The sequence below is a fragment of the Cupriavidus sp. 21MJTG02-4 genome (genome assembly GCF_057798975.1).
This window is the reverse complement of sequence record NZ_JBYOJP010000015.1, coordinates 1-112,929: the sequence shown is the minus strand read 5'-3', so window position 1 is coordinate 112,929 and position 112,929 is coordinate 1. Positions and strand designations below refer to the sequence as shown.

Here is a 112,929-nt window from a genome sequence, read left to right as displayed (position 1 = left end):
GCGCGGGCGCGGCACGAAGAAGATGGCCGGGAAGACCACCAGGCAGAAGCGCAGCGCGCCCAGCAGCATCGGCGGAACCCCCGCCAGGCCGACCTTGATGACAACGAAGTTGATGCCCCAGACGCAGACGATGGCTAGGGCAAGGAGGCGGTCTTTAGGTTGCATTGGGGGCCGGGGCAGCGTGTTCTGGAAACCCCCAAGCGTATCAGTGAGTGGGATGGGAGCGTTGCATGTCCTTGCGGTTTTCGGGCTTGCCCGGCTACTCGATCTGCCTTCGCTCCCGTCACGGGTATGCAAGCCATCGTGAAGACGGCTACCAGCGGTGCTGGTACATCGCGGTCAGCGTAATGCCGGCTGCCGGAAGATGGCTGGTGTTGTTGCTGTTGCGCAGGAGCTGGCTATAGAGCGGGTAGTAGTAGCGGTTCAGCAGGTTCTGGATGCCGACCGTGACGGTGTCCCTTTTCGTGACCTGGTAGCTGCTGACCAGGTCGAGCGTGGTGTAGCTGCCCACGTCGCGCCGGCCGAAGCTTTCGGCGCCGCTCAGGCGGTAGTCGTGCCCGGCGAAGAAGGTGGCCTGCAGGCGGTTGTTCCATTGCGGCACTGGACGAAACTGCAGGTAGCCGGTCAGCTTGAGCGGCGGGATGCGGTAGCCGGTCATCTGCTGGCTGTCGCGGCCTTGCGGCGTTTCGCGGCCCTGCATCCAGGTGAAGGTGCCGCCGGCCCCCCAACGTTCGTCGGTCGACAGGTAGTCCGCCGAGGCTTCGACGCCGAAGATCTTTTCGGCAGTGCGCGTCAGGATCAGGCCGTTGTTGAAGCTCTGCACATCGCCGAGGTCCGAGGTGGTGTAGAAGACCGCCAGCGAGCCGAGCGTATTGCCGAACGCGCCGCGCCAGCCCAGTTCGTAGTTGTTGGTCTTGACGGGCTGCAGGTCGGACGAGCCGATATTGAAGCCGGTGCGCGCGTTGCGCACCTGCAGGCCGATGTCGGGCAGGTTGAAGCCCTGGCTGAAGGCGGCATAGAACTCGTGGTCCTTCACGGGCTTGTAGGCCACGCCGATATTGCCCAGCACGGCGCTGTAGTCGACCGAGCCGCCGCTGACGGCGACCGGATTGGCCGCACGCGACTGCGACAGCGGCACGAAGTCGCTGAAGCTCGCCCGCGCGTACTGGTAGCGCAGGCCACCCTCGGTGGACCACTGCTCGTTGAACTTGTGCTGCAGCTGCGCGAACCCGCCAAGGCTGCGCGTGGTGATCGGCGGCATGTAGGTCAGCGTGCCGGTCTTGTTGAAGACCCGGCCGCCACTGGCGTCGTAGGCGCGGGGATCGAAGATATCGATGGGCATGTCGCTGGTTTCCTGCTCGAAGTCCATGCCCCAGATCACGCGGGTGCGCTTGTCCGCGCCCAGCGGGGTCTTGATCGTCAGGCGGCTGCCGAACACTTCGGAATTCTGCATCGCCTGGTCGACATTGCTGCCGCGCGTGGCCACGGCGCGCGCGTCGAACGGCGTGAAGCGGCTGTAGTAGTCGCGGTAGTAGAACTGCGCCGCCACCAGGCTGCCCAGCAGGTCCCGGTGCTCGTATTCCAGGTTGACCAGCGTATTGCGGATCTGGTTCTGGTCGGCCAGCTGCAGCCCGTCGAGCGCGCGCGCCTGCACGCTGCCCGGCGGCAATTTGGCGACGCTCGGGTCGGAGGCGTAGCGCGTGTCCTGGCTGGCATCGAAATGGCTGACGGCCAGCTGGACGCGCTGGTCGGGGGCAAAGCGCAGGCCGAGCTTGCCGCCGACGTTGTAGTTGTTCGAATCGAACAGGTCGCCCTGGCTGGGTTCCGGCGCAATGCGCTGCCCCTTGGCGTCATACGAATTGCCGATATGGCGCGCGCCGAGGTCGAACGCGTAGTCCAGCATGCCGCTGCTGCCCGAGAAGTGCTGCTGCACGTTGGCGCTGAGGCCATCCGCACGCAGGCGGGTGAGCGGCGTGGACATCGAGACCGTGGTGTCGGCCTTGGATTCGCCGCCGGCCGGCCGGGTGGTGATCGAAACGATGCCGCCCGTGGCGCCGCCGCCATAGATCGCGCTGCTGCCGCGCAGCACCTCGACGCGTTCCACCAGCGCCGGGTCGATATTGGCCAGGTTGCGCGCCGAGTCGCGATTGGTGTTCAGCGGGATCCCATCCAGCAGCACCAGCATGCCGCGCCCCCGCAGCGTCTGGCCGAAGTCGGTCACCGTGTGGCTGGAGTCGGCCATGCCCGGGATGACCTTGGCCAGCACCGTGGCGAGGCTGTCCGAGCCCGTCTTCAGCTCGTCGAGTTCGGCGCGCTCCAGCACCGTCGATTGCCGCGTGGGACGCACCAGGTCGCTCGATGTCCGCGACGCAGTGACTTCCACGGGCGCCAGCATCGCGGTGGCCTGGGCAGGCGTGTCTGGCCCCGCAACGGGTGCGGCAGCGGGCGTCAGCGGGGCTGGCTGCAGGACAAAGCCTTGGCTGCCGCTGCGCTGGTACTGGATGCCGCTGCCCTTGAGCAGCGATTCCAGCACGGCTTCGGGCCGCATATTGCCGTGCACGGCTGGTGCGCGTTTGCCGGCCACCAGCGCGGGAGGGAAGTAGAGCTGCAGCGAGGTCTGGCGGCCCAGTTGCAGCAAGGCGTCGGCCAGCGGCTGGGCATCGATGTGGACGGGCATGTCGGCGCCGCGCGCCGTCTGGGCGGCGGCGGGTGCCGCGGCAATGCTCATCAGGACGGCGGCCGCCAGCGCAGCCATGGACCCGCGCCGTCCGCCATGCCCGGCGGCTGCGCCGGCCCCGTTACCCGTGTTTTGAAAATATCGTGTCACGTCAGGTTTTCTTGGATCGCTTCAGAACACGACAGCCGCAAGATCGCTGGCTATCGGGGTGAAGACGAAATCCGGAAGGAAAACCTGACTGCCTAGTGCGAAAAAATTTCGCTGCTGCCGTCCGGCAGGGTGCGGACTCCCACCGGCAGCAACTGGGGCAGCGCCGCCAGCAGGCCCGCCGTGTCGTCAGCGCTGAAGACGCTGCTGACGCGCAGGCGGCCGGTTTCGGCATCCGCCACGCGCACCGGTTGCTGCCGATAGCGGGAGACTTCCGTTGCCACGGCGGAGAGCGGTGCGTCGTTGAAGACGAGCTTGCCTTCGCGCCAGGCCAGCACGCCGGGCAGGTCGACCGAAGCCGCGGCGGTGACCGTGCCGTCGGTGGCGATGCGTGCGCCGAGGCCGGCCGACAAGCGCGTATCGGCTTCCTGCCTGGCGCCGCCCCGGACTTTCACCGACCCGGATTCGACGCTGACATCGACGCCCGACGTTTCCCGGCGCATGTCGAAGCGGGTACCGGTCACGGTGACCGTGCCGACGCCGGCATCGACCACGAATGGCCGGGCGGCGTCGTGCGCCACTTCGAACATGGCTTCGCCCTCGCCCAGGACCACGCCGCGCTGGCCGGCGCCGTAGCGAACCGTTACCCGCGTGCGGGTATTGAGTTCGATGCGCGTGCCATCTTCGAGCGTCAGGGTCCTGCGCTCGCCCGGGGCGGTCTGGTATTCGCCGTTGGTGGCGATCCGCGTGCCAGCGGCGTGATCCGCTGGACCATGCTGCCAACCTGTCCAGCCCATCCAGCCGATACCGAGCGCGATCGCCACGGACAGGCAGGCCATGGCCGGGCGCCAGCGATGCGATCCTTGCCAGGCCGGCGGTGCCATGCCAGTGCCCGCGTTGTCATCCGGCATATCCCCGGCCAGCTTGCGCAGCGCGGCGGGATCGACGGTCCCCGCGACCTGCCAGACACGTTCAAGCGCCGCGTACTCGGCGCGATGCTCGGCGCTGGCCGCCAGCCAGGCGGTGAAAGCCGCTTGCTGTGCCGCGCTAAGCGTCGGAGCCCGGTTGCGCGAAAACCAGCTCGCCGCGGCGTCGCGAACATCATTGGGATGGCTCATCGGATTCCCGGCCAGGGCGCAAGCCGGCCGCATGGGGAGGAGCAGACGCTGCCAGGCAGATGTGGGGCAGGCATCGAGAAGATCGTTCTAGTGAGGTGAGAGTTGGGCCAGTCGGTCGCGCAGGTGCCGCATGGCGCGGATCATGTGCTTCTCGACCATGTTCTTCGAGATTTGCAGGCGTTCGGCGATCTCCTGCTGGGAGCAACCCTCCAGCCGCTGCCAGATAAAGACCTGCCGGCATTTCAGGGGCAGTTCGGCCAGCGCGCCTTCCAGTCCCGCAGCCAGCTGCACGGCGTGCATGTCCGCCTCGGGACTCCCGGAGGGTGCGTGAAACCCGTCGATGCTGTCAAGCGCCAGGTGTTCGTGCCCGTCCCGCTTCCGGAATGCATCGACGGCAAGGTTGCGCGCGGTCTGGTGCAGATAGGCGCGCGGATGCTCCGGTGCCACCCTCGCTTCCAGCATGCGCAGCACGGCTTCCTGGGACAGATCCTCGGCCTCATGCCGGTTGCTGAGCTTGCGCGTCCAGGTACTGACCAGCTCCTGGTAGTGCACGTACAGGCCGAGGGCACGCAGGCGCGTCGAGGCCATGGGTGGATTGCCTGTGAGAGGTAAATCAACAAATGCAAATGCGATGCATTATCATTTGCATTTGATGCAGGTGTCAACCCGGGCGCGGCCAAGCACCACCCTACCCCAACATATCCGCCCAGATACCCTTTGCCCATGCCAAGGCAAAATCCCCCTCCGGCACATTCGGCGCCGCCGACAGTCCGCCAGAACCAGGCACCGTCACCATCGTCTTCTGCGCAGCATCGTATCGATGCACGCTGGCCACATGCACCGCTTCGCGGTCCGACGTGAAGCTGTAGCAGGTGTTGTTATAGAGCGGCTCGGCGTCAGGCGTACCGCCGGAGAGCAGCGCGACGATGGCGGCGGCGGCGACCTTGCCGTGCTGGTTGGCCATGTGCCCGGACTTGGGCATCAGCGGCGCGATCTGGATGGCGTCGCCGAGCACGTGGATATTCGGCACCGCCAGCGATTCGAAGGTCAGGAAATCCACCTCGCACCAGCGGCCATTGGCCGTGGCCAGCCCGGCCGATACGGCGATCGCGCCAGCCCGCTGCGGCGGCAGCACGTTGAGCACGTCGGCCCGTTCGTCATCCTGCACGTCGAACTTGAGCGTGCGCGTGGCGGCGTCGACATCGACGGCGTTGTACTGCGGCCGGTACTCGACCATGCCCTGGTACTGCGTGCCCCAGACCTGACGGAACAGCGCCGCCTTCGAGGTGATGTCCGGATTGGCATCGAGGATGAGCACCTTGCTGCGCGGCTTGTGCCGGCTGAAATAGTGCGCCACCTGGCAGGCCCGCTCGTAGGGGCCCGGCGGGCAGCGGTAAGGCGCCAGCGGGATGCTGATGGCGAAGGTGCCGCCGTCCGGCATGGCTTCGAGCTGGCGGCGCAGCGCCAGCGTCTGCGGGCCCGCTTTCCAGGCATGCAGGATCTGGTCGCCGCCCGGCTGCTGCAATCCGGGCAATGCGTCGCTGAGCATGTCGACGCCGGGCGACAGCACCAGGCGGTCATAGGGCAGCGTGGCGCCGCCGGCCAGGCGCACCGTGCGACGCCTGGCATCGATGGCCACGGCGCTGTCGCGCACGAGCTTCACGCCATGACGGCGCACCAGCGCATCGTAGGACACGGTGATGTCCTCCATGCGCCGGCTGCCGCCGATCACAAGATTGGACAGCGGACACGAGACGAAGGCCGCATTGGGCTCCACCAGCGTGACGTCGATCGTGTGGCCGCTCCACTCGCGCAGGTAGCGCGCCGCGGTGGCGCCGCCATAGCCGCCGCCGACCACTACCACCTTCGCCGGCGCAGCCGCGTGCGCGCGCAGCGTACCCAGTGCAGCGGCGCCGGCCGCTGCCTTCAGGAAGTTGCGTCGTTGCATGGCGCCTCCTTACCTGACGGCGGCGAACCAGCCCGCAATCGCGGTGATCTGGTCGTCGCTGTAGCCCCTGGCAATCTGGTGCATGACGGTCGCCGGTCGCTTGCCGGCCTTGAAGGCCTGCATCTGGGAGACGAGTTCGGACTGCGGGCGGCCGGCCAGCGCGGGAATGGGGCTGCCGGCGGGCGGGCGGCCCTGCGGGCCATGGCAGTTGGTGCAGGCCGCGGCATGGTTGCGGGCGCGCAGCGCCGATGCATCCGTGTCGGCCGCGGAGGCGGTGCCGCACGCGATCGGCAAGGCCAGCGCGGCCAGCGCCGCGGGCAAGGGGATCCTGGTCATGGTCTCGCTCCGGGGTCCGCCCGGCGGGCGGCGCGTGGCTACCGTATCACATTGCGCGCGGGCGGGCGGAACGAAATCCGCATGATGTCAGGCAGGCGTTGCGGCCTGACGGCGAGGCAGGGTCCTGCTCAGGGCAGGCTACGGCCCGGCGGCAGCGCCACCGGGGAAGCCACGGGCGACGTCACCGGCGTTGCAACAGCGCCATTGGCGGCAGAGGAGTCGGCCGGCGCATTGACGGGGCCACCCACGCCCGGCACCGATTGCACGGGCGCCGGCGTACCGACGGTGCCATCCAGCTGCGGGTTCTGCGAGGTGGAGGCCTGGTCCAGGCGCGCGCGCTCGGCTTCGTTCACGTAGTCGAATGCCTTGACGACCTTGGTGACACCGCTGGTGTTGCGGGCCACTTCGGTGGCGCGGTCGCCTTCGGGCGTGGTGACGATGCCCAGCAGGTAGACCACGCCCTTGTCGGTGGTGACCTTGATGGAGTTGGACGGCACGCCCTCGGCGGTCATCAGCTGGGTCTTGACCTTGCTGGTCAGGTAGGTGTCCTCGCTCGTCGTCATGAACGACGGCGACGACGCGATCTCGAGCTCGTTGATCACCACGCGCGCATTGGGGAGGCCGCGCACGTACTGGTCGACCTGCTGCTTCACGCTGTCGTTGGCGGCTTCGCCGGTCAGCAGCACCTTGCGGTTGAATACGGTGACGCTGACGCGCGCCTGGCCGTTGTAGCGCGAGCTGAGCGTGCTGTCGGCCTCCATCTGCAGGCCGCGGTCGACGGTTTGCGTGGCGGTCGGGCGGCGGTCGGTGGCAACCGCCACGCCGCTGGCCACGGCGCCGGCCATAACCGGCAGGCAGCCGGCGAGCTGGGTGGTGCCGGCGGCGAGCACGGCTGCGGTGAGCGCGATGCGGGTCAGCCGGGAGGCTTGGAAAGGCAGTTTCTTCATGCTGTCCTTGCTGTAGCTTGGGGTAAGTGGATCAGGCTTCGCCGAGCAATGCCTCGTCGATGCCATCGCACAGGCAATGCAGGGTGAGCAGGTGTACTTCCTGGACGCGCGCCGTTCGCTCGCTCGGCACGCACAGGTGGATGTCGAACTCGTCAAGCATGGCGCCGATCTGGCCGCCGCCCTTGCCGGTCAACGCGATCACGCTCATGTCGCGCTGGCGCGCGGCTTCGATCGCGGCGATCACATTGGCGGAATTGCCCGATGTGGACAGCGCCAGCAGGATGTCGCCGGGCTGGCCCAGCGCCTCGACCTGCTTGGAGAACACCATGCTGAAGTCATAGTCGTTGCCGATGGCGGTCAGGATCGAGCTGTCCGTGGTCAGCGCGATCGCCGCCAGGCCGGGCCGCTCGCGTTCGAAGCGGCCGACCAGTTCGGCGGCGAAATGCTGGGCGTCGGCGGCCGAACCGCCATTGCCGCAGGCCAGGATCTTGTTGCCGCTGGTCAGCGCGCCGACCATGCGTTCGATGGCGGCGTCGATGTGCGGCGCCATCACGTCCGCGGCCTCGCGCTTGGTGTCGGCGCTGTCCAGGAATTGCTGCTGAATGCTTTCGATGCTCATCGCTCGATGGGGGCCTTGTTGTTGCTGTCGCGGCACGTGCCGCGCAATATCGCGCATTATGAACCAGGGCGGCCGCCAGCCGCGCTCAGTAAAGGTCGCCCGCGGCATCCAGGTCGAAGGCGTGCGGCAGCCATTCGAGCCGGCCCGGCGCCAGGGCCACCACGTCGAACCGGCAGGGCGGCTGCTGCGCCAGCGTGCCAAGGTAGTGCAGCGCCGCCAGCACCAGGCGCCGCTGCTTGGCCGGCGTCACGCTGGCCGCCGCGCCGCCAAACGCGGCCGCGCTGCGCTGGCGCACCTCGACAAACACCAGCGTGTCGTCCGGCGCGCGCATCACCAGGTCGATCTCCCCGCCTTTGCAGCGATAATTGCGCACCACGGGCTGCAAGCCGTGCCGCTGCAGGTGGGCAAGCGCGCGGTCTTCGGCCAGCGCACCACGCGCCTGCGTCGTGCTTTTGAATGCTCGAATCAACGGAAGTTCTCATGAGTGACTGGATCTCGCTGGCGGCCGGCCAGTCGTACCCGGCCGGCACGCTGTATGTCGTGGCGACCCCTATCGGCAATGTGGCGGACCTGTCGCTGCGCGCGCTGCATGTGCTCGGCCTGGCCGATGCCATTGCCTGCGAAGACACGCGCAATACCGGGCAGCTGCTGTCGCGCGTCGGCCTGCAGCGCCCGCTGGTGGCCGTGCACGAACACAACGAGCGCGAGGCCGCCGGCCGCATCGTGCAGCGCCTGGCCGCCGGCGAGCGCATTGCCTATGTGTCGGACGCCGGCACGCCGGGAATTTCCGATCCCGGCGCGCGGCTGGTCGAGGCGGCGCGCGCCGCCGGCCTGCCCGTAGTGCCGCTGCCCGGCCCCAGTGCCGCCGTGGCGGCGCTGTCGGTCGCCGGCGAAATGCTCGATACCGGCGCGGGCCGTTTCACCTTTGTCGGCTTCCTGCCGAGCAAGGCCAAGGCGCGCGCCGAGGCGATCGCCACGCTCGCTGCGCTTGACCACGCCTGGGTCCTGTACGAAGCGCCGCACCGCATTGCCGAAACGCTGGCCGCGCTCGCCGCCGGCCTGCCGGGCACGCGCCGGCTGCTGATCGGGCGCGAGCTGACCAAGCTGTTCGAGGAAACCCCGGTGATGACCGTCGGCGAGGCGCCCGCATGGCTGGCGGCCGAGGCCACGCGCGCCAAGGGCGAATTCGTTCTGGTCGTGGAAGGCGCGGCGGGGACCGCGGACGATGGCGCGCCCGACGCCGAAGCGCAGCGCGTCCTGTCGTTGCTGCTGGCGGAGCTGCCCGCGAAGCGCGCGGCCAAGCTGGCCGCCGCGATCACCGGCGCGGATACCGATGCGCTCTACAAGCTGGCCCTGGCGCAGCGCGGCGGGGACTGAGGAAAAGCGGGGAAAGGGAAGAAAGCAGAGACAGGCGGAAGGGAGGACCGGCGCGCGCGGCGGCATGCTCGGCCCGCGCCGCTCAGTGGCGCTTGCGCTTGGCCGTCGACCGGCCCTTCGCGGACGCCTTGTGCGATTTGCTGGGCGCGAGCGAGTTGGCCAGTTCGGGCACCGCGACATCGTCATCGCCGGCGCCGTCGCCGGCTTCATTGCCGCCGGCGTCGAACTGCGGGCCCAGCGCGGCCACTTCGGTGCGCGACAGGCGGCGGATTTCCACCTGCGTGGCGCCGTGGTCGACAAAGCCCAGGCGGCGCGCGGCGCCGTAGGACACGTCCAGCACGCGGTTGCCGTGGTAAGGGCCGCGGTCGTTGATGCGCAGCACGGCCACCTTGTTGTTGCGCAGGTTGCGCACCAGCACCCAGCTATCGAGCGGCAGCGATGGATGGGCCGCGGTCATCGCGCGCATGTCGAAGCGTTCGCCATTGGCGGTCTTGCGGCCATGGAAGCCCTTGCCATACCAGGAAGCCATGCCGCGCTGCTCGAACGAGCCCATGTCGGCGCGCAGGCCGTCCAGCGACCGGCCGCTCAGGCTGCTGTCTTCCTGCTCGACACCGAACAGGTTCCAGCTGCCGGTACCCGGCTTGTCGGCCTGGGCCGTTTTCGGGGTGCGGGCAGCCTTGGTCGGCACGGCGCCGGAAGTGCCGGCGCTCGAAGAATCGCCGCCTTCGGGCGGCGTTGCACAGGCGGCCAGCACTACGGCGCATGCCGTGCATGTGCCCAGTTTTGCCAGCCGCTGCCAGCCGGAGGAGATCGGCAGAATCCAATTCATCGCGGGAGTCTAACATCGTACCGCTGCAGCTATACCATTGATTTTGTTACGAATTATGTGCGATCTCGCACGAACGGCCCTTCAATTCCCCGGAATCCACCGCCTGGCAAGGGATTGCGGGCGATGGCGAGGTGCATGAGGCGGGTAACTCAATCAGCACATTCATGGCGATGAACGAGGCTCGATGTCGGCCGGCGCTACAATGCCGGCACAACCCACCGCATGCGACCGAGCCCCGACGCGGCCTACGAAAAGACACTCATGAAAGTCCTGCTGATCCCCGTCACGCCCTTCCAGCAAAACTGTTCGCTGCTGATCGACGAGCACACCGGCAAGGCGGCCGTATGTGATCCCGGCGGCGACCTGGATCGCATCCTGGAGGCGGTGAAGGAACAGGGCGTGACGCTGGAAAAGATCTTCCTGACCCATGGCCACGTGGACCACTGCGCCGGTGCTGCGGCACTGTCGCGCCAGCTCGGCATCCCGATCGAAGGCCCCCAGGAGGATGAACGCTTCTGGATCGAACAGTTGCCGGAACAGACCCGCCGCTTCGGCTTTGGCCAGGCCGAGGTGTTCGAGCCCGATCGCTGGCTGCAGGACGGCGATACCGTCCAGTTCGGCGGCGAAACGCTGGAGGTCTACCACTGCCCCGGCCACACACCCGGCCACGTGGTGTTCTTTTCGCGCGGGAACCGGCTCGCGGTGGTGGGCGACGTGCTGTTCGCGGGCTCGATCGGCCGCACCGATTTTCCGCGCGGCAACCATGCCGACCTGGTCCGCTCGATCCGCACGCGGCTGTGGCCGCTGGGCGAGGACGTGACCTTCATCCCCGGCCACGGCCCGGTATCGACGTTCGGCGAAGAGCGCCGCAACAACCCGTACGTCGCCGATCACCTCATCGACGCGGCCTGACCGGCAGGCCAGTCCGCAAGCGCAAGCGCCATGGCCAAACGACAAGCCTCCGATACCCGCCCGGAAATCTACGTCAGCACCGACATCGAGGCCGATGGGCCGATTCCCGGCCCCCACTCGATGCTGTCGTTCGCCTCGGCCGCCATGCTGGCCGACAAGACCGTGGTGGGCACGTTCTCGGCGAACCTTGAAACCCTGCCGGGCGCGGTGGGCCATCCGGTCCAGATGCAATGGTGGGAGACCCAGCCCGAAGCCTGGACCGCCTGCCGGCGCGACCTTCAGCGGCCCGAGGAGGCCCTGGTGCGCTACGTCGAATGGGTCGAGAGACTGCCCGGCAAGCCGGTCTTCGTGGCCTTCCCGGCCGGCTTCGATTTCACGTGGATGTTCTGGTACATGATGCGCTTCGCGGGCCGTTCGCCTTTCGGCTGGGCCGCGCTCGACGTCAAGACGCTGGGCTTCGCGCTGACCGGGCTGCCGTACCGCAAGACCATCAAGCCTGCCTTCCCGGACGCCTGGAAGGACCCGCTGCCCCATACCCACGTAGCGCTGGACGACGCGCTGGAGCAAGGCGCCTTGTTCTGCAATATGCTCGCTGAAGTCCGTGCGCGAGAAGCCAGATTGGCCTCTGGCGCGGCTTCTGAAGCAAGCGATCCCTCACCTCCGCCGCTCGCCCCATAGGTCACGGGCCCCTGTGCATGTGCGCGGACTGGCATCTGCGCCCAGCCCGCCTATAGTAAAGATGCAGGTGGCGACACCGGGTGAAACCAGACGACTAGCGATGCGCGGACCCAGCGCAATCAACGCCATCTGCCAGCCTGATCCTGTCACCCGGCCTGCGCGGCTCCCGTCGAGGAGGAGTTGATCATGCGTATTCCAACCGACCTGCACTTCAGGGAACTGGCCGGCCGGATCCATTGGCCGCATCCGGCGCGCCATGACACGCAGATCCAGCACCACCACAGCCTGGACGAGGACGCCGAAGTCGCCAGGGCCACGCTGTACGTGAGCACGGTCGTGCTGGTCGTGCTGCTCGTGGTGATGGCGGCCATCTCTTTCGGTCAGGAAGCCGCGCACTGGCTGGGTGTTTATTAGACGACCCGCCTGAAGCGATTCCGCTTGACTGACCGGGCCGGCCTTCACGTTCGTGAAGGCCGGTTTTATTTGCGGGCTACGAACCTCTCAAAGCCTCAGGCCAGCAACGACACCACGTTCTCCGGGGGCCTGCCGATCACGGCCCGGCGATTCCGTACCACCACGGGCCGCTGCAGCAGGACAGGATTGTCAGCCACCGCGGCCAGCAACTCCGCCTCGGTCAGGCCCGGGTCCGCCAGGTCCAGTTCCGCATAAGGCGCCTCGTTGTCACGCATCATCTCGCGCGCGGACACGCCCAGCATGGTCTGGAGCTGGCGCAGCGTCGTCAGGGAGGGTGGCGCCTTCAGGTACTCCACGATCTCCAGCGGTTCGCCCAGGCGTTCGGCGGCGGCTTCCACCATGACCAGCGTTTCGCGCGATTTTGAGCAGCGGGGGTTGTGATAGATCGTGATCATGGCAGCTGTCCTTCTTATCGAATAATGACGCACTATATACGTGCACCAGCGTAGTGCAAGTGCGCGTGTGTGCTCCGGCATGCAATGTGCTGGTCCCATGCACATCTACCCTTCCGCGGAGCGCGGTGTGCGCCCTTCCATCATGACGCATCCACCCATGCCGGCCACTAGAGGCCCGCTACGCCCGCCCTTCACGCTGCGTGACGCCAGTCCGGCCGACGTCCCGGCTATCCAGGCCATCTACGCCCATCATGTGCTCCATGGCCGGGCTTCGTTCGAGGAAACGCCGCCGAACGCCGACGACATGGAGCTGCGCATGGCCGAAGTCCTGCGCAAGGGCCTGCCCTACCTGGTCGCGGAACGCGATGGCGAGGTGCTCGGCTACGCCTACGCGTCTTCGTACCGTGCGCGCACCGCCTACCGCTTTGCCATCGAGGATTCGATCTACATCGATCATCGATGTGTGGGGGAAGGCCTGGGACGGACGCTGCTGGAAGCGCTGATCGCGCGCTGCGAGACCGGGCCCTGGCGGCAGATGGTGGCCGTCGTCGCCTGCACGGCCAACGGGGAAGGTGCGGGATCGCTCGCTGTGCATGAACGGCTGGGCTTCCGAACGGTCGGCCGGCTGGAAGCGGTCGGCTTCAAGCATGGGCAGTGGATCGATACGGTGCTGATGCAGCGCGAGCTTGGGAACGGGCGCGGTAGTTTGCCAGACGCAGCCCGTTAGCATGGTGGGATACCAGTTTGGTGCATGGCGATCCTCAATCGGCGCGTACCCATTGCTGCAATGGCGTCGATTCCATCGACTGAATGAATAATGTTGGCAATAAATTGGATAACATTATTCATGAGGAGACGATATCGGTTTGCGTCACGCGACACAAATGAAAACAGCCCGCATCGCTGCGGGCTGTCGCCATGAGTGATGCGGCTTTGACTTACTTCATCAGGTCCGACAGCGCCAGTGCCACCACCTTGGTCGCGCGGTTCAGGTCGTTCAGGCGCAGGTTCTCGTCCGAGTTGTGGCCGCGCGCTTCCATCAGCGTGCGCGGGCCGGCGCCGTACAGCACGGTCGGGATGCCGCGCTTGGTGTAGTGGCGCGCGTCGGTGTAGAGCGGCACGCCCTGCACCGGGATCTCCACGCCGAACACGGACTCGGCACGGCCCTTGAGCGCGCCGATCAGCTTTTCCACGCCCGGCAGTTCCGACAGCGGCTCGGCCAGGATGATGCGCTCGACCTTCACCTCGATGCCCGGACGATCCTTGGCGGCCTTTTCCACCACGGCGCGCAGCTCACCCTCGGCGTCGAAGCCGATTTCCTCGGGGATCATGCGACGGTCGACGCGGAAGGTCACCAGGTCCGGCACCACGTTGGTATTGATGCCGCCCTTGATCAGGCCGACGTTCAGCGTGGCGGTGTCGATGCCCGGCACCTTCGACTTGCGCGTGGCCAGCTCGGCGCGCAGGCCGTAGATGGCTTGCAGGATATGCGTGGCGGCTTCGATCGCGTCCACGCCGGTGTGCGGCATGGCGGCGTGGCCCTGCTTGCCCTTGACCGTCACTTCGACGTGCAGGCAGCCGTTGTGCGACGACGTGATGCCATACGAGAAGCCGGCCGAGATGGCGTAGTCGGCCTTGCTCAGGTTGTTGTCGAGCAGGAACTTGGGACCGATGTCGCCGCCGGTTTCCTCGTCATAGGTGAACTGCAGCTCGACCGCGCCGTTGATCTTGGCGCCCTGCTTTTCGGCTTCCATCAGCGCCAGCACGGCGTAGGTGTAGGTGGCGAAGTCCGACTTGGACACGGCCACGCCGCGGCCGTACATGACCGGGCCGTGCTCGCTGTCGGCGATCTCGCCGCCGTACGGGTCCTTGGTCCAGCCCAGGCCCGGAGGCACCACGTCGCCGTGGGCGTTCATGGCGATGACCGGGCCGCCCGTGCCGAACTGCTTGCGCACGATCAGGTTGGTGGCGCTGATCATGCCGGCGGCCTTGACCTGTTCGTCAGGCACCTTGTGCGCTTCCACGGTGAAGCCCAGGCCTTCGAGCAGTTCCTTGGCGCGCTTGCCATGGGCGTCGCAGTCGCCGGCCGGGTTGTCGGAGGGCACCTTGACCAGCTCGGCCAGGAAGGCTTCCTGCTGCGGGCGGTGCTGGTCGATGAACGTCGTCAGCGTGGTTTCGGTCGGGTTCATATTGTCTCGTGCAGTCATGTCTTGTTCTCAGGGATTGTGCTGTAGCTTCAGGAAGCGTTCCAGGCGGGCGCGGCTTATTGCTGCCGCCGGAATTGCTCGACGAAATCGCTGAACACGCGCGCGGACAGCTGGGCGTCCTCGGCGGTCATGATTTCGGTGGGGTGGTGGCTGATGCCGCCGTTGCCGCAGCGCACAAACAGCATGGCGACGTCGGCAATCGCGGCAATGGCCATGGCGTCATGGCCGGCGCCGGAGGGAAGATGGCGCACCGGCACGCCCTGGCGGGCGATGGCGGCGGCCCATTGCTCCTGCAGCCACGGGGCGCAGGGAACACTCTTGGCTTCGTGCGTCTTGCGTACCTGCGCACGCACGTTGCGGCGCGCGCACACGCGCTCGATCTCGGCCAGCACGTCATTGACGGCGGCCTCGCGCTCGGCGTCCTCGCCGCAGCGAATGTCGATGGAGAACACCGCGCGGCCCGGCACCACGTTGGTCGCGCCATTGGGCACGTTGAACTGGCCGACGGTGCCGACCAGGCCCGGCTTGCCGCCGCAGCGCTTTTCGATGTACAGGCCGATCTCGGCACCGGCCATGGCCGCGTCGCGGCGCATGTCCATCGGCACGGTGCCGGCGTGGCCGGCCAGGCCTTCGAGTTCGACGAGAAAGCGGCTGGCGCCCGAGATCGCGGTCACCACGCCGACCGGCAGGCCTTCATTCAGCAGGACGGGTCCCTGCTCGATATGGACTTCGATGAAGGCCAGCACCTTTTTCGGGTCATGCGCGGCAGCGGGCAGGCCGGCCGCATCGAAGCCGGCTGCGGCCATGACTTCACGCATGGTCTTGCCGCTGTCGTCGACGTTGTCCAGCACGTTGTTGTCGAAGGTGCCGGCAATCGCGCGGCTGCCCAGCAGCGTGGCCTTGAAGCGCACGCCCTCTTCCTCCGCGAACCCGACCACTTCGATGGCAAACGGGAAGCGCTTGCCCTGGCGGTTCCATTCGGCCACGCAGGCGACCGGCAGGATCACGCCGAGGTTGCCGTCATAGCGGCCGCCGTCGCGCACGCTGTCGAAGTGCGAACCGGTCAGCAGCGCCGGGGCGCCCGGCTCGGTACCTTCATAGCGGCCGATCACGTTGCCGGCGGCATCGCGGCGCACCGTCATGCCGGCGGCCGTCATCCACTCGGTCAGCTGCGCGGCGGCACCGTGGTGGGCCTCGGTCAGGTAGGTGCGGGTGAGCATGCCGGGCTGCTCGGTGTGGACGGCCAGGGCGTCGTGCCAGGCCATGATGCGCGTGCCGATGTCTGCGGCCGGCGACAGGTTTGTTGCCATGCGTTGTCTCCTGCTGGAAGGACTCGAAGCGGCGGCACGCGGGCTGGCGGGGGGCGCCAGTCGGGGCGGAAAGCCCCAGGGCCGAAGCTCTATTCTGTGCGATTCATGGTAGCACAGTGAATTCAAAAATTGCATACAAAAATGATATGCACTATATTCGGTCCAACGTTCAGACAATCCGCTGCGGACAATCCGGTCCGAACAATGGATTGCGTGGATTCCGCCCCAACAGGGGGGCATTCCGCGGGGTGATGCTTCCGAGACTCGACGGTGCGTCCTGAACGGCAGGCCGGCAGCCCAGGCAGTGAATCAGTACGGGCAGCCAGGCATTCCTGGAATCAGATAACGGGCGGCCAGCGAACGGCGCAGGCGACGACCCGGTACGGAGACACAACCATGCAGCACGCAGTCCAGTCGCGCCCCGCCCCTGGTGGCCGCCTCCACACCCGCTTTACCCGCTCATTGTTCGGCCAGGTGCTGATCGCCCTGGTGATCGGCACGGTGCTCGGCATGCTGTTCCCCGAATTCGCCGCCAAGCTAAAGCCGCTGGGCGACGCCTTCATCAAGCTGGTCAAGATGCTGATCGGCCCCATCGTGTTCTGCGTGGTCGTGGCCGGCATCTGCGGCGCGGGCGAACTCAAGAAGGTCGGCCGCGTGGGCATCAAGGCGGTGCTCTATTTCGAGATCGTCACCACCATTGCGCTGGGGCTCGGCATCCTGCTGGCCTATGTGTTCCATCCGGGCACCGGCATGAACGTGGATCCGCGTTCGCTCGACGCTTCCGCCATCGCCGGCTACATCGAGAACGCCACCAAGGTGAAGAGCGAGGGCACGGCCGACTTCCTGCTCAAGCTGATCCCGAACACGATCATGGGCGCCTTCTCCAGCGGCGACGTGCTGCAGGTGCTGCTGGTCTCGGTGCTGTTCGGCTGCGCGCTGTCGCTGGTCGGTGAAAAGGCCAGGCCGCTGGTCAGCCTGATCGACACCTTCTCGCACACGCTGTTCAAGATGATGGGCTTCATCATCAAGCTCGCGCCGCTGGGCGTGCTGGGCGCGGTGGCGTTCACGGTGGGCAAGTACGGCATCGGCTCGCTCAAGCAGCTTGGCTTCCTGGTGGTGCTGTTCTACGGCGCGGTGACCCTCTTCGTGCTGGTGGTGCTGGGCACGATCATGCGTCTGTGCGGCTTCTCGGTGATCAAGCTGATCCGCTACCTGCGCGCCGAACTGCTGGTGGTGCTCGGCACCGCTTCGTCCGACAGCGTGCTGCCGCAGGTGATGAAGAAGCTCGAATTCATGGGCATCAAGAAGTCCGTGGTCGGCCTGGTGATCCCGACCGGCTACTCGTTCAACCTCGACGCCTTCTCGATCTACCTGACGCTGGCCGCCGTGTTTATCGCGCAGGCCACCAATACGCCGCTGGCCATGGGCGACCTGCTCGGCATCCTGGCGGTGGCGCTGATTACCTCGAAGGGCGCGCATGGCATCCCGGGCTCGGCCATCGTGATCCTGGCAGCGACGCTGTCCGCGCATCCGGCCATCCCTGCCATCGGCCTGGTGCTGGTGCTTTCCGTCGACTGGTTTATCGGCATTGCCCGGGCCCTGGGCAACCTGATCGGCAACTGCGTGGCGACCGTGGTGGTGGCGGCCTGGGAGAAGGATATCGACCGCGGCCGTGCGCATGACGTGCTCAACGGCGTGGTGCCGGCCACCGAGCTGGACGAGGGCCTGCCGATGGCCGATGCGGCCGAAGTGGTGGCGCCTGTGCCGTCGCCCGCGGCGGGACGCTAGAATCTCGGCATTTCCTCAACGCGCAACCCCCGCGCCCAAGAGAAGCCATGCCCGAGCATATCGATCCCGACATGACCGCCGAAGCGATCGCCGACGACATCGTCGCCGCGATCGTCTCGCACCGGCTGCCCCCGGGCACCAAGCTGCGGGAGGAAGCCCTGGCCAGCGTCTACCGCGTGAGCCGCACCAAGGTGCGCGCGGCGCTGCTGATGCTGTCCAAGGACAAGGTCATCCAGATCGTGCCGGACAAGGGCGCCTTCGTCGCCAAGCCGAGCGCCGAAGAGGCGCGCGAGGTCTTTGCGGTGCGCCGCATCCTGGAAGCCGCGCTCGCGCGCGAGTTCGTCGCCAAGGCGCGGCCGGCGGACTACAAGCGCATCGACAAGCACCTGGCGTCCGAGCGCAAGTCGATTGAAGGCATCGACGCCCAGACCCGCACCCGCCTGCTTGGCGATTTCCACATCGTGCTGGCGGAAGTGGTCGGCAACAGCGTGCTGACCGAGATGATGCGCGAGCTGTCCGCGCGCAGCGCGGTCATCACCATGCTCTACCAGTCGCGGCGCGACGCGGCCTGCTCGTCCGACGAGCACCGCGAATTCATCGAAGCGGCCCGCGCGGGCGACGTGGAGCGCGCCGTGGCGTTGATGGTCGACCACCTGAGCCATGTCGAAGCCGCCCTGCATTTCGAGGAAAGCGCGCCCGCGGCGCGCGGCAAGGACCTGGTTGCGGCGCTGCTCGCCTGAGTGGTTGACCCCGGTCAAAGCGCTTCCGGGTGCGACGATGCAATATTGACCCCGCTCGTGAAGACGCGGGGGCGCACTTCACGGGCACTGCGCCTACCTGATACATCTCTGATTCATCCGGCAGGCCCGCCCGCACACCGCAACGGTGTGCGGGCTTTTTCTTTTTGGAAGCCTGTCTTTGCTGGTTGCCGCGCCGCCGCGTGGCGCCACATAATTTCCGGTGCTGCGGCGCGGTATTGCGCAGGGCGTGCATGAATCGAATCCGTCTTCGGGTTAGCATGTCGCAGGCCGAGCCAGCCAAAACTACAGACAGGAGACACCCATGCACGTTTGCGCCTACGCCGATTCCTGCCGCAATACTTGCAGCAACGCCTGGCCGACCCAGCGCGCATCGCGCTGAAACTGGCCGCTTTTCTCCTGCTTCCCCTGCTTCCCCTGCTCCCTTTACGTGAACCGCCGGCATGCCGTCCGCACGCCGGCGCCTTGCTTCGCTCACCCATTCAACAGAGGGAATCCCCATGTCCAGTGCATTTCGTCCTGACGCGCTCGCCGGCAAGACCGTGTTCGTGGCCGGCGGCTCGTCCGGCATCAACCTTGGCATCGCACAGAGCTTTGCCCGCGCCGGCGCAAAGCTCGCGCTGATCAGCCGCGACCCGGAGCGCGTTGCAGCCGCCGCGGCTACGATCACCGAGGCCGGCGGCACTGCCATCGGCATGGCCGCCGACGTGCGCGACTACGCCGCCGTGGAAGCCGCGCTGAAACAGGCACGCGACACGCTCGGCCCCATCGACATCGTCATCTCGGGCGCGGCCGGCAACTTCCTGGCGCCGGTCGTTGGCATGTCGGCCAACGGCTTCAAGACCGTCGTGGATATCGACCTGATCGGCACGTTCAATGTGTTCCGCGCGTCGTTCGACTACCTGAACAAGCCGGGTGCCTCGCTGATCGCCATCACCGCGCCGCAGGGTGTGAACGCGATGATGTTCCAGGCCCACGCGTGCGCGGCCAAGGCCGGCATCAACATGCTGGTGAAATGCCTGGCGATGGAATGGGGTCCGGCCGGCGTGCGCGTGAACGGCATCTCTCCCGGCCCGATCGCCGATACGGAAGGCATGGCCCGCCTGGCGCCCACGCCCGAGATGGAGGCGCGCTACAAGGGCCGCCTGCCGCTGCGCGACTACGGCAGCAAGCAGGACATTGCCGATGCCGCGCTGTACCTGAGCTGCGACAACGCGCGCTACGTCACCGGCACCATCCTCGACTGCGATGGCGGCAGCAAGCTCGGCGACGCCTCGGCCGATGCCCTCAAGACCAACTGACCCAACACGATCACCCGAAGGAAAACACCGCGATGACCTCCCCCGTGCTCTACCACGCCAGCGAAGGCGTAGCCACCATCACCCTGAACCGCCCTGAAGTCCTGAACGCCCTCAACGCCGACCTGCTGCGCGAACTGCGCGCTGCCGTCGAGCGCGCCGCCGACGATGACTCGGTGCGCGCCGTTGTGCTGACCGGTGCCGGCCGCGGCTTCTCGTCGGGCGCGGACCTGGCCGCGCGCCAGAATGCCGGCGGCGAGATGGCCGACTCCGGCGCGCTGCTGCGCGAGCGTTATCACCCGCTCATCCTCAAGCTGCGCGAGATGCCCAAGCCCGTGATCAGCGCCGTGAACGGCGTGGCCGCCGGCGCAGGCATGAGCATCGCGCTGGCCGCCGACGTGGTGCTGGCCGGGAAGTCGGCCTCGTTCCTGCAGGCGTTCTCGAAGATCGGACTGGTGCCCGATGCCGGTAGCACCTACTTCGTGCCGCGCTACGCGGGCGAAATGCGCGCCCGTGCGCTGGCCATCCTGGCCGAGAAGATCGATGCCGAGGAAGCCCAGCGCATTGGCCTGGTGTGGAAGGTCCACGCCGACGACGCGCTGCAGGCCGAAGCCAGCAAGATGGCCCACCACCTCGCCAATATGCCGACCCTCGCCTACGGCCTGATCAAGGCGTCGCTCAACGCCAGCCTGGGGAATGACCTGGCGGCGCAGCTCGAGCTGGAGGCGTCGCAGCAGTCGGTGGCCTGCCGCAGCGAGGACTTCCGCGAAGGCGTTGCCGCGTTCACGGGCAAGCGCCCGCCGCAGTTCAAGGGCCGCTGATCCACCTGTTGTCGCCGTATGCAGTACCCCCGGGATGACTATCCCGGGGCATCACGAAAACAACACAAGGAGACGCATCATGCTGGGCCTCATGCAAGACCGTCCGTTGTTGATTTCATCGCTGATCGAGTACGCGGCGGCGTACCACCCGCAACAGGAGATCATCTCGCGCACCGTGGAAGGCGGCACGGTGCGCAGCAACTACGACAAGGTGCATCGCCGCGCCAAGCGGCTCGCCAACGCGCTGGCCAAGCTGGGCCTGAGCGAAGGGGACCGCATCGGCACGCTGGCGTGGAACACGCACCGGCACCTGGAGATGTATTTCGGCGTGTCAGGCTCCGGCGCCGTGCTGCATACGGTCAACCCGCGGCTCTTCCCCGAGCAGATCGAATACATCGTCAACCACGCCGAAGACAGCGTGCTGTGCTTCGACAGCTGCTTCGCGCCGCTGGTCGCGAAGCTCGCGCCGCAGCTCAAGACCGTCAGGCACTACGTGGCCATGACCGATCCCGAACACATGGCGGTGCTGGCCGACGCGGGCATTCCCAACCTGCTCTGCTACGAAGACCTGCTCGCCGGCAGCAGCGAGGACTACGAGTGGCCCCAGTTCGACGAGCGCACCGCATCGTCGCTGTGCTACACGTCCGGCACCACGGGCAATCCCAAGGGCGTGCTGTATTCGCACCGCTCCACCGTGCTGCACAGCCTCAAGGCGAGCGGCTCCGACACCTTCGGCGTCAGCCCGGCCAGCAGCATCCTGATGATCGTGCCGCTGTTCCATGCCAATGCCTGGGGCCTGCCCTACGCGTGCGCGATGAATGGCGCAAAGATGGTGCTGCCGGCCCAGCATCTCGACGGCGAAAGCGTGTACCGGCTGCTGCGCGACGAGCGCGTGAACTATTCCACCGCCGTGCCCACGGTGTGGCTGATGCTGTTCCAGTACCTGGACGCCCACCCTGAGATCGATCCGCGCGAGCTGGCATTGCGCGTGGCTGGCGTGGGCGGATCGGCCGCGCCCGCGGCGATGATCGAGCGCTTCGAGAAGCAGTTCGGCGCGTCGCTGGTGCAGGGCTGGGGCATGACCGAGACCAGCCCGATCGGCGTGATCAACACGCTGCTGCCACAGCATGCCGGCCTCAGCGAGGCCGAGCAGCTCAAGATCAAGCTCAAGCAAGGCCGCGCGCTGTGGGGCGTCGAACTGCGCATCGAGGACGACGAAGGCCGCGCGCTGCCGCACGACGGCAAGGCCTTCGGCCGCCTCAAGGTGCGCGGGCCGTGGATCGCGTCGGGCTATTTCAAGGCCGAGCACGACGCGCTCGACAACGATGGCTGGTTCGATACCGGCGATGTGGCCAATATCGATCCCGAAGGCTATGTGCAGCTCGTGGACCGCGCCAAGGACGTGATCAAGTCCGGCGGCGAGTGGATTTCTTCGATCGACCTGGAAAACGCCACCATGAGTCACCCAGCCGTAGCCGAGGCCGCGGTGATTGGCGTGCCGCATCCGAAGTGGCAGGAACGGCCGCTGCTGATCGTGGTGAAGCGGCCCGATCAGGAAGTCACTGCGGCCGAACTGCTTGTCTTCCTGGCCGGCAAGGTCGTGCGCTGGTGGGTGCCCGACGACGTAGTGTTCGTCGATGCGCTGCCGCATACGGCCACCGGCAAGCTGCTCAAGCTGAAGCTGCGCGAGCAATACCGCAACTACGTGCTGCCGACCACGCGCGACGAGCGCACGGCGTAAGCCGCGCTGCCCGTGCCGTCGTAGCGGGCAGCCACCCCAACACTAAACCTGGACCGAAGGAGCCGCGCATGAGCGCCAGCAGCACCGACCGCATCATTGTGACCATCGAGGACGGCGTCGCCGATGTGCGCCTGAACCGCGCCGACAAGATGAACGCGCTCGATCCCGCCATGTTCGACGCGCTGATCGCCACCGGCGAACAACTTCGCGAGACCCCGGACCTGCGCGCGGTGGTGCTGTCAGGCGAAGGCCGCGCGTTCTGCGCGGGCCTGGACATGGAAAGCATGGCCGGCATGCTCGGCAATGGCGCGGGCGGTGACCCCGGCATTCGCCCGGGGCGTCTTGCCGCGCGCGCGCATGGCATCTCCAATCGACCGCAGTACGCGTGCATGGTGTGGCGTGAATTACCTGTGCCGGTGTTTGCTGCGGTTCACGGCGTGGCGTTCGGCGGCGGCCTGCAGGTGGCACTCGGCGCGGACGTGCGCTTCGTAACTGCCGACACGAAACTCTCGATCATGGAGATCAAGTGGGGCCTGGTGCCCGATATGGCAGGCATGGTGCTGACGCGTGGGCTGGTGCGCGCGGACGTGCTGCGCGAGCTGGTCTACACGGGCCGCGTGCTCACCGGCGTGGAAGCGTGCGAGTTGGGCCTGGCCACGCGCGTCGTGGAAGATCCGCGCGCTGCGGCGCTGGAAGCCGCGCGCCAGGTCGCGCAGAAGAATCCGCACGCGATTCGGGCCGCCAAGCGGCTGATGGAAGTGGTCGAGGGCGGCGACAACGCTGCCATCCTGATGGCCGAGTCGGTGGAGCAGGACAAGCTGGTCGGATCTCCGAATCAGCGTGAGGCGGTGCGGGCGAACCTGGAGAAACGTGCGCCGCGATTTGAGGCGGCGCAGAGCTAGGGTCGCCGGCGGCGCCACCATCCCGCGTAGATCACCAGATTGAGCACCAGCACAAACACGCCCAGCCATAGCTGTATGGCTGGGGTCAGCCCCGCCGGATAAATCACCGGCAACAAATACCGCTCGACAAACCCGCCGCCATATCCAGCCTCCCCCGCCGCGCGGCGCAACGCGTTCTCCAGCGGCGTCAGCGGACAAACCCGCCCCGACCACTCCACGAACACACCCCATGCTGCCGCCGGCAGATGTACCCACGCCACGCGAGGCCAGCGAAACAGCAGCAGCGCGCCACCCACCACGAACGCAATGAACAGGAAGTGGATCACGACCACCAGGTCCGCCAGCCACCCCGCCATCGCGTGCTCCCGTCTAACAGTCAGCCGCTGCGCCCGGTCCAGTAACCCGGCAGCGCGAACTGCGTCTTCAGGTGCTCGATGAAGAAGCGGATCTTGGCCGGCACCGGACGCTGCTGCGGGTACACGGCAAGGATGTCGTAGTCCGGCAACGCGTACTCGTCGAGCACCGTGACCAGCTCGCCGCTTTCCAGTTGCGGCAGGATCTCCCACGTCGAGCGCCAGCCCAGGCCCAGGTGCTCGCCAGTCCAGCGGTGCAGCAGCTCGCCGTCGTTGCAGTCGAGGTTGCCGTTGACACGCACCGTCACGGTCTTGCCGTTTTGCTGGAAGTACCAGCCGCGCTGCTGGCCGCCCTGCAGGTTGAAGGCCAGGCAGTTGTGGTGTTGCAGGTCGTCGAGCGTGAGCGGGACGCCATGTTTCGCGAAATAGCCGGGCGTACCGCATACCACGCGCTTGTTCGTGGCGAGCTTGATCGCGACGAAGTTCGGGTCGATGGCGCCGCCGATGCGGATGCCCACGTCATACCCTTCGCGCACCAGGTCCACCACGCGGTCGGTCAGGTTGAAGGAAATCTGCACTTCCGGGTTCGACGCCAGGAAGGCCGGCGCATGCGGCGCCACGTGCTTGCGCCCGAACGCGGCCGGGGCCGACACGATCAGGTGGCCGGTGGCCTTGTGCTTGCCCTCGGCGATCAGCATCTCGGCGCGGTCCAGGTCGGCCAGTGCCTTCTTGCACTGCTCCATGAACACGGCGCCCTGCTCGGTCACCACGATCCGGCGCGTCGAGCGGTGCAGCAGCTTGACGCCGATGCGCGCTTCCAGCGCGTTGATGCGGCGCCCGATCATCACGGGCGTGACGTCCTGGGTCAGCGCGGCGGCCGCCATGCTGCCGTGTTCGACCACGGCGATGAAGGCTTCTATCTGTTTGAGTTTGTCCATAGGGTATTGCGTCTCCTGCCCGCCATTGTGCGGCATCGGCGCGGCACTGGCACCTTGCCGGCACTTATGAAGCGGATCGGGACTTGCGCATGGTGGCCTGCGGCGCCTCCATCTGGCGAGCACAATGACGCACCTCGCGCACGAATTCCGCGCAAACGTGTGTCATCAGGTCCACCGAGCGGTAGACCAGGAACACGCGGAAATCAGGCAGCTCGTCCTGGATTGGCAGCGGCGTGAGCGCATCACGTACCAGTTGCAGCGGGCCGCCCGTGCCGAAGAAGACGAAGTCCGACCACATGCTGACCAGGTCGGTCTTGGTCGCCAGCTGCAGGCCGAGCAGGTTGGATGCGCTCTGCACCACGCGCTGCGGCATCTCCAGCCGGTGCAGGCGCATCAGGCTGGCCAGGGGGCTGCCGGCGTCGTCAACCGGATCCAGCACGAGCCAGTCCGCATCGAGCAACGGCCGCAGGCGTCGCGCGCGCCGCAGCGGGTGGCCGGTGCGCACGGCCAGCTTCATGCCGACCGAGAACAGCGGCTCCCATTGGAATGACGCCGATCCCGGTCCGCTGTTGGTGGAGATCAGCCCCAGGTCCAGGCGGCCTTCGCGCAAGCCTTCCTGGATCTGCTGCGGACGCAGTTCGAAGGCGCGCAGCGCCACGTTCGGAAAGCGCTGGCGGAATGCCGCCATCGCATCCGGCAGCGGCCCGCTCGACGCCACCGCCGTGAAGCCGATATTGAGTTCGGCCTCGGCATGGCCGCGGATCGACTCGATGTCTTCCAGCGCATGCCGCAGTTCCTGCTCCACCACGCTCGCGCGCTTGACCAGCGCCGCGCCATAGGCGGTCAGGCTCACGCCGCGTACCGAACGGGACATCAGCGTGACGCCCAGTTCGCGTTCCAGCTCCGCGATCGCCTTGGACAGCGCCGGCTGCGAGATATGCAGCGCGCGCGAGGCCTCGTGGATGCTCCCATGCTCGGCCACGGCCAGCAGGATGCGCAGTTGTTGCAGCTTCATCGGTCTCCTTGTTCTCGTGCGGCGTCCCGCGTGCCGTCCGGTGCGCCTTCATCGCGCGCACGTTGCTTTCCCGCCATCCCGCGCCGGCGCGGGGATCCGCCACCAGTTGGTAGTTGTCCCGATATCCGCGCGCCACCGGTTATGACGGTGATTCAATTTGGTTATCAGGATGAAAATATATGATTTTTTGTCCCGCCGCGTTTGCCTGAATACTTCGTCGCAGCCCTGGCCCACCCCACAGGCAGCGCGGCCCCCTCATCAGCCGGCACAGACCGGCCCCGCGCGCCTCCCACCGAACAGTTTGTGGAGACCGCATGAACGACACCACCCTCGCCGCGCGCACCGGCACGCTTGCCAAGCCGGCGCGCACGCAGAGCCAGTTCCGCCTGATTGCCGCCTGTTCCCTTGGCAATGCCCTGGAGATGTTCGACTTCACCGTCTACAGCTTCTTCTCGCTGCTGATCGGCAAGCTGTTTTTCCCGTCGGACAACCCCTACGGTTCGCTGCTGCTGGCCGTGGCGACCTTCGGCATCGGCTTCGTGATGCGACCGCTTGGCGGCGTCGTGATCGGCAGCTACGCCGACCGCCGTGGCCGCAAGAATGCCATGACGCTGACCATCGGCCTGATGGTGGCCGGCACGCTATGCATCGCACTGGCACCGCCATATGCGTCGGCAGGCGTATTCGGCTCGCTGATGATCCTGGCCGGCCGCCTGCTGCAGGGCTTTTCGCTCGGCGGCGAGATCGGTGCGTCGACCGCCATGCTGATGGAATCCGGCGGCGTGCGCGGCCGCGGCTGGCGCGTGAGCTGGCAGCTCGGCAGCCAGGGCATCTCGGCGCTGCTGGGCGCGCTGACCGGTGCGGCCCTTTACACGCTGCTGCCGACCGAATCGCTCGAAAGCTGGGGCTGGCGCCTGCCGTTCCTGGTGGGCCTGCTGATCGCGCCCGTGGGCCTCTACATCCGCGCCAACCTCGATGAAACGCACCAGGCCGACGCCCACGCGCCGAGCCCGCTCGGCGAGCTGTTCCGCCACCACTGGGCCACGGTGGTGAAGGGCATCCTGGCCACCACGGCCGGCACCGCAACGATGTACCTGGTGGTGTTCTTCATGCCGACGTACATGATCCGCGTGCTGAAGATGCCGCCGTCGCTGTCGTTCCTGTCGGGCTGCGTAACCGGGATCACCCTGACGGTGGTGTCGCTGATTGCGGGGCGCCTGGCCGACCGGCTAACGCATCGCAAGCCGCTGGTGGTGGCGTCGCTGGTGTTCAGCATGCTCGCCGTCTATCCCGCCTTCTGGCTGATCAACGCCTATCCGAGCGTGCCGCTGGTGCTGGGCCTGTCGGCGCTGCTGACCGCCGGCATCAACCTGGGCACCACGCCGATGTTCCTGATGATGCTGGAGATGCTGCCGGCCAGTGTGCGTGCCAGCGGGCTGTCGGTGATCTACAGCGTCGGCGTGACCGTCTTCGGCGGCTCGTCGCAATTCATCGTCACGTGGCTGCTCTCGCGCACCGGCAACCCGTTGTCGCCGGCCTGGTACATGCTGGTCTGCAGCGTCATTACCCTGATTGCCGTGCTGAGCATCCGCGAACGCCGCGCGCACTGATTCCCAACCTTCTCCCGGAGACCCATTCCATGACCCGCGCACCCACGCTCAAGCCGTTCCAGTACCTGCCGCACCTGCTGCCGAACATCCATATCGACGCGGAGACCTTCGTCGGCATCCGCCGCCAGATCCATGCGCAACCCGAGCTCGGCTTCGAAGTCGGCGTGACGAGCAAGCTGGTCGCCACAATGCTGGCCGCGTGGGGCTATGAGGTCCACACCGGCATCGGCAAGAGCGGCGTGGTGGGGCAGCTCAGGCGCGGCAGCGGCAAGCGCCGCCTTGGCATCCGCGCGGACATGGACGCGCTGCCGGTGGTCGAAGCCACCGGCCTGCCCTACGCCAGCCAGTTGCACGGCAAGATGCATGCATGCGGCCACGACGGCCACACGGCGATCCTGCTGGCTGCGGCCAAGGCGCTGGCCGACCACCCCGATTTCGACGGCACGCTGAACCTGATTTTCCAGCCCGACGAGGAAAACCTGTGCGGCGCGCGCGCGATGATCGGGGACGGGTTGTTCGAGCGCTTTCCGTGCGACGCGGTATTCGCGCTGCACAACATGCCGGGCGTGCCGGCCGGCACCTTCCGCGTGCTGCCGGGTCCGGTCAGTCTGTCGTCCGATGTAGCGGACGTCACCATCAAGGGCGTCGGCGGCCACGGGGCGATGCCACACCGTGCGCGCGACCCGATCGCGGCGTCGGCGGCGGTCGTCACCGCATTGCAGACCGTGGTCGCGCGCAATGTCGCGCCCGACGACACCGCCGTCGTGTCGGTCGGCTTTATCCGCGGCGGCGCTACGCACAATGTCATCCCCGAGTCCGTGACGATCGGGCTGAACGTGCGCGCGGCGCGTCCTGAAACGCGCGCGCTGGTGGAGCAGCGCATCCGCGAGATCGTGTCGCTCACCGCGCAGGCGCATGGCGTGGAAGCGCAGATCGACTATCGCCAGCTCACGCCGCCGATGGTCAATACCGAAGCGGAAACGCAGCTGGCGCAGCGTGTTTGCGCGGAACTGGTTGGGGCGGAGAACGTCGTCACGCAGGCGCCCAAGGGGCTGAACGGCAGCGAGGATTTCGCGTGGATGCTCAATGCGGTGCCGGGGTGTTATCTGATCCTTGGCAACGGTGAAGGAGAATTTGGGGGATGCATGGTGCATAACCCGGGGTACGACTTCAATGATGCGGTGTTGCCGCTGGGTGCGGCGGCGTGGGTGAGACTGGCGCAGACGTACCTGGTGGCGGACTGAACGGGCTTTTACTGCGCGGGAGCCGGCTCGCCTGAAGGCGCCGGCGCCGGCACCGCGCGCTGCGCCCCCACCCGCGCATTGATCTCCGCCGCCTCCCCCAGCACATGCGACAGCCGCCGCAGCGGCCGGCTGCATTGCACATGCACGTAGAGATAAAACGCCGCGCCAACCACCACCATCACGGCGTAAAGCCAGAGCAGCGATCCTTTCATCTCGGCCTGGTGCGGCAGCGGATGCAGTCCGCTGACCAGCACCAGCGCCGCGGGCGCCAGCGCAAGCAGCAGCCCCACGGTACGCGCCATCCCTTCCCATAGTCGCAGTTGCAGGGCGACGCGCCGTTGCCGCGCCTGAAGCTGCAGCGGATGAATCCGCCCCAGCCGGCGCAGCAGCGCGTTTTCGATGGCGCTGTCCAGGTCCATCTGGCCGGCCTGCCAGCGCAGCGGATTGCGCAGGATTGCCAGCACGCCCGGCAGGCGCATCAGGCCTGCCCCGGCATAGCACGCGGCACACAGCACCAGCAAGACCTCGGCCAGCCGGACCGACCAGGGCGCCAGCGGATGCTTCAGCACCAGGCGCCAGACAGCCAGCCCGCCGGCCACCAGCAGCGTTGCCACCAGCGTGACCACGAAACCCCTCCACAGACCCCGGGCGATCCGCGGCGTCCACGGCGCCGACCCGGCAGCGCTGACGGAGGCCGGCACGGGTGCAGGCGCGGGCGCGGTCGCCAGGGCCTCGAGCAGTTCGTAGGTGGACGGTAGCCGGGAGTACATGGCGCTGGGAAGGTGGTGTTCGAGTCGACGCGGCGGGGCGAATGCGCCATTGTCGCCGCAGCCGCGTAGCGCGGATAGCACTTCGCGTATCCAAATCATCACACGGCATCTCGAATCCCGGCACCGGCGGAGCCGGCGCCGACCGTCCGTCAGGCCTTCCAAGGCCACATTGCAAACTACAGGTATCGAATCAACTGATCTCGCTTCCCTTTATCCCACACCGGCTGCGGGAATAGGATCAACTCCAACGGAAAACCCACCCCAACTGGAGACAAAGATCATGGCAAAGATGAGAGCAATCGACGCGGCCATCGCGGTGCTGGAGAAGGAAGGCGTGACCACGGCGTTCGGCGTGCCGGGCGCGGCGATCAACCCGTTCTACTCGGCGATGCGCAAGTCGGGCAACATCAACCACGTGCTGGCCCGCCACGTCGAAGGCGCCTCGCACATGGCCGAGGGCTACACCCGCGCCGAGCCGGGCAATATCGGCGTCTGCGTCGGCACCTCGGGTCCCGCCGGCACCGACATGATCACCGGCCTGTACTCGGCCTGGGCCGATTCGATCCCCATCCTCTGCATTACCGGCCAGGCCCCGCGCGCCCGCCTGTACAAGGAAGACTTCCAGGCCGTCGACATCGAGTCGATCGCCAAGCCCGTGACCAAGTGGGCCGTGACCGTGCGCGAGCCGGCACTGGTGCCGCAAGTGTTCCAGCAAGCGTTCCACATCATGCGCTCGGGCCGTCCGGGTCCGGTGCTGGTCGACCTGCCGTTCGACGTGCAGGTGGCCGAGATCGAATTCGACATCGAGACCTACCAGTCGCTGCAGCCGTACAAGCCGGCCGCCTCGCGCGCCCAGATCGAGAAGGCCATCGCCATGCTCAACGCGGCCGAGCGCCCGCTGCTCGTGTGCGGTGGCGGCGTGATCAACGCTGACGCGGCCGACCTGATGGTCCAGTTCGCCGAGCTGGTCAACGTGCCGGTGGTGCCGACGCTGATGGGCTGGGGCGTGCTGGCCGACGACCACCCGCTGCAAGCCGGGATGGTCGGCCTGCAGACCTCGCACCGCTACGGCAACGCCACGCTGCTGGCTTCGGACTTCGTGATGGGCATCGGCAACCGCTGGGCCAACCGCCACACCGGCAGCGTCGACGTCTACACCAAGGGCCGCAAGTTCGTGCACGTCGATATCGAACCGACCCAGATCGGCCGCGTGTTCGGTCCGGACCTGGGCATCGTGTCGGACGCCAAGGCCGCGCTCGAACTGTTCGTTGAAGTCGCCCGCGAAATGAAGATGGCCGGCCGCCTGCCGTGCCGCAAGTCGTGGGTGGCCGACGTGCAGAAGCGCCGCCGCACCATGCAGCGCAAGAGCGATTTCGACAACGTGCCGGTCAAGCCGCAGCGCGTGTACCGCGAGATGAACCAGTACTTCCCGCGCGACGTGCGCTACGTCAGCACGATCGGCCTGTCGCAGATCGCCGCGGCGCAGTTCCTGTCGGTCAACGAGCCGCGCCACTGGATCAACTGCGGCCAGGCCGGCCCGCTGGGCTGGACCATCCCGGCCGCGATCGGCGTGAAGACTGCCTCGCCGGATTCGGACGTGGTGGCGATCTCGGGCGACTACGACTTCCAGTTCATGATCGAAGAGCTGGCCGTGGCCGCGCAGTTCAAGGTGCCGTACATCCACGTGGTGGTGAACAACTCTTACCTCGGCCTGATCCGCCAGGCGCAGCGCGGTTTCGAGATGGACTACTGCGTGCAGCTCGCGTTCGACAACGTCAACTCGCCCGAGCTGAACGGCTACGGCGTGGACCACGTCAAGGTGGTCGAAGGCCTGGGCTGCAAGGCGATCCGCGTGTTCAAGCCGGAAGACATCGCCCCGGCATTTGCCGAAGCGCGCGACCTGATGGCCGAGTTCTCCGTGCCGGTGGTCGTGGAAGTGATCCTGGAACGCGTAACCAATATCGCGATGGGCACCGAGATCGACAACATCAACGAATTCGAGCCGATCGAGGACCTCGAAGACATCGAAGAAGCGATCCTGAAGGAAGAAGTGGAAACGGCGTAAGCAAGCCTCCACACGCGGCGCGGGCAACTGGCCCGCGCCGTCGTCAGCGCCCCCTGTTTTGCAGCATCAAAGACAGCAGTAACGGCTCCGCACCGGCGGAGCGACAACCACAATTAAACCGGAGAGATTCATGACCAAACTTGCGGCAAACCTCACCATGCTGTTCAACGAAGTCGGTTTCCTCGACCGCTTCGAAGCCGCTGCGCGCGCGGGCTTCCGTGGCGTGGAATTCCTGTTTCCGTATGCGTTCCACGCGGACCAGATTGCGGACCGCCTGAACCGCTTCCAGCTCGACCTGGTGCTGCACAACCTGCCGGCCGGCAAGTGGGATGCGGGCGAGCGCGGCATTGCCTGCCACCCGGACCGCGTCGGCGAGTTCCAGGACGGCGTGGGCGAGGCCATCAAGTACGCCAAGGTGCTGGGCGTGCGCCAGCTCAACTGCCTGGTCGGCATCCAGCCGCAGAACGTGAAGCGCGAGCAGGCCCAGGAAACGCTGGTGGAAAACCTGCGCTTCGCCGCCAACGCGCTGGCCGCCGAGCATATCGACCTGCTGATCGAGCCGATCAATACCTTCGATATCCCGGGCTTCTTCCTGTCGCGCACGCAGCAGGCCGTGGACCTGATCAGCCAGGTCAACGCGCCCAACCTCTACGTGCAGTACGACATCTATCACATGCAGCGCATGGAAGGCGAGATCGCCAACACCATCAAGGCCAACCTGCCGAAGATCAAGCATGTGCAGCTGGCCGACAACCCGGGCCGCAACGAGCCGGGCACCGGCGAGCTGAATTACCAGTTCCTGTTCAAGTACCTGGACGAGATCGGCTACACCGGCTGGATCGGCTGCGAGTACAAGCCGAAGACCACGACCGAAGCCGGCCTGGGCTGGCGCGCCGCCCATGGCGTGCAGTAACGACGTGCAGTAACGGGTTACCGCACACGCTATCCATCACAGACTTAACATCCAATCGGAGACTAAAAACATGGCAAACCAACGCAATATCGGCTTTATCGGCCTGGGCATCATGGGCGCACCGATGGCGGGCCACCTGCGCGCCGCCGGCCACACGCTGTTCGTGCATGACGTCAACCCGGCGCCGCAATTCCTGGTCGATGCCGGCGTGACTGTTTGCACGAGCGCAGAGGAAGTCGCCAAGCGCGCCGACGTGATCGTCATCATGGTGCCGGACACGCCGCACGTCGAAGCGGTGCTGTTCAGCGAGAAGGGCGTTGCCGCCGCATTCAAGGCCGCCGGCAAGGAAGCCAGCTACAGCAAGATCGTGGTCGACATGAGCTCGATCTCGCCGATCGCGACCAAGGACTTCGCCGCGCGCATCAACAAGCTGGGCGCTTCGTACCTGGACGCTCCGGTGTCGGGCGGCGAAGTGGGTGCCAAGGCCGCGTCGCTGACGATCATGGTGGGTGGTCCGGAAGAGGCGTTCGACCAGGTCAAGCCGCTGTTCGAGCTGATGGGCAAGAACATCACGCTGGTGGGCGGCAACGGCGACGGCCAGACCACCAAGGTGGCCAACCAGATCATCGTCGCGCTGAACATCCAGGCCGTGTCCGAAGCGCTGCTGTTCGCGTCGAAGGCCGGTGCCGATCCGGCACGCGTGCGCCAGGCGCTGATGGGCGGCTTCGCCGCATCGCGCATCCTGGAAGTGCACGGCGAGCGCATGGTCAAGCGCACCTTCGACCCGGGCTTCCGCATCGAACTGCATCAGAAGGACCTGAACCTGGCGCTGCAGGGCGCCAAGGCGCTGGGCGTGGCACTGCCGAACACCGCGACCGCGCAAGAGCTGTTCAACACCTGCGCCGCGAACGGCTTCGGCAAGTCCGACCACTCGGCCCTGTGCCGCGCGATCGAGATCATGTCGAACCACGAGATCGCCAAAGCCAAGTAAGCGCTTCGCAGTACCTGCAGTACCTGTAGTTGCAGCAAACGCCGTCCCCTTCGCCCGGGGACGGCCTCAGTTTCAGTTCCCAGGATTCCCCATGCTCGACACCGAAACCAGCGCCGCCCTGCTGACCCCACAGCGTCCCAGCCTCCAGCCGCGCGCCCTGCTGCGCGACCTGTTCGATACCGCCGTGGCATCGGTCAGCGCCAGCCACTGCCTGCCCCCGCACCTGCCGCAGCCGCCGAAGGGCCGCACGGTGGTGATCGGCGCCGGCAAGGCCGCCGCCGCGATGGCGCAGGCGGTCGAGGGCCACTGGCAAGGCGAGCTGAGCGGACTGGTGGTGACGCGCTATGGCCACGGTGCCGACTGCAAGCGCATCGAAGTCGTCGAGGCCGCGCATCCGGTGCCCGATGAAGCGGGCGCCCGCGCCGCGCAGCGCATGGTCGAACTCGTGCAGGGCCTGACCGCCGACGACCTCGTGCTGTGCCTGATCTCCGGCGGCGGCTCCGCGCTGCTGGCCGCGCCCGCGCCCGGCATCTCGCTGGCCGACAAGCAGGCCATCAACAAGGCGCTGCTGCGCAGCGGCGCGAGCATCGGCGAGATGAACTGCGTGCGCAAGCACCTGTCCGCGCTCAAGGGCGGCCGCCTGGCGCTGCACTGCGCGCCGGCCCGCGTCGAGACCCTGCTGATTTCCGATATTCCAGGCGATGACCCGACGCTGATCGCCAGCGGCCCGACGCTGCCCGATGCGACCACGTGCGCCGACGCGCTCGCCGTCATCGCCAAGTACGGCATCGATGTGCCGGCCAATGTGCGCGCGCATCTCGAAAGCGGCGCGGGCGAAACGCCCAAGCCCGGCGATGCCCGCTTTGAAGGCCACCGCAGCGTGACGCTGGCCACCGCGCAGCAATCGCTCGAAGCCGCGGCGGCACGTGCGCGCGAACTCGGTTTCGAGGCGCACATCCTGTCCGATTGCATCGAAGGCGAGGCCCGCGACGTGGCCGTCGTGCATGCCGCGATCGCACGACAGATCGCGCAGCATGGCCAGCCGTTCAGCAAGCCTTGCGTGCTGTTGTCGGGCGGAGAAACTACGGTGACCGTGCGCGGCAAGGGCCGTGGCGGCCGCAATGCCGAATTTCTGCTGTCGCTGGCGGTCGCGCTCGACGGACTGCCCGGCGTGCATGCGATTGCGTGCGACACCGACGGCATCGATGGCTCCGAGGACAACGCCGGCGCCCTGCTCGCGCCCGACACGCTGACGCGTGCCGCGGCCCGCGGCCTGTCTGCCCGCGCACATCTGGAAAACAACGACGGCTACGGCTTCTTTGCCGGCGTGGACGACCTGATCGTCACCGAGCCGACCCGCACCAACGTGAACGACTTCCGCGCGATCCTCATCGTCTGAGCATCGCCACCAACCGAACCGCATTACCGGCGCGCCAACCATGGCGCGCCGTTCCGAGAATGGAAGAGGAGACATCATGAGACGCCAGCGCAAAGCCAAGATCGTTGCCACGCTCGGACCCGCGAGCACCGATATCGCGGTGATCCGACAACTGTTCGAAGCCGGGGCCGACGTGTTCCGCCTGAACTTCAGCCACGGCACGCATGAAGACCACCGCGCGCGTTACGACGCTGTGCGCCAGATCGAAGCCGAGACCGGCCGCCCGATCGCGATCCTCGCCGACCTGCAGGGCCCCAAGCTGCGCATCGGCGTGTTCGCCGCGGGCAAGGTGGCAGTGCGTGCCGGCGATCCCTTCGTGCTCGACAGCGATCCCACGCCGGGCGACGGCACGCGCGTGCATCTGCCGCACCCGGAACTGTTCCGCGCGGCGCAGCCCGGGCAGTCGCTGCTGATCGATGATGGCAAGGTGCGCCTGGCGATCGAAGCCGTGGCCAGCGGCAGCATCACCACGCGCGTGGTGAACAACGGCACGCTGTCGGACCGCAAGGGCGTGAACGTGCCCGACGCGGTCATCCCCATCCCGGCGCTGACCGAGAAGGACCGCAAAGACCTGGACTTCGCGTTGTCGCTTGGCGCCGACTGGATCGGCCTGTCGTTCGTGCAGCGCCCGTCCGACATCGTCGAAGCGCGCGAGATCGTCGGCACGCGGGCCGGCATCCTGTCGAAGATCGAAAAGCCGGCCGCGCTGCAGCAGCTTGAAGAGATCGTGCGCGTGTCGGACTCGGTGATGGTCGCACGCGGCGACCTCGGCGTGGAACTGCCGCCCGAGCGCGTGCCCGGCGTGCAGAAGCGCATCCTGCGCGTGTGCCGCCAGCTCGGCAAGCCCGTGGTGATCGCCACGCAGATGCTGGAGTCGATGATCGATTCGCCGGTGCCGACGCGCGCCGAAGCCTCCGATGTGGCAAGCGCGATCTACGAAGGCGCCGATGCGGTGATGCTGTCGGCCGAGTCGGCCAACGGCCGCTACCCGGTGCCGGCCGTGTCGATGATGAACCGCATCGTCACGGAAGTGGAACGCGACCCGCTCTATCGCAACCTGCTCGACGCCCAGCACGAAACGCCGCTGAACACGCGCCAGGACGCCATCTGCGCGGCGCTGCGCGAAGTCACGCAGATCATACGTGCCGCGGCGACCGTGACCTACACGTCGTCGGGCGCCACGGCGCTGCGCGCCGCGCGCGAGCGTCCGTGCGCGCCGATCGTCAGCATCACGCCGAACCTGGAGATCGCGCGCCGGCTGGCCATTGCATGGGGCATCCACTCGACCGTGAGCCCGGACGTGAAGAGCGTCGACGAGATGGTCGAAGCGGCCACGCGCGCCGCGCTGGTCGAAGGCTATGCCGCGCCCGGCGACCAGATCACAATTGCCGCCGGCATGCCGTTTGGCCAGGGCGGGACGACCAACCTGCTGCGTGTGGCCGAAGTCGGTGGCAATGCAGTGGCCCCGGTGGACGCCGCCCGGGAGGCCGCCACGGTCTGATCCGCTTTTTTGTAGTGGCCGGGGCACTTGCCGTGCCCTGGCGTTGCCAGTTGCCGCCCGCCACCCGCGAAGGCCTTCTCCAAGGCTGCGCGGGTGGCGTTTTTTTGGGTCTTCGGCGAATTGCGGAGCGTCGTTCTTGGCTGGCGCCGCTGTTTCGCCGGGGTAGCATCGACCGGGTTGTCGTGAACCGGACGGATGATGCGTCGTGGCTGCCATCCTGCACCCGAAAAACCGTCCCAACCGCATTGCTATACTTCAACGCAAAACCCTTCACCCAATCCCCGGAGCACCCCCCATGCGTCTCGATGACGAATCCGAAAGCCAGAACGTGGAAGACCGCCGCGGCGGCTTTGGCGGCGGCGGGTTCGGTGGTCCGAAGACGATTGGCATCGGCACGGTCATCATCGCCCTTGCCGCCTCTTACTTCTTTGGCATCGATCCCTCGGTCATCATGCAGGGCGCGTCGGTGCTGCAAGGCCAGCAGCCCCCCCAGCAGCATCAGCAGGCCAACCGCCCTCCGGCCAATGACCAGATGACGGTGTTCACGCGCAAGGTGCTGGGCAATACCGAGCGGACATGGGAGCACATCTTCGAGACCGAGCTGAACCGGCGCTACGATCCGCCCAAGCTCGTGCTGTTCTCGGGCGCGACGCCGACCGCGTGCGGCACGGGTCAATCGGCCATGGGTCCGTTCTACTGCCCCGGCGATCACAAGGTCTATATCGACCTGGCTTTCTATGACGAGCTGCGCCGGCGCTTTGGCGCGGGCGGCGATTTTGCGCAGGCGTATGTGATCGCGCATGAAATCGGCCACCACGTGCAGAACCTGCTGGGCGTCTCCGACAAGGTCGATGCCGCGCGCCGGCGCATGGGCGAGGCGCAGGCCAACCAGCTGTCGGTGCGCATGGAGTTGCAGGCCGACTGCCTGGCCGGCGTCTGGGCCGCCAATGCGCAGCGCGCCAACCAGCAACTGCTCGAACCCGGTGATATCGAGGAAGGCCTGAAGGCCGCCGCCGCCATCGGCGATGACCGACTGCAGAAGCAGTCGCAAGGCTATGTCGTGCCGGAAGCCTTTACCCACGGCACCAGCGAGCAGCGCGTGCGCTGGTTGCGCCAGGGCCTGACCACGGGCGATATCCGCAAGTGCGATACCTTCGCCGCGCGCCAGCCTTGACCCGGCCAGTGTGATGCGAACTTTGTTCGCCACGTAATGCTTGTCCGTTCCCGAGACACGGCGCGACGAATCGGACGCACGGACGCACGACCGCCACCGGATCGGATGCCGGAGTCAGCTTGTCATCATCAGGGGAAAAATCGCCTGCCCGGCGCAGAGAGAAGGAGGAGGAGGTCTGCCGGGCAGGCGGGAGAGAAAACTTGCGGCCACCGAAGGTGGCCGCTGCAGGTCCTGAAAGAACCCTGGCTAGTGCGTCAGACGCGATACCCGTAGAGCGAACCGTCGCCGGTGCGCGAGTTGTCGGTCGAGCTCGCGGAGATCTCGCCGCTAAATACCGCTCCGTCCGTATAAGGATTGAAGCGGTCCGTGCGCGCCCCGTCGGTGTACGGGTCGTAGCGGTCCTTGCGCGCGCCGTCGGTGTAGACGTCGTACTTGCCTTGCTTGGCGCCGTCCACATACGGGTCAAACTTGCCGGTGACACTGCGCAGTGCATCCGCGTAGACATCGAACTTGCCGGCCTTGCTGGTCGCGGCGGGGGCAGCCATCGCCGCGGCGGATGCAACCAACGCCGCTACCACGAACGCGCCACCAAGAATGCGTTTGGCGATCATTTCGGACTCCTTCAACTGATTTCGTCTTGCTTTGTGTGACCAGCTAATGTCTTGCCGCCACGCAATCTTTGTTGCGGTGCGAGCACGGACTGAAGCTTAGTCACTGGCCACGTCATCGGAAATGACGCTGCGACGAATGGTGAGTTGCTAGTCGTGAAACGACGGACTTGGTGACGAACGGCGTGTGTGGACCGCCATCCGCATGGTGCGCGCCCATGGGCACCGGGGGCCGTGCGGCCCCCGTTCCACAGGATCAAAGCGTGTACTGGCCGCTGGCCTCCGGCTGGAACGTGATCTCGGTGACCGTCACGTGCTGTTCGCGGCCATCGGGCATGCGGTAGCTGACGGTCTGCCCGGCGCGTGCGCCCAGCAAGGCGTGACCCACCGGCGACAGCACCGAGAGCCGGCCGGCATCGAAGTCGGCTTCGTCGGGGTAGACCAGCGTCCACTGGCGCGGCGCGGCGTCGCCTTGCAGCGCGCAGACCAGGCGCGAGTTCATGGTGACCACGTCGGTCGGGATCTCCTGCGGCGTCACGATGGCCGCGCGCGCGAGCAGTTCGTCGAGCATGTCGGCCATGTGGGCCGCGCCGGGGCGGCTGGCCATGCGCTCCAGGCGCGTGACGTCGAGTTCGGTCAGGTAGAGGGTCGTTGCGGTCGGGTTGGTGGCCGTCATGGCTAATCCTCCGTCAGGTGTCGGTGGCGGTCAGGTTAAGTCCGGCACGGCGACCGGACGGCATTTGCCGACGGACCATGCGGGAACATCAGGGAACAGTGAACGGTGAAGCGGTGAATCAGTGCCGGCGTTGCGGCGTCACGCGGCGCCGGCAAGGCGCATCGCAGTCACGCGGCAGACGTGAGACTCGGGCCCGGTTCGGCCCGGGCCCCTGGTAGTGGGACTGTCAGGCTGGGAACCGGGCGGGATCAGGCGGAGCGCTGACCCGGCGGCGGGGCGTCATGCGCGTGGCCAGTGCGGGGGCGCCGGCGCGCGCGCGTACCTGTCGCGCGGGGCGGGCAGGTACGGTGGGCAGCGAACGGCGGGCTGGCATGGCGGTCACGCGGATAACAGGAATCAGGATCAGGAAAGGGAACCCGGAACGGATCGCGGCAACGGCAAAACGTTGATCCGAAAATCCGGCAACAGGGCTTCGTTTGTCTCCGCACCGGCCTGGTGCAGGAACGGCCATCGTAGCACAGGCCACCGGCCGGCGCGGCGCGCCCGGTTCAGTGGGCGTGGCCAGTGGCGGGCGCGTGGCATTCGCACGGCGCGCCGGCCGCGGCCTGCTGCAGATTCTGCAGGATGCCGCATTCGCTGGCGGCCTGGTGCTGGTGATGACAGGTCTCGCGCAAGGCGCGCAGCTGGCTTTCCAGCGCTTCCAGCGCCACGCGCTGGGCGTGGATCTGTTCGATCTGGCGGTCCAGCAAGGCGTTGACATCGTCACAGTCCTGCGACGGATTGCGTTCGAAATCGCGCAGCCGGCGCACGTCCGACAGGCTCATGCCCAGCGAACGGCAGTGCCGCACGAAATTGAGCTGCATCAGGTGGGTGTCGCCGTAGCGTCGATAGCCGTTGGCCTCGCGCTGCGGGGCGTCGAGCACGCCTTCGCGTTCGTAGTAGCGGATGGTTTCAATATCGCAACCGCTATGCCGGGAAAGTTCGCCGATGCGCATGGAGCCGGAATCTCTGTAGTGACTACGGGGTTTTGCGTAGTCTAGCGCAGACCCGGCGAGCTTGCCGAAGCGTCCTTAGCGGCACCCGCAATGCCCCGCGCCTCGTCGCGCAGCGTCGTGGCGCGCGGCGCCAGCGCGGCGCGGATATGTTCGGCGGCCAGTTCGGGCCTGGCCGTGCCGCACATGAAGATATCCACAGCCGCGAAGCCGTATTCGGGCCACGTATGGATGCTGATGTGCGACTCCTTGAGCAGCAGCACGCCGGTCACGCCAAGTCCCGGCCCGAAGTGCTGGAAGCGCGCATCCACGGGCGTTGCGCCGGCCGCCCGTGCCGACGCGTACAGCACGCGCTCGACCAGCGCCGCGTCGGTCAGCAATGCCGGCGCGACGCCCTGCAGGTCGAGCAGCAGGTGGCGGCCGAGCACGGCCGGGCAAGGCAGTTGCGGTGCGTTCACGATGCGCGTCTCACTTGTGCCCGCCACCCGACGACCAGCTGCCGCCGCCGCTGCTGCCGCCCCATACGCGGCCCGAACCGCCCGAGCCGCCGGACTTGTAGTCGCTGCCCGACCCGAGGTTGTAGAACGTCGCACCGAACAGCACGATCAGGCCGTAGATCAGATAGAGAAGTCGCACGTCATCAGTCCTTGGCTGACCAGCGGCCCACCAGCCATAGCGGTACCCACAGCAGCAGCAATCCGAACACCAGCGTGATCCAGCCGCCGTCCTTCACCAGCGCCACCGGCACATTCAGGATGGCCAGCACAATCGCGTACCACTTCGCCGCCTTGCGGCAGAACGCCAGGTCGGCGTTGTCCGGCTTCTTGCGCAGGGCCACGCCCGGCTGCGCCGCTGCGGCGATCAGCGCCTTGTTTCGCGGGAACCACTGCGCCACCTGCATACGCGTGACCGGGTTCGAGCGTGTCCAGACGATCTCGGTCGCGGACGTTTCACGCGTGAGCCGCAGCGCCGGTTCGCCGAATTCCGTGAGCTGCGTGCTGTCGCCCACGCGCACGCGCCAGTTGAACGTGCCCGCGGCATAAAGGACCTCGCTGCGGTAGTCGAAGCCCTTGCGAAAGTCCTTGCCCTGCAACGTGGCCACGTCCGCCGAGGCCATGCGCGGCCAGGTGTCGAGCACGTCGACCTTGTCCCAGCCGCTGTCCTGCTCGACCAGCCAGAACAGGCCGCGCTCCTCGTTGAAGAGCAGGTATTCGACCCATGTCGACGCTTCGTCCTCGTCGTTGTCCGTGCATTGCATCAGGCCGAGGACGGCATAGGGCTTGCCGCCGATCTGGCCGATATCGCCCGGCGCCAGGCTGGTCTTCAGCGCCTCCAGCTCCTTGTGCCTTTCGAGCACGATAGCGGTGGAGGTGGTGCAATCGACCTCGCTGTGGCAGCTGCCGCAGACGACGAAGCTCGCCATGCCGGCGCGATAGGCAATCGGGCTGCCGCAGTTCGGGCACGCCAGCGATACCGCCTTGCCGCGATAGCGGTCCGCCGTGCGGCCGACCTCATCGGCGCCACGCAGCAGCTGGGCCTTGAGCTGGTCCAGCGTGACCAGCTGGCCCGTGTAGACGGCCGGCGGATAGCCGTCGGCATAGTCGAGCGTCAGGAAGCGGCCTTCGTCGCGGAAGTCGGCCACCTGCGCGGTCCAGCCCGTGCCGACGACGAATGGCAACTCGCCTTCGCCGCCCGTGCAGCGCGCAGTGCGCACATCGCCCGCGAGCCAGCGGCGCTTGTCGTAAAACAGGCTGTCGCCGGGGCGCAGCGACTCGAACTTCGGTGGCTTGTCGAATTGTTCGGCCGCGGCCAGTTCCGGCGATACGCGGCGCGTGAGCATGTATTGGCCCGATGCATCGGCCAGCCAGCCGTCGCTGCCATCGTCGAACAGCAGGTACCACTCGTTCCACAACCCGGCTTCATAACGCAGCTGGATGCGCCCGACCAGCGTGAAGCCCTGCCCCTGCCACTGGCCCGACGCGTGGAGCTGCAGCGGCGTGTAGTCTTCGAGCACGGCCGACATCTTGCCGACGTCCTTGACGGAGTCGGCGTCCTTGACCAGCGTGCTGTGGCAGTACTCGCATACCGCCATGACGGCGGCGGAGGAACGGAACGCGACCTCCGCGCCGCAACCGGGACAGTTGACCTGTTGCATGCAGCCCCGTCAGCCGACCAGCTTCTTCAGGATCTCCGCCTTGGCGCTGTCGAACTCGGCCTGGGTGATCAGCGTCTTGTCGAGCAGTTCCTTGAGCTTCTGCAGGCGCACGGCCGGATCTTCCGCAGCGGCAGCCGCGGCGGCGGGCGGTACCGCAGGGGCGGGTACGCCCGGCGCGCCCGCCGTGCCGGCCAGACCGCCGGCCATGGCCTGCCCCATCACCGCGCCCGCGGCCAGGCTGGCGCCCAGGCCGGCGACGCCGCCTTCATTCTGCGCAGCCAGCGGGATCGAACTGGCGACCTGGTACTGCGTGTACTTCGCCATGTCCCCCATCATGCCCATCGAGATGCGGGTGTCGATGGCTTTCTGCAGTTCTTCCGGCAGCGAGACGTTGGTGACCGCGAAATTGTCCAGCGCCACGCCGTAGCGCTCGAACTCCGGCGCCAGCCGCTCGCGGATCGTCTGCGACATCAGCGCCTGGTTGGCGGCCATGTCGAGGAACGGGAGCGACGACGCGCCGAGCGCGTTGGTCATGGTCGCGATCAGCAGGTTGCGCAGCTGCTCTTCCACTTCATCGCGCGTGTATTCGGCGCGCGTGCCGCTGATCTCGCTGTAGAACTTCGCCGGGTCCGCGACCTTGTACGAATACAGGCCGAACGCGCGCAGCCGCACCATGCCGAAGTCCGCGTCGCGGATGGTGATGGCTTGCGGCGTGCCCCACTTGCGGCCGATCTGCAGGCGCGTGCTGAAGAAGTAGACGTCGGACTTGAAGGGCGACTCGAACAGCTTGTCCCAGTTCTTCAGGTAGGTCAGCACCGGCAGCGTCTGCGTGGTGAGCTTGTACATGCCGGGCCCGAACACGTCGGCGATCTTGCCTTCGTTGACGAACACCGCCATCTGCGACTCGCGCACGGTCAGGCTGCCGCCGTACTGGATCTCCATGTCCTCCATCGGGTAGCGCCAGGCGAGCACGCCGTCGGTGTCCTCCGTCCACTGGAGGATGTCGATGAACTGCTTCTTGATGAAAGAACCGATGCTCATGTCAGGTCTCCTTGCGGCGTGGATGCGCGCGAAGCGCGGTTCAGGACAGGCAGGCCGCGTTGATCGCGCCCACGGTGACCGAGATGGTGCCCATCAGGGCGCCCATGCCGATATTGTCGGATTCGATGGCGGCGTCCATGTCGGGCAGCGCGCGCGTGAGGCCCGCGTAGACCAGCGCCTGGACCACCATGGCGCCGACCGCCCACATCAGGAACGTCGGAAAGGTGTCGTTATGCTGGATCGACGACGACAGCGTGAAGCAGAAACCCAGGATCGCGCCGCCGAGCGATAGCGCCGCTGCGATGTTGCCCTGGCGGATCAGCGCGAACTCGTGGAACGGCGTGATCCTGGTGTAGACTCCGACGAAAACGGCAAGCAGTACCAGGCTTGCCAGCAGGTGCAGGGCGTAGGCGTAGATCGGTTGCATGCTGTTTCCGTGGCGGTTGTCGACAGCGCCGGTGTCCGGTGACATGGAACCCTTGCCGGGCATGTCATGGGACATTTGACTACGATTGCGCCGGCAGCGCGCGAATGCGCCGCAAGTATATCCGCAGTCTCATCCGCTCGATCTCCCGATCCTCGCAAATTCCCCAGACCGCCGCCTGATGCGCGACCGTACCCTTGTCATTTCGGTGTTGATCGTGGCCTCCTGCGGGCTGGGCTACGAACTGATCGCCGGCGCCTTGTCCAGCTACCTGCTGGGCGATTCCATCCTCCAGTTCTCGTCGATCATCGGCTGCTACCTGTTCGCCATGGGTGTGGGCTCGTGGCTGTCGCGCTATGTGAAGGACGAGGACGTGCTCGCGCGCTTCATCGACATCGAGGTGCTGGTGGGCCTGCTCGGCGGCATCTCGGCGGCGCTGCTGTTCGTCGTATTCGCGTGGCTGTCGGCGCCGTTCCGCACGGCGCTGTATGCGCTGGTGTTCCTGACCGGCGTGCTGGTGGGCATGGAGATCCCGCTGGTCATGCGCATCCTGAACGCGCGCCGTGCCGAATTCAGTGACCTGGTGAGCCGCGTGCTGACGTTCGACTACCTGGGCGCGCTGGCGGTGTCGCTGGTATTCCCGCTGGTGCTGGCGCCGCGGCTGGGCCTGTCGCGCACGGGCTTCCTGTTCGGCATGCTCAACGCGGCGGTGGCACTCTACACCACGCGCCTGTTCCGCGACGAGCTGCCGCAGGTGCCGCTGCGCACGATGCGCGCGCTGGTCGTGATTGCGCTGCTCGGCGCGGGCTTTGCCGGCTCGGACCGGCTGACGCACTGGGCCGAGCGCGGGCTGTTCGGCGACGAGATCATCCATAGCGAATCGACGCCCTACCAGCGCCTGGTGATCACGCGCTGGAAAGACGACCTGCGTCTCTACATCAACGGCAACCTGCAGTTTTCCTCGCGCGATGAGCACCGCTACCACGAGGCGCTGGTGCATCCCGTGCTGCAGGCGCTGCCGTGGGCGCGCACGGTGCTGGTGATCGGCGGCGGCGACGGCCTGGCGCTGCGCGAGATCCTGCGTCATCGCAATATCGAACACGTGACGCTGGTCGACCTGGACCCGGCCATGACTACGTTGTTCTCGCACAGCGCACCGCTGCGCGCGCTCAACCGGGACTCGCTGCGCGACGCGCGGGTGACGGTGGTGAACGCCGATGCCGCGCAATGGATGGAGCAGAACGCGGACGTGTTCGACGCGATCATCGTCGACCTGCCCGACCCTTCCAACTTCGGCCTCGGCAAGCTGTACTCGGTGCCGATGTACCGGCTGCTGTCGCGGCATCTCGCGGAGAAAGGCTATGCCGTGGTGCAGTCCACCTCGCCTTATTATGCGCCGCGCTCGTTCTGGGGCATCGACGCGACGCTGCACGAGGCCGGCCTGCGCACCTGGCCTTACCACGCCTATGTGCCGTCATTCGGCGAATGGGGCTTCATCCTCGCCGGCAAGCGCGGCGACTACACGCCGCCTACGCACTACGACATGCCGATGCGCTTCCTGGATGCAGACAGCACCGCGCTGATGTTCCGCTTCCCGCCGGACATGGCGCCGCGCGCGGGCCACCCCAACCGGCTTAACGAGCAGTCGCTGGTGCATGACTTCGAGCGGGACTGGGGCAATGTCATCCGCTGATACGTCGGTGCGCGCACGGTGATGGATCGCCGCACGTTCCTGATCGGCGCGTCGGCCGCGCTGGCCGGCTGCGACAAGCTGGGCGATGCGTCGCGCCGCTTCCTGTCCGGTGTCGGCATGTACGAGCCCACGCCGGTCGTGCTGCGGCCCGGCATGGCACAAGGGCACGCCTTGCGCGACGCCGCGCAGTGGCCCAAGCCTGACGGCGAGCTACGCACGGATGTCGCGATTCTCGGCAGCGGTGCCGCGGGCCTTTCCGCTGCGTGGCAGCTCGCGCGCGCGGGCCTGCGCGATTTCATCGTCATCGATGGACCCGAGTTCGGCGGTAATACGGCGGCCGGGCAGTTTGGCGACCTCGGTTTTCCACGCGGCGCGCACTACCTGCCTCTGCCGTCGGCGGAATCGACCCATATGCGCGAGATGCTCGCCGACGTCGGCGTGATCGAGCAGGATCCGTTCAGCATGCGCCCGCGCTTCGATGAACGCGTGATCGTGCATGCGCCCGAAGAGCGCCACTTCCGCAATGGCCAGTGGCATGACGGCCTGCTGCCGACCGATGCCCTCGGTGCCGGCGAGAGCGAGCAGCATGCACGCTTCTTCGCGCGTATCGGCGAACTTCGCGACGCGCACGGCGATGACGGCCGCAAGGTCTTTGCGATCCCGCTCGCACTCGCTTCGCGCGACCCGAAGTGGACGGCGCTCGATGCACGCACCTTCCGCCAGTGGCTGCTGGACGAAGGCTTCACGTCGTCCACGTTGCACACGTATGCCGACTACTGCTGCCGCGACGACTACGGCGCGGGCCATGGTGCCGTGTCGGCCTGGGCGGGGCTGCACTATTTCGCCAGCCGCGGCGGCCATGCGCGGAACGCTGCGGATGGCGCCGTGCTGACCTGGCCGGACGGCTTGCACGGATTGGTGTCGAAGCTGACTGCACGCATCGACGCATTGACGGAGCGCGCGGACTGGCATCGTGCAGGCATGGCACTCAGGCTCGACGAATCGCGCGAGGGCGTGGACATACTCTGCACCGGCATGACGGATCGCGACGGCACCCCGCGCACCGTGCGCCTGCGCGCGCGCCGCGTGATCTGCGCGATGCCGCTGCACGTCGCCGCGCACCTGACGCCGCTCGCGCGCTTCGGCTTCGATCCGGCGCGCCATTTGCCGCCGCACGCGGCGTGGCTGGTGTCGAGCTTTTACCTGCGCGGCTTTCCCGGCGAGGCACCGGGCGTGCCGCTGGCCTGGGACAACGTCGTGCACGGCTCGCGTGCGCTGGGCTATGTGGTCGCGACGCACCAGCTGATCCGGCAGGCGCCGCCGGCGCGCACGGTCTTCACCGCCTATTGCCCGCTCGATGCCGCCGCGCTGGGCCGCCCGCTCCAGCCGGCCGAGGTGCGGCGCTGGCTGGCCGACGCAAGCGCAGCCGAACTGATGGACCATGCCGTGACCGACCTGCGCGAAGTGTACGGGCGTGGCTTCTGGCGCCACGCCGACCGGGTGGAGATCACGGCACGCGGCCATGCCATGGCGTCGCCGCTGCCTGGCTTCCTGGCCAACGCCGGCACGAACGCACTGCGTGCCGTGGAGGGTCCGATCCAGTTCGCGCACGCGGATCTGTCGGGCCTGTCGGTGTTCGAAGAGGCGGCCTGGTGGGGCACTCGCGCGGCCGCGCGCATCGTGGGCTAGCGCTCATTACGTCACCGCGCGCGCCATGACCATCCTGTAGAATTCCGGACACCTCCATTTGATTTTCCGCTGTCGCGTGCGCAATATCCGGCTCTTCCTGCTGGTTCTGATGCTGGCCTTCCTGCCGTTCCAGGCATGGGCCGGTACAGTCGCGCCCGTCATGGAGGTCGCCCACCCCGCCCTGCACACGGACAGCCATCCGGCCGGACTGTGCAAGGCGGCGGAAAATGCCGCGCCTTGCAGCACGGCTCCGGCCGACGCGCCCGACACGTCGCCGGCCGGCATCGACCTTGCGGAGCAGCTTCTGCCCGCGCCAGAACTCCGTCTTGCCGCCGGCCCCGCCCAATCCCGGCCGCCGCGCTACGCGGGGACTGCCCTGCCCGACCCCGACCTTCCGCTCCTGCCGCGTCCTCCGCGCGGCTGACACCCAACTGCGCGGCATTCGCCGCGCATGACCGTTCCTGCGCGCCGTGCCATCCAGGCGCCGCGCGCGCCTGCGGCTCGTCCGCGCCTATCCGTAGTCCAGTTCCACTCTCATGAAACGCGTCCTGCTTTTCCTGGCGACCAACCTCGCCGTCATGCTTGTCCTCAGTATCACCGCCAGCGTCCTTGGCGTGAACCGCTTCCTGACCGCCAACGGTCTCAACTTCGGCATGCTGCTCGCCTTTGCCGCGCTGATGGGCTTCGGCGGCTCGTTCATCTCGCTGCTGATGTCCAAGACCATCGCCAAGTGGTCCACCGGCGCGCAGGTCATCACGCATCCGAGCACCAGCACCGAACTGTGGCTCGTGCAGACCGTGCAGAAGCTGTCGCAGAAGGCGGGCCTGCCCATGCCCGAAGTGGCGATCTACGAGGGCGAGCCCAACGCGTTCGCGACCGGCGCGACGAAGAACAGCTCGCTGGTGGCCGTTTCCACCGGCCTGCTGCAGTCGATGTCGCATGACGAGGTGGAAGCCGTGCTCGCGCATGAAGTGGCGCACGTGGCCAATGGCGACATGGTGACGCTCACGCTGATCCAGGGCGTGGTGAACACGTTCGTGATCTTCCTTGCGCGCGTGGTCGGCTACTTCGTCGACTCGATGCTGCGCAAGAACGATGAGGAGTCGAGCGGGCCCGGCATCGGCTACATGGTCACCGTGATCGTCTGCGAGATCGTCTTCGGCATCCTGGCCAGCATCATCGTCGCTACCTTTTCGCGTCGCCGCGAGTTCCGCGCCGACGCGGGCGCGGCGGGCCTGATGGGCTCGCCGACGCCGATGGTCGCCGCGCTGCGCCGCCTCGGCGGCCTGGAGCCGGACGGCCTGCCGCAGAACATGCAGGCCATGGGCATTGCCGGAGGGAAATCATGGATGGCGCTGTTCTCGAGCCATCCGCCGATCGAGCAGCGCATCGCGGCGCTGCAGTCGGCACGCTGAAATCCGATCCATCGCTGCGATCTGTCCGGGAGCGCCACGACGGCACCCGGGCGGACACCGCAGGCATCCTGTCAGGGGGCAAGAGATGCAAGCGAAGCTGTTGGACACGACCAGTACCGCGTGGCGCGCCGCCCTGGAGCGCTGCAGCCATGATTGCTACCACACGCCGGCGTGGATGAAGACGGCGCAGAACAGCGAGCGCGGCCTGGCATTCGCCGTGCATGCGACGGATGGCGACCATGAATTGCTGGTTCCGTACATCCGTCGCCCCATCATCGGGGACCTGTGGGATGCCACCTCGGCCTACGGCTATGGCGGCCCGCTGGTGAGCACCGGGGCGCCGGCGAATTTCGCGGATGCGGCATTCTGCGCCGCCGTAGCGATGCTGCGCGAAGCCGGCTGCGTGTCCTGGTTCCTGCGGCTGCACCCGCTGCTCAACACGCATTGGAAAAGTTCGCTGGGGCTTGTGCTCGAGCAGGGCCAGACGGTGTCGATCGACCTGACCAAGGCGCCGGAGAAGCACTGGCAAGAGACCCAGTCACGCCACAAGCTCGGCATCAACCGCGCCCGGCGCGCAGGCGTGACGGTGCGGCTGGACCGCGACTTTGACGCGCTGTCACGCTTCATCGACCTCTACAACGAGACCATGACGCGCCGCAGTGCGGCGGAGTACTACTTTTTCGACGTGCAGTACTACCGTTCGCTGGTCGAAGAGCTTGGCGAGAACCTGCTGTTGATGGTGGCCGAGGAAGCGGGCGAAGTCATCGGCGGCGCCCTGTTCACGCTGTCGCGGCGCTCGGGCATCATGCAGTACCACCTGTCCGGGTCCGACTGGGACTACCGCCACCGCCAGCCGACCAAGATCATCATCCACACCGCCCGCGAATGGGGCCGCATGCATGGCTTCTCGCGGCTGCATCTTGGTGGTGGCCTTGGCTCCGCTGTGGACTCGTTGCACGAATTCAAGCGCGGATTTTCGCCGGACACGCATGTGTTCCGCACGCAGCGCGTGGTCGTCAACCGGCAGGCCTACCAGTCGCTATCGGCCGGGCGCATCGCTTCGGCCGGCGATCTCCATGGCTATTTCCCGGCCTATCGGCGGCCCGTCGCTGCCATGGCGCACGCGAACAGCGAACTGCCCGAGCTTACTCCGTGACGCGTCCGCGCAGCGCTTTCACCTGGCTGCGCTGGCTCTTGCCTTCCAGGCGACGTTTGCGCGAAGCAAACGTCGGGCGGGTCGGGCGGCGCGTGCGCGGCGGTGTCGCCACGCTGGCCACCAGTTCGTGCAGCCGCCGGATGGCATCGTCGCGGTTCAGTTCAAGGCTGCGATGCTGCTGCGCCTTGATGACCACCACGCCATCACGCGTGATGCGGTGGTCATGCAGCTGCAGCAGGCGTGCCTTGTGGTCCGGCGCGAGCGAGGACGCGTTCACGTCGTAGCGCAGGTGCACCGCGTTGGACACCTTGTTGATGTTCTGCCCCCCCGCGCCCTGCGCGCGGATCGCGGTGATGTCGTACTCGTGGTGGGGGATGAGGAATTCGCCGGACATGCGCGCATCATAACAAGGCGCATGTCCGGACAATGCGGCTAGGCAGCCGGCGCGATGTTCTGGTTCACGCGGAACAGGTTGCCCGGGTCGTACTTCTGCTTGATGCGCGCCAGGCGCTCGAAATTGGGCCCATAGGCCGCGCCGATGCGGCCCGCTTCATCCTCGGTCAGGAAGTTCACGTACACGCCGCCGGTCGCATAGGGCTCGGTGGCGCGGAAGAAGTCGCGCGCCCAGGCCACGCAGGCTGCGTCCTCGGCGGGACTTTCCCATCGCGTATGGACGTTCATGACAAAGCGCGCATCCCGGTGGTGGTAGGCCGTGGCATCCGCGGCAACGCCGTTGGCCCGCCCGCCGACCTGCCCGATGAAGATCTCGGAGTGCGGCGACGGCAGGCGGCCGGAGTAATCGATCATGGCATCGATGGCTTCGTCCGGCAGCTGCGTGAAGTTGTGCGATTTCCAGTAGTTGCGCGCGCCCGGCGCCAGCAGCGGGTCGAATGCCTGCTGCCAGGCTACGTAGGGCATGGCGCCCGCGTGCTCGCCGAGCACGGTGCCAAAGCTGCGCAACGGCGCCAGCAGCGGCTCGCCCTGCGCCGGATCGCCCGCGTAGAACACGGCCAGCACCACCACGTCGGTGCCGTGGACGGTGGTCGGCAGGAACGGCAGCGGCGGCGCCTTGCGCAGCACGACCCAGATATTGAGGTCTTCCGGCATGGCTTCGGTGAACACGCGGTACTGGCTGAGCACCGCACGACCCTCCGCGGCGGGAAACACCAGCAGCCCGGCCAGGATCTGCGGTCCGACAGCGTGCAGCCGGAATTCGAACAGCGTCACCACGCCGAAGTTGCCGCCGCCGCCGCGCAGGGCCCAGAACAGGTCGGAGTGGGCCTGCTCGCTCGCGTGAAGGCGCTGGCCATCGGCGGTCACGACTTGCGCCGACAGCAGGTTATCCACAGTCATGCCGTACTTGCGCGTGAGCCAGCCGAAGCCGCCGCCAAGCGTCAGCCCGGCCACGCCCGTGGTCGAGTTGATGCCCAGCGGCGTCGCCAGCCCACAAGCCTGGGCCTCGTGGTCGAAGTCGGCCAGCAGCGCGCCAGGCTCCACCCAGGCGCGCCGTGTGCCGGTGTCGATATGGACGGCGCGCATGGCGGACAGGTCGATGACGACGCCGTCATCGCAGAGCGCCTTGCCGGCAATATTGTGGCCACCGCCGCGCACTGCGAGCAGCAGGCCGTTGTCCCGCGCAAAGGCCACGGCTGCCGCGATGTCGGCAACCCCGGCGCACTGCACCACCACGGCGGGGCGCTTGTCCACCATGGCATTCCAGATCGCGCGCGATTCGTCGTAGCCGGGCTCGCCGGACAGCAGTACCTTGCCGCGCACGGCCGTGCGCAGTGACGCAAGCAGGTCTTTCGACAGTGCAGGCATGGCGAACCTCCGCATCGACATCACGGGGCCGCCATGCACAAGGGAGAGCGGGCGATGGCGGCCCGTCCAGGGCTTCAGCGACGCAAATTGCGCGCCATGTGTGCCAGCGCACCGACTGGAGACGTATTGCGATGCGTGACCGCAAAGGCATCCCCTCAATCAGGCAGAAGTGTTTCAACCGTGATGCACGGCGCGTGTTGGGGCAGCCGCGCCAGCGCGCCAAAAGGATGCCGGGTGTGACGCCCCGTCGTCTCGGCAAGGATGGACAATCTGTTGCAGGGGCGACACGTGTCCGGCGCTAGCGCCACGTGTAACCCAGGCCCACGCCGTAGGTGATCTGGTTGCGCGTGCCGCGCTGGGTAACGATGGGACTGTTGGCCGCGTCGCCGGTCAGCCGCTGCGCATAAACCATGGCCCCGGCATACCAGTTCCTGTCGATCTGGTAGAGCAGCGCGAGCCAGCCGGTGTACTGCTCCAGCCCGCCCCTCGGGTTGTAGGCCGGCAGCCCGCTGGCCGCCGCATCACCGTCGGTCACGCCGAAATAGGTACGGTTGAAGCTGTCGCTGACCCAGCTCGCACCCAGGCCGGCGCCGGCATAGACGCGTCGGTGCATCGGCACCCACGCCGAGGCGTTGGCGCTGACGCGCGCGCCGCCGTAGACGATGCCCGCATTCGTCATCACGTTGATGCCGCCGCGCAGGCGAAACGGGATCGAGCCTTCGTGCAGGTACTCGTAGCCGAACCATCCGCCGGCCTCGACGGTCGTGTCGATCTCGTGGATGCGCGACACCACCGGGTCGTCGACACCGGTGCGCCCCAGGCGCAGCGACACCGCGGGCCCCCACTGCCAGCCGGTCAGCCCGCCGAAGTTGAATTGCGCGTAGGGACCGTACCATTCGAGCAGCCGGCCGCCCGGGGTCACGTAGCGCACGCCGGGCACGACGCCGATGGTGCGGTCCTTGCCACCGGCGAACTCGGTGGTCGAGCCCACGCCGATGCCAACCATATTGGGCAGCGACCCGGGCAGGTCCAGCGGCGACGCAGCGCTGCCGCTTGCGGACAGCGCCAAAGCGAGGGCCGCCAGGCCCGGGCCTGCGATACGCCGGATCCGTGCCGGCAGTGCTGTCCGCGCAGTACGTGCCATGTCTCGCCCTCCCCGATCGAATACGTCGAATCAGGCCAATCTATCAGCACATAGGCGACGCGGACGCAGTCGGTGATATGAAAGTTTTCAGCTGCCGGCGTTGCCGGGCGCGGGTGCACGGCGGCGTAGCGATCACTGGAATAGCGACTAATATGAAAGCGCGCCAACCGGCACCCGCTGCCCGGAACCAGGCGCGACGGTAAGGCGGACCGCCGCGCACCTGGTCCGCACGGGAGTGTGCAATGACAACCAGGCAGAAGCTGCACGCATGGACCGCCGCCGCGTGCATGGCGCTGGCCATGGCATCCGGCGTGGCCAGCGCAGACGAGGTTCCGCTCGTGACGGGCAAGCAATGGACCGAGTCGACGGAGCAGATGAAGAAGGCCTATCTGGTCGGCATCGCCAATGTGGTGCAGGTCGATGTCGCTTACCACGCCGGCAATGTCCCGCCGGACTCGCAGACCATCGTGCCGCGCCTCGCGCGGGGCCTGAAAGGCCATACGCTGGACTCGGTTCGCGACGGCCTGGACCGCTGGTATGCCGCCCACCCCGACCGCCTGCAGCGGCCGGTGCTCGAAACCATCTGGTTCGAGATGGTGGTGCCTGGACTGCAGGGCAAGAAATAAGGCGAGGCCATGAAACGACTTCAATGGATCGGCGCGGCGCTGGCGGTGGCCAGCGTGACCGCCTGCACGGGCATGACGCCGCAGCAGCAAGGGACGGTTTCGGGGGCTGCCATCGGTGCCGCCGCCGGCGCGGGCATTGCCGCCATCGCAGGCGGGAGCGGCTGGACCGGTGCGGCCATCGGCGCGGTGGCGGGCGGTGTGGCGGGCAATATCAAGGGACGCAACGACCAGCAGCGGTACTGACCGCCGGAGGTTCCACCGTCCAGCCGCGGCACGGTCGGTCGCTGCGGCGTTTCGTCCTGGCCGCGCACCGCGCGTCGGGTCCTGGTCCTGTCGCTGCTCAGCGGTAGCCGATCCGTGCCCACAGCCGGATGCTCTCGGTCACCAGCCGCTCACTGCGCTCGACAACCCGGCGATTGGAGGCGCGCACCCACTGCATCCGCTCCAGCAGATCGTCGTTCTCGATCCACGCCGCACCGGCAATTCCTGCACAGGGGCCGGCGGCGACACCCCTCCGCACAGGCAAGAGACAAAAAAGAAGCGCGGACATGCCGCGCTTTCCAAATGTCCTGTCAGAAACGGGGAGCGTTCTGCAGGGAGAGGCCTCAGTGGCACTCTAAGTCCGTCCCCCTGTGAAGACAATTGAAACATCCTTAGGACGGAATTAAGCATCTTGCGGAAAGTGTCACAAACGGGGGCGCTTCGATTCGGTTCTTGCCAAGGCGCTGTCGGCCTGGAGGCGGAATGCCAGCCGGAACGCAGGGAATCATTTCGGGAAATTTGGCGCGCCCGGCTGGGATCGAACCAGCAACCCCTGCCTTCGGAGGGCAGTACTCTATCCATTGAGCTACGGGCGCGCGGAAAGTGGTCTGGCACAGGCGGCAAGGATCTGCCACGGCGTGCAACCGGTGCGGCGGGCGAATGCCGCCGCTGGGAAGTCGCATAGGATACCGTGTTTGCGCCGAGGCGTCCATGCGCGCGAATCCGGGCGCATCGCCCAACGTCTCGGAACCGTCTCTTTTGGCCCAGCCATGAGGCCTTTGGGGCTATAATCGCGAGCTATTTCCGTCAAGACGCAGCGGCACCGCGTTGGCAAACGGGGGACAGTACTGAACCACGCAATCAGAAGGACCCAGACGTTCAAGGGCCCGATAAATCAAGCCGAGCGTGAGCGGCTGAAGGTTTCCTGCAAAACTGAGAGTTCTGTATGAGCGACGTCCAACACCAACACGACGAACACGAGTCTCCCATCAAGACGCCGAAGCAGCTGATCGCAGTGGTGATCGCTGCGTTCCTGGTCCCGATCATCGTGATCATCCTGCTGGTCAATTTTGTCGGCCACGGCTCCAAGGAAGGTGCCGGTTCGGTCACCACGGCGGAAGCCATCAATGACCGCATCAAGCCGGTCGCTTCGCTCGAGATCAAGGACGCCAACGCACCGCGCGTCTTCAAGACCGGCGAGCAGGTCTACAAGGAAGTCTGCGCCGCGTGCCACGCTACGGGCGCCGTGGGCGCGCCGAAGTACAGCAACGCGGGCGACTGGGCCAGCCGCATCGGCCAGGGCTTCGATGGCCTGCTGAGCTCGGTGCTGCACGGCAAGGGCGCCATGCAGCCGCGCGCCGGCACCACGCCGGACGACTATTCCGACTACGAACTGGGCCGCGCCGTGGTCTACATGGCTGACGCCGGTGGCGCCAAGTTCCCCGAGCCTGCGGCCCCTGCCGCCGCTGCCCCGGCCACCGCCGCGGCATCGGACGCCGGTGCCGCACCGGCTGCCGCCGCTGCTCCGGCTCCTGCAGCGGCGCCCGCGCCCGCTGCCGCTGCGCCGGCTCCGGCCGCAGCACCTGCCGCGGCTTCCGCCGAAGTGGGCAAGAAGGTCTATGACCAGGTCTGCGCCGCCTGCCACGCCGCCGGCGTTGCCGGGGCTCCCAAGTTCGGCGACAAGGCCGCCTGGGCGCCACGCCTGAAGGAAGGCATGGACGCCGTCCACAACTACGCGCTGAAGGGCAAGGGCGTGATGCCGCCGAAGGGCGGCTATGCCGGCCCGGACGCCGATGTGCTCGCCGCCGCCGACTACATGGCCAGCGCCGCCAAGTAACACCGGCCGCACAGACAGAAAAGCCCGCGATTGGATCGCGGGCTTTTTTTCGCCTGTTGGTTGCGCGCCGGGACCGGCGCCTGCGGATCAGACCACGCGGGAATATCGCGGCACGAACCGCACCGGCTGGGCGCCGTCATTGGCTGCCGGCGGGGCAGCGGGCGGCCTGGCAGCGTCTTCGCGCAGGTAACGGTCGAACACCATGGCAACGCGGCGCACGAGCAGGCGGCCCAGCATGGTGACCTCGATGCGGCCCGGCTCGCGACGAACCAGGCCATCTGCGCCGAGCCGGTCAAGATCCACAAGTTCGGCGGCAAACGTGCTTGCGAAATCGATGCCATGGCGTGCCTCGATCTGCGCCATGTCGAGCACGCCATTGCACATCAGCGCCCCGATGATCTCGCGGCGCAGGTGATCGTCGGCTTCCATCGTGAAGCCCCGCATGACCGGCAGCCGCCCGGCGTCGATTGCGGCGTAGTAATCGTCGAGCGTGCGCGCGCTCTGCACGTAGCGCCCCGCCACGGCACCGATCGCGGAAATGCCGAAGCCGAGCTGGTCATAGCCGGCATGCGTCGAATAGCCCTGGAAATTGCGCTGCAGCCGGCCCTCGCGCTGGGCCACGGCGAGGTCGTCTTCGGGCAGCGCGAAGTGGTCCATGCCGATGTAGACGTAGCCGGCGGCAGTCAGGCGTTCGATCGTGGAGACCAGGATATCGAGCTTCTCGCCCGCGCTCGGCAGCGCGTTTTCGTCGATGCGCCGCTGTGGCTTGAAGACATGCGGCAGGTGCGCGTAGCTATAGACGGAGAGCCGGTCGGGCCGCAGTGTCAACACCCGCTCCACGGTCGCGTTGAAGCGCGCCGTGGTCTGGTACGGCAGCCCGTAGATCAGGTCCAGGCTGACCGACCGGAACCCCAGTTTGCGCGAGGCGTCGACCACCGCGCGGGTTTCCTCGAACGGCTGGATGCGGTGGATGGCCTGCTGGACTTCCGGGTCGAAATCCTGCACCCCCAGGCTGACGCGGTTGAAGCCGAGTTCGGCGAGCAACGCCATGCGTTCGTAGTCGACGCGGCGCGGATCGATCTCGATCGAGTGCTCGCCGTCGGCAGGCAGGTCGAAATGCTCGTGCAGCGATGCCATTACGCGTCGCATCTCGGCCGGGTTCAGGAAGGTCGGCGTGCCGCCGCCCCAGTGTGATTGCAGCACCTGCCGGCGGCCGCCGAGGTGGGCCGCGGTCAGCGCCATCTCGCGGCCGAGGTAGCTCACGTACTTGGCGCTACGCCCGTGGTCGTGCGTGATGACCTTGTTGCAGCCGCAGTAGTAGCAGATGTTCTCGCAGAACGGGATGTGCAGATACAGCGACAACGGCGCCGGCGCGGCGGAGCGGCAGTCCGCCAGCGCGGCGTGGTAGGCCGATTCATCGAGGCCGCCATGGAAGCGGTCGGCCGTCGGGTAGGACGTGTAGCGCGGGCCGTTGCCGTCGATGCGGCCGGCCAGCGCGCGGAAATCGGAGAGGGCGCGGCGATCGATGGCCGCGGATGGCGTGGTGAGCGTGTGCATGGGGGCGGACTGATCGGGGAGTTTGACGATCCATGCTAGTTCCCCGACGCCGGTAAGGAATTGACGCGCGTCAAGCCCGACGGTCGCATGGCACGGCGAACCCCCTCGTCGGCGGGGGTATTTCGTCACAGTTCTGTCACACGTGCCGGATACGCTGCGCCCCGCATCTCCGGCAGCCACCGCCCGGATCAGCCAGCCATCCCCTTTCCATGCCCTCGATCCTGCCTTGTTTGTCGTACCCATCGCTGCGCGGCGAAGCGCCGCCGCCCTCCCCGCGCCGCCGCCAGCTGATGACCGCACTTGGCGGACTGGCCGCCGCGCCGCTGGCCCTGGCCCAGGCGCCGACGCGGCGCACCGTCGTGGTCGGCCATCTGCTCGACCGAAGCGGGGCCCAGGCCGACCTGGCGCGTGACTACCTGGCCGGCGCCAAGGTCATGTTCGACGCGGCCAACGCCGCCGGTGGTCCGGTGCGGATTGCGCATGTCGTGCGCGACGCCGATGCCGATCCGCGCGCGGCGCTCGCGCAGGCACTATCGCTTGCCGATGGCGAGCATGCCGAACTGCTGTTCGGCCCCGGCGACCGGCTGTTGCCGGCCCTTGCGGCCTCGCCCGAACTGCACCGGCGCGGCGTGCAGATCGTGGCGCCGCTCTCGGGCCTGGCCCTGAACGCGGACAACGTCTGGTTCACGCGCGCCGACTACCAGGCCGAACTCGACACCGCCGTGAAGCAACTGCGCGACTACGGGCTGACGCGCGTGGCGCTGGCGGTCTCGGCGGAGTTCGCCGCCTCCGCTACCGGCAACGGCGCCGCGTGGCTGGGGGCGCTTGAATCCACGATGGGCACCCGCGCGGTGCCGCTGGGCGGCAACGCGGACGCCGCCGCGCGCACCATCGCGGCGCAACGGCCCGGTGCCGTGATCGTGGCGGGTGACACGCTGGCCTATGCGAGCCTGGGCCGGGCCCTGGCCGCGCAAGGCTGGTACGGATTCCTGGTCGGCCTGTCGGCGGTCAGCCCCACGGTGGCGCGCGAAGTGCTCGGCGCGGGCTATCCGGGCGGCATGGTGCTGACGCAGGTTGCGCCCGGACCGCAGGCCGCCACACTGCGCGTGGTCAAGGAGCACGTGGCCCGCATGAAGCAATACCTTGACGAGCCGCCCTCGCCCGCGACCATCGCCGGCTATATCGGCGCCGCCTGGCTGGTGCGCGCACTGGGTGCGTGGCGCGGCAATGGCGCTGTGGAATTGCGGCGCGCGCTGCAGGCTCGCGTCGATGTGGGCGACTTCACGCTCGATTTCACGCAGGGGCAGCGCGGCTCGCGCTACGTGCAGCTTGCTGCTTCAGGCACACGGTAGGTCCAGGCGCACGCGCAGGCCGCCGGTTTCACGCCGCGGCGTGCATCGTCCACGGCCTCACGCAGCGCTCAACCGGGCGCCGTCTTGCCGCCATTGCCGAGCAAGGCCTTCAGCGCGCCAAGCCGGTCCTTGGGACTCATCGCCGGCATCTCGTCCTTCGGCGGCGGCGCTTCTTCCAGCTTCATCTCGCCGATAAAGCGCGACGGTTCGCAGGAATAGGTCTCTCGCGCGCGCTTGCGCTTCTTGCACCAGCTGATATGCAGGCTGCGCTGCGCGCGCGTGATGCCCACGTACATCAGGCGGCGCTCCTCTTCAATTTTCTCGTCGGCCATGTCCTCGTCTTCGCGGCAGTGGGGCAGGATGCCCTCTTCCACGCCGACCAGGAATACGTGCGGATACTCCAGGCCTTTCGAGGCATGCAGCGTCGAAAGCCGCACTGCGTCGGGGTCTTCCTCGCGCCCCTCCAGCATGCTCATCAGCGCCACGGTCTGCGTCAGTTCAAGCAGGTTCTTGCCTTCACTGCCGAAGCCGTCCGCATTGTCGAAGCCGGTGGCTTCGCCCTCGCCCTCCGGCTCGGGCCGCGTGCCCTTGCGCTTGAGCCATTCCAGGAACTCGAGCGTATTGGTCCAGCGCGACTGGGCCTGGCGCTCATCGAACGAGTCATACAGGTAGGCCTCGTAGTGGATGCCTTCCATCATGTCGTCCAGCACTACGCTGGCCGGATCCTTGGTCGCGCGATCGGCCAGGCGCACCATCGATTCGCAGAACACGCGCAGCGGCTCGAGCTGGCGCGGCTGCAGCCTGGCTTCGATGCCGCCCATCATGGCCGCCTCGAACAGTGACACCTTGGCCTGCCCCGCGAACGTGCCCAGCACTTCCAGCGTGGTGTTGCCGATGCCGCGGCGCGGCGTGGTGATGGCGCGGATGAAGGCGGGATCATCGTCCGGATTCGCGATCAAGCGCAGATAAGCGCAGATGTCCTTGATCTCCGCCTTGTCGAAGAAGCTCTGGCCGCCCGACAGCACATACGGAATGCGCTCGCGCCGCAGGATCTGCTCGAACAGCCGCGCCTGGTGGTTGCCGCGGTACAGGATGGCGTAGTCGCGGAACTGCGCGCGGCGCTCGAACTTGTGGGCGGACAGGCGGAACACCACGGACTCGGCCTCGTGCTCCTCGTCGTTCATCGGGTGGATGGCGATCGGGTCGCCCATGCCGTGCTCGCTCCACAGCTTCTTGTCGAACAGCTTCGGGTTGTTGGCGATGACCGCGTTGGCCGCCTCCAGGATGCGCACCGTGGAGCGGTAGTTCTGCTCCAGCTTGACGACCTTGAGATCGGGGAAATCGGTCTGCAGCAGGCGCAGGTTGTCCAGCGTGGCGCCGCGCCAGCCGTAGATGGCCTGGTCGTCGTCGCCCACCGCCGTGAACGCCGGCGCGCGCAGGTGCGAGCCGCCCGCCAGCAGCTTGAGCAGCTGGTACTGGCACGCGTTGGTGTCCTGGTATTCGTCGACCAGGAAGTAGCGCAGGCGGTTCTGCCACTTGAGCTGCACCGTCTCATTGCGCGCGAAGAGCTCGGCAGGCAGGCGGATCAGGTCGTCGAAGTCCACCGCCTGATAGGCATTCAGCGTAGCCACGTAATTGCGGTAGACCAGCGCGGCCTGGTGTTCGTCGGCGTTGGCGGCCTGGGCGATGGCCGCTTCGGGATCGACCATGCCGTTCTTCCACAGCGAGATGGTGCCCTGCAGGCCGCGGATCAGCTTCTTGTCGGTGGTGCCGAGCTGCTCCTGGATCAGGCCGAAGCAATCGTCCGAATCCATGATCGAGAATTGCGGCTTCAAGCCCACGTGCTCGGCCTCGAGGCGCAGGATCTGCACCCCGAGCGAGTGAAACGTGCACACCGTCAGCTGCTTGAGCGGCAGGCGCTTGCCCTCGCGCGAGGTCTTGCCCTCCATCAGCTTGCCGATGCGCTCCTGCATCTCCTTGGCCGCCTTGTTCGTAAACGTGACGGCGGCGATATGGCGCGGCTCGAAGCCCTTGTCTTCGATCAGGTGCGCGATCTTCTGCGTGATCACGCGGGTCTTGCCCGAACCCGCTCCGGCAAGGACGAGGCAGGGCCCGTCCAGATAGCGGACGGCTTCGGATTGGGCAGCGTTCAGGCCGTGGGTCATACGCGGGATGTCTGGCGTGGAAGGTGCGTCGGGGGGAGGTGGAGGCGCCTGGTGCGCAACATGCCGCAGCATGCCGGGGGCGCGGCGCGAAGCCGCGCCATGTTAACACGCCAGGCAGTGGGCGTTCTGTCAGCGGAAGTCGCTATTTTCTTGCCGCCGATGTTACGGAAGTAACGCTTGGTAAGTCCCAAAACCTGCGGCATATCTCGGCTTCTAATCAGTATGGCGGGATGGATTCCGATCTGCCCCGAGCCCATTGAAGTCACTTCCGGAGCCAATCATGAGAACTCTACGAGCCCTTGGCAAGGCGACACTGGTAGGCGTTGCGGTAGCTGCCCTGGCGGGCGGCTGTTCCGATATGACGCCCAAGCAACGCAATACCGCAATCGGCGCCGCGGCCGGTGGCGTCGGCGGTGCCGTGCTCACCAACGGTAGTGCGGTCGGTACGCTCGGCGGTGCCGCGCTTGGCGGCGTGGTCGGTAACGTCGTGACGGACGATAATCACCATCGCCGCTGATCGCCGCTGACGGCAATCGCTTACGGCAATAACGGGCGGGCCTGCCGCGTTGACAAAGGCAGGGCCCTCCCGTACATTGCGCGCATCCGACCGGGAGAGCGCGCACAGTATTGCGCCGCCGAAGGGGTATCACCCGAAAACTCTCAGGCACCACGGACCGTTCGGATCGGCATGCAACATGCACACGATGCATGCCGCACTCTGGAGAGCGGCACCCGCCAGTCATGGCGAGCGTGCCCACCGAAGGGGCGCGCGAGGATCGGACCTGCCAGGCGGGGCCACCTCGTAATCTCTCAGGTATCGAGGACAGAGGGGTCATCCGCCGCAGCGGATTGCGACGCTATTCGAGCGAAGCAAGCGCTGCGGCGGATGACCCTTTTTTCGTTTTCGAAACCGAGATTGCCCCCGAGGATTCCCATGACGCTCCAGGCCACGCCCCTCAACGCCATCCACCGCGCCCTCGGCGCCCGCATGGTCGATTTCGGCGGCTGGGACATGCCGGTCAACTACGGCTCCCAGATCGAGGAACACCACGCCGTGCGCACCGACGCGGGCATGTTCGACGTATCGCATATGTGCGTCGTCGACCTCGCCGGTCCGAACACCCGCACCTTCCTGCGCGGCCTGCTGGCCAACAACGTCGACAAGCTGCAGACGCCCGGCAAGGCGCTGTACTCCTGCATGCTCGACGAGAAAGGCGGCGTGATCGATGACCTGATCGTCTATTTCTTCGCCGAGGACCGCTTCCGCCTGGTGGTCAACGCCAGCACCGCGCTGAGCGATATCGAATGGATCCGCGCGCGCAATGACGCCACCGGCAGCGGCGTGACGATCACCCCGCGCCGTGACGACGTAGCGCCCGCCGGCACGCTGCCGCTGGCCATCGTCGCCGTGCAGGGCCCGAATGCCCGCGCCAAGGTGTGGAGCGCCTTCCCGTCCACCCAGCCGTCCGACGCCCTCAAGCCCTTCAACGCCATCGTGGTCCAGGACCCGGCCATCGGCGAGATCATGGTTGCGCGCACCGGCTACACCGGTGAGGACGGCTTCGAACTCGTGGTGCCGGCCGAGAACGTTGCCGCGATGTGGGAGAAGCTCGACGCCGCCGGCGTGCGCCCCGCCGGTCTCGGCGCACGCGACACGCTGCGCCTGGAAGCCGGCATGAACCTGTACGGCCAGGACATGGATATCAATACCTCGCCGCTGGACGCGGGCCTGGCCTGGACCGTGGACCTGCTGAGCGAGCGCGATTTCACCGGCAAGGCGGCGCTCGCCGCCGCCGGCCAGCGCCAGCAGTTCGTCGGCCTGATCCTGCGCGACAAAGGCGGCGTGCTGCGCGCGCACCAGAAGGTCCTCACCGCTGCCGGTGATGGCGAAATCACCAGCGGCACCTTCAGCCCGTCCCTGTCGCAGTCGATCGCTTTCGCACGCCTGCCGATGGGCGTGGCGGTGGGCGACACCGTGCAGGTGGAGATTCGCGACCGCAAACTCGCGGCGACTGTGGTTAAACTGCCGTTTGTGCGTAATGGCAAGGCACTCGTGAGCTGAGGCGGTAACGCCCCGGCCCACCCCAACGGTCGCCCATCGCGCCTGGCCCATCGACCGATGGCAGGCGCCTGAACCAAGAACAAATCTGAATCCGGAGAACCCTCATGAATTTCCCCGCTGACCTGAAATACACCGAGTCGCACGAGTGGGTGCGCGTCGAAGCCGACGGCACCCTGACCATCGGCATCACCGACCACGCGCAGGACGCGCTGGGCGATATCGTCTTCCTGGAACTGCCCGAAGTGGGCAAGTCGGTCGGCGCCGGCGACGCGCTCGCCGTGGTGGAATCGGTGAAGGCCGCTTCCGACATCTACGCCCCGGTGGCCGGTGAAATCATCGCCGTCAACGAGGCCGCCACGGCCGCGCCGGAAAGCGTGAACGCCAACGCCTTCGACGCGTGGCTGTTCAAGATCAAGCCGGCCAACAGCGACGACGTCAACGGCCTGATGTCGGCCGACGCCTACAAGGCCAGCGTCGGCGCCTGACGCCGCGCCCGCCGGCCCTGCACCCAGCACGGGCCGGCCACTGTATTGATGCGCGGCGGCATGGCTGACCACCTGCCACCGCGCCCCCAACGAGGTTCTTGCCATGAACGCCCCGCTTCCCATGACCGCCGCCCAAGGTAACCGGCCCACGCTGGCCGCACTGGAGGCGCGCGACGCCTTCGCCTCCCGCCATATCGGCCCCGATACGCCCGAACAGCAGCACATGCTCAAGGTGCTCGGCTACGACAGCCGCGCCGCGCTGATCGACGCCGTGATTCCCGAAGCCATCCGCCGCCGCGACGGCATGCCGATGGGCGAATTCACCGAGCCGCTGGCCGAGGAAGCCGCACTGGCGAAGCTGCGCAAGCTGGCCGGCAAGAACAAGGTCCTGAAGAGCTTTATCGGCCAGGGCTACCACAACACGCTGACCCCGGCCGTCATTCTGCGCAATATCTTCGAGAACCCGGCCTGGTACACCGCGTATACGCCCTACCAGCCCGAGATCTCGCAAGGCCGCCTGGAAGCCATGCTGAACTTCCAGCAAATGGTCACGGACCTGACCGGCCTCGATATCGCCAACGCGTCGATGCTGGACGAGGGCACCGCCGCGGCCGAAGCCATGACGCTGCTGCAGCGCGTGAACAAGCACGCGTCGAACACCTTCTACGTGGCCGACGACGTCCTGCCGCAGACGCTGGAAGTGGTACGCACGCGCGCTAAGCCGCTGGGCATCGAAGTAAAGGTCGGCCCGGCTGCCGACGCGGCTTCGGCCCACGCATTCGGCGTGCTGCTGCAGTACCCGGGCGTCAACGGTGACGTCAACGACTACCGTGCCATTGCCGATGCCGTGCACGCCGCAGGCGGCCTGGTGGTGGCTGCCGCCGACCTGCTGGCGCTGACGCTGATCGCCGCGCCGGGCGAATGGGGCGCCGACGTGGCCGTGGGCAACTCGCAGCGCTTTGGCGTGCCGCTCGGCTTCGGCGGCCCGCACGCGGGCTATATGGCGGTGAAGGATGCGTTCAAGCGCTCGATGCCGGGCCGCCTGGTCGGCGTGACCATCGACGCGCAGGGCAACAAGGCCTATCGCCTGGCCCTGCAGACGCGCGAGCAGCATATCCGCCGCGAAAAGGCGACCTCCAACATTTGTACCGCGCAGGTGCTGCTGGCCGTGATGGCGTCGATGTACGCCGTGTACCACGGCCCGCAAGGCCTCAAGCGCATTGCGCGGCGCGTGCATCGCCTGACGGCCACGCTGGCCGCCGGCCTGCAGACGCTCGGTTTCACGCGCACCAACGCCACGTTCTTCGACACGCTGACGTTCGAGACCGGCTTCAACACTGAAGCGATCCACGCCGCCGCGACTGCACGCGGCATCAACCTGCGCCATGCCGGCGCGACGCGCATCGGCGTGTCGCTCGACGAGACCGCCACGCGCGACGACGTCGTGGCGCTGTGGGAAATCTTCTCGTTCGGCAAGCCGCTGCCGGCATCGCTGACGTTCGACGCGATCGAAGCCGCCGCCGACGACGCCTTCCCGGCCGGCCTCGCGCGCACCAGCGAATACCTGACGCACCCGGTGTTCAACACGCACCACGCCGAGCACGAGATGCTGCGCTACCTGCGCATGCTGGCCGACAAGGACCTGGCACTGGACCGCACCATGATCCCGCTGGGCTCGTGCACGATGAAGCTGAACGCCACCAGCGAGATGATTCCGGTGACCTGGCCCGAATTCAGCCAGATCCACCCGTTCGCGCCGCTGGACCAGACCGTGGGCTACCGCGAGATGATCGACCAGCTCGAGGCCATGCTGTGCGCGGCCACGGGCTACGCCGCCGTGAGCCTGCAGCCGAACGCCGGCTCGCAAGGCGAGTACGCGGGCCTGCTGATCATCCACGCTTACCACGCCAGCCGCGGCGAAAGCCATCGCGACATCTGCCTGATCCCGTCGTCCGCGCACGGCACCAACCCGGCGTCGGCCCAGATGGCCGGCATGAAGGTGGTGGTGGTGGCCTGCGACGAGAACGGCAACGTCGACCTGGAAGACCTGGCGAAGAAGGCCGAGCAGCACAGCAAGAACCTGGCGGCCATCATGATCACCTACCCGTCCACGCACGGCGTGTTCGAGCAGGGCGTGCAGCAGATCTGCGAGATCGTGCACCAGCACGGCGGACAGGTCTATGTCGACGGCGCCAACATGAACGCGATGGTCGGCACCGCCGCGCCGGGCCAGTTCGGCGGCGACGTGTCGCACCTGAACCTGCACAAGACCTTCTGCATCCCGCACGGCGGCGGCGGCCCCGGCGTGGGTCCCGTGGCGGTCGGCGCGCACCTGGCCGACTTCCTGCCGAACCAGGACAGCGTGGGCTATCGCCGCGACGACAACGGCATCGGCGGCGTATCGGCCGCGCCGTTCGGCTCGGCCAGCATCCTGCCGATCTCGTGGATGTACATCGCCATGATGGGTTCGGCCGGCCTCACCGCCGCCACCGAGAACGCCATCCTGACCGCCAACTATGTCGCCAAGCGCCTGTCGCCGTACTACCCGGTGCTGTACACGGGCCAGCACGACCTGGTGGCGCACGAATGCATCCTGGACCTGCGCCCGCTGCAGAAGGACACCGGCATCAGCAACGAAGACGTGGCCAAGCGCCTGATGGACTACGGCTTCCACGCCCCGACCATGAGCTTCCCGGTGCCGGGCACGCTGATGATCGAGCCGACCGAAAGCGAGGCCCTGCACGAGCTGGACCGCTTTATCGACGCGATGATCGCCATCCGCCAGGAAATCGGCCGCGTCGCCGACGGCACCTTCGACCGCGACGACAACCCGCTCAAGCACGCCCCGCACACGGCGGCCGTGGTCACGGCCAACGAGTGGACGCACCAGTACACGCGCGAAGAGGCCGCCTACCCGGTGGCGTCGCTGCGCACGCAGAAGTACTGGCCGCCGGTCGGCCGCGCCGACAACGTCTACGGCGACCGCAATCTGTTCTGCAGCTGCGTGCCGATGAGCGCGTACGCCGAGGACTGAGCCGTCGACTGACGCCGTCCCGCGCCTGGCGCCCGGTTCCGGTCGGCCGCCAGGCGCGCTATGCTGAACTTGGAGGCGCCGCGCGTCGGGGCGCCATCAGTACAGCGGAGGCTTCATGTGGAATCTCAGTGCGCCCTGGTGGGAGTTCGTACTGCGCGGGTTGATCGTGTATGGCTCGGTGCTGGCGTTGCTGCGGATGTCCGGCAAGCGCCAGATCGGCCAGCTCACGCCGTTCGACCTGGTGTTGCTGCTGGTGCTGTCCAACGCCGTGCAGAACGCCATGAACGCCGGGGACAACTCCGTGACCGCCGGGCTGATCCTGGCCGTCACGCTGGTGGGCGCCAATGCCGGGCTGGCTTACCTGACCTGGCGCAGCCGCAAGCTTGAGAATCTCGTGGAAGGCCGGCCGCAGTTCCTGATCCATGACGGAAAATTGCTGAAAGACGTGATGCGCGAACAGCGCATCAGCGTGGACGACCTCAACAAGGTGCTGCGCCATGCCGGCAGCAGCACCTTGGCCGACGTCCATTTCGCCATCCTGGAAACGGACGGCACGGTATCGGTCAAGCTGCGCCAGCCGCCGGCCGAGGCCGCGCCGCCCAAGCCAGAGGCGTCGGTCTGGAGCCAGGTCGGCAAGGACGACGCCGTTTGAACCCGCAACGCGTGCTTGCCCCGTGCAGGCAGCAGTGACTTCAGGAGTGCTCCGTGGCAGTCAGCGTCTTCGATCTGTTCAAGGTGGGGATCGGCCCGTCGAGTTCGCACACCGTGGGCCCGATGCGCGCCGCCCTGATGTTCGCGCAGGGCCTGGAGCGCGACGGCCTGCTGCCGCAAGTCGCGAGCGTGCGCGTGGAGCTGTATGGCTCGCTCGGCGCGACTGGCAAGGGCCATGGCACCGACAAGGGCGTGATGCTTGGCCTGATGGGCGAGGCGCCCGACACCATCGATCCCGATACCATCGACGGCCGGCTGAAGGCGCTGCGCGCGAGCCGCACGCTGTCGCTGCTGGGCCGCCACCCGATCCCGTTCGTCGAGAAGGAGCACATTGCCTTCTACCGGCGCGAGGCCATGGCCGAGCATCCGAACGGCATGAAGTTCCACGCCTTCGACGCACAAGGCGAGTCGCTGCGCGAGGCGCGATATCTGTCGGTCGGCGGCGGCTTCGTCGTCACCGCCGGCGCTCCCAACACGCAGGTGCTCAACGCTGCGCAGCAGTTGCCCCATCCGTTCCGCAGCGGCAAGGACATGCTCGAAATGGCCAGCGAAAGCGGCAAGAGCATCGCGCGCCTGATGATGGAAAACGAACTCACGTGGCGCGGCGAGGGAGACGTCACTGCGGGGCTATTGCATATCTGGGATGTGATGCAGGCCTGCGTGGTGCGCGGCTGCCGCACCGATGGCGAGCTGCCCGGCCCGTTCAAGGTCCGCCGCCGCGCGCCGGAGCTGTTCCGCAGCCTGACCGAGCGCGCCGAGCGCACGCTGTCCGACCCGCTGTCCGTGATGGACTGGGTCAACCTCTACGCCATGGCCGTCAACGAGGAAAACGCCGCCGGCGGCCGCGTGGTGACCGCGCCCACCAATGGCGCGGCCGGCATCATCCCTGCGGTGCTGCATTACTACGATCGCTTCGTGCCCGGCGCCAACGCGCAGGGCGTGGTGGACTTCCTGCTCACCGCCGGCGCGATCGGCCTGCTCTACAAGCTCAATGCGTCGATCTCGGGCGCCGAAGTCGGCTGCCAGGGCGAAGTCGGCGTGGCCTGCTCGATGGCGGCCGGTGCGCTGGCGGCAGTGCTGGGCGGCACGCCCGAACAGGTCGAGAATGCCGCCGAGATCGGCATGGAGCACAACCTGGGCCTGACCTGCGATCCGGTCGGCGGGCTGGTGCAGATTCCGTGCATCGAGCGCAACGCCATGGCCTCGGTCAAGGCCGTGAACGCCGCGCGCATGGCGTTGCGCGGCGACGGCACGCACTATGTATCGCTCGATTCGGTCATCAAGACCATGCGCGAAACCGGCGCCGACATGAAGACCAAATACAAGGAAACGGCGCGGGGCGGACTGGCGGTGAATATCGTGGAATGCTGAGCCCGCTGCGGCGTATCATGGCGCCAGTCTCCCCATGGCGCCACCGCGGGCGCCTGCCAGAACCAGAGCAAAAAGCGAGGCGGCCATGCAAACCTTCTTCCAGTTGTTCGACGACACCTCGTCGACCTTCACCTACCTGCTGATTGACGCCGCCACGCGCGATGCCGTGCTGATCGACCCGGTCGACCACCAGCTCGACCGCGACATGGCCGTGCTGCGCGACGCCGGCGCAAGCCTTGCGTGGGTGGTGGAAACGCATGCCCATGCCGACCACATCACCTCGGCGGGGCACGTGGCCATGCAGACCGGTGCGCATACCGCTGCGCCGTCCGGATGCGACATCCGGTCGGCGCAGAAGCAGCTGATCGATGGCGATACGTTGACCTTCGGTACGCAGGTGCTGCGTGCGATCCACACGCCGGGCCACACCGCCGGCAGCATGAGCTACTTGTGGGAAGAGACTACGCCGGACGGCACGGTGCGTCGCGTCTTCACCGGCGACGCGCTGCTGATCGACGGCTGCGGGCGCACCGATTTCCAGTCGGGCGATGCCGGCACGCTGTACGACAGCCTGACGCGCAAACTGTTTGCGCTGCCCGGCGACACGCTGGTCTACCCGGCGCATGACTACAAGGGCCGCAGCTCGTCGACGATCGCGCAGGAACGCGCAAGCAACAGCCGCGTGGCGGGACGCACGCGCGATGAGTTCATCGAGATGATGCGGGGCCTGAATCTGCCGCGGCCCAAGTTGATTGACGTTGCCGTGCCGGCAAATAAGCGGCTTGGGCTGCGGGATGGGGAAAGCGTGCCGCATGGTGCGTGAGGGGGGTGTGCGGGGATTGGGACTTGGCTCTGGCTCTGGCTCTGGTTCTGTTCTTGGCAGGCGCGGCTGTTTCGCAGGCGCAGCCTGCGAGTCACTTTTTGTCCGAGCGACAAAAAGTAACCAAAAAACGCGTTGACTTGCCCTAACGGGCGAATATTGATCGTAGCGTGCGAAGAATTTCGTACGGGTATTCGCTTCAGAGTCTGCCCCGCTGCCTGCCGCGTGGAGCGCGTCCGTATGCAGGCTCTCCCGCAATGATTGAACCAGCCCCGAAACTGTCCGTGGCTCGACACTGCCCGCGTTATCGCATCATCGCCTTCGGCTGCTGCGCGGCTCAGTAGTCGGTTGGTCGGGGGCATCAACGGCGCCGGTGCCGGTGCTTCCGTTTCTTCTCTTCTCTTCCCTTCCCTCGGTTTTCACCGAGCGCAGCTGTAGGCGTCCTGCCGATGGCGTGGTCAGGAAGAGCCACCAAGTAATCCGGGTTGGCTCGTCTGGCGAAAAACCTGAACCGTCAGGCCGCCCAGCGCTCGCAGGCCTGGCGCACGGTTTCGCGCTGGCTGCGGGCGTCTGCGTCGACCTGGCGCAGCCATTCGGCATCACCGTCGCGGCGCTCGGCCAGCGCGCGGATATTGGCCAGCGCCTGCAACGATCCCAGCGCCTCGGCATGCGGCACCAGCGCGTCGCAGATCGACAGGATGTGCTCGGCGATCGGCTGGCGCGTCAGTTCGTTGGGATGCACGTATTCACCCTCCAGCCCGAAGCGGCAGGCCTGGAAACGGTTGAAGGTGTAGACCAGGTAGTCGTCTTCCTGCGGCATGAACGGGCGCGACAGCAACAAGTAGCGCGCCAGCATCTGAATATACGCGGCGATATCGCAGGCCCGGCCGACCGTCAACGGCGTATCCATCACGCGCACTTCGATCGTGCCGAATTCAGGCTTGGGCCGGATATCCCAGTAGAAGTCCTTCATGCTCTCGATCACGCCCGTATTGCGCATCTTCTCGAAATACGCGGTGAACGCGTCCCAGGTGAGCAGGAACGGCGCCCGCCCGCTCATCGGGAAGGCCGCGACCGAATTCAGCCGCGCCGAGGCGAAACCGGTATCGACACCCTGCACATAAGGCGATGACGCCGCCAGCGCGACAAAGTGCGGCACGTAGCGGCCGATGGCATGCAGCAGGAACAGCGACTCGTCCGCGCTCGGGCAGCCGATATGGACATGCTGGCCGAATACCGTGAACTGCTTGGCCAGGTAGCCATACAGTTCCGAGATGTACTGGTAGCGCGGCGAATCGGAAATGATGCGGTCGGCCCACTGCTGGAACGGGTGCGTGCCGCCCCCGCTGATGCCGATGTTGAGCGAGCGCGAGGCCGCCGACATCAGGTCTCGCATGGTGGTCAGCTCTTCCACCGCCTGGTCATACGTGTGGCAGATGCCCGTGCTGATCTCGATCATCGACGGGCTGATCTCCGGCTTGATGTCGCCGGCATGCTGGGCACCCTTCAATGCACGCAGCAGGTCGGGCGCGAACGGCGCCAGGTCGTAGTCGTGCCGGTTGACGAGCTGCAGCTCCAGCTCGACGCCGAAGGTCAGCGCCTCGGAATGCTTGAACGGTTCGAGCGACATCAGCGCCCTCCTCCATTGCTGCGCAGGTCGGCACGGACTTCGCCGGCAAACCGCAGTGCCCAGGCCGCCAGCACCGGGCCCAGCAGTTGCTCGATGGCCAGCGCGCACAGGATGATGGCGGCCAACGGTTCGCCGGTACCCGGATACAGGCGCGCGACATCGTTCATCAACAGGTATGCCAGGCCCGACATGGGCGCCAGCGCGAGCCCGAGCGCCACGCACTGGCGCAGGCTCAGCCCTGAGAACGATCCCAGCGACACCACGCCCGCCAGCTTGGCCAGATGGCGCAGCAACACCAGCACTACAGCATAGACGCCGCCGACCACCCAGTCATGCGCCGTGAGCGGCAGGCCCAGCGACACCACCATGACGATGATCAGCAGGCTGCCGGCACTGCCGAAATGCGTCGGCCACACATGCGGCTGACTGTCCTCGTGCTTGAACACCACGCCGGCCAGCAACAGCGTGATCGGCATCGACAATTTTAGTACCCGGGTCAGCGCCAGCGTGAACAGCACCAGGCCCACCAGCACCAGGAAGCTGTAGTGATCGTCCACCGACATCCGGCCATAGATGGCGTGGCCGACCTTGCCCACCACCCAGGCCAGCAGGCAGGAGCCGACCAGCAGGTAGAGCGGATGCAGCAGCGCGGCGCCGAGGTTGCCGTACTCGGAATGCAGCCAGCCGGTGGCCACCTGCACGATCACGGCGGCATAGATGCTGTTGAGCGCGGCCATGGCCATCAGGCGCTCGGTCACCTGGCCCTCGGCGCGCAATTCGTTCTTGAGCTGCAGCACGATGGTCGGCGAGGTGCTGACCGCAATGCCACCGGCCAGGATCGCAATGCCCGGCGAGGCGCCGATCCACTGCAGCACCGCGGCGACCAGGCCCCAGGTCAGCACGCTTTCGAACGCGCTCGTCAGCAGCAGCCAGCGGTTGGCGCGCAGCCAGGTCAGCGACAGACGGTGCCCCAGCTCGAACAAGGCCAGTGCCAGCGCCATATCGATCAAGATACGGGTCTGGGCGATCATGTTGTCGTCGACGATGCTGCGCCCGAGCATGCCGGCGCACAGGCCCGCGGCGGCATAGCCGACAATGCGCGGGCAACGCAGCCAGCGACGGCTTACCTCGCCGGCCAGGCCGGCGCCGATCAGCGCCAGGCCGACCCAGAACAGGCCGCCGGGCGCGAGCGGAAGTGACGGGAAAAGTTGGCTCAGTCCATTCATGCGTGACATGGTAATGGAAGCACATGACATTCCTTGTCGGTGATTGTCTGACACCGCACGGAATGCGCCAACTTCTGACTCTAACTTTCAATAAAAAACGCCATCTTGTTCGATGGCGTTTCTCAATGCGGGATTTTCCGCAATGTGGTGGCGGTTTGTCGGTGTCAGACGCCCCAGAGCTTCCACTTGGGGCGGGTGGTTCGCAGGGCTGCCTCGACCTTCGCATTCAGGCTGCGTGTGCGGCCTTCGCCGGCCCCGGCGGCACGTGCCTTGTCGAAATAGCCCAGCGCCGTCTCGCGCTGCCCGAGGCCGACCGCCGATTCCACGGCATGCAGCCAGGTTTCGGCATCCCAGTCGTCACGGACCGCAAAGGCGGCGACGAAGTCCACCAGCGCGGCGTCGTGGCGTGCGGCGGCGTTGTGGATCAACGCGCGCTGGACCCGCGGCGCGGCCTGGTCCCAGGCATCGCCCTCGGTCATTTCGATGGCTTGCTCGAACAGCGGCAGCGCACGCTCGTGGTCGCCCAGATCGCGCCAGACCTGGGCAAAGCGGTTGAACAGCCACGCATCCTCCACGAGCAGCGCACGGCGCTGCAGGGCGTCGATCTCGGCCAGGGCGTCGGTGCGGTCGTGCTGGTCCATGCCATCCATGCGGGCTTGCACCAGCGCGGCGTAGTGGGCCCGCGCATGGGCCATCGGATGCGCGGCTTCGCTGCGCGCCTCGACCGGCAACGCGTCAAGCCGGGCGTCCATATGCGACATGGCCGCGCCGGCCGCCTCGCCGGCCTCGGCGCCGCCAATGGCCTTCCACGCGGCGATCAGGCGGCTGAACGCCCAGGTGACGTCGGCAGGATTGCGCTCCAGCGGATAGCGGTTCAGGACCTCACCGGCCAGTTCCACCACCTTCTGGTGCTGGTTCGCGCCGGCGTGGCAGTCGAGCAGGTCGATCCAGTGATCGATGAATTCGCTCGCCGCCATGCCCTTGTGGTGCAGGGCGATGCGCGTCTCCAGGTTGCCCGCTTCAGCCGGCAGGCTGCGCGCTAGCAGGCGGCACAGCAGCGAATACACGTGCGGGTCGGCGTTGCCGCCATGGCCGTCCTGATCGCCTTCGCCGGTCGCAAAATACGCTTCGAATCGCGCCACGCCAAGCTGGCAGGCTTCCACCAGGCGCGGGCGCAGCGCGGCTTCGGACTGCGGCACCTGGTCGATGAACTCGCCCAGCGCCGTGGCGGCACGGTAGTAGCCAGCGCCGTCGTCGGACTGCGTGGTCAGGCTGAATTTGAGCCAGGGCTGGGCATCGGCCCCCTGCTTGCCGGCCTGCGCGGCCTGGTGGCGCCACGCCATGGCGCGTACCTGGGTCTGCGGGTCCGGGCACTGGCGCAGGTACACGGCCAGGTCATCCTGGGCGCCCTCTGTGTCGCCCGTGCCGAAGCGCAACGGTGCGCGCAGGCGGCGAGCCTGCGGATGGTCGGGCGCCTGCGCCAGCACCATGCCGGCCTGCTCGCCCGCGAGCGCGTCGGCGGCTTCCGGTTCGAGTTCCAGCAGGTCGGGGTTGTCCAGCGCGATGCGGCCGAGGCAGACACGCATCATGGGCTCGACCGGCTGGCCGTCTGCCTCGGCGCGTGCGATCGCGTCGTGTACGAGCGCAAGGATGTCTTCGGCGCCGAGGTCCGGGGCCCGGTACAGCAGGTCGTGCCAGAAACGGCCAGCGCCAGCCAGGTCGCCAAGCCGGTAGCACGCCAGGCCCGCATGGAAATGGGCGGCCCATTCGCCTGAGAGCAGGCCGTTGCGCCGCGCGGCCTCATGCAGCCAGGGCAACGCCTCGCGGTCGCGGCCAAGGCTCATCAGCATGGCGCCGTAGCGATGCGCGATCACCCCGCGCGAGGCCCAGCGGTGCGGCGCCGCCAGCCCCAGCGAGTCCAGCCGCGCCAGCGCGTCGTCGAGCACGGCGAAGGCCGCTTGCGCGTCGCCCCTGTCGAAGTGCAACCGTGCACGCAGCGTAATGAAATCGACCACTTCGGGCCGGGCCTCCGACAACTGGCCGGCGATGTCCAGCGCCTCGTCGAACCGGCCGACACCGGCCAGTTCGATTGCGCGGTCGTAGCTGACTTCCTGCACGGACACGTACTGCTCCTTCTGGAATGGATAGGCGAGAGATGCGAAAGCGGGATTATGCGCCAATGGCCGGGTTCCTACGCGGCAAGGACGTGCACATCGCCCGCTTCCTTGCGCAGCCCGCCATCGCGCCAGAACTCAGTTAACGGGTTCCGCGCGCTGAATCTTCACTCGCACGTGCGGAATTTCCTGCCACCAAGTGCGGATATCGCCGCCACTTCGGCGGCCTTTCTCGCGGCTATTGTCGAAGTGCTCGTTTGCCATCAACAGCGAGGAAACCATGCGCCGAATCATCTTTGTCTTGTTGGCATTGGGCATCGTTCTCGCGTATTTCCGCTGGCCCGATCGAAACCGGAGTCCCGGCAGCGACGCATCGGAATTGACATCCCCGGATATAGGCAAGGCGGTTCAGGTGCGAGCTCTCCCGGGAACGGAGGAATCCGTCAAGCCGTACGTACTCGCCGAGTCAGGCATACCACTCAATGGAGACGATCTCTTCCAGGAGGTGAGGACCCTGATGGATAGTCCCGAACTGTCCGCCAATGAAAAGTTCACCCGGCTGTGGGGCAAATATGAGCGTCATGCCAAGGATCCGGTTATCGCCTGCTTCTTGCTCGACACGATGCGATTCATCAAGCTTCGAGACAAGAATCAGGTTGTCGGGCTCCTGGAAGCAAGCCTGGCTCGCAATGCTTATGACGATGCCGTGAAACGTTCGCTGATCGGCCTTCTGGCAGCACAGTTCCAGCGGGACCAGTCCATCAGCCGGGACGCCGAATTACGCATTCCCGATAACCAGCGTGTGATTGCCTCTCTGCGCAAGGCAGCAGGCTCGCCGGACCCGGCAATAGCGCGTCACGCCACTCTGGAGTACTCACGGATCGGCGAACCGTGGGAAGGCGTTGCGCTGCTGAGAACGGCGAGACAGAAGGCCTTGATTGATACCACTGAATATGTCAGGGGGCTTGCTTTTGATATTCCATCGTTCACAGATCCTGCCAAACAGCGCGAACTGTTAACGGCGATCGAAGAGGCCGGCCTGCCCAAACAGGAACTGGCCGATATCATGGCAACCATGGCACAGCTCCCGCTTGCGCTAGATTCGCTGTCGCCCGATACGCTGCTTTCCGTGCGCCGGATGCTGGAGGCCGCGCCACCGCAATTCCCCAAAAACCTCGGCAGTCTCGATGTACTGGCGCAGGTGCACTACAACATGTGGGCCGAGGCCCACAGCATGATTACAAGCTTGCTCGATGGCAAACCGGTACCCGGATTGCTGGTGGACCTTGCGATGGCGCCTGATACGGATCCGCACGCCCTGGTTGCGGTCGTGACCTCGTCAAGGTCGGAGGCCGTGCTCGATATCCTGGCCGAACGCGGGCTCGCCGATGATGTCCGATCAAAACTCGAAAAGTTTCGGCTCGCCCATCCGAACAACGCCGAAGCCAGTGGCGTGGCATCAGGGATCCAGGTTCTTCTGGCGCAACGGGCCCATGCAAATACTCGCCGGCCAAGTGGCAACTGAACTGCGCGGCCCGCAAACAAAAACGCCATCCGAAGCGGATGGCGTTCCTGCCTTCAGTCAGGCAAACGGGCATGGCCGAATTACTTGCCGCCAACCGTCTCCAGCACCGTCCACTTGCCGCCCACGACCTTGTAGACGGTAATGCCGCCGTCCTTCAGGTCGCCGCGGGCGTCGTACGCCAGCGTCTTGGTGGTGACGCCTTGCATATTGGTGGCCGCCAGCACCGGCAGGTAACGCGCCGGGTCGGCCGAGCCTGCCTTGATCATGGCCATCATCATCGCGGTGGCGCCGTCATAGGCGTACGGCGAGTAGGTCTGCACCTTGGTGCCGAAGCGCTTCTCGTACTTCTTCTCGTACGCGGCGCCGCCCGGCATCTGGTCCAGCGGCAGGCCGGCCAGCGACACCACGGTGCCATCGGCAGCCGGGCCGGCCAGCTTCAGGAAGTTGTCGGTCTTGGACATTTCGCCCGACACCAGCGGGGCCTTCATGCCCAGTTCCTTGACCTGCTTGGCCATCGGGGCCGACTGGGTCTCGGCGCCGCCGTAGAAGATCACGTCCGGGTTGCTGCGCTTGATGTTGGTCAGCACGGCCTTGAAGTCCACCGCCTTGTCGTTGGTGAACTCGCGGCGCACGATCTTGCCGCCGGCGGCCTTGGCGGCCTTCTCGAATTCGTCGGCCAGGCCCTGGCCGTAGGCGGTGCGGTCATCGACGATCGCGATGTTCTTCGCGCCCAGCTTCTTCACCACGAAGGCGCCGATCACCGAACCCTGCTGGGTGTCGGAAGTCATCATGCGGAAGGTGGTCTTGAAGCCCTGGCGCGTGTATTCCGGCGCGGTCGCCATGGCGATCTGCGGAATGCCGGCGCGGTTGTAGACCATCGACGCCGGGATGCTGGTGCCCGAGTTGAAGTGGCCGAGCATGCCCTGGATGCCGTTGTCCACCAGCTTCTGCGCCACCACGGAACCGGTCTTCGGATCGGCCTGGTCGTCTTCCGACACCAGCACGAACTTGACGTCCTTGCCGCCGATCTTCGGCTTGGTGGCGTTCATGTCCTCGATGGCGAGGACCACGCCGTTCTGCATGTCCTTGCCGTACTGGGCCTGGCCGCCGGTCATCGGCGCGGCGAAGCCCAGCTTGATTTCCTGCGCCTGCGCGAAGGCTGCCGTGGCACCGGTCAGGCCGGCGAAAGTCAGGGCAACGGTCAGGGCCGTCTTGTGGAATGTCGAGGTCATCAGTTCTCCTTGGTGGCTGGTTCAGCCTGTGTGCTGCGTTTTTTCTACGCTTCGGGAACGCCGGCTGGGCGTCCCTCCCCTATGGCTGCATATGGCGGCAGGATCGCCACCGCGCATACGCACGTCAAACTCTGTCCGCCCGGCTCAACCGATTGTCATCAGGCTGGCATTGCCGCCTGCAGCCGCGGTGTTGACCGACAGCGAGCGCTCGATCAGCAAACGTTCCAGCGCGATATTCGGTTCACCGTGCGCCAGCCCCTGCACGCCGATGATCGCGCCAGGCCGCGCCGCGACCTGTTCGCAAACGGTTCGCAACTGGTCCGAATCGCCGTGGTGGATCACCGCGTCGAACCCAACGTCGGGCGACGTCCAGTCGGCCACGAGGCGGACGCGCGATTGTACGCCCTTAGGCAGGCGCGAAAACAGCCCGCGCGCGACAGGGTTTTCCGCCATCACGGCCTGGCTGCCGACGGCCAGGACAGCCGCGAGCTGCATCGCCAGGTCCGATTCCTGCGCCGCCAGGCACAGCACGTGGTGGCGCGGCAGCAGCGAGTAGGTATTGCGCTCGCCAGTCGGCCCGGGCAGCGTCACTGAGACGCCCGCCGCCGAGGCTTCCGCAAAACGGTCGCAGGCGGCGACCAGCGCGGGCATCTCGGCTTTGGCCCAGTCTTTCAGGGCCTGCGCTGCGACCGGGCGGTCCAGCGTGGCCGGCGTGGCGCCCGAGGCTTCCGCATGGCGCACGCTGCGTACCACTGCGTCCTGCGGGCACACCGACAGCAGGCGATGCAGGTACAGCGGGCCGCCAGCCTTCGGGCCGGTGCCGGACAGGGCCTCGCCGCCGAACGGCTGCACGCCCACCACGGCACCGACGATATTGCGGTTCACGTACAGGTTGCCGACCTCGGCGTGCTGCACGATCTGCGCAATGGTTTCGTCGATGCGGGTGTGGATGCCCATCGTCAGGCCATAACCGGTGCCGTTGATCTGGCCGATCAGGGTGTCGAGCGCAACGCGCGGGTAGCGCACCACGTGCAGCACCGGGCCGAACACTTCGCGCTTGAGTTCTTCCACGCTGTCGAGTTCGATCAGCGTCGGCGGCACGAAGGTGCCGTGGCGGCAGCTCGCGCCCTGTGCGGCGTTCGGGTCGGCCTGGTGCACGCGGCGGCCCTTGGCGCGCATGGCGTCGATGTGGCGCACGATATTGCCGCGCGCCTCGTCGTCGATGACCGGGCCCACGTCGGTCGACAGCCGGTCCGGGTTGGCCATGGTCAGTTCGTTCATGGCGCCCTTGAGCATGTCCAGCACGCGGTCAGCCACGTCCTCCTGCAGGCACAGCAGGCGCAGCGCCGAGCAGCGCTGGCCGGCCGAGTCGAACGCGGAATTCACCACGTCGCCCACCACCTGTTCGGCCAGCGCCGAGGAGTCGACGATCATCGCGTTCTGGCCGCCGGTTTCGGCGATCAGCGGGATCGGGCGGCCGGCGGCATCGAGGCGGCCGGCGACATTGCGCTGCAGGATGCGCGCCACTTCGGTCGAGCCCGTGAACATCACGCCCTTGACGCGGGCGTCGCCCACCAGCGCCGCACCGACGGTCTCGCCGCGGCCCGGCAGCAGCTGCACCGCGCCGGCCGGCACGCCGGCCTCGCGCAGCAGGCGCACGGCGGCGGCGGCGATCAGCGGGGTCTGCTCGGCAGGCTTGGCCAGCACGGTATTGCCGGCGGCCAGCGCCGCGGCCACCTGGCCGGTGAAGATCGCCAGCGGGAAGTTCCACGGGCTGATGCAGACCACCGGCCCCAGCGGGCGATGCGTCTCGTTGTCGAAGCTGCGGCGGACTTCGGCGGCGTAGTAGCGCAGGAAATCGACCGCCTCGCGCACTTCGGCGATGGCGTTGGAGAAGGTCTTGCCGGCCTCGCGCATGATGATACCCATCAGCTGCTGCATCTGCGCTTCCATCAGGTCGGCGGCGCGGTCCAGCGCGGCGGCACGCACGTCGGGCGGCGTGGCCTGCCAGATCGGCGCGGTATTGGCGGCGGCCTGCAGCGCGGCATCGACCTCGGCCTGGCTGGCCTCGGCCACATGGCCCACCACGTCGCGGTGGTCGGCCGGGTTCAGCACCGGCGCGGCGACGGCATCGGCCGGGCGCGCTACGTCGGCGCCCAGCATCGGCTCGGCCACCACGCGGTCGCTGGTGCCGGCCAGCAGTGCCGAAGACAGCGACGCCAGGCGGTGTTCGTTGGCCAGGTCGATACCGGCCGAGTTCGGGCGCGACTTGCCATAAAGGCCACGCGGCGACGGGATCTTCGGATGCGGCAGGCCCAGCGTGCCCTCGTCGCGATGCATGGTCTCGACCACGGCGACCGGATCGGCCACCAGCTCATCGAGCGAAATGGTGTCGTCCGCAATGCGGTTGACGAATGAGGTGTTGGCGCCGTTTTCGAGCAGCCGGCGCACCAGGTAGGCCAGCAGCGTTTCGTGCGTGCCGACCGGCGCGTAGATGCGGCACGGGCGGTTGAACTTGCCATCGGCGATCGGGCCGACGACCTGGTCGTACAGCGGCTCGCCCATGCCGTGCAGGCACTGGAATTCGTACTGGCCCGGGTAATAGCTGTGGCCGGCGATCTGGTAGATGGCCGACAGCGTGTGCGCATTGTGCGTGGCGAACTGTGGATAAATCGCGTCCGGCACCGACAGCAGCTTGCGCGCGCAGGCCACGTAGGACACGTCGGTGTAGACCTTGCGCGTGTAGACCGGATAGCCCTCCAGGCCTTCGACCTGGGCGCGCTTGATCTCGCTGTCCCAGTAGGCGCCCTTGACCAGGCGGATCATCAGGCGATGGCGGCTACGGCGGGCCAGGTCGATCAGGAAGTCGATCACGAACGGGCAGCGCTTCTGGTAGCCCTGCACCACGAAGCCGATGCCGTTCCAGCCGGCCAGCTCGGGCTCGAAGCACAGGCGTTCCAGCAGATCGAGCGAGATTTCGAGCCGGTCAGCCTCTTCGGCGTCGATATTGATGCCAATGTCGTACTGGCGCGCCAGCAGCGTCAGCGACTTCAGGCGCTCGTACAGCTCTGTGACCACGCGCTCGTGTTGAGCGCGGCTATAGCGCGGATGCAGTGCCGACAGCTTGATCGAGATGCCCGGACCTTCATAGATGCCACGCCCGCGCGAGGCCTGGCCGATCGCGTTGATGGCCTGCTCGTAGGACGCGAGATAACGCTGGGCGTCTTCCTCCGTCATCGCGGCTTCGCCAAGCATGTCGTAGGAATAGCGGAAGCCCTGCGCCTCGTACTTGCGCGCGTTGGCGAGCGCTTCGGAAATGGTTTCGCCGGTGACGAACTGCTCGCCCATCAGGCGCATGGCCATGTCCACGCCCTTGCGGATCAGCGGCTCGCCGCCCTTGCCGATGATGCGCGTGAGCGCCTTGCTCAGGCCCGACTCGGTATGCGTGGCCACCAGCTTGCCGGTCAGCAGCAGGCCCCAGGTAGCGGCATTGACGAACAGCGACGGGCTCTGGCCCAGGTGGGACTGCCAGTTGGCGCCACTGATCTTGTCGCGGATCAGCGCGTCGCGCGTGGGCTTGTCGGGAATGCGCAGCAGCGCCTCGGCCAGGCACATCAGCGCCACGCCTTCCTGCGACGACAGCGAGAACTCCTGGATCAGGCCCTGCACCAGGCCCTCGCGGCCAGTACCGACCTTCTGCTCGCGCAGGTTGGTGGCCAGCTTCTTGGCCATCTTGATGGCGGACTCGGCCTGCTGCTGCGGCAGTCGGGCCTGCTCCAGCAGCACCGGCACACAATCGGCCTCCGGGCGGCGATAGGCCGAAGTAATCGCTGCGCGCAGTACGGACTGGGGCTGGATGCTTTGGGCAAACTCCAGGAAAGGCTGGGGCGCGCCATCGGCATGGCCCAGGTCACCCGCATCGGCGCCGTCGGCATCGGTCGCACCGCTGGCCGTCGCCTCGTGCGGCAGGTGGCCGCGCTCGATCTGCTCCAGGTAGGTGAAGATCGCCTGCTTGATCAGCCAGTGCGGGGTGCGGTCGATGGATTGGGCGACACGCTTGAGGCGGTCGCGCGAGGCGTCGTCGAGCTTGACGCCGAGGGTGGTGGTGGCCATGCGAGCTGTTCTCCGTAAGACACAAGGCTGCGGGGCCGATGCCGCCAGGAGCAGCCTGGACGGCATAGGGCCCGACCTGCGCAACCTCTGGGCTGGCGCGATCTTACTCCCGAAAAACGCAAAGGTGCAACCTAGTGCAACCACTACCTCGAAAGCCGGTTGTGGCGGTTGCACCAACCGCGCACCGCAATCCAGCCTTCAAATCCTCAGCGGGTCGATCTCCAACTGCCAGCGCACACCGCGTGCCTCCGCTCCCACTTCGGAGAAAGTCTGCACCCACTCGCCCACAAACCGTTGCAATACGGGGCGGGCAGTGGCCTCGACCAGCATCTGCGCACGCTCCCGGCCGGCAATGCGGACCATCGACATCGGCACCGGGTCATGCAGTTGCACCTCTGGCGCCACGGCATTGCCGTCAGCCAGGCGGCGGACTGCCTGCAAGAACTGCAAGGCACGCTCCAGTTCGCCATGCTCGGCGGTCAGCAACACCTGGTAGCAGAACGGGGGCAATCCGGCCTGGCGCCGCTCGCGCAACTGTCCGGCGGCGAATCCATCATAGTCATGGCGCTGCAGGGCCTGCAATGCCGCTGCGTCCGGATAGCGGGTCTGGATGATGACTTCGCCGGGCAGCCCGGCCCGGCCTGCCCGGCCGGCGACCTGCATCAGCGACGCAAAAAGATGTTCGGCGGCGCGGAAATCGTGGCTGAACATGGCGGCGTCGGGATGGACCACGCCGACCAGCGTGACCCGCTGGAAGTCGTGCCCCTTGGCCACCATCTGAGTGCCGACCAGGATATCGACCTCGCCGGCATGGACGTCGTCGAACATCGCCTGGGCGCTGCCCTTGCGGCGCGTAGAGTCGGCGTCAATACGGGCGATGCGCGCCTGGGGAAAACGCGCCGCCAGCGCCTCCTCGATGCGCTGGGTGCCCCGGCCTAGCGGAGCGATATCCATGTTGCCGCAATCGGGGCAATGGTGCGGGATCGGGGCTTCCAGGCCGCAGTGGTGGCAGCGCAGCCGCCGCTCGGGCCGGTGCAGCACAAGGTACGCCGAACAGCGTGGACAGCCGGAGAGCCAGCCGCAGCTGTCGCAAGCCAGGACCGGCGCATAGCCGCGGCGGTTCAGGAACAGCAGGCTCTGCTCGCCACGCGCCAGGCGCGCCTCGATGGCTTCCAGCAGCGGCACCGACAGGCCCTCGAACAGCGCGCGCTGGCGCTGCCGCTCATGGTTGAGGTCGACCAGCCGCACGGCGGGCAGCGCGGCCTCGGCCTGCGCGCGTTCGCGTAGGACCAGCTTGCGGTAAGCACCCTGCTCGGCGCGCCACCAGGTCTCCATCGACGGCGTGGCGGAGCCGAGCACCACCGGGATCTCGAGCCGCTTGGCGCGCCACACCGCCAGGTCGCGCGCGGAGTAGCGCAGGCCCTCCTGCTGCTTGTAGGACGTGTCGTGCTCTTCGTCCACGACAATCAGCGCGAGGTGCGGCATGGACGCCAGGATCGCCATCCGTGTGCCAAGCACGATACGCGCCTCGCCACGATGGGCCGCCAGCCACTGCAGGCTGCGCTCCTGGTCGGCCAGGCCGCTATGCAGCACGGCCAGCGGCAGGTGCGGGAACCGGGCGGCGATACGCGACTGGAGCTGCGGCGTCAGGTTGATTTCGGGCACCAGCATCAACACCTGCGCGTGCGGATCGCGTACCAACACCTGCGCCATGGCGTGCAGATAGACCTCGGTCTTGCCGCTGCCGGTCACGCCGTGAAGCAGGAACGGCGCGAACGACGTGGCCGCGCCAATGGCCTCGACCGCCGCGAGTTGTTCCTCGTGCAGCGGCGGCGCCACCGATGGCGCCTGAGAGGGCGCCGTGGCCAGCAAGGTGCGCTCGGCGGTCAGGACCTCGACCCATCCTGCGGCGACCCATTCCGCCAGCCTGGCCGGCGTCGCGGCGCACAGCTCGCGGGCCTCGGACAGGCTCATCGGCGCCTGTGCGGGGCCGTCCGCGCGATCGGCAAGCGCCTGCGCCAGCGCGCGGACCGATCTTGCGCGCACGGGCACGGCTTCCAGCATCATGGGAATGTGCGCCGGCACCGCGCGATACGCCTCGGTGCGGGCACGCAGCGCAAGGCGCGGCCAACCTTCGGGCTCGCGCAACGACGGCGGTAGCGCCGGCAGCATCACTTCACCGAGACAACGCTGGTAATAGCGCGCGGCGAATGCCGCCAGGTCGCGCCACTCCTCCGCCAGAGGCGTCAACCAATCCAGCCGCGCGGATACCGGCTTGAGGCGCTCCGCCGGTACGGGGGATTCGTCAGCGCGCGCCACGACCACCCCCACCAGCTTGCGGCGCCCGAATGGCACCACGACGAGTTCACCCGGCGACACGTCGGGACCGGCAAGATAGTCGAAGCAGTCGTCCGCGGGCGTATCGAGCGCGACGCGGACAATGCCGGCCGGGCGCGGTTCGGTATCGGCTGGCAGCGTCATCGGAGGCGATTGTGGTGCAAGGCGGGTGCACAAAGACTGTGCGGGATGCGACGCAAAGCGGCCACGTCGAGGCGCTGTGTGCGGCGCAACATCAACTTAAAGTAAAACTTCAAATGTGGCCCTAAGTCGATGATAGATGACTGCTTTTCCACTAATTCCATCGACCCTGTGGATAACTTTGTTGAAAAGTCGCACCAAGATGCCGCCAAAGCCCGAAAAACAAGGGAATCACTGGCCTGCGCATCGGCGTTGAAAAACTTCCAATGCCTTAAAAATCAAGACCTTGCAAACATCCCCCAGATGAGTTAAGGAGTAACCCGTTCTTGCACTGCGGCAAACCAATCGGTGTGCATAAGTCAAGCCTCCACAATCAACCCGTCGCATCTTTTTGGCGAATCTGGATGAAATTGTTTACTTGACAGCAGCAGCGGCGCGCCTCTCGCGACACCGACGAGCCATCGCACTGAAATCGCTGCACCGCGAGGAAAGAAGGGCCGGCACGCCAGGCGCCGACCTTTGGAGCAACGGTGGTCAGCCGCGCGCCGCACGCAGCTGCTTGCTGTAGCGATGCACTTCATCGACCAGCACGGTCACGCTTTCCGGCGGCGTGAACTGCGAAATGCCGTGGCCCAGGTTGAATACGTGCCCATCGCTGCCGCCCGCGGCGGCGTAGCTGTCCAGCACGCCGCGCACCTGCTCGCGGATGGCGGCCTCCGGCGCGAACAGCACCGTGGGATCGATGTTGCCTTGCAGCGCCACGCGGCCGCCGGTGCGGCGACGGGCGTCGGCCAGGTTGACAGTCCAGTCCAGGCCGATGGCATCGGCGCCGGTCTCGGCAAGGCTTTCCAGCCACAAGCCACCACCCTTGGTGAACACGATGGCCGGGATCTGCTGCCCGTCATGCTCGCGCTTCAGGCCGGCCAGCACCTTGCGCATATAGGCCAGCGAGAACGCCTGGTACATGCCATCGGCCAGTGCGCCGCCCCAGGTGTCGAAGATCATCACGGCCTGGGCACCGGCCTCGATCTGGGCGTTCAGGTACTGGCTGACCGCCTGGGCGTTGATTTCCAGGATGCGGTGCATCAGGTCCGGGCGACCGTACATCATGGCCTTGACCGTGCGGAAGTCGTCCGAGCCACCGCCTTCGACCATGTAACAGGCGAGCGTCCAGGGGCTTCCCGAGAAACCGATCAGCGGCACGCGCTGGCGGCCGTCCTGGACCAATGCTCGGCGAATCTCGGCCACGGCGTCGAACACGTACTGCAGCGACGACATATCGGGCACCGCCAGCTTCTGGACATCGGCTTCGGTGCGCAGCGGCCGGGCAAAGCGCGGGCCCTCGCCCTGGGCGAACGACAGGCCAAGGCCCATCGCATCGGGGACGGTGAGGATGTCGGAGAACAGGATGGCCGCGTCCAGCGGATAACGGTCCAGCGGTTGCAGCGTCACCTCGGTGGCGTAGGCGGGATTCTTGGCCAGCCCCAGGAAACTGCCGGCCCGCGCGCGCGTGGCGTTGTACTCGGGCAGGTAGCGGCCCGCCTGGCGCATCAGCCACAGCGGCGTGTATTCAGTCGGCTGCCGGCGCAATGCGCGCAGGAAAGTGTCGTTCTGCAGTGCGGTCATGGTCATCCTCGTAAGACCGCCATTCTAAGGGATGGCCACGGCGCAACGGCACTTTGCGACCGGTGCCGGAGCACCGCGGCGCTATGCCTCGTCGAACAGGCTGGCAAAGGCTTGCGCGGCTCGCTGCATCCATTCGCGGGCACGCGGCGCTTCAGACTGCAGGCGCCCGAAACCGTGCGTCATGCCGCTGGCTTCGATGGTGACCACCGCGGCGTCGTGACGGACGAGGAAATCGGCATAGGCCAGGCCGCCATCGCGCAACACGTCGTTGGCCGCCACGATCAGGGCCGTGGCCGGCGGCTGTATCGCGGGCGCCTGCGCCATCAGATGGATGCGCGGATCGGGATGCTGCGCGCCCTGCGCGAGCGCGTCGGCACCGATGAACTGAGTCCAGTACCAGGCCATTTCGTCGCGCGTCAGGCCGGGGCCATTGGCAAAGGCGCGGTAGCTTTCGGTGCTGAGCACTGGCGCGGTGACCGGGTAGATCAGCAATTGCGCCGCCACGACCTGCCGTCCGGCTTCGGCATTGACCTGCTGCGCCGCGAGCGCCGCCAGATGCCCGCCGGCGCTGTCTCCGGCCACGGCCAGGAAGCCCGTGTCGAAGCCCAATGATGCCCGTTGCGCGGCAAACCACTGCACTGCCTGCACCGCGTCATCGCATGGCGCCGGGAACGGGTGCTCGGGCGCGAGCCGGTAGTCCACGCTGGCGACCGCACAGCCAGTATCGGCGGCAAGCATCGCGGCAATGGTGCGGTGCGTCTGGTGTGAGCCGATCACCCAGCCTCCGCCGTGGAAATAGACGATCAGCCGAGCGGCACCAGTGCCCGCCGGCCTGAACAAGCACGCCGTGAGTGTGCGGCCGTCCAACGGCAGCTCGATGGCCGTCGAGGTGACACCGTCGGGATCCGGCACCATCGACGAAGCCGCCACTTCGTCGAAGCGCACGCGCCGCGCGGGCGCATCAACGGGTACGGGCAGGCCGGCGTACTGCTCGGTCTGGCGGCGGTAATAGGCGAGGAGTTGCGGATCGATGGCCATCGGTGGGGCGGAAGGGATTCAGGGGAATGAAGTGCGGCTCAGGACAGCTCGAGCTGGCGCGCCAGCTCGACCTTGCTGCAGCAGTCCTGCACCGCAAGCAGACCCGCTGCCAGCGCACGCGCGACAGCATCGTCGTTCACGATGCCGAGCTGCAGCCAGACGCCGCGGGCGCCAATGGCAATGGCGTCGGCGACGACCGGCGGGGTATCTTCGGCACGACGGAAGATATCGACCCAGTCGATGCGGCCGCCTTGCGCATGGATCGCGGCAGCGGCGGCCTCGAGCGACGCGTGGCAAGTCTCGCCCAGAATGCGCTCGCCCGCGTGGCGCGGGTTCACCGGGACGATGCGGAAACCATGCTGCTGCAGGAATTCGGCGACTTCATGGCTCGGGCGGTCGGCACGGTCCGACAAGCCGACAATGGCAACGGTTTTCATGCCAAGCATCTTCCGAATCGCGTCCTGCATACCTGTCATCATGGGCTCCGTGGTATTGCCGCGGCGAACACCGGGCTCAAAACAGGAGCAATCGTAACCGCGAACGACCTGGAACGCCGGAAACGTCCCTTGGTTCGCTATCGCACGTGGTGATCCGCGCAAAAAGACGACAGACAGACACTTGGCTTACGAAAAAGTGAGGCAAAAGCTTGTCAATGTGCCCATTGCGCGCCATTTATGCAGCCCAGGCTTTCAACTTCTTGCAAAAGGATACATTTTGTTACTGCCATTGCGGGGACTTTCCCCCACAATGCATTGACACACCGACGTTTGGTGGCGTCCCACCAAGAATCGAGAAGTCAGAACATGGGACGCTGAAGAAAGCCTTTGGCAGTGATCCCCGATTTTCCGAGCCAGCAGGCGATGCCTGCTGGCCGGATACCAGGAAGACCCGATGGCGCGTGGCCTTGTTGGCCGATTTTGCGAACGTGATTCGCTGCGCCTTAGCTTGGTAGTTCTGGACCGAACCCGTTCCTTCGAATTGACCCCTCGAAGGGATTTTCCCGTCCGCGCGGAGCCTCCCCGGCCCGCGCGCTTTTTTTTGTCCAGAACGGACCAAGCATATCTCCAGCCCAATAAAAAAGGCAGCCGCGTGGCTGCCTTTTTTTGGCTGTCGCACCGAAAAAACAACAGTGCGCCAGGTACTGCTTGTTGCTTACTTCTTACGACGCAGACGGGCGATGGCAGCCAGCTGCGCGGCGGCCATGGCGAGTTCGCTCTGAGCGCGTGCAATGTCCAGATCGCTGCTCTGGTTCTGCATCAGCTCTTCGGCGGCACGCTTGGCTTCCTGCGCCTTGGCTTCGTCCAGGTCGGTACCGCGGATGGCGGTATCGGCCAGCACGGTGACATGCTTCGGCTGCACTTCGAGAATGCCGCCGGCCACGAACACGAACTCTTCGCTGCCGTCTTCCTTCTCAATGCGCACGGCGCCCGGCTGGATGCGCGTAATCAGCGGCGTGTGGCCCGGCAGAATGCCCAGCTCACCCGACTCGCCCGGCAGCGCCACGAACTTCGCCTGACCGGAGAAGATCGACGCTTCCGCGCTGACGACGTCTACAAGAATGGTTGCCATATGAATTCCTTTGTCCGTTCGCTTCACTTCTGACAGCACGCGGCGCGAAGCCGCATGCCGCCACTCCCGCGCCGGAGCGCGGGAGCGTCAAAGCGAGGCTTACTGGAGCTTCTTGGCCTTCTCGAAGGCTTCGTCGATCGAGCCGACCATGTAGAACGCCTGCTCGGGCAGGTGGTCGCACTCGCCATCCACCAGCATCTTGAAACCACGGATGGTTTCCTTCAGCGGCACGTACTTGCCCGGCGAACCCGTGAACACTTCGGCCACGTGGAACGGCTGCGACAGGAAACGCTGGATCTTACGCGCGCGGTTCACGGCCATCTTGTCTTCCGGCGACAGTTCGTCCATGCCCAGAATCGCGATGATGTCGCGCAGTTCCTTGTAACGCTGCAGCGTCTGCTGCACGGCACGCGCGACGGCGTAGTGCTCCTGACCAACCACTTGCGGGTCCATCTGGCGCGAGGTCGAGTCAAGCGGATCCACTGCGGGGTAGATACCCAGAGCGGCGATGTCACGCGACAGCACCAGGGTCGAGTCCAGGTGCAGGAAGGTGGTAGCCGGCGACGGGTCGGTCAAGTCATCCGCAGGCACGTACACGGCCTGGATCGACGTGATCGAGCCAGTCTTGGTCGACGTAATACGCTCCTGCAGCTTGCCCATTTCTTCAGCCAGCGTCGGCTGGTAGCCCACGGCGGAAGGCATACGGCCCAGCAGTGCCGACACTTCGGTACCGGCCAGCGTGTAGCGGTAGATGTTGTCGACGAAGAACAGGATGTCACGGCCTTCGTCGCGGAACTTCTCGGCCATGGTCAGGCCGGAAAGTGCCACGCGCAGACGGTTGCCCGGCGGCTCGTTCATCTGGCCGAACACCATGGCCACCTTGTCGAGAACGTTCGAGTCCTTCATTTCGTGGTAGAAGTCGTTCCCTTCACGGGTACGCTCGCCCACGCCGGCGAACACCGACAGACCGCTGTGCTGCTTGGCGATATTGTTGATGAGCTCCATCATGTTGACGGTCTTGCCCACGCCAGCACCACCGAACAGGCCAACCTTGCCGCCCTTTGCGAACGGGCAGATCAGGTCGATCACCTTGATGCCGGTTTCCAGCAGGTCGGTCGAAGGCGACAGCTCGTCGAACTTCGGTGCCTTCTGGTGAATCGCGCGGCGCTCGTTCGAATCGATCGGGCCAGCTTCGTCGATGGGGCGACCCAGCACGTCCATGATGCGGCCCAGGGTGCCCTGACCCACCGGCACCGAGATCGGCGCGCCGGTGTTCTTCACCGGCATGCCGCGGCGCAGGCCGTCCGACGAACCGAGCGCAATGGTACGCACCACGCCGTCACCCAGCTGCTGCTGGACTTCGAACGTCAGGCCCTTCTCGGCGAACGACGTTTCGCCGCTGTCTTCCAGCACCAGCGCGTCGTACACCTTCGGCATTGCGTCGCGCGGGAACTCGATGTCCACCACGGCGCCAATGCACTGCACAATATTTCCGATACTCATTTCGTATCTCCGATAGCTTGAATTCTTGACGCCTCAGACCGCTGCTGCACCGCTGACGATCTCTGACAATTCCTTGGTGATCGCTGCCTGCCGGGTCTTGTTGTAGTCCAGCTGCAGTTCGCCGATCACGTTCTTGGCATTGTCGGATGCCGCCTTCATGGCCACCATGCGCGCCGATTGCTCGGACGCCATGTTCTCGGCCACGGCCTGGTACACCAGCGCTTCCACGTAGCGGACCAACAGCTCTTCCACCACGGTCTGCGCGTCAGGTTCGTAGATGTAGTCCCACGAGTAGGCGCGCTTCTCTTCTTCGGTCTGCGACAGCTTGTCGGCGGCGAGCGGCAACAGCTGCTCGACCATCGGCTCCTGCTTCATCGTATTGATGAACTTGGTGTACGCGATGTACACCGCATCGACTTCACCATTGGTGAATGCGTCGAGCTGGACCTTGATCGCGCCGATCAGCTTTTCCAGGTGCGGGGTGTCGCCGAGCTGCACCACATTCGAGGCCACCTTGGCGCCGATGCGGCTCAGGAACTGCATGCCCTTGCCACCGATGGCAGTTGCTTGCACATCCACGCCGCGGCCTTGCAGGCTCTTCAGCTCGTTGGTCACCGCGCGCAGCACGTTCGTGTTCAGACCGCCGCACAGCCCCTTGTCGGTCGTGACCACGATCATGCCGACGCGCTTGACTTCGCGCTCCTGCATGAACGGGTGCTTGAACTCGGGGTTGGCCGAAGCCAGGTGCGCCGCGATGTTGCGCACTTTCTCGGCATAGGGACGGGCATTGCGCATCCGTTCCTGCGCCTTGCGCATCTTGGACGCGGCGACCATCTCCATCGCCTTGGTGATCTTGCGCGTGTTCTGCACGCTCTTGATCTTGGTTCGAATTTCTTTCGTTCCGGCCATATCTTCCTCTCCGTCCGAACCAGCGCCGCGCCGGCGTTAGCCAGGCGCGGCGGCGGTATCGGAGAATTGCGCGGTTAGAACGCGGCGGACTTCTTGAAATCCTCGATCGCGGCACGCAGAGCGGGCTCATCTTCCTTCGAGAGCACCTTGGTGTCTTCGATACGGTTGATGAGGTCGGCGTACTTGGTCTTCAGATGGTCGTGCAGGCCCTTCTCGAACGCGAGAATGTCCTTCACTTCCACGTTGTCGAGGAAGCCGTTGTTGGCGGCGAACAGCGAAGCGGCCAGTTGCCACACTTGCTGCGGCTGGTATTGCGCCTGCTTCAGCAGTTCGGTCACGCGGCGGCCGCGCTCCAGCTGCTTGCGGGTGGCGTCGTCCAGGTCCGAAGCGAACTGCGCGAACGCAGCCAGTTCACGGTACTGGGCCAGGTCGGTACGGATACCGCCGGACAGGTTCTTCACCACCTTGGTCTGTGCAGCACCACCCACGCGCGACACCGAGATACCGGCGTTAATGGCGGGACGGACACCGGCGTTGAACAGGTCGGTTTCCAGGAAGATCTGACCGTCGGTAATCGAGATCACGTTGGTCGGCACGAACGCGGACACGTCGCCGGCCTGCGTTTCGATGATCGGCAGTGCGGTCAGCGAACCGGTCTTGCCCTTGACAGCGCCGTTGGTGAACTTCTCGACGTAGTCTTCGTTCACGCGTGCGGCACGCTCCAGCAGGCGCGAGTGCAGGTAGAACACGTCGCCCGGGTAGGCTTCGCGGCCCGGCGGACGGCGCAGCAGCAGCGACACCTGGCGGTAGGCCCAGGCTTGCTTGGTCAGGTCGTCATAAACGATCAGCGCGTCTTCGCCGCGGTCGCGGAAGTACTCGCCCATCGTGCAACCGGCGTAGGCAGCCAGGTACTGCATGGCGGCCGAATCCGAAGCGGCGGCGGCCACGACGACGGTGTATTCCATCGCGCCGTGCTCTTCCAGCTTGCGCACCACGTTGGCGATCGTCGAAGCCTTCTGGCCGATTGCCACGTACACGCAGAAGACGCCCTTGCCCTTCTGGTTGATGATGGCGTCGACAGCCACGGCGGTCTTGCCGGTCTGGCGGTCGCCAATGATCAGCTCGCGCTGGCCACGGCCGATCGGCACCATCGCGTCGATCGACTTCAGGCCGGTCTGCACCGGCTGGCTCACCGACTGACGCGCGATCACGCCCGGCGCGACCTTTTCGATCACGTCGGTTTCCTTCGCGTTGATCGGGCCCTTGCCATCGATCGGCTGGCCCAGCGTGTTGACCACGCGGCCCAGCAGTTCCTTGCCAACGGGCACTTCCAGAATGCGGCCGGTGCACTTGACCGTATCGCCTTCCGAAATGTGTTCGTAGTCGCCCAGCACCACGGCGCCGACCGAGTCGCGCTCGAGGTTCAGCGCGAGGCCGAAGGTGTTGCCCGGGAATTCCAGCATCTCGCCCTGCATCACGCCAGACAGGCCGTGCACGCGGCAGATACCATCGGTCACGGAAATTACCGTGCCGGTGTTGCGCACTTCAGCGTCAGCGCCAAGACCCGAGATGCGGGACTTGATCAGCTCGCTGATTTCTGAGGGGTTCAGTTGCATCACAATGCTCCTAATTCTTCAATCCGACGGACGGCCGATCAGACGGCGGTCAGCGCGGTTTGCATGGCAGCCAGGCGCGCACGCACGGAGGTGTCGAGCACTTCGTCGCCGACCTTGACGCTCACGCCGCCGATCAGGGACGGGTCTACCGCCACCTTTGCGTGCAGCTTGCGGCCGAACTTGCGTTCGAGCGCAGCGATCAGGTCGTTCAGTGGTTGACCATCCAGCGGGAATGCACTGGTGATCTCGACGTCCGACGAGCCTTCGCGGGCGTTCTTGAGCGCATGGAACTGCTCGGCGATTTCCGGCATCACCGTCAGGCGGTTGTTGTCCACCAGCAGCTTGACGAAGCGTCGTGCTTCGTCATTCACCGGGGACTTCACCACCGACAGGAACAGTTCGGCCAGCTTGTCGCCGGGAACGTTCGGATCGTCGGCGAGCGCCTTCATGTCGGGGTTGGCGGCGATATGCCCCATCTCCGACACCAGCTCGGACCATGCACCCAGATTGCCGGCTTCGCTGGCGACGCGGAACAGCGCCTCAGCGTAGGGACGGGCAATGGTTGCGGTTTCGGCCATGATTAGAGCTCAGCTTTGAGTTGATTGAGCAGGTCGGTATGGACCTGCGCGTTCACTTCGCGCTTGAGGATCTGCTCGGCACCCTTGACTGCCAGCACGGCAACCTGGTCGCGCAGGTCTTCACGTGCGCGGGTCACTTGCTGCTCTGCCTCGGCCTTGGCCTGGGCGATGATGCGTGCGGCTTCCGCCTGGGCGTTTTGCTTGATCTCGTCCGCCGTCAGCTGGGCGCGCTTCTCGGCGTCAGCGACGCGTTGAGCACCCTCGGTGCGGGCTTCGGCCATAGCCTGGTCCACACGCTTGTTGGCGAGTTCAAGCTCGGCCTTGCCCTTCTCGGCAGCGGCGAGGCCATCGGCGATCTTCTTTGCGCGTTCGTCGAGCGCCTTCACCAGCGGCGGCCAAATGAATTTGGCAACAACCCACCACAGGATGAAGAACACGACCATCTGCGCAAAAAACGTTGCGTTCAGATTCATGGTGTGTTCCTTTCGGTAATCAAACTACAGATAAATGCACAAAAGGCGGCGAGGCTGATGGCCTGCGCCGCCCGTCAGCATCATGCAGACCGAAAAGAAATTACTGAATGACAGCCAGCAGCGGGTTGGCGAAGGCGAACAGCATTGCAACACCCACGCCGATCAGGAATGCCGCGTCGATCAGGCCAGCCAGCAGGAACATCTTGGTTTGCAGCGGGTTCATCAGTTCAGGCTGACGTGCGCACGCTTCGATGTACTTGCCACCCATCAGGGCGATACCCAGGCAGGCGCCGATAGCGCCCAGACCGATGATGATGCCGATACCGATGGCGGTCAGACCCTGGATGTTGGCGAGAAATGCTTGCATGATGACTCCTTTAATTTAGAGAGACTTAGAACCAAAAAACCAAAAAACCAAAAACCTAAAATCTTTGCCGATCAGTGGTGATCGTGAGCCTGGCCGATGTACACCAGCGTCAGCATCATGAAAATGAATGCCTGGAGCAGAACGATCAGGATGTGGAAGATCGCCCAGACCGTGCCGGCAACGACGTGGCCGACGAAGCCCAGCGCCGACAGGTCGGCACTGAACGTCCAGATGGAACCCAGCAGCGCGATCAGCAGGAACACCAGTTCGCCGGCGTACATGTTGCCGAACAACCGCATGCCCAGCGACACGGCCTTGGCCAGGAATTCGATGATGTTCAGGATCAGGTTGAACGGAGCCAGGTACCACTTGGCGCCGAACGGGGCCGAGAACAGTTCGTGCATGAAGCCGCCTGTGCCCTTGATCTTGAAGCTGTAATAGATCATCAGCACCAGCACCGAGCACGACATGCCCAGCGTACCGTTCAGGTCAGCCGTGGCCACTGCGCGGTGGTGCGGAAGGTGGATGTGGAAAATGCCCAGGAAATTGTTCAGGCCGGTGACCCAGTCGACCGGAATCAGGTCGATCGCGTTCATCATGGTGATCCAGCAGAACACCATCAGCGCCAGCGGAGCAATCCACGAACGGTCGCCGTGAATGATGCCCTTGGCCTGGTCATCGACCATCTCGACGATCATCTCGACGAAGGCCTGGAAGCGTCCCGGCACGCCAGCGTGAACCCGACGCGCGGCGATCAGCAGGAAGATCACGGCGATGGCGCCGCACAGCACGGACCAGAACACCGTGTCATAGTTGAGCACGGAGAAATCGACCACCGACGCCTGCTTGCCGCCGACCGAATTCAAGTTCTGCAAGTGTTCGGCGATATAGCCGGAGGGTGTCAGCGCGTGTTCGGCGCCTTGGATAGCTTCTGACATGTCGAAACGAACGGTATATTGCGAAATCGTTGAGCCGGCACCCTCGCATTGGCGGGCAGCCGGTACGCGTCTTGCATTGCCTTCGGCCATCGTGGCCGGTCACCGCCATGCAAGCGGGTCAAACTTTGTCGGTGCAGGGTTTCACCACTATGAAACCCTGCACCGAGGATCTTGATATTCCGTTTTGGTGCCCCACTTCTGCGTGAAGCACACACTTCGTGCGGCTGGCCTGCTGTTACTGCTTACCGAAGCGCCATCGCCACCACCCAATACGTCTTGAGCGCAAGCAGGAACGTGACAAGCAGCGGCACCCAGCGCAGATCGCGGTACAGCACCACCACCAGCACCAGCAGCGCGACGGTGGCGAACACCTTGATCGCCTCGCCCATCACCAGCCCGCCGACCGAGGCCCGCTCGCGCGACATCCACAGCCGCAACGCAAAGAACCCGCTCGGGATGAAACACACGGCGCCACCAAACAACGCAGACCAGCCATACGGCCCTGCCTGCTTGCCGAACAGCGCCCAGCACAATGCCGACAGCAGGGTCACAATCACCTGCGCCAGCACGATCCTGCCGGGTGTCATGCGCGAGGGGCGCAACGCGCGTTCGCCGAACAGCGTTACCGCGTCGTCGTGTGACAGCGGATCGACAGCTTCTTCTTCCCGTTCTGCGTCAAAATCCCAATCATCACTGCGGGGGTTTACCTGACGCGAATCGTTTTGCTGCTGTCGGTCTCTTACCACTACCTGCCTGCCTCATCCGGGCCGGAACTTTTCGGCCCGACCAGAATTCAAACCGCGCAATTTTAAGGGGAAATACTGAGTCGCGTCAATGTGCTTACAGTTCGCTTGCAGTGGCAAACTGCACAACGGTTGCTATCACGATTGCATGATGGCTTCGTTGAAATTGCGCAGCAACGACGCTTGACGTAATTGGATTGCGCAACTCGCGTGACGCATGATGGAGGATTCACGACTGTCCGGCGCATTGACCGAACATCGGATAGTTAACTGCTGCGTGAATGCAACAGTGACTCTTTAATTGGCCGTTTATCGCGCAGCTTTTCAGGCTACGCGTTTGCTTTCGTCTGCATCACGCAGGCGCGCGAGCACGCCATCCAGCGCTTCGTTGTTGGTGAAGTGAATGGTGAGCTGGCCCTTGCCCCGCACGCCGAGCTTGATCTGCACCGCCAGTCCCAGCGCATCAGACAATTCCTCTTCAAGCCGCGCCACATCGCGCATGCCGTTGCCGGTCTTGTGCTTGAGCGACTTCAGTTCGAACGGCTTGAGCGTGGATGCCACCAGCTTCTCGGTCTCGCGCACCGACAGCCGCTTGTTGATGATCTGGTTGGCCAGCGTGATCTGGTTCGCGCCATCGACGGCCAGCAGCGCGCGTGCGTGTCCCATGTCGAGATCGCCCGCCATCAGCATGGTCTGTACCGGCGCGGCCAGGTTCAGCAGGCGCAGCAGATTGGAAACCGCGCTGCGCGAGCGCCCTACCGACTCCGCTGCCTGTTCATGCGTAAAGCGGAATTCGCGGATCAAGCGCATGATGCCTTGCGCTTCTTCCAGCGGATTCAAATCTTCCCGCTGGATGTTCTCGATCAGCGCCATCGCCGCGGCGGCTTCGTCGGCGACGTCCTTCACCAGCACCGGCACCTTGTCGAGTCCCGCGATGCGCGACGCCCGGAAGCGGCGCTCGCCCGCAATAATCTCGTAGCGATCCGGCTCGGCCACGCGTCGCACCAGGATCGGCTGCATCAGCCCTTGCGCGCGGATGCTGGCAGCCAACTCCTGCAATGCGCCCTCATCCATGCGCGTGCGCGGCTGGTACTTGCCCGGTTGAAGCTGGTCCAGGCGCAGCACGGAGGGCGCGCCCTCCTGCTTCGCGGTCTCGACGATCTCGGCCGGACCTCCCAGCAGCGCTTCGAGGCCGCGGCCCAGTCCCTTCTTCTTCACGGTGCTCATGGTCACTGTCCTTGCATGGCGGTGGCAGCTTCCGGCGCCGACAGCTGCCTGACACGGGCGATCATCTCGGCGCCGAAGTCGAGATAAGCCTTGGCACCCTTCGACGACGGGTCGAAGGCAACGCCCGGCATGCCATAAGACGGCGCTTCGGCCAGGCGTACATTGCGCGGGATCAGGGTCTTGAAGACCTTGTCGCCAAAATGCGATTCCAGCTGTGCCGACACTTGCTGCTGCAGCGTCACGCGCGGATCGAACATGACGCGCAGCAGGCCAATCACCTTCAGCTCCCGGTTCAGGTTCGCATGCACCTGCTTGATGGTGTTGACCAGGTCGGACAAGCCTTCGAGCGCGAAGTACTCGCACTGCATCGGCACGATGACCCCATGCGCCGCGCACAGGCCGTTCAGCGTCAGCAGCGACAACGACGGCGGGCAGTCGATCAGCACGAAGTCATATTCATCGTCGACCTCGGCAATGGCCTGCTTGAGCCGGCGCTCGCGCTGGTCCAGCTCGACAAGTTCGACTTCCGCGCCGGCCAGCTCGCGATTGGCCGGCAGCACGTCGTACTTGCCGGTTTCCGAACGCTGGCGCGCCTGCGCTACGGAAGCCAGTCCGACCAACACCTGGTACACGCTGTGTTCCAGCGACTGCTTGTCGATGCCCGAGCCCATCGAGGCATTGCCCTGCGGATCCAGGTCGACCAGCAGCACGCGCTGGCCCTGCGCAGCCAGTCCCGCGGCAAGGTTCACCGTCGTGGTGGTCTTGCCCACCCCGCCCTTCTGGTTCGCGATCACGAATACCTTGGCCATATGCTTCTGAGGTTCCCGATTGAATTCTTCATCCGTCCGCGCCCGCTGGCCCGTCCGGTTCGCGGCGCGAACGCCGTCAATATCATTTGCGCGACAACAGCACCAGGTGGCGCTCGGCATCCAGCCCGGGCACTGCCAGTCTTCGCACTTCCTCCACCTGCCACGCCGCCATCAGGCCAGCCGCTTCCATGCGGTCCAGTTCAGCCTGTGGATACACGCCCTTCATCGCGATCATCCGGCCTTCCGGCGCCAGCAGATGGCCGGACAGGGTGACAAAGTCCGTCAGCTCGGCGAATGCGCGTGATGTAATCACCGCAAATTTATCCGCATCTTCCAGCTTCTCGACCGGGCCCCAGTGTGCCGCCGCATTCGGCAGGCTCAGCTGGGCGCGGCATTGTGTCAGGAAGGCGGTTTTCTTCTGCACGATGTCGACCATCAGCACCGAGACATCCGGGCAGGAAATCGCCAGCGGCAGGCCAGGCATGCCGCCGCCCGAACCCACGTCGAGCACCCTGCCCCGCGCAGCCCCTGCTACCGCCGGCGCGCGTGCGGCATCCGCCAGCGCCGGGATAGCCGCGAGCGAATCCAGCAGATGATGCGTCAGCATTTCATCGGGATGGCGGATCGCGGTGAGGTTGTAGACGCCGTTCCACTTGCGCAGCAGGGCGAGGTAGGCGAACAGCGTCTCGATGCGATCCGGCGGCAGGTCCAGGCCGATCTCGTTCAAGCCGGCCTCCAGGCGACGACGCTGGGCCGCGTCGTCGATCACGGTGTGTCGTTGGCCCGCCACTCAGGCTGCCTCTTGCGAGTTGCTGGAACGGGTACGCCCCAGCCCCTTCTTCTTCAGGTGTACCAACAGCAGCGAGATGGCTGCCGGGGTCACACCCGAAATACGCGAGGCCTGCCCCAGCGTTTCGGGCCGGTGCTGGTTCAGCTTCTGGCTGACCTCGAAGCCCAGTCCGCGCACTTCGGTGTAGTCGAGCCCCTCCGGCAAACGTGTCGACTCATTGGCTTCGAGCTTGTCCACTTCCGCCGCCTGGCGGGTGATATAGCCGTGGTACTTGATGCCAATCTCGATCTGTTCGCGGATCTGGTCCACCAGCAGCGGATCCTCGTCGAGCGGCGCCTCGGGTGCGTGGCGACCGCCCTGCAGGGCCATCAGGCCGTCGTAGCGGACTTCCGGGCGGCGCAGCAGATCGGCCAGGCTGTACTCGCGCTCGATGGGCTTGCCCAGCAGTGGCACGGCTTCTTCCGCCGGGAGGATGGTTGGATTGACCCACGTGCTCTTCAGTCGCTCTGTTTCACGTGAAACAGCATCGCGCTTGCGATTGAACGCGTCCCAGCGGACGTCATCGACCACGCCGAGTTCGCGGCCGACCTCGGTCAGGCGCATATCGGCGTTGTCTTCACGCAGGCTCAGGCGGAATTCGGCACGGCTGGTAAACATCCGGTAAGGCTCGGTCACGCCGCGCGTGATCAGGTCATCGACGAGCACCCCAAGGTAGGCTTGGTCGCGGCGCGGCGTCCAGGCATCGCGCTCGCGCACGTAGCAGCCGGCGTTGATGCCGGCGAGCAGGCCCTGCGCGGCAGCCTCTTCATAGCCGGTCGTCCCATTGATCTGGCCGGCAAAGAACAGCCCTCCGATCGCCTTGCTTTCCAGCGAAGCTTTGAGCGCACGCGGATCGAAGTAGTCGTATTCGATGGCATAGCCGGGACGCATGATGTGCGCATTCTCCAGGCCACGGATCGAATGCACCAACTCCAGCTGTACGTCGAATGGCAGGCTCGTGGAGATGCCGTTCGGGTAGAACTCGTTGGTGGTCAGCCCTTCCGGTTCCAGAAAGATCTGGTGGCTGTCCTTGCTGGCAAACCGATGGATCTTGTCCTCGATGCTCGGGCAGTAACGCGGCCCTACCCCTTCGATCACGCCGGTGTACATCGGCGAGCGGTCGAGCCCACCACGGATGATGTCGTGGGTACGGCTGTTGGTATGGCTGATCCAGCACGGGAGTTGCTGCGGGTGGTGCTCCGGGCGGCCAAGGAACGAGAACACCGGCACCGGGTCAAGATCGCCCGGCTGCTCCTCCATCACCGAAAAGTCGATGGTCCGCCCATCGATACGCGGCGGCGTACCGGTCTTCAGGCGGCCCTGCGGCAGCTTAAGCTCCTTGAGCCGCGCCGAGAGCGACACCGAGGCGGGATCGCCCGCGCGGCCACCCGTGTAGTTATCCAGGCCAACGTGGATCTTGCCGTCCAGGAAGGTGCCAGCCGTCAGCACCACCGCACGGGCGTGGAAAGCGATGCCAACTTGCGTTACCGCGCCGACCACCCGATCCCCCTCCACCAGCAGGTCATCCACGGCCTGCTGGAACAGCATCAGGTTCGGCTGGTTCTCCAGCCGGGTGCGGATCGCCTTGCGGTACAGCACGCGGTCGGCCTGCGCACGCGTCGCGCGCACAGCCGGGCCTTTGCTGGAATTGAGAATGCGGAACTGGATCCCCGACTCGTCCGTCGCGGCAGCCATGGCGCCGCCCATTGCGTCCACTTCCTTGACCAGATGCCCCTTGCCAATGCCGCCGATCGACGGATTGCAGCTCATCTGCCCAAGCGTTTCGATGTTATGGGTCAACAGGAGGGTCTGGCAGCCCATCCGGGCAGCTGCCAGGGCAGCTTCCGTGCCGGCGTGACCACCACCGACGACGATGACATCGAATTCTTTTGGGTAAAGCATGGGACACCTCCTCCGGGAGGCTGACGGGAACAATCGGGATGTCGAATTATAGCGGCAATCGCCTGACGGCTTTTTGAGGGTTACAGTGTTTCACGTGAAACATGGTGTGGAGATTACACGGGTGTTTCACGTGGAACACAGTGGGCGAAGGCTTGTGGTTGGCGCCCGACCATTTCCCCTCCTCCAAACAAAAAGGGCCGAACCCAAATTGGTCCGGCCCACGTGTTCCACGTGAAACACACTCAAACCTGCTGCCTCACATAAGCAGCAACCCGCTGCGTCAGCGAAGCGAGATTCCGCTGCAGCGTACCAAATCCCTCGTTCCGCTCCCGGGTCCGCTCATCCATATAAAGCGGACGCCGGATCTCGATCTGGAGGCTATTACGCCGTTCAGCGGGGCGCCCGATCTGGGCGATCAGCTGCACGCCCTTGTACGGGTCATTGCGCGCGACGGTGTACCCCATCTCCCGCAATTCCGCCTCCACCAGATCCACCAGCCCCGGCTCGCACGTGCTGCCGTCCCGATCCCCGAGCACGAAATCCGCCAACGGGTGCGGACTCTGGATCCGGAGCCGCTCATAGGCGTTGTTCGGCATGGAGTGCAGGTTCAGGTGCCAGACCGCACCGAAGCGCCGGTAGGCGTCCTCTACTGCCGCGGAAAGCGCCGTATGGTATGGCCGGTAATAGCCATCGATACGCGCCTGCACTTCGGCGACGGACAGCTTGCGGTCATAGATCGGCGTGGCCGCATCCATGTTTCGCCAGATCAGCCCGAATCCCAGCCGGGTCTTCTCCCCCGGCGCCAGCGGCGTAGGCCAGGGGCCATCCAGCAGCTCCGGATCGATGTCGTCCAGCATCCGGTTCGGATCGATGTAGACGCGGGGAAAGGTTGCTGCGAGCAGCGTGCCGCCGACGCCGGGCACGCTGTCCCATAGTGCATCGATGTGTGTATCTTCGCCGCCGCGCAAGCGCTCGGCCGGCACCGCGGCGCCGAAGTCCGTCGGATACACCGTGCCGCTATGCGGCGAATCGCACACCAGCGGCAAGGCATCCACTTCGGGAAGCGCCAGCGTAAACGGCGCACCGGCCATGGCTTTGACAGCTTCGCTCATACGTCAATCCAGCTTGATGTTTGCCGTCCTGGCCACGCGCGCATACCGGGCCATGGCCTGCTGGATCTGCACCTTGAACTGGTCAGGCGTGGTTGGCACCAGCGTGCCGCCCGACTCTTCCACCTTGCGCTTGAACTCGGGGTTCTGCATGGCCTTGTGGATGGCCTGGTTCAGGCGCATGACCACTGCCGACGGCGTACCCGCCGGGGCGACGATGCCAAACCAGCCGCCCTCCCCCATGTCCTTGTAGCCCAGCTCCGCATAAGTGGGTACGCCTGGCAGTTGCGGTGAGCGGTTCGCCCCCAGCACGGCCAGCGCACGCAGCCGGCCCGATTTCACGTGAGGCAGCGTGGACGACAGGTTGTCGGTAATGGCATTCACCTGTCCGGCCACGGCATCGTTGAGCGCCAGGCCGGCGCCCTTGTACGGCACATGGAGCAGCTCGATGTGGGCCAGCATCATGAAGTTCTCGATATTCACATGACCCAGCGAGCCTGCGCCCGGCGAGGCGAAGGTGTACTTGCCCGGGTTGGCCTTGGCCAGCGCGATGAACTCCTGCATGGTCTTGGCCGGCACGCTCGGGTGCACCGCGAAGACGCTGGGAATCGCCACCACGTTCGTGACCGGCGCAAAGTCCTTGATCGGGTCGTACTTCAGCTTCGGATAGACCGCCGGGTTGGAACCGTGCGTGCTGACCGTCGCCATGCCGATGGTGTAGCCATCCGGGTCCGACTTGGCGACCTGCTCCATGCCGACCGAGCCCCCTGCCCCGCCCTTGTTCTCGACCACGATGGGCTGGCCAAGCTCGCGCCCTGCGAACTCCGCAACCAGGCGCGCCGACAGGTCGGTCGATCCACCGGCCGCAAACGGCACGACCAGGCGGATGGGCCGGTTGGGATAGGCGGCCTGCGCGAACGCGCCGCCGGCAAAGGTCAGCGCTGCGGCAGCCGCGGTGCCTGACAGCAACAGCTGGCGGCGCGACATCCTGGCTCGGGTCATTGGGCTTTCTCCTGTTCTTTTGTGATGAATAGCCGCCGAGTGTCAGGCGTTTACCGACCCGAGGCAAACGACTATATTGCACCTTCGCATTACCAAAGATCATTCTCCACTGGCCTGCCCCATGCGGTTGCATTCCCCTTCGATGTCCGAGTTGCACGCCTTCGTCGCCGCCGCGCGCCTGGGCAGCTTCACGCGCGCCGCCGAGACGCTGTGCGTGACACAAGGGGCGGTGAGCCGGGCCATCGCCAGGCTGGAAGAACACTTCGGCCAGCCGCTGGTCCAGCGCAATGCACACCGGCTAATGCTCACGGGCGCCGGGCAACAATTGCTGGAGGCCGTTGCGGATCCGCTCGCCGCCATCGAAAGCGCGAGTGCGGCGCTGCGTGCTGGCGACCGCAGCCACCATCTCACCCTGTCGGCGGTTCCGACGCTTGCCAGTGTCTGGCTGGTACCCCGGCTGCCCGATTTCCACAAGCGGCATCCGGACATACGGCTCGATTTCGTACCGTACCGCCGCGACGAGGATTTCTCTGGTTCCGCGCCCGATGCAGCGCTGCTCGCCGGCGAGCCCGGGAAATGGCCCGGCTTGCAGGTGGACTACATAGTGGGGCGCGAAATGGTGCCGATCTGCCACCCCGACCGCGAGCGCCAGCGGCGCGCGGCCGGGCGGTGGCGCGAGCCGGCCGAACTCATGGAAGAGCCCCTGCTCTACCACACCACTGCCCCCGCCAACTGGGTGAACTGGCTAGAAGCCGCGGGCGTACCCAGTGCTGCGCCAAAGCTGTCGTCGGGCTTCGATCAGGTCTCGATCCTGATCCAGGCGGTGCGCGCCGACATGGGGGTCGCCGTGCTGCAGCGCTGCCTGCTGCACGATGAGCTGGCTGCCGGCCGAGTAGTAGCGCCCTTCGATCTTCCGATCCGCCTACAGCGCGGCTATTTCCTTTGCGCGCCAAGGGAACGACGCGATCATCCGGCCCTCCGGTGCTTTCGCGAATGGCTGCTCGAAACCGCTGCGCGGGCTGCGGCGGAGTATGTCAGCGATAATCATTCGCCAGATAAATAATTAGTCTCGCTCTAGATTATTAACAATTCTTCCTACGGATGAATTTCTGATGGTCCTCAGTCAATTATTATTTCGAGGAATTTTTAGCTGTACAAATACAAATACGACATCCATCCCACGCATACTCACGGGCAAAGCAGGCAGTTAGACGGCCCATATATCTACACGACAAATGAAAAGGCCCGCCGAAGCGGGCCTGACTATTCATCAATCCACTAAGCGCGCACTTCACGCCGCCTTCTTCGCCAGCCCCAGATAGGTTTCGATCACCTTTGGATTGCTGGCCAGCTCCGCCGCTGGTCCCTCCATCGCCATATCGCCTGTCTCGATGACATAGCCGTAGTCCGCAACCTGCAGCGCCGCGCGCGCGTTCTGTTCGATCAGCAGTGTCGCCACGCCGGTCTGGCGCAGGTTGCTGATGATGTGGAAGATCTCCTTCACGATCAGCGGCGCCAGACCGAGGCTCGGCTCATCGAGCATCAGCAGTTGCGGCTTGGCCATGAGCGCGCGGCCCACGGCGAGCATCTGGCGCTCGCCGCCGGACAGCGTGCCGGCGTCCTGCCGCGCGCGCTCGCGCAGGCGCGGAAACAGGTTGTAGACCACGTCCATCTGATCCAGGTAGTTTTTCTCGCCGGCGCGCTTGCGGCGGAAGGCGCCAAGCTGCAGGTTGTCCTCGACCGTCATCGACGCGAACAGCTCGCGCTTCTCCGGCACCAGGCACATGCCGCGCGCCACGCGTCCTTCCACCGGGATCCCGGCCATGTCGTGGCCGAGATAGCTGACCGTGCCGCTGGCCGAGCCACTGACCGGCAGCGCGCCCATGATCGCGTTCAGCGTGGTCGACTTGCCGGCGCCGTTGGGGCCGATCACGGTCACGATCTTGCCGGCCTCTACCTTCAGGCTCACGCCGTGCACCGCTTCCACCTTGCCGTAGCGGACGTGGAGGTCCTTCACTTCGAGGATCGGGCTCATCTTGCGTTCCTTGTCCACACCATCACTCCACCCATCACTCCACGCCACCGAGATAGGCCTCGAGCACGGCCGGGTTCTTCTGCACATCCTCGGGCACGCCCTCGGCAATGCGCGTGCCGAATTCCATCACGACCAGGCGGTCGGTCAGGTTCATGACGAAGTCCATGTCGTGCTCCACCAGCAGCACGCTCATGCCTTCCGCCCTGAGCTTGCGCAGCAATTCGGCCAGCGCCTGCTTCTCCTTGTAGCGCAGGCCCGCGGCGGGCTCGTCAAGCAGCAGCAGGGCCGGGTCGCAGCACAGCGCACGCGCGATCTCCAGGATGCGCTGCTGGCCCAGCGCGAGGCTGCCCGCCTCCATGTACATGCAGTCGGCCAGACCCACGCGCTCGAGCTGGCGCCGTGCCTCGAACAGCAGCTTGTCTTCCTCTGCGCGGTTCATGCGCAGCATCGCCGCGGATACACCGCCCTGCGCGTGGAAGTCGCCGCGCAGGTGCGCACCGATCGCCACGTTCTCGAGCACGGTCATGGTCGGCAGCAGGTGCACATGCTGGAACGTGCGGCCGATGCCGCGCTTCACGATCTCGCGCGAAGGCAGGCCCGATATCACTTCACCGCGATAGCGGACTTCGCCGCGCGTCACGGGCAGCACGCCTGTCACCAGGTTGAACGTCGTCGACTTGCCGGCACCATTCGGACCGATCAACCCAACGATCTCTCCGGCCCGCACCTGGAAGCTCACGTCGTTCACCGCCACCAGTCCGCCGAACTGCTTGCGCGCGGCACGCACGTCGAGGATCAGATCGCCGGCCTCTGGCTTCTGCCGGACCGGCAGCGCATCGGCGGCGTCGGGTGCCTGCACCGGCGGCCCCGACGGAAACAGCCGGCGCAAGAACGGCCACAGGCCATCGCGCGCATGTTGCAGCAGCAGCACGAGCAGCACGCCGAACACGATGATCTCGAAGTTGCCATTCGCGCCGAGCAGCTTCGGCAGCAGCCCCTGCAGCGTGTCCTTCAGGATCGTGAGCAGGCCCGCGCCAAGCACCGCGCCCCACACGTGGCCCACGCCACCGACCACGGCCATGAACAGGTACTCGATGCCGTAGTTCAGGCCGAACGGCGTCGGGTTCACCGCGCGCTGCAGGTGCGCATAGAGGAAGCCCGAGATGCACGCCAGCACTGCCGCCACGACGAACACCACGACTTTCATCCACGCGGTGTTGACGCCCATCGCCTCGGCCATCACGCCACCGCCCTTGAGCGCGCGCATCGCACGGCCCGGCCGCGAGTTCAGCAGGTTCTGCACGGCCAGCACGGCGAGCAGCACCACGATCCAGATCAGGTAGAACATCGAACGGCCCGACTGCAGTTCGACGCCGAACAACGACAGCACCGGAATGCCGTTGAGCCCGTCGTACTTGCCCAGGAACTCCAGGTTGCCGAACAGGAAAAACAGCGACAGGCACCACGCAATGGTGGCGAGCGGCAGGTAGTGGCCGGACATGCGCATCGTGATCAGGCCGATCACGTAGGCGCAGGCCATCGTGATCACCAGGCCCACCAGCAGCCCGAACCACGGCGACAACCCGAACTGCGTGGTCAGGTACGCCGTGCTGTAGGCCCCGAGCCCGACGAACGCCGCCTGCCCGAACGAGGTCATGCCGCCCACGCCCGTCAGCAGCACGAGGCCGATCGCCACGATGCTGTACAGCCCGATGTAATTGCCCAGCGTGATCCAGAACTCCGGCGTCGGCAGCACCGGCAGCAAGGCCAGCACCACGATGAACAGCAGCGTCAGCACGCGGTTGCGCTGCAGCCCGGCACGGTTGGCGCTGCGTTCGCCACCCACGGCGGCCTGCTTGTCAGTCAGCATCGTCATGGCTTACTCCTCTTCTTCGACGTGCTTGCTCGTCAGCGAGCGCCACAGCAACACCGGAATGATCAGCGTAAAGACAATGACCTCCTTGAACGCGCTGGCCCAGAAGGACGAATACGATTCCAGCAGCCCCACCAGCAGCGCACCCAGTGCTGCGATCGGGTAGCTCACCAGGCCGCCGACGATCGCGCCGACAAAACCCTTCAGGCCCACCAGGAAGCCCGACTCGTAGTACACGGTGGTCAGCGGCGCGATCAGGATGCCGCACAGCGCGCCCATGGCCGCGGCCAGCGTAAACGACAGCCGCCCCGCCTGCGTCGTGCCGATGCCGACCAGCCGCGCGCCGAGCCGGTTCACCGCCGTCGCGCGCAGCGCCTTGCCTTGCAGCGTGCGCTCGAAATAGAAATACAGCGCGCCGATCAGCAGCGCCGACATGCCCACGACCCACAGGCTCTGGCCGGAGACCGTGAGACTGCCCACTTCGAAGCGCGCATCGGAGAAGGCCTCGGTGCGCGAACCCTCGGCGCCGAACATCACCAGCCCGAGCCCGACCAGCGCAAAATGCACGCCGACCGAGACGATCAGCAGCACCAGCGTGCTGGCCTCGGCCAGCGGCTGGTAGGCCAGGCGATACAGCATCGGCCCCATCGGAATGATCACCAGCAGCGTCAGCGCAATCTGCGCCAGCATCGGCAATGGCTGCACACCGTATTGCTGCACCAGCAGGTGCACAGCCAACGGAAACACAAGATACTTCCCGGCCAGCACGCCGAGCCTGCGCCCAAGCGTGCGGCGCAGTTCCGCGCTGCGCAGCACGGTCACGGTCTCATACACGAAGGTCAGCACGCCCATGGCCAGCAGCAGCCAGCTCGTCTGCGGCGCGTGCCCGCCCTGCATGGCCGCCAGCGTCAGCGCGCCATAGGCCACGAACTCCCCTTGCGGGATGAAGATGACGCGGGTCACCGAAAACACCAGCACCAGTGCCAGCGCCAGCAGCGCGTAGATCGCGCCTGAGGTGATGCCGTCCTGCGCCAGGATGGCGGCAATCGAAAGGTCCATTGTCTCCCCGTGTTGTGGAATGACCTGCCTGCAAGCCAAGGGGCGGACAGGGCGCGAACAGTCGCTGGATTGCACTGTGTGCGCTGGGATTACGGAATAGTAAACGGGTTGCTTATTGCGGAAATACAGGGCAACCCTAAGACGATGGCGAGCGCGAAAAAAGAAAGCGCATGGGGTTCACCATGCGCCTTCCTGTTTTACACGTCCAGCCACCGCCAGCGGCTTATTTGGTCAGCAGCTTCCACTTGCCGTCGACGATCTGCACCATCACGCGCGAGCGCTGGTCGAAGCCGAGGTGGTCGGTCGGACTCATGTTCATGATGCCGTGCGATACCGGCAGGTTCCTGGTCTGCTCCATGGCGTCGCGCAGCGCCTTGCGGAATTCCTTCGTGCCCGGCTGGCCCTTCTTCAGCGCCTCCGGAATCGCATGCTGCAGGATCAGGCCCGCATCCCACGCATGGCCGCCGAAGGTCGACACCTGGCCGCCAAAAGCCTTCTCGTAGGCGGTCTTGTAGGTCATGGCCGGCTTCTTGACGGGGTTGCTGTCAGGCAGCTGGTCGGCCACCAGCAGCGGGCCGGCCGGCAGGAGGGTGCCTTCGCAGTCCTTGCCGCACACGCGCAGGAAGTCGGGGTTGGCCACGCCGTGGGTCTGGTAGATCTTGCCCTTGTAGCCGCGCTCCTTGAGCGCCTTTTGCGGCAACGCCGCGGGCGTACCCGAACCAGCGATCAGCACGGCGTCGGGATTGCTGCCCAGCATCTTCAGGACCTGGCCGGTCACCGAGGTATCGGTGCGCGCGAAGCGCTCGTTGGCGACGACCTTGATCTTGCGCATGTCGGCCACCTTGGCGAACTCCTGCGCCCAGCTGTCCCCATAGGCATCCGCGAAGCCGATGAAAGCCACCGTCTTCACGTTGTTGTTGGTCATGTGCTCGGCAATGGCCGTGGCCATGTGCGAGTCATTCTGAGGCGTCTTGAAGACCCAGGCGCGCTTGGCATCCATGGGCTCGATGATGCGGGCCGAGGCTGCCATCGTGATCATCGGCGTCTCGTTCTCGGCCACGATGTCGACCATCGCCAGCGAGTTCGGCGTGACGGTGGAACCCACCACCACGTCGACCTTGTCCTCGCTGATCAGCTTGCGCGTGTTCTTGACGGCCGTGGTGGTGTCGGAGGCGTCGTCCAGGACGATGTATTCGATCTTCTTGCCCGCGATTTCCTTGGGCATCAGCGTGAAGGTGTTCTTTTCCGGGATGCCCAGCGACGCCGCCGGCCCCGTCGCCGACACCGTGACCCCGACCTTGACCTGTGCGCTGGCCGTGCCGGCAACCAGGGCCGCGGCAGCGATGGCCAGCAGGCTGGCGCGCTTGAAGTTCATCTTGTCTCCTTCGGTTCCTGAAACGGAAAGGCATCCGAACGGCCCCGGCCGCCGGATGCCTCCAGTTCTTTTTCGACCGCTCGGGTCGCCACAGGCACATCGCTGGCACCTGCGTACTGCCAGGAAGGAGATGACTCCTTCCGTCTTTCCCGTCCGCACCACTTCCCCGGAAATGCCGCGGCCATTTCGCCACCATTCCCCGACCGTGCGGTCGGGAATGCGTATCGAGTCTAACACAGCGAGTTTTCGCGGCCAGCCGGATTAACCCGCATCACATGACGGCGGCGTCAGCGGAAAAACGCGTCCCAGGCCGTCTTCAGGATCAGCGCGCTCACCACCACGATGAACACCTTGCGCACGAAGCCGCTGCCGTGGCGCAGCGCCAGCCGGCTGCCCACCTGGCTGCCGGCGACATTCGCAACGGCCATGACCAGGCCGAGCTGCCACCAGATATGGCCCTTGCTGGCCAGCAGCAGCAGCGCCGCCAGGTTGGTGGCCATGTTCACGACCTTGGTCGACGCCGAGGCGTGCAGGAAGTCGTAGCCGAACACGCGCACGAACACGATCATCAGGAAGCTGCCGGTGCCCGGCCCGAACACGCCGTCATAGAAGCCGATTACCGCACCCGCCAGCAGCGCCGCCACGCGTTCGCGCGTGCCGCTGAGCGAAGGCGCGTGCTCGGTGCCCAGATCCTTCTTCGCCACGGTATAGACGAGCAGCGACACCAGCACGAACGGCAGCGCCTTGCGCAATGGCTCGGCGGGAATCATGGTCAGCGCCCAGGCGCCGGCCATCGAGAACAGGAAGGCCGCCACCACGGCTGGCGCCGTTGCGGCCCAGTAGATGCGCACGCTGCGCCCGTAGCGGATCGCCGCATTGGCCGTGCCGGCGACCGAGGCCACCTTGTTGGTGCCCAGCAGCGTAGCCGGCGCCATCCCGGGAAAGGCCGAAAACAGCGCCGGAATCTGGACCAGGCCACCGCCACCGGCCACCGCGTCGATCAGGCCGGCGAGAAAGGCGGCAAGCGCCAGTAATGCGAACTCCATGATTGCAGGAAGAAAGGAATAATAAGGAGGAGAGGATCGGAGGACAGCGAGCGGCGCGCCCGGCACTCAGCCGAGCGTCTTGGGCGCCGGCACTACCATGCGGTGCCAGAGCCCGCTGTGGTGCCGCGCGAATCCCGTTGGCACCTCCGCGGCCAGACCGGGGGCCAGCAGGAGATGCCGGATGCCATGGGCGCGGCACCAATCGGCCAGCGTGGCCAGACACGCCATAAGGCAGCCAGAACCGGACGCCGCCGCGTCCGATGGCCACCACTCCGTCGCGCACGCCACAAGGCCGCCGAACTCAAGGCTGGGAACCAGCGCTACGGGCAGACAGGCAGCGATGTCGTGTTCATGCATTGCCAGCAGGCATGCACCCTGCCCGGACTGTGCGAGGAGCCCTTCCAGCACCAGCCGCCGTGCGCGGGCGGCCGGCACCGGCAACGGCATGGCGGCCTGCAGCCAGGCGTCGAGCGCCGGCGCGTCGGCACCGACGCCAAGGCGTACCTGGTGCTGCGGGAAAGATTCGGAACTGGGGGGAAAGACGGGCTGGGACGGCATGGCGGCTCTGAAGCAAGCCCGCATTGTCGCATGTGACCCGGAGCGGAGTTATGCCAAGGCGGCATCAACGCTCCCAAACGGTGCGGGTGATGCGAAAGTCACCCTGAAATGAAAAAAGCGTTGCCGAGGATCACCCGGCAACGCCCTTTATTTATAACGCTGCTACCCGACACCGGGTGCGCGCCTGTCGTCTCCTCGCTTCCGCCTCCATCTAACCTGCGAAAACCGTGTGTGAAATGTAACGAAGCGGTGCAGATGGAACAAGCTAGAACAAACCCTAGCCCCAATTCCGGGCATGTCGACCGTTCATCACTCGTGCTTGCGGCTGAACAGGGCGTTGAGCTCGCCCATGATGCCGCGGCGGAAGGTCAGGACGCAGATGACGAAGATCGCGCCGATCACCATGGTCACCGACTCGCCCAGCGAGTTGAACCAGTCAATGCCCGTGACCGAGGCCAGGAAGGCGCCGATGTCGCCGAGCTTGTTCTCCAGCGCCACCACCACGAAGGCGCCGACAATCGGACCCGACAAGGTGCCCAGGCCGCCTACCAGCGTCATCAGGATCACCGAGCCCGACATCGACCAGTGCACGTCGGTCAGCGTCTCGAAGCCCAGCACCAGCGCCTTGATCGAACCGGCCAGTCCGGACAGTGCCGCTGACAGCACAAAGGCGGTCAGCTTGAAGCGGTCGACGTCATAGCCAAGCGAGATCGCGCGCGGCTCGTTCTCCTTGATCGCCTTCAGGATCTGCCCGAACGGCGAGTGCACGGTACGCACGATCAGCGCAAAGGCCGCAACGATGATCACCAGCGCCACGTAGTACAGCGTCAGGTCGTCCGCCAGCGACAACACGCCGAACAGCTTGCCGCGCGGGATGCCCTGCAGGCCATCCTCGCCACCCGTGAACGGCGCTTGCAGGCAGATAAAGAACAGCATCTGCGCGAGCGCCAGCGTGATCATCGAGAAGTAGATGCCCTGGCGGCGGATGGCCAGCGAGCCGACCACGTAGCCAATCAGTGCCCCGCCGGCGGTGCCCAGGAGCAGTCCGATCTCGGGCGTCACGCCCCACAGCTTCATGGCCTCGCCCGAGATATAGCCGGCGCCGCCGAAGAACGCCGCGTGGCCGAACGACAGCAGACCGGTATAGCCGATCAGCAGGTTGAACGCGCACGCGAACAGGGCAAAGCACAGCACCTTGAGCACGAACACCGGATAGGCCCCGGCCATCGGCGCCGCCACCAGTGCCAGCAGCAGCAATCCATACAACACTTTCTTCTGCACGCCCTGGCCCTCTCTGGCCTGTCCGGCCTTGATCGTCACGCTCGATTCTGCACGCATCACTTCTCCCTCCCGAACAGTCCGGCCGGACGCAGCAGCAGCACGATCACCATGATGAAGAACACCACGGTCGACGATGCTTCAGGATAGAACACCTTGGTCAGCCCTTCGATCACGCCCAGCCCCAGGCCGGTCAGGATCGAACCCATGATCGAACCCATGCCGCCGATCACCACCACGGCGAACACGATGATGATCAGGTTCTGCCCCATCAGCGGCGAGATCTGGATCACCGGCGCCGCCAGCACGCCCGCAAACGCGGCCAGCGCCACGCCGAAGCCGTAGGTCAGCGTCACCATCAGCGGCACGTTGACGCCGAAGGCCTCCACCATCTTGGGGTTTTCGGTGCCGGCGCGCAGGTAGGCGCCAAGCTTGGTCTTCTCGATCACGTACCAGGTGACGAAGCACACCGTCAACGAAGCCAGCACCACCCAGGCCCGGTAGTTGGGCAGGATCATGAAGCCGAGGTCCGTGGCACCCTGCAGGGCGTCGGGCGTCTGGTAAGGCAGCCCCGACACGCCGTAGATCGAACGGAAGATGCCTTCGATCACCAGCGTGATGCCCAGTGTCAGCAGCAGGCCGTAGATATGGTCCAGCTTGTAGATCCAGCGCAGCATGGTCTTTTCGATGACCACGCCCAGCACCGCGACCACCAGCGGGGACAGGACCAGCATGACCCAGTAGTTGAGCCCGGCATACTCCATGCCCATCCAGGCCAGCACCGCGCCGAGCATGAACAGCGCGCCGTGCGCGAAATTGATGACGTTGAGCAGGCCGAAGATTACCGCCAGGCCAAGGCTCAGCATCGCATAGAAGGCGCCATTGACCAGGCCCAGCAGGAGCTGGGACAGCATGGCGGGAAGGGGAATTCCGAAGATGTCCATAGGCATCCGTTGCTGGCTGTACCTCCCCTCCCCCGCGTGCGGCGGAGGGGAGCAAACCGGCAGGCTCTCGCTGGCTGCGGAAGCCCGCCAACCTTCTTACTTCTTAAGCAGCGCGCACTTCGACTCGGCCACCGTCGTGAAGGCCTGATCGCCCGGGATGGTCGTCACGATTTTCATGTAGTCCCACGGCTTCTTCGATTCGGCCGCTGTCTTCACCTGCATCAGGTACATGTCGTGGATATTGCGGCCATCGGCGCGGATATAGCTGCCCTTGGTGTAGAAGTCGCTGATCTTCATCTTCTTCAGCTCGGCCATGACCTTTTCCGGATCGTCGGTCTTGGCGGCTTCCACGGCCTTCAGGTACGTGCTGATCGCGGAGTAGTCGGCGGCCTGCAGGCTGCTCGGCATCTTCTTCATCTTGCCGAAGAAGCGGTTCGCGAACTTGCGCGTATCGTCGTTCATGTCCCAGTACCAGCTGTCGGTCATCAGCAGGCCTTCGGTGTTCTTCAGGCCCAGCGAATGGACGTCGTTGATGAACATCAGCAGGCCGGCGATCTTCATGGTCTTGGTGATGCCGAATTCCTTGGCCGCCTTGATCGCGTTGATGGTGTCGCCACCCGCATTGGCCAGGCCCAGGATGTCGGCCTTCGAGGCCTGCGCCTGCAGCAGGAACGACGAGAAGTCCGACGCCGACAGCGGATGGCGCACCGAACCCACCACCGTGCCGCCGTTGGCCTTCACCACCGCGGCGGTATCGTTCTCGAGCGAGTGGCCGAAGGCATAGTCGGCGGTCAGGAAGAACCACTTCTTGCCGCCCTGCTTGACCACCGCGCTGCCGGTGCCCTTGGCCAGCGCCACCGTGTCATAGGCGTAGTGCACCGTGTACGGCGTGCATTCCTCGTTGGTCAGGCGGGCCGTGCCCGCGCCCACGTTGAAATACACGCGCTTCTTTTCCTGCGCCACCTTGTTCATGGCCAGGCCGGTCGCGGAGTTGGTGCCGCCGAGCAGCATGTCCAGTCCCTGCTGGTCCATCCATTCACGCGCTTTCGACGCGGCGATGTCGGCCTTGTTCTGGTGATCGGCCGAGACCAGTTCGATCGGCTTCCCGAGCACCTTGCCACCATGGTCCTCGATGGCCATCTTGACCGCTTCGAGGCCGCCGGGGCCGTCGATGTCGGCATACAGGCCAGACATGTCGGTGATGTAGCCGATCTTGACGGTGTCGCCCGATACCTGCGCGGCGGCGTTGAACGAAACAGCACCCATGACGATTGCCGCCATCGCGGCAGCGAGCCGAGTCTTCCTCATTGCGTTGTCTCCTGTGTTTTGGCGCGGCGCGCGCCACCCGTTCCTGCAAACAGCCGATCCGGCAATCCGTGCAACGGACGCGCCGATCAGACCCCAAGCAATTCGTTCAGCACCGGCATCTTTGCCTGCAGTTCGCCGGCCACGAAGCGCTCGACGATGCTGCCGTGCTCCATCACATAGAAGCGGTCGGCCAGCGGCGCGGCGAAGCGGAAGTTCTGTTCCACCATCACCACCGTGTAGCCCTTCTTCTTGAGCATCAGAATCATGCGCGCGAGCGCCTGCACGATCACCGGCGCCAGGCCCTCCGAGATCTCGTCGAGCAGCAGCAGGTTCGCGCCGGTACGCAAGATACGCCCGACCGCCAGCATCTGCTGCTCGCCCCCCGACAGGCGCGTGCCCTGGCTCTGGCGGCGCTCCTTCAGGTTGGGGAACATGTCGTAGATCTCGGCCTCGCTCATGCCCTCGCCTTGGCCCTTCAATTGCGGGGGCAGCAGCAAGTTCTCCTCGC

103 protein-coding genes, 1 tRNA gene and 2 riboswitches (1 of these 106 only partly in view) are annotated in these 112,929 nt (G+C 66.1%); of the genes, 37 read left to right on the top strand and 67 right to left on the bottom strand.

The features are described from left to right. From AC3FKH_RS25885 to AC3FKH_RS25845, 9 genes are all read right to left on the bottom strand, one after another. Positions 1–165, bottom strand: partial view of an EamA family transporter gene (locus AC3FKH_RS25885; protein ID WP_488678578.1) — the 5' portion only. 735 nt of this gene lie to the left of the window's left edge; only the first 165 of its 900 coding nucleotides appear in the window; the start codon lies at positions 163–165; its stop codon lies off the left edge, out of view. 148 nt (positions 166–313) lie between these two features. Then, a complete protein-coding gene (locus AC3FKH_RS25880) occupies positions 314–2,755 on the bottom strand; it encodes a TonB-dependent receptor (RefSeq protein WP_488678577.1) in 2,442 nt (813 codons plus the stop codon). A 164-nt stretch (positions 2,756–2,919) separates the two neighbouring features. Continuing rightward, entirely contained in the window at positions 2,920–3,942 is a 1,023-nt protein-coding gene (locus AC3FKH_RS25875; protein WP_488678576.1) for a FecR family protein, read from the bottom strand. 87 nt (positions 3,943–4,029) lie between these two features. Then, the gene (locus AC3FKH_RS25870) at positions 4,030–4,530 is read right to left on the bottom strand and encodes a sigma-70 family RNA polymerase sigma factor (RefSeq protein ID WP_488678575.1); all 501 of its coding nucleotides are present in this window, start codon (positions 4,528–4,530) and stop codon (positions 4,030–4,032) included. Between the two features lie 100 nt (positions 4,531–4,630). Next, a complete protein-coding gene (locus AC3FKH_RS25865) occupies positions 4,631–5,890 on the bottom strand; it encodes an FCSD flavin-binding domain-containing protein (RefSeq protein WP_488678574.1) in 1,260 nt (419 codons plus the stop codon). Positions 5,891–5,899: 9 nt separating this feature from the next. Beyond that, on the bottom strand, positions 5,900–6,226 hold the full coding sequence (locus AC3FKH_RS25860) for a c-type cytochrome (protein ID WP_488678573.1): 327 nt from the start codon (positions 6,224–6,226) through the stop codon (positions 5,900–5,902). A 128-nt stretch (positions 6,227–6,354) separates the two neighbouring features. Continuing rightward, on the bottom strand, positions 6,355–7,173 hold the full coding sequence (locus tag AC3FKH_RS25855) for a BON domain-containing protein (protein ID WP_488678572.1): 819 nt from the start codon (positions 7,171–7,173) through the stop codon (positions 6,355–6,357). A gap of 31 nt (positions 7,174–7,204) precedes the next feature. Then, positions 7,205–7,792, bottom strand: a complete 588-nt coding sequence (locus AC3FKH_RS25850) for a phosphoheptose isomerase (RefSeq protein ID WP_488678571.1) — start codon at positions 7,790–7,792, stop codon at positions 7,205–7,207. A gap of 85 nt (positions 7,793–7,877) precedes the next feature. Next, positions 7,878–8,261: a YraN family protein gene (locus AC3FKH_RS25845; protein ID WP_483730661.1), complete on the bottom strand. Its 384-nt coding sequence runs from the start codon at positions 8,259–8,261 to the stop codon at positions 7,878–7,880. Positions 8,262–8,272: 11 nt separating this feature from the next. Between AC3FKH_RS25845 and rsmI the strand changes: the two genes are divergently transcribed. Further along, positions 8,273–9,169, top strand: coding sequence for a 16S rRNA (cytidine(1402)-2'-O)-methyltransferase (gene rsmI / locus AC3FKH_RS25840; RefSeq protein ID WP_488678570.1), 897 nt, complete (start codon positions 8,273–8,275; stop codon positions 9,167–9,169). An 82-nt stretch (positions 9,170–9,251) separates the two neighbouring features. Here the strand turns inward: rsmI and AC3FKH_RS25835 are convergent, their stop codons facing one another. Further along, positions 9,252–9,998, bottom strand: coding sequence for a septal ring lytic transglycosylase RlpA family protein (locus AC3FKH_RS25835; protein ID WP_488678569.1), 747 nt, complete (start codon positions 9,996–9,998; stop codon positions 9,252–9,254). Between the two features lie 261 nt (positions 9,999–10,259). Here AC3FKH_RS25835 and AC3FKH_RS25830 point away from each other — a divergent pair, with 261 nt between their 5' ends. From AC3FKH_RS25830 to AC3FKH_RS25820, 3 genes are all read left to right on the top strand, one after another. Continuing rightward, a complete protein-coding gene (locus tag AC3FKH_RS25830) occupies positions 10,260–10,910 on the top strand; it encodes an MBL fold metallo-hydrolase (protein ID WP_488678568.1) in 651 nt (216 codons plus the stop codon). 30 nt (positions 10,911–10,940) lie between these two features. Further along, a complete protein-coding gene (locus tag AC3FKH_RS25825) occupies positions 10,941–11,588 on the top strand; it encodes a 3'-5' exonuclease family protein (RefSeq protein ID WP_488678567.1) in 648 nt (215 codons plus the stop codon). Positions 11,589–11,774: 186 nt separating this feature from the next. Then, entirely contained in the window at positions 11,775–12,002 is a 228-nt protein-coding gene (locus AC3FKH_RS25820) for a hypothetical protein (RefSeq protein WP_488678566.1), read from the top strand. A gap of 95 nt (positions 12,003–12,097) precedes the next feature. Here the strand turns inward: AC3FKH_RS25820 and arsC are convergent, their stop codons facing one another. Then, on the bottom strand, positions 12,098–12,457 hold the full coding sequence (gene arsC / locus AC3FKH_RS25815; protein ID WP_483730667.1) for an arsenate reductase (glutaredoxin): 360 nt from the start codon (positions 12,455–12,457) through the stop codon (positions 12,098–12,100). A 157-nt stretch (positions 12,458–12,614) separates the two neighbouring features. Here arsC and AC3FKH_RS25810 point away from each other — a divergent pair, with 157 nt between their 5' ends. Next, positions 12,615–13,184, top strand: a complete 570-nt coding sequence (locus AC3FKH_RS25810; protein ID WP_488678565.1) for a GNAT family N-acetyltransferase — start codon at positions 12,615–12,617, stop codon at positions 13,182–13,184. A gap of 211 nt (positions 13,185–13,395) precedes the next feature. On the opposite strand, the gene AC3FKH_RS25805 is transcribed toward AC3FKH_RS25810, so the two are convergent. Next, positions 13,396–14,664 (bottom strand): M20/M25/M40 family metallo-hydrolase, encoded by a 1,269-nt coding sequence (locus AC3FKH_RS25805; protein WP_488678564.1) that lies wholly within the window; start codon positions 14,662–14,664, stop codon positions 13,396–13,398. 56 nt (positions 14,665–14,720) lie between these two features. Next, entirely contained in the window at positions 14,721–15,974 is a 1,254-nt protein-coding gene (locus tag AC3FKH_RS25800) for an allantoate amidohydrolase (protein WP_488678563.1), read from the bottom strand. 396 nt (positions 15,975–16,370) lie between these two features. Between AC3FKH_RS25800 and AC3FKH_RS25795 the strand changes: the two genes are divergently transcribed. The 6 genes from AC3FKH_RS25795 to AC3FKH_RS25770 all read left to right on the top strand — a co-directional run bounded on the left by AC3FKH_RS25795 (position 16,371) and on the right by AC3FKH_RS25770 (position 23,282). Beyond that, on the top strand, positions 16,371–17,762 hold the full coding sequence (locus AC3FKH_RS25795; RefSeq protein ID WP_488678562.1) for a C4-dicarboxylate transporter DctA: 1,392 nt from the start codon (positions 16,371–16,373) through the stop codon (positions 17,760–17,762). 47 nt (positions 17,763–17,809) lie between these two features. Further along, positions 17,810–18,502 (top strand): GntR family transcriptional regulator, encoded by a 693-nt coding sequence (locus AC3FKH_RS25790; protein WP_483730671.1) that lies wholly within the window; start codon positions 17,810–17,812, stop codon positions 18,500–18,502. Between the two features lie 518 nt (positions 18,503–19,020). Next, complete coding sequence (locus AC3FKH_RS25785; protein WP_488678561.1) at positions 19,021–19,821, top strand: SDR family oxidoreductase; 801 nt, start codon at positions 19,021–19,023, stop codon at positions 19,819–19,821. Positions 19,822–19,853: 32 nt separating this feature from the next. Further along, complete coding sequence (locus AC3FKH_RS25780) at positions 19,854–20,639, top strand: enoyl-CoA hydratase-related protein (RefSeq protein ID WP_488678560.1); 786 nt, start codon at positions 19,854–19,856, stop codon at positions 20,637–20,639. Positions 20,640–20,718: 79 nt separating this feature from the next. Further along, positions 20,719–22,380, top strand: coding sequence for a long-chain-fatty-acid--CoA ligase (locus AC3FKH_RS25775; RefSeq protein ID WP_488678559.1), 1,662 nt, complete (start codon positions 20,719–20,721; stop codon positions 22,378–22,380). Between the two features lie 68 nt (positions 22,381–22,448). Next, positions 22,449–23,282 (top strand): crotonase/enoyl-CoA hydratase family protein, encoded by an 834-nt coding sequence (locus tag AC3FKH_RS25770; RefSeq protein ID WP_488678558.1) that lies wholly within the window; start codon positions 22,449–22,451, stop codon positions 23,280–23,282. On the opposite strand, the gene AC3FKH_RS25765 is transcribed toward AC3FKH_RS25770, so the two are convergent. From AC3FKH_RS25765 to AC3FKH_RS25755, 3 genes are all read right to left on the bottom strand, one after another. Beyond that, positions 23,279–23,638 (bottom strand): DUF2784 domain-containing protein, encoded by a 360-nt coding sequence (locus tag AC3FKH_RS25765; protein ID WP_488678557.1) that lies wholly within the window; start codon positions 23,636–23,638, stop codon positions 23,279–23,281. The genes AC3FKH_RS25770 and AC3FKH_RS25765 overlap by 4 nt on opposite strands. Positions 23,639–23,658: 20 nt before the next feature. After that, positions 23,659–24,573 (bottom strand): LysR family transcriptional regulator, encoded by a 915-nt coding sequence (locus AC3FKH_RS25760; protein WP_488678556.1) that lies wholly within the window; start codon positions 24,571–24,573, stop codon positions 23,659–23,661. 64 nt (positions 24,574–24,637) lie between these two features. Further along, a complete protein-coding gene (locus AC3FKH_RS25755) occupies positions 24,638–25,588 on the bottom strand; it encodes a LysR family transcriptional regulator (RefSeq protein WP_483730678.1) in 951 nt (316 codons plus the stop codon). A gap of 314 nt (positions 25,589–25,902) precedes the next feature. Here AC3FKH_RS25755 and AC3FKH_RS25750 point away from each other — a divergent pair, with 314 nt between their 5' ends. Both AC3FKH_RS25750 and AC3FKH_RS25745 read left to right on the top strand, forming a co-directional pair. Further along, positions 25,903–27,198, top strand: a complete 1,296-nt coding sequence (locus AC3FKH_RS25750; protein WP_488678555.1) for an MFS transporter — start codon at positions 25,903–25,905, stop codon at positions 27,196–27,198. Between the two features lie 29 nt (positions 27,199–27,227). Further along, complete coding sequence (locus AC3FKH_RS25745; RefSeq protein WP_488678554.1) at positions 27,228–28,442, top strand: M20 aminoacylase family protein; 1,215 nt, start codon at positions 27,228–27,230, stop codon at positions 28,440–28,442. 8 nt (positions 28,443–28,450) lie between these two features. Here the strand turns inward: AC3FKH_RS25745 and AC3FKH_RS25740 are convergent, their stop codons facing one another. Continuing rightward, positions 28,451–29,311 carry a hypothetical protein gene (locus AC3FKH_RS25740; RefSeq protein ID WP_488678641.1) on the bottom strand — a complete coding sequence of 287 codons (861 nt, stop codon included), beginning with the start codon at positions 29,309–29,311 and terminating at the stop codon, positions 28,451–28,453. 181 nt (positions 29,312–29,492) lie between these two features. On the opposite strand from AC3FKH_RS25740, the gene gcl reads away from it, so the two are divergent. From gcl to ypfJ, 6 genes are all read left to right on the top strand, one after another. Beyond that, on the top strand, positions 29,493–31,277 hold the full coding sequence (gene gcl, locus AC3FKH_RS25735; RefSeq protein WP_483709774.1) for a glyoxylate carboligase: 1,785 nt from the start codon (positions 29,493–29,495) through the stop codon (positions 31,275–31,277). A gap of 130 nt (positions 31,278–31,407) precedes the next feature. Beyond that, positions 31,408–32,190 (top strand): hydroxypyruvate isomerase, encoded by a 783-nt coding sequence (hyi, locus tag AC3FKH_RS25730; protein ID WP_488678553.1) that lies wholly within the window; start codon positions 31,408–31,410, stop codon positions 32,188–32,190. A gap of 70 nt (positions 32,191–32,260) precedes the next feature. Continuing rightward, positions 32,261–33,181 (top strand): 2-hydroxy-3-oxopropionate reductase, encoded by a 921-nt coding sequence (gene glxR, locus AC3FKH_RS25725; RefSeq protein ID WP_488678552.1) that lies wholly within the window; start codon positions 32,261–32,263, stop codon positions 33,179–33,181. Between the two features lie 91 nt (positions 33,182–33,272). Then, positions 33,273–34,580 carry a glycerate kinase type-2 family protein gene (locus AC3FKH_RS25720; RefSeq protein WP_488678551.1) on the top strand — a complete coding sequence of 436 codons (1,308 nt, stop codon included), beginning with the start codon at positions 33,273–33,275 and terminating at the stop codon, positions 34,578–34,580. Positions 34,581–34,656: 76 nt separating this feature from the next. Next, the gene (gene pyk / locus AC3FKH_RS25715) at positions 34,657–36,120 is read left to right on the top strand and encodes a pyruvate kinase (RefSeq protein ID WP_488678550.1); all 1,464 of its coding nucleotides are present in this window, start codon (positions 34,657–34,659) and stop codon (positions 36,118–36,120) included. Positions 36,121–36,415: 295 nt separating this feature from the next. After that, entirely contained in the window at positions 36,416–37,294 is an 879-nt protein-coding gene (ypfJ, locus tag AC3FKH_RS25710; protein ID WP_488678549.1) for a KPN_02809 family neutral zinc metallopeptidase, read from the top strand. Positions 37,295–37,548: 254 nt separating this feature from the next. Here ypfJ and AC3FKH_RS25705 read toward each other — a convergent pair whose 3' ends face one another. The 8 genes from AC3FKH_RS25705 to AC3FKH_RS25670 form a co-directional block, all read right to left on the bottom strand. Then, positions 37,549–37,905 carry a hypothetical protein gene (locus AC3FKH_RS25705; protein WP_488678548.1) on the bottom strand — a complete coding sequence of 119 codons (357 nt, stop codon included), beginning with the start codon at positions 37,903–37,905 and terminating at the stop codon, positions 37,549–37,551. Positions 37,906–38,158: 253 nt separating this feature from the next. Next, entirely contained in the window at positions 38,159–38,578 is a 420-nt protein-coding gene (gene rnk, locus AC3FKH_RS25700) for a nucleoside diphosphate kinase regulator (protein ID WP_488678547.1), read from the bottom strand. Positions 38,579–39,126: 548 nt separating this feature from the next. Then, on the bottom strand, positions 39,127–39,573 hold the full coding sequence (locus AC3FKH_RS25695; RefSeq protein ID WP_483709784.1) for a Cd(II)/Pb(II)-responsive transcriptional regulator: 447 nt from the start codon (positions 39,571–39,573) through the stop codon (positions 39,127–39,129). Positions 39,574–39,614: 41 nt separating this feature from the next. After that, positions 39,615–40,028: an adenosylmethionine decarboxylase gene (gene speD / locus AC3FKH_RS25690; protein ID WP_488678546.1), complete on the bottom strand. Its 414-nt coding sequence runs from the start codon at positions 40,026–40,028 to the stop codon at positions 39,615–39,617. A 10-nt stretch (positions 40,029–40,038) separates the two neighbouring features. Next, positions 40,039–40,206, bottom strand: coding sequence for a hypothetical protein (locus AC3FKH_RS25685; protein WP_483730691.1), 168 nt, complete (start codon positions 40,204–40,206; stop codon positions 40,039–40,041). A gap of 4 nt (positions 40,207–40,210) precedes the next feature. After that, complete coding sequence (locus tag AC3FKH_RS25680; protein ID WP_488678544.1) at positions 40,211–41,725, bottom strand: DUF4178 domain-containing protein; 1,515 nt, start codon at positions 41,723–41,725, stop codon at positions 40,211–40,213. Between the two features lie 9 nt (positions 41,726–41,734). Beyond that, positions 41,735–42,766: an SPFH domain-containing protein gene (locus AC3FKH_RS25675; RefSeq protein WP_488678543.1), complete on the bottom strand. Its 1,032-nt coding sequence runs from the start codon at positions 42,764–42,766 to the stop codon at positions 41,735–41,737. Positions 42,767–42,806: 40 nt separating this feature from the next. Then, the gene (locus tag AC3FKH_RS25670; protein ID WP_488678542.1) at positions 42,807–43,193 is read right to left on the bottom strand and encodes a DUF350 domain-containing protein; all 387 of its coding nucleotides are present in this window, start codon (positions 43,191–43,193) and stop codon (positions 42,807–42,809) included. Positions 43,194–43,371: 178 nt separating this feature from the next. Here AC3FKH_RS25670 and AC3FKH_RS25665 point away from each other — a divergent pair, with 178 nt between their 5' ends. The 5 genes from AC3FKH_RS25665 to AC3FKH_RS25645 all read left to right on the top strand — a co-directional run bounded on the left by AC3FKH_RS25665 (position 43,372) and on the right by AC3FKH_RS25645 (position 49,143). Beyond that, positions 43,372–44,883: a polyamine aminopropyltransferase gene (locus AC3FKH_RS25665; protein WP_488678541.1), complete on the top strand. Its 1,512-nt coding sequence runs from the start codon at positions 43,372–43,374 to the stop codon at positions 44,881–44,883. A gap of 21 nt (positions 44,884–44,904) precedes the next feature. Beyond that, positions 44,905–46,572 (top strand): NAD(P)-binding protein, encoded by a 1,668-nt coding sequence (locus AC3FKH_RS25660; protein ID WP_488678540.1) that lies wholly within the window; start codon positions 44,905–44,907, stop codon positions 46,570–46,572. Between the two features lie 58 nt (positions 46,573–46,630). Next, positions 46,631–46,996, top strand: a complete 366-nt coding sequence (locus AC3FKH_RS25655; RefSeq protein ID WP_488678539.1) for a hypothetical protein — start codon at positions 46,631–46,633, stop codon at positions 46,994–46,996. Between the two features lie 112 nt (positions 46,997–47,108). Then, positions 47,109–47,987, top strand: a complete 879-nt coding sequence (htpX, locus tag AC3FKH_RS25650; protein ID WP_488678538.1) for a protease HtpX — start codon at positions 47,109–47,111, stop codon at positions 47,985–47,987. Positions 47,988–48,072: 85 nt separating this feature from the next. Continuing rightward, positions 48,073–49,143, top strand: coding sequence for a GNAT family N-acetyltransferase (locus AC3FKH_RS25645; RefSeq protein ID WP_488678537.1), 1,071 nt, complete (start codon positions 48,073–48,075; stop codon positions 49,141–49,143). Here AC3FKH_RS25645 and arfB read toward each other — a convergent pair. From arfB to AC3FKH_RS25630, 3 genes are all read right to left on the bottom strand, one after another. Continuing rightward, positions 49,133–49,537 carry an alternative ribosome rescue aminoacyl-tRNA hydrolase ArfB gene (arfB, locus tag AC3FKH_RS25640; RefSeq protein ID WP_488678536.1) on the bottom strand — a complete coding sequence of 135 codons (405 nt, stop codon included), beginning with the start codon at positions 49,535–49,537 and terminating at the stop codon, positions 49,133–49,135. The two genes, AC3FKH_RS25645 and arfB, sit on opposite strands and share 11 nt — an antisense overlap. A 38-nt stretch (positions 49,538–49,575) precedes the next feature. Then, positions 49,576–50,964, bottom strand: a complete 1,389-nt coding sequence (locus AC3FKH_RS25635) for an FAD-binding oxidoreductase (protein ID WP_488678535.1) — start codon at positions 50,962–50,964, stop codon at positions 49,576–49,578. A 298-nt stretch (positions 50,965–51,262) separates the two neighbouring features. After that, on the bottom strand, positions 51,263–52,108 hold the full coding sequence (locus AC3FKH_RS25630; protein ID WP_488678534.1) for a MipA/OmpV family protein: 846 nt from the start codon (positions 52,106–52,108) through the stop codon (positions 51,263–51,265). 242 nt (positions 52,109–52,350) lie between these two features. Here AC3FKH_RS25630 and AC3FKH_RS25625 point away from each other — a divergent pair, with 242 nt between their 5' ends. Continuing rightward, positions 52,351–52,734, top strand: coding sequence for a hypothetical protein (locus AC3FKH_RS25625; protein WP_488678533.1), 384 nt, complete (start codon positions 52,351–52,353; stop codon positions 52,732–52,734). 9 nt (positions 52,735–52,743) lie between these two features. Then, entirely contained in the window at positions 52,744–52,977 is a 234-nt protein-coding gene (locus AC3FKH_RS25620) for a YMGG-like glycine zipper-containing protein (protein ID WP_483730704.1), read from the top strand. Between the two features lie 97 nt (positions 52,978–53,074). On the opposite strand, the gene AC3FKH_RS25615 is transcribed toward AC3FKH_RS25620, so the two are convergent. Further along, entirely contained in the window at positions 53,075–53,284 is a 210-nt protein-coding gene (locus AC3FKH_RS25615) for a hypothetical protein (protein WP_488678532.1), read from the bottom strand. Positions 53,285–53,515: 231 nt separating this feature from the next. Next, a tRNA-Arg gene (locus tag AC3FKH_RS25610) sits at positions 53,516–53,591 on the bottom strand. Between the two features lie 350 nt (positions 53,592–53,941). On the opposite strand from AC3FKH_RS25610, the gene AC3FKH_RS25605 reads away from it, so the two are divergent. Further along, complete coding sequence (locus tag AC3FKH_RS25605; RefSeq protein WP_488678531.1) at positions 53,942–54,832, top strand: c-type cytochrome; 891 nt, start codon at positions 53,942–53,944, stop codon at positions 54,830–54,832. A gap of 87 nt (positions 54,833–54,919) precedes the next feature. Here the strand turns inward: AC3FKH_RS25605 and hemN are convergent, their stop codons facing one another. Next, entirely contained in the window at positions 54,920–56,389 is a 1,470-nt protein-coding gene (gene hemN / locus AC3FKH_RS25600; protein WP_488678530.1) for an oxygen-independent coproporphyrinogen III oxidase, read from the bottom strand. 209 nt (positions 56,390–56,598) lie between these two features. On the opposite strand from hemN, the gene AC3FKH_RS25595 reads away from it, so the two are divergent. After that, complete coding sequence (locus tag AC3FKH_RS25595) at positions 56,599–57,741, top strand: ABC transporter substrate-binding protein (protein ID WP_488678529.1); 1,143 nt, start codon at positions 56,599–56,601, stop codon at positions 57,739–57,741. Positions 57,742–57,809: 68 nt separating this feature from the next. Here the strand turns inward: AC3FKH_RS25595 and AC3FKH_RS25590 are convergent, their stop codons facing one another. Continuing rightward, a complete protein-coding gene (locus tag AC3FKH_RS25590) occupies positions 57,810–59,906 on the bottom strand; it encodes a UvrD-helicase domain-containing protein (protein WP_488678528.1) in 2,097 nt (698 codons plus the stop codon). A gap of 280 nt (positions 59,907–60,186) precedes the next feature. Here AC3FKH_RS25590 and AC3FKH_RS25585 point away from each other — a divergent pair, with 280 nt between their 5' ends. From AC3FKH_RS25585 to AC3FKH_RS25555, 7 genes are all read left to right on the top strand, one after another. Next, entirely contained in the window at positions 60,187–60,423 is a 237-nt protein-coding gene (locus AC3FKH_RS25585) for a YMGG-like glycine zipper-containing protein (protein ID WP_488678527.1), read from the top strand. 81 nt (positions 60,424–60,504) lie between these two features. Continuing rightward, positions 60,505–60,593: riboswitch (glycine riboswitch) on the top strand. Between the two features lie 21 nt (positions 60,594–60,614). Beyond that, positions 60,615–60,743: riboswitch (glycine riboswitch) on the top strand. A 97-nt stretch (positions 60,744–60,840) separates the two neighbouring features. Continuing rightward, positions 60,841–61,968, top strand: coding sequence for a glycine cleavage system aminomethyltransferase GcvT (gene gcvT / locus AC3FKH_RS25580; protein ID WP_488678526.1), 1,128 nt, complete (start codon positions 60,841–60,843; stop codon positions 61,966–61,968). Positions 61,969–62,072: 104 nt separating this feature from the next. Then, positions 62,073–62,453: a glycine cleavage system protein GcvH gene (gene gcvH / locus AC3FKH_RS25575; protein ID WP_483709811.1), complete on the top strand. Its 381-nt coding sequence runs from the start codon at positions 62,073–62,075 to the stop codon at positions 62,451–62,453. Positions 62,454–62,556: 103 nt separating this feature from the next. After that, positions 62,557–65,487, top strand: coding sequence for an aminomethyl-transferring glycine dehydrogenase (gcvP, locus tag AC3FKH_RS25570; protein ID WP_488678525.1), 2,931 nt, complete (start codon positions 62,557–62,559; stop codon positions 65,485–65,487). A gap of 115 nt (positions 65,488–65,602) precedes the next feature. Further along, positions 65,603–66,139, top strand: a complete 537-nt coding sequence (locus AC3FKH_RS25565) for a DUF421 domain-containing protein (protein WP_488678524.1) — start codon at positions 65,603–65,605, stop codon at positions 66,137–66,139. Positions 66,140–66,192: 53 nt separating this feature from the next. After that, positions 66,193–67,569, top strand: a complete 1,377-nt coding sequence (locus tag AC3FKH_RS25560; protein ID WP_488678523.1) for an L-serine ammonia-lyase — start codon at positions 66,193–66,195, stop codon at positions 67,567–67,569. Between the two features lie 85 nt (positions 67,570–67,654). Further along, positions 67,655–68,392, top strand: coding sequence for an MBL fold metallo-hydrolase (locus AC3FKH_RS25555; RefSeq protein WP_488678522.1), 738 nt, complete (start codon positions 67,655–67,657; stop codon positions 68,390–68,392). A 511-nt stretch (positions 68,393–68,903) separates the two neighbouring features. On the opposite strand, the gene AC3FKH_RS25550 is transcribed toward AC3FKH_RS25555, so the two are convergent. The 4 genes from AC3FKH_RS25550 to AC3FKH_RS25535 all read right to left on the bottom strand — a co-directional run bounded on the left by AC3FKH_RS25550 (position 68,904) and on the right by AC3FKH_RS25535 (position 73,641). Then, the gene (locus AC3FKH_RS25550; RefSeq protein ID WP_488678521.1) at positions 68,904–70,019 is read right to left on the bottom strand and encodes a YbdK family carboxylate-amine ligase; all 1,116 of its coding nucleotides are present in this window, start codon (positions 70,017–70,019) and stop codon (positions 68,904–68,906) included. Further along, positions 70,019–71,254 (bottom strand): cation:proton antiporter, encoded by a 1,236-nt coding sequence (locus AC3FKH_RS25545; RefSeq protein WP_488678520.1) that lies wholly within the window; start codon positions 71,252–71,254, stop codon positions 70,019–70,021. Before AC3FKH_RS25545 ends, AC3FKH_RS25550 begins: the two co-directional genes overlap by 1 nt. 155 nt (positions 71,255–71,409) lie before the next feature. Further along, on the bottom strand, positions 71,410–73,368 hold the full coding sequence (locus AC3FKH_RS25540) for a tetratricopeptide repeat protein (RefSeq protein ID WP_488678519.1): 1,959 nt from the start codon (positions 73,366–73,368) through the stop codon (positions 71,410–71,412). Positions 73,369–73,497: 129 nt separating this feature from the next. After that, positions 73,498–73,641 carry a hypothetical protein gene (locus AC3FKH_RS25535; RefSeq protein WP_488678518.1) on the bottom strand — a complete coding sequence of 48 codons (144 nt, stop codon included), beginning with the start codon at positions 73,639–73,641 and terminating at the stop codon, positions 73,498–73,500. Here AC3FKH_RS25535 and AC3FKH_RS25530 point away from each other — a divergent pair. Further along, on the top strand, positions 73,640–74,884 hold the full coding sequence (locus AC3FKH_RS25530; protein WP_488678517.1) for a hypothetical protein: 1,245 nt from the start codon (positions 73,640–73,642) through the stop codon (positions 74,882–74,884). The genes AC3FKH_RS25535 and AC3FKH_RS25530 overlap by 2 nt on opposite strands. 80 nt (positions 74,885–74,964) lie before the next feature. Here AC3FKH_RS25530 and AC3FKH_RS25525 read toward each other — a convergent pair whose 3' ends face one another. The 21 genes from AC3FKH_RS25525 to AC3FKH_RS25425 all read right to left on the bottom strand — a co-directional run bounded on the left by AC3FKH_RS25525 (position 74,965) and on the right by AC3FKH_RS25425 (position 100,945). Beyond that, positions 74,965–76,116 carry a branched-chain amino acid ABC transporter substrate-binding protein gene (locus AC3FKH_RS25525; protein WP_488678516.1) on the bottom strand — a complete coding sequence of 384 codons (1,152 nt, stop codon included), beginning with the start codon at positions 76,114–76,116 and terminating at the stop codon, positions 74,965–74,967. Between the two features lie 144 nt (positions 76,117–76,260). Continuing rightward, positions 76,261–80,229, bottom strand: a complete 3,969-nt coding sequence (gene putA / locus AC3FKH_RS25520) for a trifunctional transcriptional regulator/proline dehydrogenase/L-glutamate gamma-semialdehyde dehydrogenase (RefSeq protein ID WP_488678515.1) — start codon at positions 80,227–80,229, stop codon at positions 76,261–76,263. Between the two features lie 198 nt (positions 80,230–80,427). Next, complete coding sequence (locus AC3FKH_RS25515; RefSeq protein WP_488678514.1) at positions 80,428–82,710, bottom strand: primosomal protein N'; 2,283 nt, start codon at positions 82,708–82,710, stop codon at positions 80,428–80,430. Positions 82,711–83,241: 531 nt separating this feature from the next. Then, complete coding sequence (hemE, locus tag AC3FKH_RS25510) at positions 83,242–84,339, bottom strand: uroporphyrinogen decarboxylase (RefSeq protein WP_488678513.1); 1,098 nt, start codon at positions 84,337–84,339, stop codon at positions 83,242–83,244. Between the two features lie 75 nt (positions 84,340–84,414). After that, positions 84,415–85,371 (bottom strand): alpha/beta hydrolase, encoded by a 957-nt coding sequence (locus AC3FKH_RS25505; RefSeq protein ID WP_488678512.1) that lies wholly within the window; start codon positions 85,369–85,371, stop codon positions 84,415–84,417. Positions 85,372–85,409: 38 nt separating this feature from the next. Next, a complete protein-coding gene (locus tag AC3FKH_RS25500) occupies positions 85,410–85,850 on the bottom strand; it encodes a CoA-binding protein (RefSeq protein WP_488678511.1) in 441 nt (146 codons plus the stop codon). Positions 85,851–86,523: 673 nt separating this feature from the next. Next, positions 86,524–86,940, bottom strand: a complete 417-nt coding sequence (locus tag AC3FKH_RS25495) for a F0F1 ATP synthase subunit epsilon (RefSeq protein ID WP_483709831.1) — start codon at positions 86,938–86,940, stop codon at positions 86,524–86,526. A 99-nt stretch (positions 86,941–87,039) separates the two neighbouring features. Further along, the gene (gene atpD, locus AC3FKH_RS25490) at positions 87,040–88,443 is read right to left on the bottom strand and encodes a F0F1 ATP synthase subunit beta (RefSeq protein ID WP_488678510.1); all 1,404 of its coding nucleotides are present in this window, start codon (positions 88,441–88,443) and stop codon (positions 87,040–87,042) included. A gap of 33 nt (positions 88,444–88,476) precedes the next feature. Beyond that, a complete protein-coding gene (gene atpG / locus AC3FKH_RS25485) occupies positions 88,477–89,352 on the bottom strand; it encodes a F0F1 ATP synthase subunit gamma (RefSeq protein ID WP_114131724.1) in 876 nt (291 codons plus the stop codon). Positions 89,353–89,426: 74 nt separating this feature from the next. Further along, a complete protein-coding gene (gene atpA / locus AC3FKH_RS25480; RefSeq protein WP_488678509.1) occupies positions 89,427–90,968 on the bottom strand; it encodes a F0F1 ATP synthase subunit alpha in 1,542 nt (513 codons plus the stop codon). A 38-nt stretch (positions 90,969–91,006) separates the two neighbouring features. Beyond that, positions 91,007–91,546, bottom strand: coding sequence for a F0F1 ATP synthase subunit delta (locus AC3FKH_RS25475; RefSeq protein ID WP_488678508.1), 540 nt, complete (start codon positions 91,544–91,546; stop codon positions 91,007–91,009). Between the two features lie 2 nt (positions 91,547–91,548). Further along, positions 91,549–92,019: a F0F1 ATP synthase subunit B gene (locus AC3FKH_RS25470; protein WP_483709837.1), complete on the bottom strand. Its 471-nt coding sequence runs from the start codon at positions 92,017–92,019 to the stop codon at positions 91,549–91,551. 100 nt (positions 92,020–92,119) lie between these two features. After that, positions 92,120–92,386 carry a F0F1 ATP synthase subunit C gene (gene atpE / locus AC3FKH_RS25465; RefSeq protein ID WP_011299478.1) on the bottom strand — a complete coding sequence of 89 codons (267 nt, stop codon included), beginning with the start codon at positions 92,384–92,386 and terminating at the stop codon, positions 92,120–92,122. Between the two features lie 71 nt (positions 92,387–92,457). Further along, positions 92,458–93,324: a F0F1 ATP synthase subunit A gene (gene atpB / locus AC3FKH_RS25460; protein WP_488678507.1), complete on the bottom strand. Its 867-nt coding sequence runs from the start codon at positions 93,322–93,324 to the stop codon at positions 92,458–92,460. 242 nt (positions 93,325–93,566) lie between these two features. Then, positions 93,567–94,070, bottom strand: coding sequence for an ATP synthase subunit I (locus AC3FKH_RS25455; protein WP_488678506.1), 504 nt, complete (start codon positions 94,068–94,070; stop codon positions 93,567–93,569). A 321-nt stretch (positions 94,071–94,391) separates the two neighbouring features. Further along, entirely contained in the window at positions 94,392–95,294 is a 903-nt protein-coding gene (locus AC3FKH_RS25450) for a ParB/RepB/Spo0J family partition protein (protein WP_488678505.1), read from the bottom strand. Between the two features lie 2 nt (positions 95,295–95,296). Then, complete coding sequence (locus tag AC3FKH_RS25445) at positions 95,297–96,103, bottom strand: ParA family protein (RefSeq protein ID WP_483709843.1); 807 nt, start codon at positions 96,101–96,103, stop codon at positions 95,297–95,299. An 82-nt stretch (positions 96,104–96,185) separates the two neighbouring features. Continuing rightward, positions 96,186–96,872: a 16S rRNA (guanine(527)-N(7))-methyltransferase RsmG gene (gene rsmG, locus AC3FKH_RS25440; protein WP_488678504.1), complete on the bottom strand. Its 687-nt coding sequence runs from the start codon at positions 96,870–96,872 to the stop codon at positions 96,186–96,188. Positions 96,873–96,893: 21 nt separating this feature from the next. Beyond that, positions 96,894–98,834 (bottom strand): tRNA uridine-5-carboxymethylaminomethyl(34) synthesis enzyme MnmG, encoded by a 1,941-nt coding sequence (mnmG, locus tag AC3FKH_RS25435; RefSeq protein ID WP_488678503.1) that lies wholly within the window; start codon positions 98,832–98,834, stop codon positions 96,894–96,896. A gap of 242 nt (positions 98,835–99,076) precedes the next feature. Further along, positions 99,077–99,925: an N-formylglutamate amidohydrolase gene (locus AC3FKH_RS25430; RefSeq protein ID WP_488678502.1), complete on the bottom strand. Its 849-nt coding sequence runs from the start codon at positions 99,923–99,925 to the stop codon at positions 99,077–99,079. A gap of 24 nt (positions 99,926–99,949) precedes the next feature. Next, positions 99,950–100,945: a tripartite tricarboxylate transporter substrate binding protein BugE gene (locus AC3FKH_RS25425; RefSeq protein ID WP_488678501.1), complete on the bottom strand. Its 996-nt coding sequence runs from the start codon at positions 100,943–100,945 to the stop codon at positions 99,950–99,952. 121 nt (positions 100,946–101,066) lie between these two features. Here AC3FKH_RS25425 and AC3FKH_RS25420 point away from each other — a divergent pair, with 121 nt between their 5' ends. Next, positions 101,067–102,008 carry a LysR substrate-binding domain-containing protein gene (locus AC3FKH_RS25420; protein WP_488678640.1) on the top strand — a complete coding sequence of 314 codons (942 nt, stop codon included), beginning with the start codon at positions 101,067–101,069 and terminating at the stop codon, positions 102,006–102,008. Between the two features lie 228 nt (positions 102,009–102,236). Here AC3FKH_RS25420 and AC3FKH_RS25415 read toward each other — a convergent pair whose 3' ends face one another. The 10 genes from AC3FKH_RS25415 to AC3FKH_RS25370 all read right to left on the bottom strand — a co-directional run. After that, positions 102,237–102,980 carry an ABC transporter ATP-binding protein gene (locus tag AC3FKH_RS25415; protein ID WP_488678500.1) on the bottom strand — a complete coding sequence of 248 codons (744 nt, stop codon included), beginning with the start codon at positions 102,978–102,980 and terminating at the stop codon, positions 102,237–102,239. A 34-nt stretch (positions 102,981–103,014) separates the two neighbouring features. Then, on the bottom strand, positions 103,015–104,856 hold the full coding sequence (locus AC3FKH_RS25410; RefSeq protein ID WP_488678499.1) for a branched-chain amino acid ABC transporter ATP-binding protein/permease: 1,842 nt from the start codon (positions 104,854–104,856) through the stop codon (positions 103,015–103,017). Positions 104,857–104,859: 3 nt separating this feature from the next. Continuing rightward, positions 104,860–105,912, bottom strand: a complete 1,053-nt coding sequence (locus AC3FKH_RS25405; RefSeq protein ID WP_488678498.1) for a branched-chain amino acid ABC transporter permease — start codon at positions 105,910–105,912, stop codon at positions 104,860–104,862. 223 nt (positions 105,913–106,135) lie between these two features. After that, positions 106,136–107,287 (bottom strand): ABC transporter substrate-binding protein, encoded by a 1,152-nt coding sequence (locus AC3FKH_RS25400; RefSeq protein WP_488678497.1) that lies wholly within the window; start codon positions 107,285–107,287, stop codon positions 106,136–106,138. 287 nt (positions 107,288–107,574) lie between these two features. Continuing rightward, the gene (locus AC3FKH_RS25395) at positions 107,575–108,333 is read right to left on the bottom strand and encodes a sulfite exporter TauE/SafE family protein (RefSeq protein WP_483709858.1); all 759 of its coding nucleotides are present in this window, start codon (positions 108,331–108,333) and stop codon (positions 107,575–107,577) included. 66 nt (positions 108,334–108,399) lie between these two features. Further along, positions 108,400–108,891, bottom strand: coding sequence for a hypothetical protein (locus AC3FKH_RS25390; RefSeq protein WP_488678496.1), 492 nt, complete (start codon positions 108,889–108,891; stop codon positions 108,400–108,402). 309 nt (positions 108,892–109,200) lie between these two features. Next, positions 109,201–110,229, bottom strand: a complete 1,029-nt coding sequence (locus AC3FKH_RS25385; RefSeq protein ID WP_488678495.1) for a branched-chain amino acid ABC transporter permease — start codon at positions 110,227–110,229, stop codon at positions 109,201–109,203. Beyond that, positions 110,229–111,113 (bottom strand): branched-chain amino acid ABC transporter permease, encoded by an 885-nt coding sequence (locus AC3FKH_RS25380; protein WP_483709862.1) that lies wholly within the window; start codon positions 111,111–111,113, stop codon positions 110,229–110,231. The genes AC3FKH_RS25385 and AC3FKH_RS25380 overlap by 1 nt, the downstream gene beginning before the upstream one ends. A gap of 96 nt (positions 111,114–111,209) precedes the next feature. Beyond that, the gene (locus tag AC3FKH_RS25375; protein ID WP_488678494.1) at positions 111,210–112,421 is read right to left on the bottom strand and encodes an ABC transporter substrate-binding protein; all 1,212 of its coding nucleotides are present in this window, start codon (positions 112,419–112,421) and stop codon (positions 111,210–111,212) included. Between the two features lie 86 nt (positions 112,422–112,507). Then, positions 112,508–112,929 (bottom strand): ATP-binding cassette domain-containing protein (locus AC3FKH_RS25370; protein WP_488678493.1); only part of this gene is annotated, 422 nt, incomplete at its 5' end.

Excerpts from the sequence above, each read along its gene's own strand:
- AC3FKH_RS25420 (WP_488678640.1), top strand. The coding sequence starts at position 101,067 with ATGCGGTTGCATTCCCCTTCGATGTCCGAGTTGCACGCCTTCGTCGCC.
- AC3FKH_RS25470 (WP_483709837.1), bottom strand. The coding sequence starts at position 92,019 with ATGAATCTGAACGCAACGTTTTTTGCGCAGATGGTCGTGTTCTTCATC.
- hemE (WP_488678513.1), bottom strand. The coding sequence starts at position 84,339 with ATGACCATGACCGCACTGCAGAACGACACTTTCCTGCGCGCATTGCGC.
- AC3FKH_RS25750 (WP_488678555.1), top strand. The coding sequence starts at position 25,903 with ATGAACGACACCACCCTCGCCGCGCGCACCGGCACGCTTGCCAAGCCG.
- AC3FKH_RS25770 (WP_488678558.1), top strand. The coding sequence starts at position 22,449 with ATGAGCGCCAGCAGCACCGACCGCATCATTGTGACCATCGAGGACGGC.
- mnmG (WP_488678503.1), bottom strand. The coding sequence starts at position 98,834 with ATGCTTTACCCAAAAGAATTCGATGTCATCGTCGTCGGTGGTGGTCAC.
- AC3FKH_RS25825 (WP_488678567.1), top strand. The coding sequence starts at position 10,941 with ATGGCCAAACGACAAGCCTCCGATACCCGCCCGGAAATCTACGTCAGC.
- AC3FKH_RS25795 (WP_488678562.1), top strand. The coding sequence starts at position 16,371 with ATGCAGCACGCAGTCCAGTCGCGCCCCGCCCCTGGTGGCCGCCTCCAC.
- AC3FKH_RS25780 (WP_488678560.1), top strand. The coding sequence starts at position 19,854 with ATGACCTCCCCCGTGCTCTACCACGCCAGCGAAGGCGTAGCCACCATC.
- AC3FKH_RS25390 (WP_488678496.1), bottom strand. The coding sequence starts at position 108,891 with ATGCCGTCCCAGCCCGTCTTTCCCCCCAGTTCCGAATCTTTCCCGCAG.
- AC3FKH_RS25375 (WP_488678494.1), bottom strand. The coding sequence starts at position 112,421 with ATGAGGAAGACTCGGCTCGCTGCCGCGATGGCGGCAATCGTCATGGGT.
- gcl (WP_483709774.1), top strand. The coding sequence starts at position 29,493 with ATGGCAAAGATGAGAGCAATCGACGCGGCCATCGCGGTGCTGGAGAAG.
- AC3FKH_RS25380 (WP_483709862.1), bottom strand. The coding sequence starts at position 111,113 with ATGGACATCTTCGGAATTCCCCTTCCCGCCATGCTGTCCCAGCTCCTG.
- AC3FKH_RS25585 (WP_488678527.1), top strand. The coding sequence starts at position 60,187 with ATGAGAACTCTACGAGCCCTTGGCAAGGCGACACTGGTAGGCGTTGCG.
- atpA (WP_488678509.1), bottom strand. The coding sequence starts at position 90,968 with ATGCAACTGAACCCCTCAGAAATCAGCGAGCTGATCAAGTCCCGCATC.
- hyi (WP_488678553.1), top strand. The coding sequence starts at position 31,408 with ATGACCAAACTTGCGGCAAACCTCACCATGCTGTTCAACGAAGTCGGT.
- AC3FKH_RS25565 (WP_488678524.1), top strand. The coding sequence starts at position 65,603 with ATGTGGAATCTCAGTGCGCCCTGGTGGGAGTTCGTACTGCGCGGGTTG.
- htpX (WP_488678538.1), top strand. The coding sequence starts at position 47,109 with ATGAAACGCGTCCTGCTTTTCCTGGCGACCAACCTCGCCGTCATGCTT.
- AC3FKH_RS25415 (WP_488678500.1), bottom strand. The coding sequence starts at position 102,980 with ATGAGCCCGATCCTCGAAGTGAAGGACCTCCACGTCCGCTACGGCAAG.
- AC3FKH_RS25670 (WP_488678542.1), bottom strand. The coding sequence starts at position 43,193 with ATGCAACCGATCTACGCCTACGCCCTGCACCTGCTGGCAAGCCTGGTA.
- AC3FKH_RS25615 (WP_488678532.1), bottom strand. The coding sequence starts at position 53,284 with ATGTCCGCGCTTCTTTTTTGTCTCTTGCCTGTGCGGAGGGGTGTCGCC.
- AC3FKH_RS25595 (WP_488678529.1), top strand. The coding sequence starts at position 56,599 with ATGCCCTCGATCCTGCCTTGTTTGTCGTACCCATCGCTGCGCGGCGAA.
- AC3FKH_RS25395 (WP_483709858.1), bottom strand. The coding sequence starts at position 108,333 with ATGGAGTTCGCATTACTGGCGCTTGCCGCCTTTCTCGCCGGCCTGATC.
- AC3FKH_RS25495 (WP_483709831.1), bottom strand. The coding sequence starts at position 86,940 with ATGGCAACCATTCTTGTAGACGTCGTCAGCGCGGAAGCGTCGATCTTC.
- AC3FKH_RS25665 (WP_488678541.1), top strand. The coding sequence starts at position 43,372 with ATGCGCGACCGTACCCTTGTCATTTCGGTGTTGATCGTGGCCTCCTGC.
- AC3FKH_RS25820 (WP_488678566.1), top strand. The coding sequence starts at position 11,775 with ATGCGTATTCCAACCGACCTGCACTTCAGGGAACTGGCCGGCCGGATC.
- AC3FKH_RS25645 (WP_488678537.1), top strand. The coding sequence starts at position 48,073 with ATGCAAGCGAAGCTGTTGGACACGACCAGTACCGCGTGGCGCGCCGCC.
- AC3FKH_RS25805 (WP_488678564.1), bottom strand. The coding sequence starts at position 14,664 with ATGACTGCACGAGACAATATGAACCCGACCGAAACCACGCTGACGACG.
- AC3FKH_RS25765 (WP_488678557.1), bottom strand. The coding sequence starts at position 23,638 with ATGGCGGGGTGGCTGGCGGACCTGGTGGTCGTGATCCACTTCCTGTTC.
- AC3FKH_RS25500 (WP_488678511.1), bottom strand. The coding sequence starts at position 85,850 with ATGATGACAGGTATGCAGGACGCGATTCGGAAGATGCTTGGCATGAAA.
- AC3FKH_RS25810 (WP_488678565.1), top strand. The coding sequence starts at position 12,615 with ATGCCGGCCACTAGAGGCCCGCTACGCCCGCCCTTCACGCTGCGTGAC.
- AC3FKH_RS25660 (WP_488678540.1), top strand. The coding sequence starts at position 44,905 with ATGGATCGCCGCACGTTCCTGATCGGCGCGTCGGCCGCGCTGGCCGGC.
- AC3FKH_RS25530 (WP_488678517.1), top strand. The coding sequence starts at position 73,640 with ATGCGCCGAATCATCTTTGTCTTGTTGGCATTGGGCATCGTTCTCGCG.
- AC3FKH_RS25405 (WP_488678498.1), bottom strand. The coding sequence starts at position 105,912 with ATGGACCTTTCGATTGCCGCCATCCTGGCGCAGGACGGCATCACCTCA.
- AC3FKH_RS25875 (WP_488678576.1), bottom strand. The coding sequence starts at position 3,942 with ATGAGCCATCCCAATGATGTTCGCGACGCCGCGGCGAGCTGGTTTTCG.
- AC3FKH_RS25675 (WP_488678543.1), bottom strand. The coding sequence starts at position 42,766 with ATGAGCATCGGTTCTTTCATCAAGAAGCAGTTCATCGACATCCTCCAG.
- rsmI (WP_488678570.1), top strand. The coding sequence starts at position 8,273 with ATGAGTGACTGGATCTCGCTGGCGGCCGGCCAGTCGTACCCGGCCGGC.
- putA (WP_488678515.1), bottom strand. The coding sequence starts at position 80,229 with ATGGCCACCACCACCCTCGGCGTCAAGCTCGACGACGCCTCGCGCGAC.
- AC3FKH_RS25590 (WP_488678528.1), bottom strand. The coding sequence starts at position 59,906 with ATGACCCACGGCCTGAACGCTGCCCAATCCGAAGCCGTCCGCTATCTG.
- AC3FKH_RS25555 (WP_488678522.1), top strand. The coding sequence starts at position 67,655 with ATGCAAACCTTCTTCCAGTTGTTCGACGACACCTCGTCGACCTTCACC.
- AC3FKH_RS25790 (WP_483730671.1), top strand. The coding sequence starts at position 17,810 with ATGCCCGAGCATATCGATCCCGACATGACCGCCGAAGCGATCGCCGAC.
- AC3FKH_RS25865 (WP_488678574.1), bottom strand. The coding sequence starts at position 5,890 with ATGCAACGACGCAACTTCCTGAAGGCAGCGGCCGGCGCCGCTGCACTG.
- AC3FKH_RS25620 (WP_483730704.1), top strand. The coding sequence starts at position 52,744 with ATGAAACGACTTCAATGGATCGGCGCGGCGCTGGCGGTGGCCAGCGTG.
- AC3FKH_RS25430 (WP_488678502.1), bottom strand. The coding sequence starts at position 99,925 with ATGGCCGGTGCGCCGTTTACGCTGGCGCTTCCCGAAGTGGATGCCTTG.
- atpD (WP_488678510.1), bottom strand. The coding sequence starts at position 88,443 with ATGAGTATCGGAAATATTGTGCAGTGCATTGGCGCCGTGGTGGACATC.
- AC3FKH_RS25860 (WP_488678573.1), bottom strand. The coding sequence starts at position 6,226 with ATGACCAGGATCCCCTTGCCCGCGGCGCTGGCCGCGCTGGCCTTGCCG.
- AC3FKH_RS25785 (WP_488678561.1), top strand. The coding sequence starts at position 19,021 with ATGTCCAGTGCATTTCGTCCTGACGCGCTCGCCGGCAAGACCGTGTTC.
- atpE (WP_011299478.1), bottom strand. The coding sequence starts at position 92,386 with ATGCAAGCATTTCTCGCCAACATCCAGGGTCTGACCGCCATCGGTATC.
- AC3FKH_RS25680 (WP_488678544.1), bottom strand. The coding sequence starts at position 41,725 with ATGCAACAGGTCAACTGTCCCGGTTGCGGCGCGGAGGTCGCGTTCCGT.
- AC3FKH_RS25850 (WP_488678571.1), bottom strand. The coding sequence starts at position 7,792 with ATGAGCATCGAAAGCATTCAGCAGCAATTCCTGGACAGCGCCGACACC.
- AC3FKH_RS25425 (WP_488678501.1), bottom strand. The coding sequence starts at position 100,945 with ATGACCCGAGCCAGGATGTCGCGCCGCCAGCTGTTGCTGTCAGGCACC.
- AC3FKH_RS25445 (WP_483709843.1), bottom strand. The coding sequence starts at position 96,103 with ATGGCCAAGGTATTCGTGATCGCGAACCAGAAGGGCGGGGTGGGCAAG.
- AC3FKH_RS25475 (WP_488678508.1), bottom strand. The coding sequence starts at position 91,546 with ATGGCCGAAACCGCAACCATTGCCCGTCCCTACGCTGAGGCGCTGTTC.
- gcvT (WP_488678526.1), top strand. The coding sequence starts at position 60,841 with ATGACGCTCCAGGCCACGCCCCTCAACGCCATCCACCGCGCCCTCGGC.
- AC3FKH_RS25630 (WP_488678534.1), bottom strand. The coding sequence starts at position 52,108 with ATGGCACGTACTGCGCGGACAGCACTGCCGGCACGGATCCGGCGTATC.
- ypfJ (WP_488678549.1), top strand. The coding sequence starts at position 36,416 with ATGCGTCTCGATGACGAATCCGAAAGCCAGAACGTGGAAGACCGCCGC.
- AC3FKH_RS25550 (WP_488678521.1), bottom strand. The coding sequence starts at position 70,019 with ATGTCGCTCGAACCGTTCAAGCATTCCGAGGCGCTGACCTTCGGCGTC.
- gcvH (WP_483709811.1), top strand. The coding sequence starts at position 62,073 with ATGAATTTCCCCGCTGACCTGAAATACACCGAGTCGCACGAGTGGGTG.
- rnk (WP_488678547.1), bottom strand. The coding sequence starts at position 38,578 with ATGACGGCCACCAACCCGACCGCAACGACCCTCTACCTGACCGAACTC.
- AC3FKH_RS25880 (WP_488678577.1), bottom strand. The coding sequence starts at position 2,755 with ATGGCTGCGCTGGCGGCCGCCGTCCTGATGAGCATTGCCGCGGCACCC.
- AC3FKH_RS25830 (WP_488678568.1), top strand. The coding sequence starts at position 10,260 with ATGAAAGTCCTGCTGATCCCCGTCACGCCCTTCCAGCAAAACTGTTCG.
- AC3FKH_RS25740 (WP_488678641.1), bottom strand. The coding sequence starts at position 29,311 with ATGATTTGGATACGCGAAGTGCTATCCGCGCTACGCGGCTGCGGCGAC.
- AC3FKH_RS25835 (WP_488678569.1), bottom strand. The coding sequence starts at position 9,998 with ATGAATTGGATTCTGCCGATCTCCTCCGGCTGGCAGCGGCTGGCAAAA.
- atpB (WP_488678507.1), bottom strand. The coding sequence starts at position 93,324 with ATGTCAGAAGCTATCCAAGGCGCCGAACACGCGCTGACACCCTCCGGC.
- pyk (WP_488678550.1), top strand. The coding sequence starts at position 34,657 with ATGAGACGCCAGCGCAAAGCCAAGATCGTTGCCACGCTCGGACCCGCG.
- AC3FKH_RS25775 (WP_488678559.1), top strand. The coding sequence starts at position 20,719 with ATGCTGGGCCTCATGCAAGACCGTCCGTTGTTGATTTCATCGCTGATC.
- AC3FKH_RS25720 (WP_488678551.1), top strand. The coding sequence starts at position 33,273 with ATGCTCGACACCGAAACCAGCGCCGCCCTGCTGACCCCACAGCGTCCC.
- gcvP (WP_488678525.1), top strand. The coding sequence starts at position 62,557 with ATGAACGCCCCGCTTCCCATGACCGCCGCCCAAGGTAACCGGCCCACG.
- AC3FKH_RS25705 (WP_488678548.1), bottom strand. The coding sequence starts at position 37,905 with ATGATCGCCAAACGCATTCTTGGTGGCGCGTTCGTGGTAGCGGCGTTG.
- arsC (WP_483730667.1), bottom strand. The coding sequence starts at position 12,457 with ATGATCACGATCTATCACAACCCCCGCTGCTCAAAATCGCGCGAAACG.
- glxR (WP_488678552.1), top strand. The coding sequence starts at position 32,261 with ATGGCAAACCAACGCAATATCGGCTTTATCGGCCTGGGCATCATGGGC.
- AC3FKH_RS25695 (WP_483709784.1), bottom strand. The coding sequence starts at position 39,573 with ATGCGCATCGGCGAACTTTCCCGGCATAGCGGTTGCGATATTGAAACC.
- AC3FKH_RS25625 (WP_488678533.1), top strand. The coding sequence starts at position 52,351 with ATGACAACCAGGCAGAAGCTGCACGCATGGACCGCCGCCGCGTGCATG.
- AC3FKH_RS25535 (WP_488678518.1), bottom strand. The coding sequence starts at position 73,641 with ATGGTTTCCTCGCTGTTGATGGCAAACGAGCACTTCGACAATAGCCGC.
- AC3FKH_RS25400 (WP_488678497.1), bottom strand. The coding sequence starts at position 107,287 with ATGAACTTCAAGCGCGCCAGCCTGCTGGCCATCGCTGCCGCGGCCCTG.
- AC3FKH_RS25515 (WP_488678514.1), bottom strand. The coding sequence starts at position 82,710 with ATGACGCTGCCAGCCGATACCGAACCGCGCCCGGCCGGCATTGTCCGC.
- AC3FKH_RS25760 (WP_488678556.1), bottom strand. The coding sequence starts at position 24,573 with ATGGACAAACTCAAACAGATAGAAGCCTTCATCGCCGTGGTCGAACAC.
- AC3FKH_RS25605 (WP_488678531.1), top strand. The coding sequence starts at position 53,942 with ATGAGCGACGTCCAACACCAACACGACGAACACGAGTCTCCCATCAAG.
- AC3FKH_RS25385 (WP_488678495.1), bottom strand. The coding sequence starts at position 110,229 with ATGCGTGCAGAATCGAGCGTGACGATCAAGGCCGGACAGGCCAGAGAG.
- AC3FKH_RS25410 (WP_488678499.1), bottom strand. The coding sequence starts at position 104,856 with ATGACGATGCTGACTGACAAGCAGGCCGCCGTGGGTGGCGAACGCAGC.
- AC3FKH_RS25545 (WP_488678520.1), bottom strand. The coding sequence starts at position 71,254 with ATGTCACGCATGAATGGACTGAGCCAACTTTTCCCGTCACTTCCGCTC.
- hemN (WP_488678530.1), bottom strand. The coding sequence starts at position 56,389 with ATGCACACGCTCACCACGCCATCCGCGGCCATCGATCGCCGCGCCCTC.
- AC3FKH_RS25635 (WP_488678535.1), bottom strand. The coding sequence starts at position 50,964 with ATGCCTGCACTGTCGAAAGACCTGCTTGCGTCACTGCGCACGGCCGTG.
- AC3FKH_RS25755 (WP_483730678.1), bottom strand. The coding sequence starts at position 25,588 with ATGAAGCTGCAACAACTGCGCATCCTGCTGGCCGTGGCCGAGCATGGG.
- AC3FKH_RS25870 (WP_488678575.1), bottom strand. The coding sequence starts at position 4,530 with ATGGCCTCGACGCGCCTGCGTGCCCTCGGCCTGTACGTGCACTACCAG.
- AC3FKH_RS25505 (WP_488678512.1), bottom strand. The coding sequence starts at position 85,371 with ATGGCCATCGATCCGCAACTCCTCGCCTATTACCGCCGCCAGACCGAG.
- arfB (WP_488678536.1), bottom strand. The coding sequence starts at position 49,537 with ATGTCCGGCGAATTCCTCATCCCCCACCACGAGTACGACATCACCGCG.
- AC3FKH_RS25800 (WP_488678563.1), bottom strand. The coding sequence starts at position 15,974 with ATGGCAACAAACCTGTCGCCGGCCGCAGACATCGGCACGCGCATCATG.
- AC3FKH_RS25745 (WP_488678554.1), top strand. The coding sequence starts at position 27,228 with ATGACCCGCGCACCCACGCTCAAGCCGTTCCAGTACCTGCCGCACCTG.
- AC3FKH_RS25450 (WP_488678505.1), bottom strand. The coding sequence starts at position 95,294 with ATGAGCACCGTGAAGAAGAAGGGACTGGGCCGCGGCCTCGAAGCGCTG.
- atpG (WP_114131724.1), bottom strand. The coding sequence starts at position 89,352 with ATGGCCGGAACGAAAGAAATTCGAACCAAGATCAAGAGCGTGCAGAAC.
- AC3FKH_RS25525 (WP_488678516.1), bottom strand. The coding sequence starts at position 76,116 with ATGACCTCGACATTCCACAAGACGGCCCTGACCGTTGCCCTGACTTTC.
- AC3FKH_RS25855 (WP_488678572.1), bottom strand. The coding sequence starts at position 7,173 with ATGAAGAAACTGCCTTTCCAAGCCTCCCGGCTGACCCGCATCGCGCTC.